Origin of the sequence: Kribbella sp. NPDC058245 (assembly GCF_042882005.1) — a bacterium.
GTDB lineage: Bacteria > Actinomycetota > Actinomycetes > Propionibacteriales > Kribbellaceae > Kribbella.
Map to the genome: position 1 here is coordinate 72,339 of NZ_JBHVWY010000015.1, position 112,027 is coordinate 184,365.

The 112,027-nt window shown below is 67.6% G+C and carries 108 protein-coding genes; 52 read left to right on the forward strand and 56 right to left on the reverse strand.

Going from position 1 to position 112,027, the window contains the following annotated elements:
• Positions 1-313: 313 nt before the first annotated feature.
• Genes ACFVWG_RS30610 through ACFVWG_RS30620 form a run of 3 tightly spaced genes read right to left on the reverse strand, consistent with a single transcriptional unit; the run spans position 314 to position 2,774 of the window.
• Positions 314-799, reverse strand: a complete 486-nt coding sequence (locus ACFVWG_RS30610) for a methylated-DNA--[protein]-cysteine S-methyltransferase (RefSeq protein ID WP_391546910.1) — start codon at positions 797-799, stop codon at positions 314-316.
• On the reverse strand, positions 796-1,323 hold the full coding sequence (locus ACFVWG_RS30615) for a GNAT family N-acetyltransferase (protein WP_391546911.1): 528 nt from the start codon (positions 1,321-1,323) through the stop codon (positions 796-798). Before ACFVWG_RS30615 ends, ACFVWG_RS30610 begins: the two co-directional genes overlap by 4 nt.
• An 8-nt stretch (positions 1,324-1,331) precedes the next feature.
• Positions 1,332-2,774 (reverse strand): AlkA N-terminal domain-containing protein, encoded by a 1,443-nt coding sequence (locus ACFVWG_RS30620; protein ID WP_391546912.1) that lies wholly within the window; start codon positions 2,772-2,774, stop codon positions 1,332-1,334.
• 176 nt (positions 2,775-2,950) lie between these two features.
• On the opposite strand from ACFVWG_RS30620, the gene ACFVWG_RS30625 reads away from it, so the two are divergent.
• From ACFVWG_RS30625 to ACFVWG_RS30640, 4 genes are all read left to right on the forward strand, one after another.
• A complete protein-coding gene (locus tag ACFVWG_RS30625) occupies positions 2,951-3,682 on the forward strand; it encodes an SDR family oxidoreductase (protein WP_391546913.1) in 732 nt (243 codons plus the stop codon).
• 138 nt (positions 3,683-3,820) lie between these two features.
• Positions 3,821-4,609 carry an LLM class flavin-dependent oxidoreductase gene (locus tag ACFVWG_RS30630; protein WP_391546914.1) on the forward strand — a complete coding sequence of 263 codons (789 nt, stop codon included), beginning with the start codon at positions 3,821-3,823 and terminating at the stop codon, positions 4,607-4,609.
• 67 nt (positions 4,610-4,676) lie between these two features.
• Positions 4,677-5,678 carry a LacI family DNA-binding transcriptional regulator gene (locus ACFVWG_RS30635; RefSeq protein ID WP_391546915.1) on the forward strand — a complete coding sequence of 334 codons (1,002 nt, stop codon included), beginning with the start codon at positions 4,677-4,679 and terminating at the stop codon, positions 5,676-5,678.
• Between the two features lie 37 nt (positions 5,679-5,715).
• Entirely contained in the window at positions 5,716-8,259 is a 2,544-nt protein-coding gene (locus tag ACFVWG_RS30640; RefSeq protein WP_391546916.1) for a glycogen debranching protein, read from the forward strand.
• A 361-nt stretch (positions 8,260-8,620) separates the two neighbouring features.
• On the opposite strand, the gene ACFVWG_RS30645 is transcribed toward ACFVWG_RS30640, so the two are convergent.
• From ACFVWG_RS30645 to ACFVWG_RS30655, 3 genes are read right to left on the reverse strand one after another with little or no spacing between them, the layout of a single operon-like run.
• Positions 8,621-9,379: a hypothetical protein gene (locus tag ACFVWG_RS30645; RefSeq protein WP_391546917.1), complete on the reverse strand. Its 759-nt coding sequence runs from the start codon at positions 9,377-9,379 to the stop codon at positions 8,621-8,623.
• Positions 9,376-10,290 (reverse strand): ATP-binding cassette domain-containing protein, encoded by a 915-nt coding sequence (locus ACFVWG_RS30650; RefSeq protein WP_391546918.1) that lies wholly within the window; start codon positions 10,288-10,290, stop codon positions 9,376-9,378. The genes ACFVWG_RS30645 and ACFVWG_RS30650 overlap by 4 nt, the downstream gene beginning before the upstream one ends.
• Positions 10,290-10,649 carry a GntR family transcriptional regulator gene (locus ACFVWG_RS30655; protein ID WP_391546919.1) on the reverse strand — a complete coding sequence of 120 codons (360 nt, stop codon included), beginning with the start codon at positions 10,647-10,649 and terminating at the stop codon, positions 10,290-10,292. Before ACFVWG_RS30655 ends, ACFVWG_RS30650 begins: the two co-directional genes overlap by 1 nt.
• Positions 10,650-10,822: 173 nt before the next feature.
• Here ACFVWG_RS30655 and ACFVWG_RS30660 point away from each other — a divergent pair, with 173 nt between their 5' ends.
• Entirely contained in the window at positions 10,823-10,996 is a 174-nt protein-coding gene (locus ACFVWG_RS30660; protein ID WP_391546920.1) for a hypothetical protein, read from the forward strand.
• On the opposite strand, the gene ACFVWG_RS30665 is transcribed toward ACFVWG_RS30660, so the two are convergent.
• The 7 genes from ACFVWG_RS30665 to ACFVWG_RS30695 all read right to left on the reverse strand — a co-directional run bounded on the left by ACFVWG_RS30665 (position 10,993) and on the right by ACFVWG_RS30695 (position 17,047).
• Entirely contained in the window at positions 10,993-11,658 is a 666-nt protein-coding gene (locus ACFVWG_RS30665; RefSeq protein ID WP_391546921.1) for a GPP34 family phosphoprotein, read from the reverse strand. The genes ACFVWG_RS30660 and ACFVWG_RS30665 overlap by 4 nt on opposite strands.
• Complete coding sequence (locus ACFVWG_RS30670) at positions 11,651-11,866, reverse strand: hypothetical protein (protein WP_391546922.1); 216 nt, start codon at positions 11,864-11,866, stop codon at positions 11,651-11,653. Before ACFVWG_RS30670 ends, ACFVWG_RS30665 begins: the two co-directional genes overlap by 8 nt.
• A gap of 9 nt (positions 11,867-11,875) precedes the next feature.
• Positions 11,876-12,787: an SPFH domain-containing protein gene (locus ACFVWG_RS30675; protein WP_391546923.1), complete on the reverse strand. Its 912-nt coding sequence runs from the start codon at positions 12,785-12,787 to the stop codon at positions 11,876-11,878.
• Between the two features lie 626 nt (positions 12,788-13,413).
• Positions 13,414-14,103 (reverse strand): aminotransferase class IV, encoded by a 690-nt coding sequence (locus tag ACFVWG_RS30680; RefSeq protein WP_391546924.1) that lies wholly within the window; start codon positions 14,101-14,103, stop codon positions 13,414-13,416.
• A gap of 10 nt (positions 14,104-14,113) precedes the next feature.
• Entirely contained in the window at positions 14,114-15,451 is a 1,338-nt protein-coding gene (gene pabB / locus ACFVWG_RS30685) for an aminodeoxychorismate synthase component I (RefSeq protein ID WP_391546925.1), read from the reverse strand.
• Positions 15,452-15,493: 42 nt separating this feature from the next.
• Entirely contained in the window at positions 15,494-16,270 is a 777-nt protein-coding gene (locus ACFVWG_RS30690) for a methyltransferase domain-containing protein (protein ID WP_391546926.1), read from the reverse strand.
• Positions 16,271-16,342: 72 nt separating this feature from the next.
• A complete protein-coding gene (locus ACFVWG_RS30695) occupies positions 16,343-17,047 on the reverse strand; it encodes a metal-dependent transcriptional regulator (protein WP_391546927.1) in 705 nt (234 codons plus the stop codon).
• Between the two features lie 273 nt (positions 17,048-17,320).
• On the opposite strand from ACFVWG_RS30695, the gene ACFVWG_RS30700 reads away from it, so the two are divergent.
• Genes ACFVWG_RS30700 through ACFVWG_RS30715 form a run of 4 tightly spaced genes read left to right on the forward strand, consistent with a single transcriptional unit; the run spans position 17,321 to position 20,986 of the window.
• On the forward strand, positions 17,321-18,622 hold the full coding sequence (locus ACFVWG_RS30700) for a cryptochrome/photolyase family protein (protein WP_391546928.1): 1,302 nt from the start codon (positions 17,321-17,323) through the stop codon (positions 18,620-18,622).
• Positions 18,623-18,678: 56 nt separating this feature from the next.
• Entirely contained in the window at positions 18,679-19,071 is a 393-nt protein-coding gene (locus tag ACFVWG_RS30705) for a GntR family transcriptional regulator (RefSeq protein ID WP_391546929.1), read from the forward strand.
• On the forward strand, positions 19,068-19,946 hold the full coding sequence (locus ACFVWG_RS30710) for an ABC transporter ATP-binding protein (protein WP_391546930.1): 879 nt from the start codon (positions 19,068-19,070) through the stop codon (positions 19,944-19,946). The genes ACFVWG_RS30705 and ACFVWG_RS30710 overlap by 4 nt, the downstream gene beginning before the upstream one ends.
• Positions 19,943-20,986 (forward strand): ABC transporter permease subunit, encoded by a 1,044-nt coding sequence (locus ACFVWG_RS30715; RefSeq protein ID WP_391546931.1) that lies wholly within the window; start codon positions 19,943-19,945, stop codon positions 20,984-20,986. The genes ACFVWG_RS30710 and ACFVWG_RS30715 overlap by 4 nt, the downstream gene beginning before the upstream one ends.
• Here ACFVWG_RS30715 and ACFVWG_RS30720 read toward each other — a convergent pair.
• The 6 genes from ACFVWG_RS30720 to ACFVWG_RS30745 all read right to left on the reverse strand — a co-directional run bounded on the left by ACFVWG_RS30720 (position 20,952) and on the right by ACFVWG_RS30745 (position 26,974).
• Positions 20,952-22,211, reverse strand: a complete 1,260-nt coding sequence (locus tag ACFVWG_RS30720; RefSeq protein ID WP_391546932.1) for an APC family permease — start codon at positions 22,209-22,211, stop codon at positions 20,952-20,954. The two genes, ACFVWG_RS30715 and ACFVWG_RS30720, sit on opposite strands and share 35 nt — an antisense overlap.
• Positions 22,212-22,346: 135 nt before the next feature.
• Positions 22,347-23,180, reverse strand: a complete 834-nt coding sequence (locus tag ACFVWG_RS30725; RefSeq protein ID WP_391546933.1) for a ketose-bisphosphate aldolase — start codon at positions 23,178-23,180, stop codon at positions 22,347-22,349.
• 9 nt (positions 23,181-23,189) lie between these two features.
• Positions 23,190-24,095 carry a 1-phosphofructokinase family hexose kinase gene (locus ACFVWG_RS30730; RefSeq protein ID WP_391546934.1) on the reverse strand — a complete coding sequence of 302 codons (906 nt, stop codon included), beginning with the start codon at positions 24,093-24,095 and terminating at the stop codon, positions 23,190-23,192.
• A 29-nt stretch (positions 24,096-24,124) separates the two neighbouring features.
• Positions 24,125-25,255 (reverse strand): N-acetylglucosamine-6-phosphate deacetylase, encoded by a 1,131-nt coding sequence (gene nagA, locus ACFVWG_RS30735; protein ID WP_391546935.1) that lies wholly within the window; start codon positions 25,253-25,255, stop codon positions 24,125-24,127.
• Positions 25,256-26,206, reverse strand: a complete 951-nt coding sequence (locus ACFVWG_RS30740; protein WP_391546936.1) for an ROK family protein — start codon at positions 26,204-26,206, stop codon at positions 25,256-25,258.
• Positions 26,207-26,347: 141 nt separating this feature from the next.
• Positions 26,348-26,974, reverse strand: a complete 627-nt coding sequence (locus ACFVWG_RS30745) for a TetR family transcriptional regulator (RefSeq protein WP_391546937.1) — start codon at positions 26,972-26,974, stop codon at positions 26,348-26,350.
• 696 nt (positions 26,975-27,670) lie between these two features.
• On the opposite strand from ACFVWG_RS30745, the gene ACFVWG_RS30750 reads away from it, so the two are divergent.
• Positions 27,671-28,378, forward strand: coding sequence for a PaaI family thioesterase (locus ACFVWG_RS30750; protein WP_391546938.1), 708 nt, complete (start codon positions 27,671-27,673; stop codon positions 28,376-28,378).
• Positions 28,379-28,390: 12 nt separating this feature from the next.
• On the opposite strand, the gene ACFVWG_RS30755 is transcribed toward ACFVWG_RS30750, so the two are convergent.
• From ACFVWG_RS30755 to ACFVWG_RS30770, 4 genes are all read right to left on the reverse strand, one after another.
• Positions 28,391-29,005 carry a CGNR zinc finger domain-containing protein gene (locus ACFVWG_RS30755; protein WP_391546939.1) on the reverse strand — a complete coding sequence of 205 codons (615 nt, stop codon included), beginning with the start codon at positions 29,003-29,005 and terminating at the stop codon, positions 28,391-28,393.
• A gap of 4 nt (positions 29,006-29,009) precedes the next feature.
• Positions 29,010-29,969 carry an SPFH domain-containing protein gene (locus ACFVWG_RS30760; protein WP_391546940.1) on the reverse strand — a complete coding sequence of 320 codons (960 nt, stop codon included), beginning with the start codon at positions 29,967-29,969 and terminating at the stop codon, positions 29,010-29,012.
• A complete protein-coding gene (locus tag ACFVWG_RS30765; RefSeq protein ID WP_391546941.1) occupies positions 29,969-30,262 on the reverse strand; it encodes a hypothetical protein in 294 nt (97 codons plus the stop codon). Before ACFVWG_RS30765 ends, ACFVWG_RS30760 begins: the two co-directional genes overlap by 1 nt.
• 277 nt (positions 30,263-30,539) lie before the next feature.
• The gene (locus ACFVWG_RS30770) at positions 30,540-31,244 is read right to left on the reverse strand and encodes a TetR/AcrR family transcriptional regulator (RefSeq protein ID WP_391546942.1); all 705 of its coding nucleotides are present in this window, start codon (positions 31,242-31,244) and stop codon (positions 30,540-30,542) included.
• Between the two features lie 103 nt (positions 31,245-31,347).
• Between ACFVWG_RS30770 and ACFVWG_RS30775 the strand changes: the two genes are divergently transcribed.
• Positions 31,348-33,537: an MMPL family transporter gene (locus ACFVWG_RS30775; RefSeq protein ID WP_391546943.1), complete on the forward strand. Its 2,190-nt coding sequence runs from the start codon at positions 31,348-31,350 to the stop codon at positions 33,535-33,537.
• On the opposite strand, the gene pdxH is transcribed toward ACFVWG_RS30775, so the two are convergent.
• Together pdxH and ACFVWG_RS30785 are read right to left on the reverse strand one after the other, a co-directional pair.
• On the reverse strand, positions 33,486-34,127 hold the full coding sequence (gene pdxH / locus ACFVWG_RS30780) for a pyridoxamine 5'-phosphate oxidase (RefSeq protein WP_391546944.1): 642 nt from the start codon (positions 34,125-34,127) through the stop codon (positions 33,486-33,488). The two genes, ACFVWG_RS30775 and pdxH, sit on opposite strands and share 52 nt — an antisense overlap.
• Positions 34,128-34,616: 489 nt before the next feature.
• Positions 34,617-36,161 (reverse strand): hypothetical protein, encoded by a 1,545-nt coding sequence (locus tag ACFVWG_RS30785; RefSeq protein ID WP_391546945.1) that lies wholly within the window; start codon positions 36,159-36,161, stop codon positions 34,617-34,619.
• An 87-nt stretch (positions 36,162-36,248) separates the two neighbouring features.
• Here ACFVWG_RS30785 and ACFVWG_RS30790 point away from each other — a divergent pair, with 87 nt between their 5' ends.
• Positions 36,249-37,361 carry a citrate synthase 2 gene (locus ACFVWG_RS30790; RefSeq protein ID WP_391546946.1) on the forward strand — a complete coding sequence of 371 codons (1,113 nt, stop codon included), beginning with the start codon at positions 36,249-36,251 and terminating at the stop codon, positions 37,359-37,361.
• A gap of 8 nt (positions 37,362-37,369) precedes the next feature.
• On the opposite strand, the gene ACFVWG_RS30795 is transcribed toward ACFVWG_RS30790, so the two are convergent.
• On the reverse strand, positions 37,370-38,146 hold the full coding sequence (locus tag ACFVWG_RS30795; RefSeq protein ID WP_391546947.1) for a helix-turn-helix domain-containing protein: 777 nt from the start codon (positions 38,144-38,146) through the stop codon (positions 37,370-37,372).
• A gap of 45 nt (positions 38,147-38,191) precedes the next feature.
• Between ACFVWG_RS30795 and ACFVWG_RS30800 the strand changes: the two genes are divergently transcribed.
• The 3 genes from ACFVWG_RS30800 (at position 38,192) to ACFVWG_RS30810 (ending at position 42,744) form a co-directional block, all read left to right on the forward strand.
• Positions 38,192-39,028, forward strand: a complete 837-nt coding sequence (locus tag ACFVWG_RS30800; RefSeq protein WP_391546948.1) for a phytanoyl-CoA dioxygenase family protein — start codon at positions 38,192-38,194, stop codon at positions 39,026-39,028.
• A gap of 91 nt (positions 39,029-39,119) precedes the next feature.
• Positions 39,120-40,247 (forward strand): phosphoserine transaminase, encoded by a 1,128-nt coding sequence (serC, locus tag ACFVWG_RS30805; RefSeq protein ID WP_391547069.1) that lies wholly within the window; start codon positions 39,120-39,122, stop codon positions 40,245-40,247.
• Between the two features lie 115 nt (positions 40,248-40,362).
• A complete protein-coding gene (locus ACFVWG_RS30810; RefSeq protein WP_391546949.1) occupies positions 40,363-42,744 on the forward strand; it encodes an excinuclease ABC subunit UvrA in 2,382 nt (793 codons plus the stop codon).
• Positions 42,745-42,806: 62 nt separating this feature from the next.
• Here ACFVWG_RS30810 and ACFVWG_RS30815 read toward each other — a convergent pair whose 3' ends face one another.
• The 4 genes from ACFVWG_RS30815 to ACFVWG_RS30830 all read right to left on the reverse strand — a co-directional run bounded on the left by ACFVWG_RS30815 (position 42,807) and on the right by ACFVWG_RS30830 (position 47,060).
• A complete protein-coding gene (locus ACFVWG_RS30815; protein WP_391546950.1) occupies positions 42,807-43,847 on the reverse strand; it encodes a dihydrofolate reductase family protein in 1,041 nt (346 codons plus the stop codon).
• A 412-nt stretch (positions 43,848-44,259) separates the two neighbouring features.
• Positions 44,260-45,348: a hypothetical protein gene (locus tag ACFVWG_RS30820; protein WP_391546951.1), complete on the reverse strand. Its 1,089-nt coding sequence runs from the start codon at positions 45,346-45,348 to the stop codon at positions 44,260-44,262.
• Entirely contained in the window at positions 45,345-46,622 is a 1,278-nt protein-coding gene (locus tag ACFVWG_RS30825; RefSeq protein ID WP_391546952.1) for a class I SAM-dependent methyltransferase, read from the reverse strand. The genes ACFVWG_RS30820 and ACFVWG_RS30825 overlap by 4 nt, the downstream gene beginning before the upstream one ends.
• Positions 46,623-46,694: 72 nt before the next feature.
• Complete coding sequence (locus ACFVWG_RS30830; protein WP_391546953.1) at positions 46,695-47,060, reverse strand: hypothetical protein; 366 nt, start codon at positions 47,058-47,060, stop codon at positions 46,695-46,697.
• Positions 47,061-47,268: 208 nt separating this feature from the next.
• Here ACFVWG_RS30830 and ACFVWG_RS30835 point away from each other — a divergent pair, with 208 nt between their 5' ends.
• Both ACFVWG_RS30835 and ACFVWG_RS30840 read left to right on the forward strand, forming a co-directional pair.
• Positions 47,269-47,859: a helix-turn-helix domain-containing protein gene (locus ACFVWG_RS30835; RefSeq protein ID WP_391546954.1), complete on the forward strand. Its 591-nt coding sequence runs from the start codon at positions 47,269-47,271 to the stop codon at positions 47,857-47,859.
• Positions 47,856-49,151 carry an MFS transporter gene (locus ACFVWG_RS30840; RefSeq protein WP_391546955.1) on the forward strand — a complete coding sequence of 432 codons (1,296 nt, stop codon included), beginning with the start codon at positions 47,856-47,858 and terminating at the stop codon, positions 49,149-49,151. The genes ACFVWG_RS30835 and ACFVWG_RS30840 overlap by 4 nt, the downstream gene beginning before the upstream one ends.
• Here the strand turns inward: ACFVWG_RS30840 and ACFVWG_RS30845 are convergent.
• Both ACFVWG_RS30845 and ACFVWG_RS30850 read right to left on the reverse strand, forming a co-directional pair.
• The gene (locus ACFVWG_RS30845) at positions 49,081-50,208 is read right to left on the reverse strand and encodes a hypothetical protein (protein WP_391546956.1); all 1,128 of its coding nucleotides are present in this window, start codon (positions 50,206-50,208) and stop codon (positions 49,081-49,083) included. The genes ACFVWG_RS30840 and ACFVWG_RS30845 overlap by 71 nt on opposite strands.
• 134 nt (positions 50,209-50,342) lie before the next feature.
• Complete coding sequence (locus ACFVWG_RS30850; protein WP_391546957.1) at positions 50,343-51,683, reverse strand: FAD-binding oxidoreductase; 1,341 nt, start codon at positions 51,681-51,683, stop codon at positions 50,343-50,345.
• Between the two features lie 222 nt (positions 51,684-51,905).
• On the opposite strand from ACFVWG_RS30850, the gene ACFVWG_RS30855 reads away from it, so the two are divergent.
• Genes ACFVWG_RS30855 through ACFVWG_RS30865 form a run of 3 tightly spaced genes read left to right on the forward strand, consistent with a single transcriptional unit; the run spans position 51,906 to position 55,236 of the window.
• Positions 51,906-53,021, forward strand: a complete 1,116-nt coding sequence (locus ACFVWG_RS30855) for a LuxR C-terminal-related transcriptional regulator (protein ID WP_391546958.1) — start codon at positions 51,906-51,908, stop codon at positions 53,019-53,021.
• The gene (locus ACFVWG_RS30860) at positions 53,018-54,127 is read left to right on the forward strand and encodes a LuxR C-terminal-related transcriptional regulator (RefSeq protein WP_391546959.1); all 1,110 of its coding nucleotides are present in this window, start codon (positions 53,018-53,020) and stop codon (positions 54,125-54,127) included. The genes ACFVWG_RS30855 and ACFVWG_RS30860 overlap by 4 nt, the downstream gene beginning before the upstream one ends.
• The gene (locus ACFVWG_RS30865) at positions 54,124-55,236 is read left to right on the forward strand and encodes a helix-turn-helix transcriptional regulator (protein WP_391546960.1); all 1,113 of its coding nucleotides are present in this window, start codon (positions 54,124-54,126) and stop codon (positions 55,234-55,236) included. The genes ACFVWG_RS30860 and ACFVWG_RS30865 overlap by 4 nt, the downstream gene beginning before the upstream one ends.
• A gap of 6 nt (positions 55,237-55,242) precedes the next feature.
• Here the strand turns inward: ACFVWG_RS30865 and ACFVWG_RS30870 are convergent, their stop codons facing one another.
• On the reverse strand, positions 55,243-56,904 hold the full coding sequence (locus ACFVWG_RS30870; protein WP_391546961.1) for an acyltransferase: 1,662 nt from the start codon (positions 56,902-56,904) through the stop codon (positions 55,243-55,245).
• An 83-nt stretch (positions 56,905-56,987) separates the two neighbouring features.
• On the opposite strand from ACFVWG_RS30870, the gene ACFVWG_RS30875 reads away from it, so the two are divergent.
• The 5 genes from ACFVWG_RS30875 (at position 56,988) to ACFVWG_RS30895 (ending at position 61,808) form a co-directional block, all read left to right on the forward strand.
• Positions 56,988-58,061, forward strand: a complete 1,074-nt coding sequence (locus ACFVWG_RS30875; RefSeq protein WP_391546962.1) for a LacI family DNA-binding transcriptional regulator — start codon at positions 56,988-56,990, stop codon at positions 58,059-58,061.
• Positions 58,062-58,214: 153 nt separating this feature from the next.
• Positions 58,215-59,528: an ABC transporter substrate-binding protein gene (locus ACFVWG_RS30880; RefSeq protein WP_391546963.1), complete on the forward strand. Its 1,314-nt coding sequence runs from the start codon at positions 58,215-58,217 to the stop codon at positions 59,526-59,528.
• A complete protein-coding gene (locus ACFVWG_RS30885; RefSeq protein ID WP_391546964.1) occupies positions 59,528-60,502 on the forward strand; it encodes a carbohydrate ABC transporter permease in 975 nt (324 codons plus the stop codon). Before ACFVWG_RS30880 ends, ACFVWG_RS30885 begins: the two co-directional genes overlap by 1 nt.
• A complete protein-coding gene (locus ACFVWG_RS30890) occupies positions 60,495-61,334 on the forward strand; it encodes a carbohydrate ABC transporter permease (protein WP_391546965.1) in 840 nt (279 codons plus the stop codon). Before ACFVWG_RS30885 ends, ACFVWG_RS30890 begins: the two co-directional genes overlap by 8 nt.
• Before the next feature lie 24 nt (positions 61,335-61,358).
• A complete protein-coding gene (locus ACFVWG_RS30895) occupies positions 61,359-61,808 on the forward strand; it encodes a MaoC family dehydratase (protein ID WP_391546966.1) in 450 nt (149 codons plus the stop codon).
• Here the strand turns inward: ACFVWG_RS30895 and ACFVWG_RS30900 are convergent, their stop codons facing one another.
• The 5 genes from ACFVWG_RS30900 to thpR are packed head-to-tail and all read right to left on the reverse strand — an operon-like array spanning position 61,809 to position 66,490.
• Positions 61,809-62,645: a hypothetical protein gene (locus ACFVWG_RS30900; protein WP_391546967.1), complete on the reverse strand. Its 837-nt coding sequence runs from the start codon at positions 62,643-62,645 to the stop codon at positions 61,809-61,811.
• Positions 62,646-62,671: 26 nt separating this feature from the next.
• Positions 62,672-63,931, reverse strand: a complete 1,260-nt coding sequence (efeB, locus tag ACFVWG_RS30905; RefSeq protein WP_391546968.1) for an iron uptake transporter deferrochelatase/peroxidase subunit — start codon at positions 63,929-63,931, stop codon at positions 62,672-62,674.
• Entirely contained in the window at positions 63,928-65,067 is a 1,140-nt protein-coding gene (gene efeO / locus ACFVWG_RS30910; protein WP_391546969.1) for an iron uptake system protein EfeO, read from the reverse strand. The genes efeB and efeO overlap by 4 nt, the downstream gene beginning before the upstream one ends.
• Positions 65,045-65,890, reverse strand: coding sequence for an iron uptake transporter permease EfeU (gene efeU, locus ACFVWG_RS30915; protein ID WP_391546970.1), 846 nt, complete (start codon positions 65,888-65,890; stop codon positions 65,045-65,047). The genes efeO and efeU overlap by 23 nt, the downstream gene beginning before the upstream one ends.
• Positions 65,891-65,935: 45 nt before the next feature.
• Positions 65,936-66,490, reverse strand: a complete 555-nt coding sequence (thpR, locus tag ACFVWG_RS30920) for an RNA 2',3'-cyclic phosphodiesterase (RefSeq protein WP_391546971.1) — start codon at positions 66,488-66,490, stop codon at positions 65,936-65,938.
• Positions 66,491-66,740: 250 nt separating this feature from the next.
• Here thpR and ACFVWG_RS30925 point away from each other — a divergent pair, with 250 nt between their 5' ends.
• Positions 66,741-68,183, forward strand: coding sequence for an LLM class flavin-dependent oxidoreductase (locus ACFVWG_RS30925; protein ID WP_391546972.1), 1,443 nt, complete (start codon positions 66,741-66,743; stop codon positions 68,181-68,183).
• Between the two features lie 841 nt (positions 68,184-69,024).
• On the opposite strand, the gene ACFVWG_RS30930 is transcribed toward ACFVWG_RS30925, so the two are convergent.
• A complete protein-coding gene (locus ACFVWG_RS30930) occupies positions 69,025-70,422 on the reverse strand; it encodes a mycothione reductase (protein ID WP_391546973.1) in 1,398 nt (465 codons plus the stop codon).
• Between the two features lie 45 nt (positions 70,423-70,467).
• Between ACFVWG_RS30930 and ACFVWG_RS30935 the strand changes: the two genes are divergently transcribed.
• Entirely contained in the window at positions 70,468-71,208 is a 741-nt protein-coding gene (locus ACFVWG_RS30935; protein WP_391546974.1) for a DUF4429 domain-containing protein, read from the forward strand.
• A 2-nt stretch (positions 71,209-71,210) separates the two neighbouring features.
• Positions 71,211-71,852, forward strand: coding sequence for a DUF4429 domain-containing protein (locus ACFVWG_RS30940; protein WP_391546975.1), 642 nt, complete (start codon positions 71,211-71,213; stop codon positions 71,850-71,852).
• On the opposite strand, the gene ACFVWG_RS30945 is transcribed toward ACFVWG_RS30940, so the two are convergent.
• Positions 71,849-73,168 carry an MFS transporter gene (locus ACFVWG_RS30945; protein ID WP_391546976.1) on the reverse strand — a complete coding sequence of 440 codons (1,320 nt, stop codon included), beginning with the start codon at positions 73,166-73,168 and terminating at the stop codon, positions 71,849-71,851. The genes ACFVWG_RS30940 and ACFVWG_RS30945 overlap by 4 nt on opposite strands.
• A complete protein-coding gene (locus tag ACFVWG_RS30950; protein WP_132405525.1) occupies positions 73,165-73,614 on the reverse strand; it encodes a MarR family winged helix-turn-helix transcriptional regulator in 450 nt (149 codons plus the stop codon). The genes ACFVWG_RS30945 and ACFVWG_RS30950 overlap by 4 nt, the downstream gene beginning before the upstream one ends.
• An 82-nt stretch (positions 73,615-73,696) precedes the next feature.
• On the opposite strand from ACFVWG_RS30950, the gene ACFVWG_RS30955 reads away from it, so the two are divergent.
• Entirely contained in the window at positions 73,697-74,779 is a 1,083-nt protein-coding gene (locus tag ACFVWG_RS30955; protein WP_391546977.1) for a hypothetical protein, read from the forward strand.
• Here ACFVWG_RS30955 and ACFVWG_RS30960 read toward each other — a convergent pair.
• On the reverse strand, positions 74,765-75,151 hold the full coding sequence (locus tag ACFVWG_RS30960; protein WP_391546978.1) for a Dabb family protein: 387 nt from the start codon (positions 75,149-75,151) through the stop codon (positions 74,765-74,767). The two genes, ACFVWG_RS30955 and ACFVWG_RS30960, sit on opposite strands and share 15 nt — an antisense overlap.
• Positions 75,152-75,226: 75 nt before the next feature.
• Here ACFVWG_RS30960 and ACFVWG_RS30965 point away from each other — a divergent pair, with 75 nt between their 5' ends.
• Positions 75,227-75,853 carry a TetR/AcrR family transcriptional regulator gene (locus tag ACFVWG_RS30965; protein ID WP_391546979.1) on the forward strand — a complete coding sequence of 209 codons (627 nt, stop codon included), beginning with the start codon at positions 75,227-75,229 and terminating at the stop codon, positions 75,851-75,853.
• A 6-nt stretch (positions 75,854-75,859) separates the two neighbouring features.
• Here ACFVWG_RS30965 and ACFVWG_RS30970 read toward each other — a convergent pair whose 3' ends face one another.
• Positions 75,860-77,335: an NCS2 family permease gene (locus ACFVWG_RS30970; protein ID WP_391546980.1), complete on the reverse strand. Its 1,476-nt coding sequence runs from the start codon at positions 77,333-77,335 to the stop codon at positions 75,860-75,862.
• 80 nt (positions 77,336-77,415) lie between these two features.
• Here ACFVWG_RS30970 and ACFVWG_RS30975 point away from each other — a divergent pair, with 80 nt between their 5' ends.
• Complete coding sequence (locus ACFVWG_RS30975) at positions 77,416-77,721, forward strand: DUF2530 domain-containing protein (RefSeq protein WP_391546981.1); 306 nt, start codon at positions 77,416-77,418, stop codon at positions 77,719-77,721.
• Between the two features lie 38 nt (positions 77,722-77,759).
• On the opposite strand, the gene ACFVWG_RS30980 is transcribed toward ACFVWG_RS30975, so the two are convergent.
• Positions 77,760-78,644, reverse strand: a complete 885-nt coding sequence (locus tag ACFVWG_RS30980; RefSeq protein ID WP_391546982.1) for a DUF3027 domain-containing protein — start codon at positions 78,642-78,644, stop codon at positions 77,760-77,762.
• Positions 78,645-78,710: 66 nt separating this feature from the next.
• On the opposite strand from ACFVWG_RS30980, the gene ACFVWG_RS30985 reads away from it, so the two are divergent.
• A complete protein-coding gene (locus ACFVWG_RS30985; RefSeq protein WP_391546983.1) occupies positions 78,711-80,567 on the forward strand; it encodes an MFS transporter in 1,857 nt (618 codons plus the stop codon).
• Between the two features lie 165 nt (positions 80,568-80,732).
• Here the strand turns inward: ACFVWG_RS30985 and ACFVWG_RS30990 are convergent, their stop codons facing one another.
• On the reverse strand, positions 80,733-82,283 hold the full coding sequence (locus ACFVWG_RS30990) for an MFS transporter (RefSeq protein ID WP_391546984.1): 1,551 nt from the start codon (positions 82,281-82,283) through the stop codon (positions 80,733-80,735).
• 106 nt (positions 82,284-82,389) lie between these two features.
• Between ACFVWG_RS30990 and ACFVWG_RS30995 the strand changes: the two genes are divergently transcribed.
• A complete protein-coding gene (locus ACFVWG_RS30995; protein ID WP_391546985.1) occupies positions 82,390-83,103 on the forward strand; it encodes a TetR/AcrR family transcriptional regulator in 714 nt (237 codons plus the stop codon).
• On the opposite strand, the gene ACFVWG_RS31000 is transcribed toward ACFVWG_RS30995, so the two are convergent.
• Together ACFVWG_RS31000 and larE are read right to left on the reverse strand one after the other, a co-directional pair.
• A complete protein-coding gene (locus tag ACFVWG_RS31000) occupies positions 83,100-83,483 on the reverse strand; it encodes a cold-shock protein (RefSeq protein ID WP_363688354.1) in 384 nt (127 codons plus the stop codon). The genes ACFVWG_RS30995 and ACFVWG_RS31000 overlap by 4 nt on opposite strands.
• A gap of 100 nt (positions 83,484-83,583) precedes the next feature.
• Positions 83,584-85,053 carry an ATP-dependent sacrificial sulfur transferase LarE gene (larE, locus tag ACFVWG_RS31005; protein WP_391546986.1) on the reverse strand — a complete coding sequence of 490 codons (1,470 nt, stop codon included), beginning with the start codon at positions 85,051-85,053 and terminating at the stop codon, positions 83,584-83,586.
• 108 nt (positions 85,054-85,161) lie between these two features.
• Here larE and ACFVWG_RS31010 point away from each other — a divergent pair, with 108 nt between their 5' ends.
• From ACFVWG_RS31010 to ACFVWG_RS31020, 3 genes are read left to right on the forward strand one after another with little or no spacing between them, the layout of a single operon-like run.
• Positions 85,162-86,091: a TauD/TfdA dioxygenase family protein gene (locus tag ACFVWG_RS31010; RefSeq protein WP_391546987.1), complete on the forward strand. Its 930-nt coding sequence runs from the start codon at positions 85,162-85,164 to the stop codon at positions 86,089-86,091.
• Between the two features lie 55 nt (positions 86,092-86,146).
• Entirely contained in the window at positions 86,147-86,734 is a 588-nt protein-coding gene (locus ACFVWG_RS31015) for a TetR/AcrR family transcriptional regulator (protein ID WP_391546988.1), read from the forward strand.
• A complete protein-coding gene (locus ACFVWG_RS31020) occupies positions 86,734-87,684 on the forward strand; it encodes a R2-like ligand-binding oxidase (protein ID WP_391546989.1) in 951 nt (316 codons plus the stop codon). The genes ACFVWG_RS31015 and ACFVWG_RS31020 overlap by 1 nt, the downstream gene beginning before the upstream one ends.
• Here ACFVWG_RS31020 and ACFVWG_RS31025 read toward each other — a convergent pair.
• Positions 87,658-88,092 (reverse strand): winged helix-turn-helix transcriptional regulator, encoded by a 435-nt coding sequence (locus tag ACFVWG_RS31025; protein WP_391546990.1) that lies wholly within the window; start codon positions 88,090-88,092, stop codon positions 87,658-87,660. The genes ACFVWG_RS31020 and ACFVWG_RS31025 overlap by 27 nt on opposite strands.
• 50 nt (positions 88,093-88,142) lie before the next feature.
• Between ACFVWG_RS31025 and ACFVWG_RS31030 the strand changes: the two genes are divergently transcribed.
• Positions 88,143-89,345: an MFS transporter gene (locus ACFVWG_RS31030; RefSeq protein ID WP_391546991.1), complete on the forward strand. Its 1,203-nt coding sequence runs from the start codon at positions 88,143-88,145 to the stop codon at positions 89,343-89,345.
• Here ACFVWG_RS31030 and ACFVWG_RS31035 read toward each other — a convergent pair.
• Entirely contained in the window at positions 89,281-90,903 is a 1,623-nt protein-coding gene (locus ACFVWG_RS31035) for an AMP-binding protein (RefSeq protein WP_391546992.1), read from the reverse strand. The genes ACFVWG_RS31030 and ACFVWG_RS31035 overlap by 65 nt on opposite strands.
• A 153-nt stretch (positions 90,904-91,056) precedes the next feature.
• On the opposite strand from ACFVWG_RS31035, the gene ACFVWG_RS31040 reads away from it, so the two are divergent.
• From ACFVWG_RS31040 to ACFVWG_RS31050, 3 genes are read left to right on the forward strand one after another with little or no spacing between them, the layout of a single operon-like run.
• Positions 91,057-92,517, forward strand: a complete 1,461-nt coding sequence (locus ACFVWG_RS31040; RefSeq protein ID WP_391546993.1) for a restriction endonuclease — start codon at positions 91,057-91,059, stop codon at positions 92,515-92,517.
• Positions 92,518-92,576: 59 nt separating this feature from the next.
• On the forward strand, positions 92,577-93,206 hold the full coding sequence (locus tag ACFVWG_RS31045; protein WP_391546994.1) for a nucleotidyltransferase domain-containing protein: 630 nt from the start codon (positions 92,577-92,579) through the stop codon (positions 93,204-93,206).
• Entirely contained in the window at positions 93,206-93,583 is a 378-nt protein-coding gene (locus ACFVWG_RS31050; RefSeq protein WP_391546995.1) for a HEPN domain-containing protein, read from the forward strand. Before ACFVWG_RS31045 ends, ACFVWG_RS31050 begins: the two co-directional genes overlap by 1 nt.
• Here ACFVWG_RS31050 and ACFVWG_RS31055 read toward each other — a convergent pair.
• Positions 93,580-94,509 (reverse strand): DUF6454 family protein, encoded by a 930-nt coding sequence (locus tag ACFVWG_RS31055; RefSeq protein ID WP_391546996.1) that lies wholly within the window; start codon positions 94,507-94,509, stop codon positions 93,580-93,582. The genes ACFVWG_RS31050 and ACFVWG_RS31055 overlap by 4 nt on opposite strands.
• Positions 94,510-94,562: 53 nt before the next feature.
• Between ACFVWG_RS31055 and ACFVWG_RS31060 the strand changes: the two genes are divergently transcribed.
• The 4 genes from ACFVWG_RS31060 to ACFVWG_RS31075 all read left to right on the forward strand — a co-directional run bounded on the left by ACFVWG_RS31060 (position 94,563) and on the right by ACFVWG_RS31075 (position 98,162).
• Positions 94,563-95,183, forward strand: a complete 621-nt coding sequence (locus ACFVWG_RS31060) for an SIMPL domain-containing protein (RefSeq protein ID WP_391546997.1) — start codon at positions 94,563-94,565, stop codon at positions 95,181-95,183.
• A 123-nt stretch (positions 95,184-95,306) separates the two neighbouring features.
• Entirely contained in the window at positions 95,307-96,074 is a 768-nt protein-coding gene (locus ACFVWG_RS31065; protein WP_391546998.1) for a hypothetical protein, read from the forward strand.
• A 62-nt stretch (positions 96,075-96,136) separates the two neighbouring features.
• Complete coding sequence (locus tag ACFVWG_RS31070) at positions 96,137-97,372, forward strand: Nramp family divalent metal transporter (protein WP_391546999.1); 1,236 nt, start codon at positions 96,137-96,139, stop codon at positions 97,370-97,372.
• 1 nt (position 97,373) lies between these two features.
• Positions 97,374-98,162 carry a metallophosphoesterase gene (locus tag ACFVWG_RS31075; protein WP_391547000.1) on the forward strand — a complete coding sequence of 263 codons (789 nt, stop codon included), beginning with the start codon at positions 97,374-97,376 and terminating at the stop codon, positions 98,160-98,162.
• 21 nt (positions 98,163-98,183) lie between these two features.
• Here the strand turns inward: ACFVWG_RS31075 and ACFVWG_RS31080 are convergent, their stop codons facing one another.
• Complete coding sequence (locus tag ACFVWG_RS31080; RefSeq protein WP_391547001.1) at positions 98,184-98,366, reverse strand: 4-oxalocrotonate tautomerase family protein; 183 nt, start codon at positions 98,364-98,366, stop codon at positions 98,184-98,186.
• 87 nt (positions 98,367-98,453) lie between these two features.
• A complete protein-coding gene (locus tag ACFVWG_RS31085) occupies positions 98,454-99,326 on the reverse strand; it encodes a LysR family transcriptional regulator (RefSeq protein ID WP_391547002.1) in 873 nt (290 codons plus the stop codon).
• A 58-nt stretch (positions 99,327-99,384) separates the two neighbouring features.
• On the opposite strand from ACFVWG_RS31085, the gene ACFVWG_RS31090 reads away from it, so the two are divergent.
• Positions 99,385-99,762: a DUF427 domain-containing protein gene (locus ACFVWG_RS31090; RefSeq protein ID WP_391547003.1), complete on the forward strand. Its 378-nt coding sequence runs from the start codon at positions 99,385-99,387 to the stop codon at positions 99,760-99,762.
• On the opposite strand, the gene ACFVWG_RS31095 is transcribed toward ACFVWG_RS31090, so the two are convergent.
• On the reverse strand, positions 99,749-100,039 hold the full coding sequence (locus tag ACFVWG_RS31095; protein WP_391547004.1) for an alpha/beta fold hydrolase: 291 nt from the start codon (positions 100,037-100,039) through the stop codon (positions 99,749-99,751). The two genes, ACFVWG_RS31090 and ACFVWG_RS31095, sit on opposite strands and share 14 nt — an antisense overlap.
• A gap of 123 nt (positions 100,040-100,162) precedes the next feature.
• On the opposite strand from ACFVWG_RS31095, the gene ACFVWG_RS31100 reads away from it, so the two are divergent.
• The 3 genes from ACFVWG_RS31100 to ACFVWG_RS31110 are packed head-to-tail and all read left to right on the forward strand — an operon-like array spanning position 100,163 to position 104,983.
• Positions 100,163-100,939 (forward strand): GNAT family N-acetyltransferase, encoded by a 777-nt coding sequence (locus ACFVWG_RS31100; protein WP_391547005.1) that lies wholly within the window; start codon positions 100,163-100,165, stop codon positions 100,937-100,939.
• Positions 100,940-100,983: 44 nt separating this feature from the next.
• Positions 100,984-103,272, forward strand: a complete 2,289-nt coding sequence (locus ACFVWG_RS31105; RefSeq protein ID WP_391547006.1) for a helicase-associated domain-containing protein — start codon at positions 100,984-100,986, stop codon at positions 103,270-103,272.
• Between the two features lie 58 nt (positions 103,273-103,330).
• Positions 103,331-104,983 carry a DNA repair helicase XPB gene (locus tag ACFVWG_RS31110; protein WP_391547007.1) on the forward strand — a complete coding sequence of 551 codons (1,653 nt, stop codon included), beginning with the start codon at positions 103,331-103,333 and terminating at the stop codon, positions 104,981-104,983.
• Here the strand turns inward: ACFVWG_RS31110 and ACFVWG_RS31115 are convergent.
• Genes ACFVWG_RS31115 through ACFVWG_RS31125 form a run of 3 tightly spaced genes read right to left on the reverse strand, consistent with a single transcriptional unit; the run spans position 104,980 to position 107,691 of the window.
• Positions 104,980-105,687 carry a FadR/GntR family transcriptional regulator gene (locus ACFVWG_RS31115; RefSeq protein ID WP_391547008.1) on the reverse strand — a complete coding sequence of 236 codons (708 nt, stop codon included), beginning with the start codon at positions 105,685-105,687 and terminating at the stop codon, positions 104,980-104,982. The two genes, ACFVWG_RS31110 and ACFVWG_RS31115, sit on opposite strands and share 4 nt — an antisense overlap.
• A gap of 27 nt (positions 105,688-105,714) precedes the next feature.
• On the reverse strand, positions 105,715-106,623 hold the full coding sequence (locus tag ACFVWG_RS31120; protein ID WP_391547009.1) for a dihydrodipicolinate synthase family protein: 909 nt from the start codon (positions 106,621-106,623) through the stop codon (positions 105,715-105,717).
• A 33-nt stretch (positions 106,624-106,656) separates the two neighbouring features.
• A complete protein-coding gene (locus ACFVWG_RS31125) occupies positions 106,657-107,691 on the reverse strand; it encodes an exo-alpha-sialidase (protein ID WP_391547010.1) in 1,035 nt (344 codons plus the stop codon).
• Positions 107,692-107,739: 48 nt separating this feature from the next.
• On the opposite strand from ACFVWG_RS31125, the gene ACFVWG_RS31130 reads away from it, so the two are divergent.
• From ACFVWG_RS31130 to ACFVWG_RS31145, 4 genes are all read left to right on the forward strand, one after another.
• A complete protein-coding gene (locus ACFVWG_RS31130) occupies positions 107,740-109,338 on the forward strand; it encodes an ABC transporter substrate-binding protein (RefSeq protein WP_391547011.1) in 1,599 nt (532 codons plus the stop codon).
• On the forward strand, positions 109,335-110,243 hold the full coding sequence (locus ACFVWG_RS31135; RefSeq protein WP_391547012.1) for an ABC transporter permease: 909 nt from the start codon (positions 109,335-109,337) through the stop codon (positions 110,241-110,243). The genes ACFVWG_RS31130 and ACFVWG_RS31135 overlap by 4 nt, the downstream gene beginning before the upstream one ends.
• A 5-nt stretch (positions 110,244-110,248) precedes the next feature.
• A complete protein-coding gene (locus ACFVWG_RS31140) occupies positions 110,249-111,127 on the forward strand; it encodes a carbohydrate ABC transporter permease (RefSeq protein ID WP_391547070.1) in 879 nt (292 codons plus the stop codon).
• Between the two features lie 177 nt (positions 111,128-111,304).
• Positions 111,305-112,018, forward strand: coding sequence for a phosphatase PAP2 family protein (locus ACFVWG_RS31145; protein WP_391547013.1), 714 nt, complete (start codon positions 111,305-111,307; stop codon positions 112,016-112,018).
• The last annotated feature ends 9 nt before the right edge of the window (positions 112,019-112,027 follow it).

Below are 112,027 nucleotides of genomic sequence, written 5' to 3' on the forward strand. Positions count from 1 at the left end.
CAACCGAGGTTAAGTCGCTTGCGTCCGAAAACACGCCGACGGTGCACTGCGGTCCTTCGGACGTTACGCGGGAAGCGGAGCTAACGTCCGAAAACGCGGAGACGGGCCCTCCGCCCCTTCGGACGCAACCGAGGTTAAATCGCTGACGTCCGAAAACACGCCGACCACGCCCTCCACCTCTTCGGACGCAACCGAGGTTAAGTCGCTTGCGTCCGAAAACACGCCGACGGTGCACTGCGGTCCTTCGGACGTTACGCGGGAAGCGGAGCTAACGTCCGAAAACCCGGAGACAGGCCCTCCGGTCTTTCGGACGTTAGAAGAGGGCGTCGCCGCGTTCGTGGTCCAGGAGGGCTTGTTTGCGATGGAGGCCGCCGCCGTAGCCGGTGAGGTTGCCGGTGGAGCCGACGACGCGGTGGCAGGGGACGATGATGCTGACCGGGTTCTTCCCGTTCGCCAGGCCGACGGCGCGGGAGGCACCCGGGACCAGGCCGAGTTCGCGGGCGATTTCGCCGTACGTCGTGATCTCGCCGTACGGGATAGCTTTGAGTGCTGTCCAAACGCGTTGCTGGAAAGGGGTTCCGGCCAGATGCAGCGGTACGTCGAAGGTGGTGCGTCCGTGCGCGAAGTACTCGGTCAGCTGCTCGGCGACCGCCGGCAGAACCGCATCGTCACGATCGCCGAAGGTCTCGATCGGGGGTTGATGGCGGTGCTGTTCCATGTAGAGACCGGCCAACTCACCCGCCTCGGTTGAGACCAGGGTGAGTGGCCCGACCGGACTGTCCATCATGGCGTAGGTCATCGGCTGATCCGGTAGAGGACGTGCGGCCGCAGCGGGTGACCGTCGGGCAGACGCGGGTGGTAGAAGTCGGCGGAGTGGATCATCCCGATGCGCTGCATGACGCGCTGGGACGGGACATTGGTCGCAGCAGTGAACGAGATGATCTCGCTCAGGCCGGCCGGGCCGAAGCCGATGTCGAGCACGGCACTGGCCGCCTCTGTCGCGTAGCCGTTGCCCCAGGCACCTTTTGCCAGGCGCCAGCCGATCTCGACGCCGGGCAGGAAGTCCGCCTCGAAGGTCGGTACCGCCAGGCCGGTGAAGCCGATGAACTGACCCGTCTCCCGGACCTCCATCGCCCACAGTCCCCACCCGCGGTCGGCGATCAGCGCGGTCTCGCGGTCGATCAGCGCGTCGCTCTCTTCGCGGGGCCGGACGCTCGGGAAGTACCTCATCACCTCCGGGTCTGCGTTCAGCGCGGCGAACGGCTCCCGGTCGGAGTCGCGCCACTGCCGCAGCAGCAGCCGGTCGGTGGTCAGGTCGGACATGCTCACTCCTATTCCTGCGGAAGCTTGTTGATGGCGTGGTCACCGGTCGCCCACAGATACTGGACGGCGTACGCACGCCAGGGCCGCCACGCGCGTGCATGCTCCGTCAGCGGTTTAGGGGCCTCAGGCAACCCCAGGTCGCGAGCGGCGTACCGGATGCCGAGGTCGCTGGCCACGAACGCATCCGGATCACCCAACGCCCGCATCGCGATCGACTCAACTGTCCACGGACCAATGCCTGGCAACGCGGCAAGCTGTTCACGCGCGCGATCCCAGTCGGCGCCGGCGCCGAGGTCGATCCCGCCCGCGGCGAGCGTCTCGATCAGCGTCGTGAGCGTCGTACGGCGGGACTTCGGAAAGGCCAGTGTCTCCGGATCCAGCCCCGCCAACGCCTGCATGGTCGGAAATAGATGCGTCAGCCCACCAGCCGGATCCTCGATCGGCTCACCATGCTGGAGAACCAGCCGGTGCGCATGCGTCCGAGCAGCCGCCGTCGACACCTGCTGTCCAAGCACCGCCCGTACGGCGAACTCCTCGCCGTCCACCGTATGAGGAACCCGGCGACCCGGCGCCTTCGCAACCAACGGAGCGAGCACGGGATCAGTGCTGAGCAACTCGTCGACCGCCTCCGGATCGGCGTCCAGATCGAGCATCCGGCGGCACCGGCTGATCGCGATCGCGAGATCCCGCTGGTCGGTCAGCGCCAATTGGCAAGCGATGTGATCCGGCATCGGCTTGAGCGCGACCACCCCATGACCGTGCGGCAGCCGCAGCGTGCGGCGGTAGTAGCCGTCGCGCCACTCCTCGACGCCCGGTACGCCGGTCGCGATCAGATGACCGAAGAGGTTGTCGGGGTTCAGGGGCGCGCGGAATGGCAGTCTGAGCGAGATCGTGCCGGGCGCGACAGCCGCCGTACCGCGTCTTCCTCGGAGCTCCGTTGGAGACAGCGCGAAGACCTCTTGCACGGTCTCGTTGAAGGTCCGCACGCTGGAGAACCCGGCAGCGAAAGCGACATCAGCCATCTGCAGGTCACTGGTCTCGATCAGCAACCGCGCGGTCTGAGCGCGCTGCGCCCGCGCGAGCGCGAGCGGTCCAGCCCCCAACTCAGCCAGCAACTGTCGCTGCACCTGCCGCACGCTGTAACCGAGTTGCGTCGCCAACCCCGGTACGCCGTCGCGGTCGACGACCCCATCGGCGATCAGCCGCATCGCCCGGGCGACGAGGTCGGCCCGGTCGTTCCACTCCGGCGACCCTGGACTCGCATCCGGCCGGCACCGCTTGCACGCGCGGAACCCAGCCTGCTGCGCGGCCGCGGCGCTCGGATAGAACTCCATGTTCTTGACCTTCGGCGGCACCACCGGACAACTCGGCCGGCAGTAGATCCGCGTCGTCAGCACCGCAGTGAAGAACCACCCGTCGAACCGTGCGTCCTTCGACTGCACCGCCCGCACACACCGCTCCCTGCATTCATACACAAGCACCAGCATCCCCGCTGCCACCGACAGTCTCTAGCGGTTTTACGACATCGAGGTGTAGCGAACAATGTCTGATAGCGAAAATGCGACGTCGGTTCCTGGCGTCGCATTCCCGCCGGAACGCAGGCAGCCGATCGCCTGAAGTAGAACCCATGAACGCATTGCTGAACAAGAACGCTCTCGTCACCGGCGGCAGCCGCGGGATCGGCGCGGCGACCGTGATCGCCCTCGCCGAGGCCGGCGCCGATGTCGCCTTCACCTACAACAGTTCCCCGGACGCGGCGACCGCCGTACTGAAGGAGGTCGAGCGCCTCGGCCGCCGCGGCTTCGCCATCAAGGCCGAGGCAGCCGCCGTCGCGAACGCCGTACGGGAGGCGCATGGATCTCTGGGCGGACTGGACATCCTCGTCAACAACGCAGGGGTCGGCGCGATCGGCCCGATCGGCGGTTTCACGCTCGCTGATGTCGACCGGGCGCTCGCCGTCAACGTGCGCGCCGTGTACGCCGCCAGCCAGGCGGCAGCACCTCTGTTGACCGACGGCGGCCGGCTGATCCACATCGGCAGCTGCGCGGCCGCTCGGGTAACCGGGCCCGGCATGACGCTGTACGCGATGACCAAAGCCGCTCTCGTCGGCCTCAGCAAGGGTCTGGCGCGCGAGTTGGGCGAGCGGCACATCACCTCGAACGTCGTCCAGCCCGGCCCGATCGATACCGACATGAACCCCGCCGACGGCCCGTACGCCGACCCGCAGATCGAGCACCTGGCGCTCGACCGCTTCGGCACCCCTGCCGAGGTAGCGGCCGCCATCACCTACCTGGCCGGCCCGCACGCCGCCTACATCACCGGCACTGAACTAACCATCGACGGCGGTCACGCCGCCTAAAGCGGACGCCAGCCACCCACTAACCGTTCGGCGAGGTCGATTCCAGAGGACGGCTGAGCGTGGCCGCGCCTTGGCGCCGGAGGTTAGTGGGTGCTGGCGGTCGGCCCACTGTCGGTAGGGCCCGCTAGCGTCGGGTCCATGCGCTACTCGGTGACGGTGGGAGCGGTCGGGGCTGGGCGGGATCCGCGGGGGTTGGCGGAGTTGGCTCGGGTGGCGGAGGACTCCGGGTGGGACGGGATGTTTCTCGAGGACTATCTCGTCTATCAGGGGGATGCTTCGGAGCCGACGTGGGATCCGTGGGTTTGTCTGGCGGCGATGGCGGTGGCTACGTCGCGGATCAGGATCGGTACGACGGTGACGCCGCTCCCCCGGCGTAGTCCGTGGACAGTGGCGGCCGAGGCGGTGGCGCTGGATCACCTGTCGGGTGGCCGGTTCGTGCTGGGGGTGGGGATTGGTGATCCTGGGGATCCGTTCATGCCGCGGCAGCCGCCGCGGGTGCTGGCGGAGATGCTGGATGAGGGGCTCGAGGTGATCGACCGGCTGTGGTCGGGGGCGCCGGTGACGTTCACGGGGAAGCACTACCAGGTGGATGGCGCGCAACTGACGGCTCGACCCGTACAGGAGCCGCGGATTCCGGTGTGGGTGGGCGGGAATCTGCTGGTGCCGGCAGTCCGGCGACGCATTGTGCGTTGGGACGGGACTTGTGCGTACAAAGGAAGCACAGACGCACCGCAGCAGCTGACGCCGGACGACGTACGGCGCTTGCTGGCGGAGCGCGGTGAGGTCGACGGGTTCGACGTGAAGGTGAGTGGCGGGGACCCGGCAGCGTTCGCGGACGCGGGGGCGACCTGGTGGGGCCGGTGGATTCCACCGTTGCCGGTCGCGGAGACGGTGGCGATCGTGCGCGGCGGGCCACCGAGACGTTGACACCTGGGTGCGGTCAGAGGCAGACTGCTGGGGATTTTAACGTTCAAAACGCCCGCGGGAGGTTGCTGTGGCCACGCTAAAGCAGGTCGCCGCGCACGCGGAGGTCTCGGTCCAGACGGTGTCGAACGCGTTGAACGCACCACATCGGCTGCGGCCGGACACACTCGCGCGGGTCAATCGGTCGATCGAGCTGCTCAACTACCGGCCTAATCGTAACGCCCGCAGCCTGCGAACGAGCGCGGTCGAGCTGATCGGGTACTGCGTTCCGAGCTGGCCGAGCCGGACGCATCTCGTGATGGACCAGTTCCTGCACGCCTTGTGCGCGGCCGCGGAGAGCACCGGTCGGCACATCCTGCTCTTCACCGCACCACCCGGTGTCGACGGCATGCCGACGTACGACGATCTGCACGCGCGGCGGCTCGTGGACGGGTTCGTGCTGTCGCAGACCGAGACGCGGGACCCGCGGCACGGGTGGTTGAAGGACAAGAAGATCCCGTTCGTCTCGTTCGGCCGGGTGTGGAAGGAGACCACGCAGCCGGGGCCGTGGGTCGATGTCGACGGTGCGGCCGGTTCGGGGCTGGCGGTTCGGCATCTGCACGAGACCGGGCGGCGCCGGATCGCGTTCATCGGCTGGCCGAAGACCTCCGGTCTCGCCGAGGATCGCCTCGACGGCTGGCGAACCGCCTGCACAGCCTTGGGACTGCCGACGACCGGGCTGGCCGTGCACTGCACCGAAGACACCCTCGACGAGGGCGCCCGCGCCGCGGCCGAGCTGCTGGACGGCCCCGAGCCGCCGGACGGAATCGTTGCCCTGAGCGACATTCTCGCCCTCGGCGTCCTCCGCGAACTGACCCGCCGCGGCCTCACTCCGGGAGTCGACCTCGGCGTCACCGGCTTCGACGACTCCCCCTTGGCCGACGTCGTCTCCCCCGGCCTGACCAGCCTGCGCCAGCCGATGGACGACATCGCCGCCGAGCTGATCACCATCCTCACCGACCCACCCGCAGGCCCCACCGAACGCCTGCTGCTCCCCGAACTAGTGGTCAGAGGCAGCACAGCCCCTGGCTGATCCGGTGCCCGATGCGCCGGAGAAGGAGGAACCCGCCATGACTCCCCGACTACCTGGCCTGACGATGCTTGCGGTCACCGCTCTGCTGGCAGGCGCAGCAACAGCCACTGCAGGCAAACCACCCCCACAACCAACTCCCCACGAACTGTCCGAAAGCTCGCGTCTTCCCGATCGGCGTTCGCTGGTCGTCGGCGATCGGGCTTATGCGATGGGCGACGAGTCCGGGCTCTACCCGGCAACCGGCTGGCACATTCGCGGCGAGATGGGCGGGTTCTGGACGCAACCCATCAAGCTGCTGGACGGTTTGTGGTTCGGGCTCGACGGCAAGTGGCTGGGGACGGACACCGCCGCGGCCAAGTACACGAGCGGCCACGGATACAGCCGGATCGATTACAACGGTGCGGTGCAGGTACGCCGTACCGACTTCGTGCCGGATGGTTTACGCGCAACGCTCGTCGGCCTGACGCTCACCTCGGCCACGGCGAAGACGGTCAGCCTCGACGTGGACGCGCACTCGGAGTTGATGTCGTCGTACCCGTGGGGCTGGACGACGCCCAGCGCGGCCGACGCCAATCTGCCGGACACCGGTGCCTACAGCAACGGTTCGCTCCAGTTCCGCGACCGGGACTACGCGGCGTACGTCGGATCGTCCCTGCGTCCGACGAACCACACGCTCGGCCCGAACCAGCGCGGCCCGCAAGACCCCGCTGTCATCTGCCCAGCCGACGGTACGACGCCCGCGCGGTGCGACGACTCGTTGGTGGGCAAGGGAACCGGTGGCCGGCTCACGTACGACGTCGCCCTGAAACCGGGTCGTGAGCAGACCATCTGGTTCGCGGTCGCCGGGTCCGATGCTGGGCCTTCCGCGGCGCAGCGCGAGTATCAGCGTGCACTCAGCAACCCCGGGAAGTTGCTGCAGGCAAAGGCCGCAGCGCGACAGCAGATCGATCAGATGTCCGCAGTGGACCTGCCTGGTGACCGGCTGCTGCAGCAGAGCGTCGAGTGGAGCAAGCAGAACCTGGCCGACTCCGTGCAGGAGGCGCGCAACCTGCAGGTCCGCGACGTCAACGAAGGCAAGGACTACCCGGCCCCGGTCGGTACCGTCGACACCGCGCGCTGGTTCGGCGCCGGCTTCCCGGACTACCCGTGGCTCTTCGCGACCGACGGCGAGTACACGTCGTACGCCGCTGTCGCGGCCGGCCAGTTCGACACAGTCAAGGCACATCTCAAGGCACTGCGGGACATCAGCGATCTGCTCAACGCGCGCAGCGGGAAGGTCGCGCACGAGATCGTCCCGACCGGCGACGTGTACTTCGGCTCCAACCAGAGCGCGGGCAATACCGACGAGACGGTGAAGTTCCCGAGTATCGTCGCGCTGCTCTGGCGATGGACTGGCGACGACCGGTTCCGCGACGACTTCTACGATTTCAGCGTTCGCAACCTGCAGTACGTCTATCGCGAACTCGACAAGGACAAGGACGGTTGGCCCGAAGGTCTCGCGAACGTCGAACGCTCCGGCATGGGCGCGGAGAAACTCGACAGCACGGTCTACCTCGCGCGCGGACTGCGCGATCTCGCCGACCTGGCCGCTTCCCGCCACGACAGCAAGGTCGAGCAGTGGGCGACTGCTCGCGCGAAGGACGTCGAGGCGCGATTCGAGGCTCAGTGGTGGGTCCCGCAGGCTCTCGGGTACGCCGATTCGATCGACGACCCCGCGAATCCGGCCAACGACAACACCCCGATCTTCCAACGGCACTGGACAGGCGTCACGCCGATGGAGGCCGAGCTGGTCCGTCCCGGCCAGCCGACGTCGCCGCTCGCATCTGCGGAGAATGCCGCCACGGCGCTCACCCAACGCGAGAGGCCTTGCTACACAGGCGAATTCGGCCTGTACCACACCGGCACCGGACCGACCTCGGACCCGGCGGGCAATCCGGGCGCGTCGTGCGACCCGGTCGTCTCGCAGGTGAAAAGCGAGCGCAGCATCTTCTCGCTCAACACCTCCATCATGGCGGTTGCTGAAGGCAACTACGGACGGCTCGGCGCGAACCAGCAGCAGGTCTACACGACCGGCAACGCGCGGATCCAGCTCGACCCGAAGGTCTGGGAGACTCCGGGCGCGATGCCGGAGATCGCGCCGTCACCGGACTCCGCGGCGAACATCGGCCGACCGTTCTACGACCGGTCGATGACGCTGCAGGCGTGGGGAACGTACGGCATCCTCTGGCCGGTGATCCACCAGCAGCTCGGCGTCGACCCGGATCTCGGTCACGGCCGGGTTTCCGTCGTACCGCAGATCCCGGCCGGTCAGCCGAAGGTGGCCGGGAGCAACATCCGGCTCGGCCGTGGGTCGATCGATGTCTCAGCAAGCCTTACAGGTAAGGAGTTGCGGACCGATCTGTCCGTTCACAACGTCAAGGCGACCTTCACGGTCGGCGCGGTGATCCCGGTCGGCGCGAAGCTCAACCATGTAACGCTCAACGGCCGCGCCACGCCGTACCAGGTGGTCCGGACCGCGCGCGGGACCGAGGTGCACGTGACAGCTCGCGATTCCGCAATACTGCGGATCGTGCTCGGCTGACATATCGAGACGGAGGGGTCTCACTGACAAAGTGGGGCCCCTCCGAGTATGAGTCGGAGGGGCCCAACAAGCTGAAGGAAGGTGACGTCTCCAGCCTCCCGAGCCAGATCCGTGGGACCGGCAGACCCCGTCACCGGTCTACCTCGGTGGGGATCCCCACCGCTTGGGTCCTCGGTTTCCGTTCGACCCGCCGCTCCTCGAGAGAACAGCGTGTCGACATTTCTACCGCCGCCGATGGCGGTCGCACAACCCTTTCCAGACAACAGTTCTCGTGATCTGGCGACTCTCTGCGTGTCGTCCACAGTGAGCACGCAACCATCCACAGAACGCAGCTGAGTTATACACATGCCCTGTGCATAACTCAGCCCTTGGCGGGCTTGAGGGCCATCGGTTGCAGAACGCGATAACCGACGTACAGACCGAGTGCGGTGACCAGAGCGACCACCGGTACGGCGATGGCGAGTGACGGGCGGTGATAGCCGAGCTCGGACAACGGGTTACCGAGCCACTGCGAGACCAGCAGGAACTCGGTCGCCGCGGCCGGGACCAGCGACACCGGGGCCAGCGCCAGCCCGCGCCAGAAACCGAACCGGTAGAAGGTGACCCCGAGCAACCAGCCTGTTGCCTCGTGCGAGACGACGAGCAGCCCGAACTCGGCGAGGATCAGCCAGACCTGCGACGTACTGGAGAACAGGTGCAGGTTCTCCATCGTCTGCGCCCAGCCTTGCGAGTCGTAGACCACTCGCTCGATCTGGTAGCCGACCACCCAGATCACCGCGGTCATCAGCGCGGCCGCGGTCAAGAAGATGCTCGAGGCAACCGAGAACATCCGCCGGGTGACCCCTTGGGCGACCATCGCGTTCACGTACGTCGGAACCACGCTGATGCCGACCGCCAGTGAGAAGTATTTCGGCGACTGGGTGCCGTAGTCCCAGATGCTGTGGCCGGTGCCGTCAGTGATGAACTGGACGATCAGTCCGCCGGCCATGAAGACGATCAGCATCACCGCCCAGTAGACGAGCAGCATCGGCCGCGATCCGACAGTCATGGCGGTCAGCACCATGCGGAGGCGCCGGCCGTCGGTAACGCCGCGCGGCAGGGTTGCAGTCGCTGTGCTCACGAGCGGGTTCCCTTCGATGCCGGGGCAGTGAGATGGACGAAGAGGTCCTGGAGACCGACCGGCCCGACCTCGAGACCGGCTGAGGCTGCTTGCGCGAGCAGCGCAGGGTCGAGGTCGCCGAGAACCGTTGTGGACTTAGTCCCGCCGAGCTTCTCCTCGGCCAGCACCGTGAGCCCGATGGTGAACTCGTCGACCGTCCTGGCTGGGCCTACGACCGCCGCACCGCGACCGCGCAACGCATCCACCGGCGATTGGGTGACGAGCCGGCCGTTGTCGAGGATGACGACATCCTCCAGCAGCGTGCTCACCTCGTTGACCAGGTGCGTGGACATCACGATCGTCCGCGGCACCTCGACGTAATCGGCGAGCAGGGCGTCGTAGAACGCCGTACGGGATGGGACGTCCATGCCGAGGTAGGTCTCGTCGAAGATCGTCAGTGGAGCCCGGCTGGCCAGGCCGAGCACGGCGGCCAGCGCGGACTTCTTCCCGCGGGACAGCTTCTGCATCCGCTGGTTCGTCGGTACCTCGAAGCGGTCGAGGAGCTCACCGGCCAGGTCGGCGCTCCAGTACGGGCGCAGACTCTCGGCCAGCGCGAGCGCATGCCGGACCTGGAGGCTGCCGGCCAGGTCACCGGATTCACGGATCAGGCAGATCCGGCTGGTGACGACCGCGTTCTCGTACGGAGCGAGCGGCGTACCGATTCCGGCGCCTTCCATCAGGACCTGTCCGTCATCGGGTTGCCGGAAGCCGGCCAAGACGGCGGCGAGTGTGCTCTTGCCGGAACCGTTGCGGCCGAGCAGTCCGTGGATCTTCCCGGGCGCCAGGCGTAAATCCAGGCGATCGAGGGCCGGGGTACCGGCGAAGTGGACCGACAGATTCTCGGTGCGTACCGAGAGGGCGGTGGCTGCCATCACGAGCCTCCGAACGTACGGATGTAGTGGATAACGTCCCGCAGCGGGACACCGAGCGCCTTGGCCTCGCGGATCACCGGCTCCACCACGTCGCTGAAGAACACTTCCTTGCGGTCGGAGCGCAGCAACTCGCGCGCGTTCGGGCTGACGAACATCCCGATCCCGCGCTTCTTGTAGAGCACGCCCTCGTCGACGAGCTGCGCGAACCCCTTGGCAGCGGTCGCCGGGTTGATCCGGTAGAACGCGGCGTACTGGTTCGTGGACATCACCTGCTCGTCCTCGGCGAGGGCGCCGCTGACGATGTCGTTCTTGATCTGCTCCGCGATCTGCAGGTAGATCGGGCTGCGTTCGTCGAACATCACGGCCTCACCTCCCCCGGTTCTTAGACTCTTAGACTCTTAGACTCTTAGGTTCTTAGGTTCATTACTTAACCAACGAACCATAGCACCACAGCCACGGTCGGCGCTCAGGTCAATTGCGATTGCGGTACGACGACCGCGCGGCGGCCCGCGCGGCCACTAGCGTCACTCCCATGAACGCTCACGAGAACGATCTGCAAGCAGCCAAGCTCTTCGCGGAGCAGGCGGCGACCACAGCGGCCAAGCTGAAGGCCGGAACCTACGACGCGGTCGCCGCCCTGGCGCTCACCTCGATCGCGCACAGCCTCAGCGTGCTGGCCACCCGCTCAGCCACCCCGCAGGACTAGCCTGCGCTGCTGGACTGGAACGACTTCTTCAGGGCCGGGACCACCGGGCCGACGCGAACCGTCAACTGGGCAAGGCGATCCTTGTGCCGCGTGCGCAGCTCCTTGGGGATCACGATGCGCAGATCAGCGGTCGACGCCAGTACGGCGAGAGCCGCGTCCCGGAGGTCGATCCGGGTGACGAGGCGCGACGGCCGCAGTACGTCGGTAGTCCGTTGCAGCAACTGACGTCGTACCAGCGGCTGGCGGATCGTGATGCGGTCGGCCGGGATCAGACCGAGGATCCGATGTGGTTCGACCCGGATCAGCTGAGTCCGGGCGAGGTCGTCGCGCACGTCACGCACGATCGCGCGTTGCCGGCGGTCGATCCAGGTCCGCCATTTGCGCGATCCCGTCGTACCGATCTCGGTGAGGATGCCGGCCAGGATCTCGTCGTTGGGCGGTTTTGCTTTGGTCACCTGGGCCCGACCGTTGTCATCGGCAAGGTTTCCGCGGAGCTGCAGGTCGATCAGCGCGGCGGCTCGCAAGGTCTTGCCCAGCTTCGAGCGACCGGTCAGCCGACCCTTCGCGGGATCGTAAGCCAGTAAGAAGATTCGCGCGGCCAGGGCCTCCGGCGCCGCGGCCGGTCCGACCCGCGCGGGCCGCTTCGGTAACGCCCTACTCATCATCACTGTCGCCCTCCTTGGCCGGTCGGCCGGGCCGCCGGAGCTTGCCGACACCGGACGGGAGCCGGCCGGCCTCGGCCAGCGCCCGCCGGAGCAGAAACTCGATCTGAGCGTTGGTACTGCGCAGGTCGTCGGCCGCCCAGCGGGCGAGCGCGTCGTGCACTGCGGGATCCAGCCGGAGCAGGATCTTCTTACGTTCGGCAGCCATGTCGGCCGCTCACTGGTAGAGCGAACCGGTGTTGACCACAGGCTGCGCATCGCGGTCCCCACACAGCACCACGAGCAGGTTGCTGACCATGGTCGCCTTGCGCTCCTCGTCGAGCTCGACCACGTTGTGCTCGGACAGCCGATCCAGCGCCAGCTCGACCATGCCGACCGCACCCTCCACGATCCGCTGCCGGGCCGCGACGATCGCACCGGCCTGCTGACGACGCAGCATCGCCTGGGCGATCTCCGGCGCATAGGCCAGGTGCGTGATCCGTGACTCGATGACATGCACGCCGGCCGCCTGGACCCGCGCACCGATCTCGGTCGACAGAGTCTCGGTGATCTCGTCAGTGCTGTCCCGCAACGACAGTCCACCGTCATCGGTGTGCACGTCGTACGGATAACTGTTGGCGATGTGCCGGACCGCAGTCTCGGTCTGGATCGCCACGAACTCCACGAAGTCATCCACCTCGAACATCGCCTGCGCAGTGTCCTGCACCTGCCAGACCACGACGGCCGCGATCTCGATCGGGTTGCCGTCGGCATCGTTGACCTTGGCAACGGCCGTCTCATGGTTCCGGATCCGGGTGGAGACCTCGCGCCGAGTGGCGATCGGGTTCACCCACCGCAGCCCGTCGGTGCGGAGCGTCCCGGCGTACCGGCCAAGGATCTGCAGCACCCGCGCCCGCCCCGGCTGCACCGGCGTCAACCCGGCGGCGAGGATCGCCCCCACCACGAACGCAGCCGCCCCGAGCACGACGATCGCAGTAGTCCCACTCCCCAGCCCCACCGAGAACAGAATCAGTCCACCAACCACCAGCACGAACGAGGCACCCGCCATCGGCCACCCGTTCACCTCAGCCGCAACCCGCTCACTCACCTTCGGCTTCGGCATCTCCACAACACCCTCGACCTCAACCATCACCCGCTCCTCTCGTCTATCTCAAAGGTAGCAAAGTGATATCACATTTACAACCGGCCCACCCCGACCTTGAGCACGGCCCAACCACCTGCCCGTCCCAAAAGTGGTCGACCGGTGCCCAAAGTGCGCCGCCCCTCCAACCTTGAGCACCGCTCAACCACATCCGCAGGCGACACGTTGACGGGTGCTCAAGGTGCGCCGGTACGACGTTGTGCACCGCTCAACCACCTACCCCGCCCCGAACGTGGTTGGCGGGTGCTCAAAGTCGGCGGCTCACCGCTAGCGTCCGAATGATCGGAGGGCGTAGTCGGCGTGTTTTCGGACGTTAGCGGCGCTGGGCGCGGTCGGGATCGCTTTGCGGATGATTGCTGCCGCTATGTGCATCAGGACTCCGCCAATCCTCAGCCGCAGCACCGCGGCCGCGCAGTACTGCGGGTCGAGCCCGCAACGTCCGAAGGACCGCACGCCATGTCTCCGGGGCTTCGGACGTTGGGCGCGCGGCCGTGTGGCGGTACCGACCCGAGAACCCATTTGGTGGGCCCGCCCATGGGGTTGTGGGTGGGCTAGTCGCATGCGGTGGGTAGACCCACAGGCGGATGGGTCAGCCCATCAAATGGGATCAGGGGTCAGAGGCGTCGGGTTAGGGCGGTTAGGTGGGACTGCCAGTCGTCGGCTGGGGTGTTGGGGAGGGGGTCTATTGGGGAGTCGTTCCAGGCGTGGATGGGGCGGATGCCGTGGAGGGCGTTCAGGAGCCAGGTTTCTGTCGACTCGAGGTCGGCGGGGGTGCGTGCGTGTTCGGCGACCGGTACGCCTTGGGTGGTGGCGATTTGGCGGAGGAGGGCGGCCGTGACCGAAGGGAGGAGGGGGCGGTCGCTGGGTGGGAAGCAGAGGGTTTCGCCTTCCCACCAGGCGATCGCGGAGTATGCCGCTTCAAGGACGGTGCCGTCGGCATCCAGCAGCACGATCTCGTCGGCACGATGCGGGGCGGCCTCTTTGAGTTTGCCGAGGAGTTCGAGGTCGGGGCCCTTGGTGCGGGGGGCGGTTCGGGGGTCTGGGCCTTCGTGGACGGCGACGCGGACTCGGCCGCCGGTGGTGGGGGCGGGGCGGCGCTGGACGGCGAGTTCACCGTCGTCGTGGAGTTCGAAGCGGGGGAACCAGCGGCCGAAGCCGGGCAGGCGTCGTACCTGCTGTTCCCAGAAGGGCGCCGCGTCGACGCCGGCCGCCGCGCACGAGCCGACGAACCGCGCGCGGTGCAGGTCGATCCCCCGCACTGCACCGTCGGTCACCAGGAACGAATCCGCCACCTGCAATCCCATACCCACCCCTTTAGTTCGCCCCGACCGTGGCCGTTGCCTTGAGCACCATTTCGTCGTACTCCGCGACCGGGTCGGAGTCGAGCACGATCGCTCCCCCGGCTCCGATCACCGTCCCGTCCGGTGTCAGTACTGCCGTCCGGATCACCACGCTGAGGTCCGCACGACCGTCGACCGTGAGGTAGCCGAGGGCTCCTGAGTAGACACCGCGGGCGCTCGGCTCGAGTTCGTCGAGCAGCTCCATCGTGCGGATCTTCGGCGCCCCGGTCATCGACCCGGGCGGGAAACAAGCCCGTACGGCGTCAACCGCACTCACGTCGGACCGAAGTTTGCCGCGGACCGTGGTGACCAACTGGTGCACGGTGCGGTAGCTCTCGACTTGCATCAACTGCGGTACCTGCACGGATCCGGGCTGACTGACCCGGCCGAGGTCGTTGCGGATCAGGTCGACGATCATCAGGTTCTCGGCGCGGGTCTTCTCGTCCTCGGCCAAGGACTTCGCCGCCACCTGGTCCTGGAACGGGTCCAGGTCGCGCGGAGCCGTCCCCTTGATCGGGCGGCACTCGGCCCAGCCGTCCGCGTCGACGGTCAGGAAGCGCTCCGGAGACGAGCTGGCGACGGCCAGTTCGCCGTACCGGAGGAAGGCGGCGTACGGCGCTGGGTTGGTGGCGCGTTGCCAGCAGAAGAAGGCGAACGGATCGGGTACGGCGGGGAGCCGGACGCGGTTGGTGAGGCAGACCTCGTACGTCTCGCCGGCCTCGAGTGCGGTCATGCAGCGGGCGATCGCGGCCAGGTACGCCGGTCGGTCGAGCTCAAGGTGGGCTTCGAGATCCAGGTCGGCGAGCGCAGGGCGAGTCACCCCGGACATCGACCAGTCAGCGGCTGCGCGCTCGGCGCGATCCAGCCAGTCCTCTGCCGAAGCCGGGCCGATGGCAACCAACAAGGTGAGATCGCGGTCGTGGTCGATCACGATGAAGCGGTCGGCCCAGATCCACAACGCATCCGGAGTCGTCGCTCGGCGGTTCGCCGTACCGCCCGTGAGGGCTTTGAGTTCGTAGCCGAAGTAGCCGACGTACCCGCCGTTGAAGTAGCCGTCGAGGACCTGCGGCGGTTCACCGGTACGAGCGGCGAGAAGCGCCTGCAGTTCGGCGAACACATCGCCGTCGGCTGCGTCGCGGACCAGGACGTCGGAGCCCGTTCCGAGGACTGAGATCCGGCGTACGGCGCGATCGGTCAGACTGCCGTCGAGCCAGAACGCGACCGGCTCACCAGCCAGCAGCTCGCGGTAGACCGTCTCACCGTCGAGCGCCCGGTCCACGGTCCGCACGGACCAGCTCAGCGCAGCACCCACAGGCACACGCTACTTCCCCGCGGTGCCTGATTCATCAGGCGGTCAACCGGTGAGAGCGACCTTCCCTCGCATCGCCGTGATCCGACGGATCGGGATCGCGACCTCGAGCCCGTCCTTCGACTCGGCCCGGTCCGCGAGCCACTCGCTGGCGGTGTCGCGGCGGGCGTCCGGCGTACCGGGCAGGTAGAGCGCGTTCACCAGCCGGCGGGCGTCGTCGGCGCTGCGGATCGTGTACACGTATCGCTCGCGCTGACTCTCCATCACGTCGAACCCGGCATGCCGCAGCTTGTCCTTCAGCTCGGTGATCTCCCCACCGGCCGGGAACTGCGGCGTCGACCGCAGCCGCGTGGTCAGCCCGCTCAGCGTCCGGATGTCGCCGCGTCGGAGCGGGCGCACGGCCGGGACGATCGCGGCCAGCACGCCGCCGCGGCGCAGTACCCGCGCAGCCTCAGCCAGTACGTCGGGGAGCGGCTGCAGCACCATCAGGCCCATCGAACACGTGACGACGTCGAAGACCTCGTTCGCGAACGGCAGATGCAGAGCGTCGGCCTGGACCTTCGGACCGGGTGCGCCGGCGAGCTGCGCGGCGTTGTTGTCGACGCCGACCACCCACCGCCCGTACAACTCACGAGCGACCGGGCCATTGCCACAGGCCAGATCGAGGATGCGCCGGGACTCACCGGAGACGGCACGGACCAGCCATCGGTACGGCGTATGGTCGCCGGCGGTGGCGCGGGACAACAGGGCTTCGGTGCTGCCCGGGGCCGCGGTGTGGAACTCCCGCAGGTACTCCGGCCAGTCGATGACGTTTTCGGACATTTCAGCGAGACGGTACCCGCTGAGCACTCGTCGTACCGCATCGAGTGCTCAGCGTTAACGTTCCTTTGACGCTCAGACCACGCTGACGAAGATGTGACCGGCGGTCTCGTCGCTGATCACGCCGCCGGCTTCCCGGCTGCCGACCAGGACGCCCTCGGCGTCCAGCGCGGAGTCGACCTCGCGGCCCGGCAGCGCGCCCGCCTTGCGGAGCACCGCCATCGCGCTGTCATCGGTCTGCACCGGCTCGGCGATCCGCCGGACCAGCACGCGGACCGATTGACCGGTCGCCTGGTCGAGCACCTTGTCCAGCGGCTCGACGCCGATCCGGAAGTCCTCGATCCCACTGGCCTGACCGTCGGTGAGCAACTCCTCCAGGCCGGGAATCGGGTTCCCGTACGGCGACTCGGTCGGGTTGTCGAGGATCTTCAGCAGCCGCAGCTCGACCGCGTCACTCATCACGTGCTCCCACCGACAAGCCTCGGCGTGCACGTCCTCCCACTCGAGCCCGATCACATCGACCAGCAGCCGCTCGGCCAAGCGGTGCTTCCGCATCACCCGGACAGCCTGCTTGCGGCCGACCTCGGTGAGCTCGAGGTGCCGGTCACCCTCCACCGTCACAAGCCCGTCGCGCTCCATCCGCGCCACCGTCTGACTGACCGTCGGCCCGGATTGGTGCAACCGTTCGGCGATCCGCGCGCGCAGCGGCAGGATGCCCTCTTCTTCCAGCTCGTAGACGGTCCGCAGGTACATCTCCGTGGTATCGATCAGCTCGCTCACGACAACCATTCTCGCCTATGGAGGCAACCCTTACCCAATTCCGACGCGAGCACCGGTAGCACGCTGCCGCCAGATCGTGTAAAGGACCCCTCACTCCTGGCACGCGCTCTCCCCGGTGAACGCCCACCGGCGTACCTGTGCCACTGACCAATCCCGCTTGGTGGGGCTCGCTCAGGCGTGGCGATCGCCCACGAACAGGGTTGATCAGTGCTGGCGGTCCGCTGCGGCAACGAGCCGGTTTGCTTTCGGGCGGGCAGGCAACAGGATGAAGCGATGAACACAGCAGTGATGTGGTTCCGGCGGGACCTGCGACTGAGTGACAATCCGGCGCTCCTGGACGCGGTGAGCGCCGGCGACGGGAAGGTGCTCGGCGTTTTCGTCGTGGATCCCCTGCTGTGGAAGCGATCCGGCGACCCCCGCCGCGAACACCTCGCCACCTCACTGCGCGCCCTCTCGAAGAGCATGGGTGGTCGCCTCGTGATCCGCTCCGGCGATCCGGCGACCGTGATCCCCAAGCTCGCCGACGACATCGGTGCCACCAGCGTCCACATCAGCGCGGACTACGCGCCGTACGGGCAGACTCGCGACAGCGAAGTTGAAGCATCATTGAAGTGCCCGCTGATCAAGACCGGTTCGCCGTATGCGATCGCTCCGGGCCGGATCTTCACTCAGCAGGATCGGCCGTACCAGGTGTTCACTCCCTACTTCCGCGCCTGGCTCGAGCACGGCTGGCGGCAGCCCGTCGATGCCCCGAGCAACGTCCAATGGATCAAGGCCGACAGCGAAGACCTGCCCCATGGCACGATCGAAGGCGCAGGTGAGGACGCGGCGCGCGAGCACTGGCTGACCTACCTCGACGATGTCGCCGAGTACGACGACGTCCGCGACCGGCCCGATCTCGACAGCACGTCGCGAATGTCGATCCCGTTGAAATACGGCGAGATCCACCCGCGAACCATGCTCGCCGACCTCGCCCGCAAGCGCAGCCAAGGCGCGGACTCCTACCGGCGTGAACTCGCGTGGCGTGAGTTCTGCGCCGATCTCCTCGCGCGCCATCCGCAGGCTGCATGGAAGCCGCTCAGACCAGAGTTCGACAAGATGCAGTACGACGAACCTGGCGACCAACTGACCGCTTGGCAGCAAGGCCTTACCGGCTACCCGATCGTCGACGCCGGCATGCGGCAACTCGCGGCCGAGGGGTTCATGCACAACCGCGTCCGGATGGTCGTCGCGTCGTTCCTGGTGAAGGACCTTCATGTGCACTGGAAGTACGGCGCGCGCTGGTTCATGCAGTCCCTGTACGACGGTGACCTCGCCTCGAACTCACTCAACTGGCAATGGGTGGCCGGCTGCGGGGCGGACGCGTCGCCGTACTTCCGGATCTTCAACCCGACCACCCAAGGCCTGAAGTTCGACCCGAAGGGCGAGTACGTGCGCCGGTGGATTCCCGAACTCCGCCACCTCGACGGCAAGAGGGCGCACGAAGGGAGCGCCGACGGCTATCCCGAGCCGATCGTCGATCACGCCGAGGCCCGCCGCGAGGCGCTCAGAAGGTACGACGCGATCAAGGCTTGACGCTCTCCAGCTCCACACCCCTATAGTAATAGGTAACTAGATGAATGGGGTTGGAGATGATCGAGTTCCACCTGGACGGCCGGTCGGGGGTGTCGCCGTACCAGCAGATCGTGCAGCAGGTGCGGAATGCGCTCCGGCTCGGCCTCCTGCGGGAGGGCGACCAGTTGCCGACCGTGAAGGATGTGGTCGCCGCGCTGGCGATCAACCCGAACACGGTGCTCAAGGCGTACCGCGAACTGGAGCATGAGGGCTTGGTGCAGGCCCGGCCCGGTCGCGGGACGTTCGTGACCAAGACGCTCACCGACAACACGCTCGCCGCCCACGGACCGCTCCGTATGGACCTGCAGCGCTGGCTCACCAAGGCACGCAAGGCAGGTCTGGACGAGGAGAGCATCGAGGCGTTGTTCCTCACCACCTTTCGGACCGCCGCTCACGAGGACATCGCGTGACCGCGGCGCTGAAGGCTCACGGGTTGGGCAAGAAGTACGGCCGCCGGTGGGCACTGACTGACTGTGAACTCGAGGTCCCGTCCGGACATGTCGTCGGACTGGTCGGGCCGAACGGCGCGGGCAAGAGCACGTTCCTCAACCTGTCGGTGGGAATGCTCACGCCGACGACCGGATCGGTCGAGGTTCTCGGCGCACCGGCGGGCACGCAGCAGGCGAAGGTGGGGTATGTCGCTCAGGACACCCCGACCTACAGCCGGCTCAGCGTCGCCGACCACCTCAAGCTCGGCGCCCGCCTCAACTCCAGTTGGGACGAAAGCCTTGCCCAGCAACGGATCCAGCGGCTCAGGCTGGATCCGAAGCAGCGGGCCGGCAAGTTGTCCGGCGGGCAGCGCGCCCAGCTGGCGCTCACGCTCGGGCTGGCCAAGCGACCCGACCTGCTCATCCTCGACGAACCGGTCGCCGCACTCGATCCGCTGGCCCGCAGGGAGTTCCTGCAGGACCTGATGGAGGCCGTGGCCGAGCAGGAGCTCAGTGTCGTGCTCTCCTCGCACCTCGTCTCGGACGTGGAGCGGTCCTGCGACTACCTGGTCGTGCTGGTCGATTCACGCGTCCAGGTCAGCGGCGAGATCGACAGCCTGCTGGCGACTCACCACCGGCTCACCGGACCCCGCCGTACGGCGAAGGAGCTCCCCAGCGATCAGTACGTCGTGACCGAGAGCCACACCGACCGCCAGTCGACGTTCCTGGTCCGCACCGATCGGCCGATCCTCGACCCGGCATGGTTGGTCACCCAACTGACGCTCGAGGATCTGGTCCTGGCCTACATGGGTCGCGAACTGCAGCCCGACCGTCCTGTTCTGGAGGTGCAGCGATGATCTGGCTGACCTGGCGGCAGTTCCGCATCCAGTTCCTGGTGATCGCCGCAGTGGTTCTCGCAGCCGCGATCGCGCTGGCCGCGACCGGTCCGGGCCTGCTCGACGACTACCACCAACTGGCCGGCGACTTCATCAAGAACCTCGGCTACGAACGGTTCAATCCGCTGCTGTACAACGCCGGCCTGGTGCTCCTGTACGCCGCACCTCCCGTGATCGGCGCCTTCTGGGGCGCACCGCTGATCGCGCGGGAGCTGGAGGCCGGCACTCACCGGCTTGTCTGGGGGCAGAGCATCTCGCGGACTCGCTGGCTCGCGACCAAGCTCGCGGTCACTGGGCTGAGCGCGGTCGCCATCACCGGGCTGCTCAGCCTCGCGGTGACCTGGTGGGCGGACCCGATCGACGATGCGCTCAACGCCGGTCAGGGGTCGAACACCTTCCTGCCGAGGATGTTCCCGGTGACGTTCTCCGCCCGCGGGCTGGTCCCCATCGGGTACGCCGCGTTCGCGTTCGCGTTCGGTGTCGCCGCCGGACTGGTCATCCGCCGTACCCTCGTCGCCCTGGCGGTCACGCTCGCCGTGGTGATCCTGGTGCAGATCGTCACGCCGTCGCTGATCCGGCAGCACCTGATCACGCCGACCGAGCTGAACGTCGTCGCGACCCAGGAGAACGTCCGCGGGTTCATGCTGACCGACGTCCAGGGCGGCGATCCGAGAGTCAAGGCGCTGGAGGTCACCAGCGCATCGATCGGCGCCTGGAAGATGCATGACCAGACCGTCGACAAGTCCGGCGCCGCGATCAGCGTCCTGCCGGAGTGGGCCATCAAGTGCGGCCCGGAGGTCCCCCGCGGTGCAGCAAACACCCCCGCCGAACAACAGGCCTGCTACCAGCGCCTGGCCGACGAGGGCTACCACCAGAACATCAAGTACCTCGCCGCCGACAAGTTCTGGCCTCTGCAGTGGCGTGAGTTCGGACTGTTCCTGCTGTTGGCGTTCGGCCTTGTCGGCTTCAGCTTCTGGCGGATCCGGAAGGACCTCTCCTAACGAGTCGCCGTACCAGCATCGCCGCGCCCAGGGAGCCGGCAGCCACCACCGCCGACACCCAGGGCAACGTGACAGCGAGGACGACACAACCCAACAGGCCGACCACGTTGAGGGCCCGGGGCCAGCGACGCTGGTCGGCCGGTTGGGTGAACGCCGAGATGTTGGCGATCGCGTAGTACAGCAGAACACCGAACGACGAGAAGCCGATCGCACCGCGGAGATCGGTGGTGAGAACCAGGATGCCAACCACCGCGGCGAGCACGACCTCGGCGCGATGCGGCACCTGGTACCGCGGATGCACCGCAGCCAGCCACCCTGGAAGATCGTGGTTGCGCGCCATCGCCAACGACGTCCGCCCGATTCCTGCGATCAGCGCCAGGAGCGCACCAAGGCTGGCGAGCACCGCACCGGCACGGACGACAGGCACCGCCCAGGCCGATCCGGCCGCATCGACCGCTGCGGCCAAGGGCGCCGTACTGCTGGCTGGATCGATGACACGCAGCAGAGTGAGACCGACGAGCAGGTAGACGACGACGGCGATCGCCAGCGCGATGAGGATCGCGCGCGGGATCGTGCGCGCGGGATCGCGAACCTCCTCCCCCATGGTCGCGATCCGTGCGTATCCGGCGAAGGCGAAGAACAAGAGTCCGGCCGCCTGCAGCACGCCGTGTACCGAGGCGTCAGCAAGGACCGGTACGGCGCGGGCCGAGCCGTTGGTGCCGAGCAGAACCACAACGAGCGCCAGCACGGCCAACGTGCAGGTGACGAGAATCTTGGTCAGCTTGGCGGTCCTGGTCACGCCGCGGTAATTCACCGCCGCGAGACCGGCGACGGCGAGCAACGCGATCAGCCGTCGGGCCCACCCGCCCGCCGGAATCGCATAGGTGGCGAACGTCAACGCCATCGCCGCACACGACGCCGTCTTGCCGATGACGAAACACCATCCGGCGGCGAACCCCCACCACTCCCCCAGGCGTTCCCTGCCGTAGACATAGGTCCCGCCCGCGACCGGATAGACCGCCGCGAGCTGCGCCGACGACGCGGCATTGCAGTAGGCGACGACCGCGGCGATCGCCAGCCCGATCAGCAGGCCGGACCCAGCCGCCTCCGCGGCCGGCTGCCACACCGCGAACACCCCGGCACCAACCATCGAGCCGACCCCGATCGCGACGGCGTCGCTCAGCCCAAGCCGGCGCGCGAGCCCGGGTTGGGGCACGTCAGTCATCTGCCGTCGTCGATCCTCTGCTGGCCTCGGCGGACCTCCACCACTGATCAACCTCCCGATCCAGTGCGTGCGCAGCCTCTGCTGAGCGTGAACCGCATCGATCGAGCAACGTTAGTGAGTGGGGGCGGTCCGTCACTAGGCCTTCAGGAGGACGAGGAGGCGGGCGACCTCGGTGGCGACTGCGTCTCGGGCGGGGCCTAGGTACTTGCGGGTGTCGACCAGGGACGGGTTGTCGGCGAGGGTTTGCCGGACCGAGGCCGTGAAGACGTTGTTGAGGTGGGTCGCGATGTTGACCTTGGTCATGCCCGCTTCAACCGCGCGGGTCAGGTCAGGGTCAGCGACACCGGACGAACCGTGCAGAACCAGCGGTACGGCGACTGCCGCGTGCAACTCGGCGATCAGGGCGAAGTCGAGCGAGGCGGTCCGCTCGGTCATCGCGTGGGACGAGCCGACGGCGACGGCGAGGGCGTCGACGCCGGTGGCCTCGGCGAATGCGACCGCCTCGTCGGGGCGGGTCCGGGCGCCGGGGGCGTGGACACCGTCCTTGCCACCGACCTCACCGATCTCGGCCTCGACGAAGACGCCGTGGTCGTGGCAGAACTTGGTGACCTCGGTGGTCGAGGCGACGTTCTCGGCGTACTCGAGTTTCGAGGCGTCGTACATCACCGACGTGAAGCCCAGCTGGACCGCCTCGGTGACGAGGTCGCGGTCCATCGCGTGGTCGAGGTGAACGACCACCGGGACGGTCGCGGCGGCCGCTGCGGCCAACGTGGCAACGCCGATCGGCTTGAGCGCGCCGTGGTACTTCACCGCGTTCTCGCTGATCTGCAGGACGACCGGCGTACCGGCTTGTTCCGCCCCGGCGATCAGCGCGGTGGCGTGCTCGAGCTGGATGACGTTGAACGCACCAACCCCACGACCGGCCTTGGCGGCGGCCAGCACAACCTCAGCTCCGGAAACCAACGGCATGAAGTTCTCCTATTCAACAGAAACTAGAGGTTGCCAGCGGCGGTAAGCGTCGAGATCGATGTCTCCGGCAACGGGTGTGAGCACCGCTGCGGCCGACGCCGCGACAGCAGACTTCAGTACGACGGACCAGTCGGGCTCAGATGAGTCCGCGATGGCGGCGGCGACAACCGCCGTACAGGCATCTCCGGCGCCAGTCGGGTTGCCGCTGACGCGTTCGACCGGCGATGCGCGCCACACGCCCTTGTTGCTAGCAGCAACCATCCCGCGCGCGCCGTCGGTGATGACCGCGGCTTTCGCGCCCAGGGCAACCAACTGGCGCGCACCGTCCTCAACCGTGCCGTCACCAACGGCTTCACGCAGTTCGGCCGCATTCGAGCGAACAACCGCGCCGGCCTTCGCTGCGGCGAGCAACGCTTCACCTCCGGCGTCAATGACAGTCAGTACGTCGTGATGCCGCGCCCGGACTGCGATTTCGGCGTACGCATCGGCCGGGAGTCCGGGCGGGATGCTGCCTGAACAGGCCAGCACACCAAGGCGTCCCCATGGCATCCGCTCGCCGAACGCCCGCCATTCATCGGCGGAGATCGACGGGCCCACCTCGTTGAAGATCGTCGCGTCGCCGTCGACACCGTTGACGATGGCAACGGTTCGCCGGGTCTCCCCCGCGATCGGCGTCAGCAGGGCAGTCAGGCCGGCATCGACCAGTTCGGCAGCAACCGCTTCACCAGTGACACCACCGACGAAGCCCAGCACGAGCACCTGATTTCCAAGCGCCGCCGCGACCCGCGCGACGTTCACACCCTTGCCGCCAGCACGCTCTCGAATCGCCGCGACCCGATGGCTGCCGCCGACAACCAACTCATCGACGTTGTACGTAACGTCCAGCGCCAGATTGAGCGTGACAGTGCCAACCATATTCGAGCCCCGCCCCACCGCCCCGATCGCTAATCCAGCCATGCGCCGGCCCGCATCACCTTCTGGACGGTGTATTCGTCATCCAGCAAAAGCAGGTCAGCCCGGCGCCCGGTCTCGATCGCACCGACGTCGTACCAGCCGAAGGCCTGGGCAGGGGTGGTCGAGGCCATCCGGGCCGCGTCGACCAACGACGTACCGGCCTTGACGGCGTTGCGGAAGGCAACGTCCATCGTGAGCGTGCTGCCGGCGATCGAGTGCGGGGGCTTGGCAAGTGTCGCGAGACCGTCCTTGACGTCGACCTCGAGGTTGCCGATCTTGTAGCTGCCGTTGCCCATCCCGGTCGCCTCCATCGCGTCGGTGATGAGTGCGATCCGGTGTACGCCGGCCGCGGCCAGCGCGACCCGGACAACCTGCGGATCCAGGTGCATGCCGTCGTTGATCACCTCGAGCAGCAGCCGCTCGTCGTTGATCGCGGCACCCACCGGACCAGGGTCGCGGTGATGGAACGGCCGCATCCCGTTGAACAGGTGCGTCGCGACCGTGGCGCCCGCGTCGGCACCGGCGATCATCTGCTCGTACGTCGCGTCCGTGTGCCCGAGCGCGGCCACGGCACCCGCGTCGACAACCTGGCGAATCGCGTCCAGACCGTGTTCCAGCTCCGGTGCGATCGTCACCATCCGTACGACGTCGCTGAGCACCTTGGCCACATCATCCGCGACCGGGTCCCGCAGCAGGGTCGGGTCGTGCGCACCGCAGCGCGCCGCGGACAGGAACGGCCCTTCGAGGTGCACACCGGCGATGACGCCGTCGGTGACCAGGTCAGCCAGGCAGGCGGTCTGCGAAGCCAGCAGGTCGAGCGGCCCGGTCACCAGGCTGGCCATGGTGGTCGTCGTACCGTGCTTGGCGTGGAAGGCCGCGACCTTGCGCGCCTCCTCGGGATCGGTCGTCGAGTACGACGATCCGCCGCCGCCGTGGGTGTGGATGTCGACGAACCCCGGGACCACCGTCACGTCGCCGAGATCCTCGGGGCGCTTGCCGTCGGCCGGCATCCCCTCGGACCGGCGGCCGTACGCCAGGATGTCGGAGTCGACGACCTGGATCCAGGCGCTCTCCAGCACATCGTCCGGCGTGACAAGGCGTCCCACCTTGTAGGTCGTCATCTACGACTGCTCCCCACTCTCGTCAGCTTTGACCCGGTCCCAGGCATACAGCGCGGCGCCGAGGCAGCCGGCTTCCTCCCCCAGCACGGCGGCCACGATCTCCGGCTCGCGCTGGAACGTCAGGCGTGCGTGCACCCCGTCGCGCAGCGGCTGCAGCAGCGTCTCGCCGGCGCCGACCAGCCCGCCGCCGATCGCGATCCGGGTGGGTGCGACCAGGGTGGTGTAGAGGACGAGCGCGTCGACCAGCACGGTCAGTGCGTCGTGCCAGACCGTCGCGGCGATCTCGTCACCGGCGGCGAGCAGCTCCAGCACCTCACGGGACCCGTCCACGACCCGGCCGGCACGAGCGGCGTACCGGCGGGCCAGCGCGGCGGCCGAGGCGACCGTCTCGAGACAGCCCCACTGGCCGCAGGCGCAGAGCTCAGCCGCGTCGCCGTGGATGAAGCGGGTGTGGCCGAGCTCACCGGCGTACCCGTCGCCGCTGACCAGCCGGCCGTCGATCACCATCGCGGCGGCGATCCCGGTCCCGAGCGGCAGGAAGAGCGAGTTGGTGGTCCCGGCCAGCGCGCCCTGGCGGAGCTCGGCGTACCCACCCGCGCGGACGTCGTGCGCGAGCACGACCGGTACGTCGTCGCCGACAGCGGCGATCAGCTCCGCGCGGACCGGCATCCCGGCCCAGGCGAGGTTCTCGGCCACGACCGTGCCGGTGACGGCGTCGATGATGCCGGGCACCACCACACCGATCGCACGCACGCGGTGACCGTCGGCAGTGGCCTTCTGTCCAAGCTCTACGACGGTCTCCAGCAGTGCGTCGAGCACAGCGCGACCCCCGGCGGTCCGGGGAGTCGGCCTGGTCTCCCGGTGCAGCACGGCACCGTCGGCGGCGACCAGGCCGCACTTCATCCGGGTTCCACCGAGATCGACGGCAACCACGACTTCACTGGGGTCCACGGAGCGCCATTATGCAGCGTTACCCGGTAGTCCGAACATCCATGAACATTCTCCGGACAAACATCACTCCCCGTGGCCACCAGATTTCACAACGTCCGAAGACTCGCCGACCACGTACTGCGACTCTTCGGACGCTACGAGTTAGGCGCGCAGGCCGCGGTCGAACGCGGCGACCAGGAACGCGATGAGGTTCTCCGCGAGCTTCCCTGGGTCCTCCAGTTCGGCTCCACCAGGCGCTGGTGTGAGGGCTTGCGACTGATGCAGGGCCAGTAGGCCGAGCATGTTCACGTATCCGAACGCGACCGCTTCCGGCGCAGAGTGCGGCAACGCCACCCGCAGCGCCGCGAGGTACCGCGCCTCGATCGGATCCGACTCGGCGACGTACAGCTCGCGGATGCGGTGACTGGGATCGAACGCGATCCGTCCGATGAACCGCGCCACCACCGCTCCCCGCTCACCACGGCGCAGAACCAGGTCCAGACCGGGCTCGACGAACGCCCGGATCAGCTGCTCGGCCGACGGTGTTCCAGCGGCCTCCAACTGGTCCAGCCGGCGCCGGCGCTCGGTGTTGACCGGCGCCATCGCCCGCGCCACCGCGGCGCGCAGCAATGCTTCCTTCGAACCGAAGTGATAGTTGACCGCCGCGATGTTCGCCGCGGCCGCGACCGTGATCGCGCGCAGCGAGGTTCCTTCGTATCCCCCTTCGCCGAACCGCTGCTCGGCGACGTTGAGCAATCGTTCCCTGGTCGATTCGACCGGTGTCTCCACAGAGTTCTCCTTCCCCCCGACTACCGCTCGCGCAGGCACCCCACCTGCTCACGGGCCGTAGCCTGCAGTCAGCATAGTTCAAACGGTCGTTTGAATCAGAGGCCTCAGCTCATCATTTTCCGAGAAATGCTCAGATTTCCCTGAAATCCGTTTCCTTCCCACGGTTCCGATGCCTCACACCTGCTTCCCCGCACGGACTACGGAGTCTCGAGAACCCGCTTCAAATACCTGTTGGACCCAACTCGTTCCCCTCACCTTGAGCACCGCCCAGCCACCAGAACGCGCGAAATGTGGTCGACGGGTGCACAAAGTGAGGTAGCGACCACACCTTGTGCACGGCTCAACCACCCCCGCGCCCCCGAACGTGGTTGACGGGTGCACAAAGTGAGGTGGCGAGCGCACCTTGTGCACGGCTCAGTCACCCCCGCGCGCCGAACGTGGATGCTGGGTGCACAAAGTCGGAACGGCGCACTTTGAGCACGGTTCGGTCACCAGAGCGCGCCGACAGCGGTCGAGGGGTGCTCAAAGTGAGGTGGCGAGCGCACCTTGTGCACGGCTCAACCACCTGCACGCGCCGAACGTGGTTGGTGGGTGCACAAGGTGGGAGCGACGGACCTTGAGCACGGTTCGGTCACCAGAGTGCGCGGAATGTGGTTGAGGGGTGCTCAAAGTGGGGTGGGGTTAGGGTCGGTGGCCATGACTTCGGTACGGATTGGGCGACGGTTTCAGGGGCCGGCTAGGTCGGGGAACGGCGGGTACGTCGCGGGATTGGTCGGTACGGCGTTGGCCGCGGAACTGGGGGACGGGGTGGTACCGCAGGTGACGTTGCGGGTGCCACCGCCGATGGAGGTCGACCTCGAGCTCGTGGCGACCACCGAAGGAGGTCAACTGCTGGACGGCACGATTCCGATCGCCACTGCGGTTCCGGTCGAGACCGAGTTCCTGGTCGACGCGACGGTCGAGCCGGTGGCGGCTGACGACGCGCGGGCGGCCGAGGCGTCGTACAAGGGACTGAGCGGGCATCCGTTCCCGAGCTGCTTCGTGTGCGGGCCGGAGAACGCCGAGGGACTGCAGCTGAAGCCGGGTCCGATCGGCGACGGCCGGGTGGCGTGCACATGGGTGCCGGGCGCCGGTCTGACGGACGCGGTCTTCCTGTGGGCGGCACTGGACTGCCCGGGTGGTTGGGCGATCGATCTGGAGGGGCGGCCGTCAGTGCTGGGGCAGCTCACCGCATGCGTGGATGCGCAGCCTCAGGTGGGCGAGGAGTGCGTGGTGGTCGGGCGGGTGCTGGGCGAGGAGGGACGGAAGACGTTCACCGCGAGCACTCTCTACGACTCTGACGGACGGGTACTGGCGCGCGCCCGGCATACCTGGGTCATGGTCGACCCGGCTGCCTTTAACTAACCGACGCAGCAACTAGCGAGTGCGCGCCGCGTGGGCACGGACCTTGGCGCGATTCCCGCAGGTGGCCATTGAGCACCAGCGGCGGCGGCCTCGGGCGTCGAGGAAGAGCCAGCCGCAGCCGGGGCACGTGCGGACGTGAGCCCGCTCGGGACCAGTGAGCAGCTCAGCGGCGAGCAGGGCCAGCTGGTCGAGCGGCCGGGCCAGGTCTTCCGGCAGCTCCCAGGTCGCGCCCTCATCCTCAGCGCGGACGAACTGACGTCGCCCGGACGCCCGCTCGATCACCCGGGCGACCGCCTCGAACGGTCCGTCGGTCTCATCCGGTCGGCTGGTGAGTACGTCGTACAGGTCGATCCGGAAGTCGAGTGTCGCGGTCAGCCGGCGGGCCGCCTCAGTTGGGCGACCGCCGGCCTGTTCGATCAGGCGGAAGACCGCCGCCGGCGACAGCAGGCCGACGGCGGAGTTCCAGATCAGGAAGGCCTCGTACGACGTCAGCCACTCGGTCCGGGCCGGGCCACGGGTGGTCCAATCCGACCGGGTGTTGACGAAGTCGAGAACCGGGTGCGCGCCGACCGGCTTGGGCAGCACAACGCCCTGCACCAGCTCAAGATGCGACGGCAGCGCACTCATGGGATCAGTTGCCGGCCGGAGCCTGCGGAAGGGTCGCCGCACCGGGCGGGATGGCGACGTTGGTGCCCTGCGGGATGACCATGAACTGGATCTTGCCCGATTCGATCGCGGTCTTCAGCAAGTAGCCCTGAGCACCGAGCATCTGGACCTGCTTCTTCACCGACTCCAGCTCGACGCCGACGCGCTGGTTGGTCTGCTCCTGAGTGGCCTTGGCCAGCTCGGCGCGCTGCTTGGCCTCGAGGCCGTCGATGATGCCCTTGTCCAGCGGGGTCGGCTTCTGCACCGTGAACGACAGCTCGCCACAGTTGTTGGTGCCGTTGTAGGCCGGGCCGCAGAAGTAGTCGCCACCGACCGCGGCCGGCAGCAGCCGGGTGAACTCCTTGGACGCGGCGGTCTGGAACTCGGCCTTCTTCGCCTCGTTGTTGTACAGCTCGGCCCAGTTGTAGTTGGTCGCGACCGCGGACAGCGCCCGGTCGATCTGCGGCCGGAAGTACGACTGGAGCATGTCGTTCCAGCCGCGCTCGGTGTAGGCGTCGGTCTTCAGGCCGATCCGCTCATGGAAGGACGCGATCACGTTCTTGTCGCGGTTCAGCGTGAAGTACACCTGGACCCGGACACCGAGCCGGACGTTGTCCTTGCTGACCACCGTGACCTCGTCGGCGCTGTCGGTGTCCGCGCCGGCGCCGCCGATGATGTACGAGCGCTGGTCGATCGGGTAGTCGTAGACCGTGTCCCCGGGGCCGATCAGCTTGTTGGTCGAGCCGGGCGGGATGATCGACTTGAACTTCTTGTCCTCGATCACGCCGCCGCCGTAGTGCAGGCCGATCCGGTTCGCGTCGGTGCTCGCGAAGTTGAAGATGTTGAACAGCACGATCAGCAGCAGTACGACGACGATGCCGCCGCCGATCACCTTCGCCTTCACACTGCCACCGGACTTGATCGCGGTGGTCCCCAGCTTTGCCATCAGTTGTCGAGCTCCTTGCGTTCCACCAGTCGCCGGATGTCGGCGAGGGTCAGGTCGGCGGTGACCGCGACATCGCGCGGTACCGACGGATGCGAGCTGAGCGTACGCAAACCCTGCTCGGCAGCCGCGACCGCCCGTTCGAGCGACCTGACCTCGTGCAGCAACGCCCGATGTTCGGCGTTCACCTCAGCCAGGGCCTGCTCTGCCTGGGCAGCCCGGCGGTACGACGCCCAGGCGAACCAGCCGGTTCCGACCAGCAACACGATGACGGGCAGACCGAGTCTGAAGACCATGTCCGGGATTCTCGTTCATCTCTGCGCGAAAAGCAGTTGAACCGCCTCGGCGGGCGACGTAGATTTTCGGTACACGCGAAGGGAGGTGGTCCTAAGAATGAATTCTTACCGGACTCGTGAGGTGGCGGCGGGCTGACCGCCAACCACTAGCTTTTGGGCAAGTGGTCGGCCAATCCAACGCCGCCACCGGACCCGTGGGCAGCCAGGTAGTCCGCCTGGCCCTGGACTGTTGCCATCCGGCATCAGCCTGGAAGCGCCCACGGGTTTCTTTATGCCGTCATGCGGGCGCAGGGCAGTCGAGCCCCATCGCCAGACCGATCTCGTAGAGCTGGGCCTCGAAGTAGGCGCCGGCCTCGGGCAGTACCCAGTGCAGCTGGCCGAAGACCTCCATGCAGATCAGGCCGTAGAGCCGCGTCCAGTAGGTCAGCCCCAGGTAGATCGCACCCGGCGGCATGCCGTGGAAGTGTTCCGACTCGGCCGTGAGCTGCTCGATCAGCTTGCTGCCGAGCACCTCGTCCGGTGGGTACGGGAACGGCTCCTCGTGCCAGATCGCCGCGACCAGCTCCTTGAAGAGCCCGCCGAACCGCATCGCGGCCTGGTGTCCAGGGGTGGCGTTGTGATCATCGGAGTCCGGGTCAGGCACCGTCGTACCGAAGAGCAGGCCGAACTCGGCCGGATGCGCCAGCGCCCAGTCCCGCAGCCCGTTGGCCAGCAGATAGAGCTGCGCGCCGAGATCGCCCTCGCCTTCACAGCCGAGCTCCATCAGCGCGGTCGTGAGTTCGTCGTACAGATCGGTGACCAGCGCGCTGAGCAGGGCCTCGTGGCTCGGGAAGTAGCGGTAGAGCGCGGGCGCGGTCAGGTTCACCTCGCGGGCGACGGCGCGCAGGCCGATCGCCGCGACGCCACCGCTGACGAGCAGGCGGCGCGCGGCCGCCTTGATCTCGGCCAGCGTCGCGGCTCGCTGCTCGTCACGCCGGTTCATCACCACACTCCTTGACACGCTCGAGTCTTGAGTGAACACTGTTAACAGTTAACGCTGTTCACTCAATCTTTCCGCCTGACTTTACGCCCTTCGGGAGTGCTTCGTGTTCGAGACGCTCGGCCACTTCAGCTATCGGCGGCGCCGCCTGGTGCTTGCCCTGACCGCCATCTTCGTCGCCCTCGGGGTGGCCTGGGGTACCGGCGTCTTCGGCTCGCTGTCCAACGGCGGTTTCGACGCGCCGGACACCGAGGCCGCGCACGCCGTCGCGACCATCGAGCAGAACGTCGGCCGTACCGGGACCGACGTGATCGTGCTCTACCGCAGCGCCGATCAGACGGTCGCCGATCCGGGCTTCCGCTCGGCCGTCGAGCAGGATCTGGCGTCGCTCCCGTCGAGCGACGTACTCCAGGCGACGACGTACTGGGGTAGCAAGTCGCCGATATTCGTGTCGAAGGACCAGCACAGCACGTACGCCGTACTGACGCTGGCCGGCGCTACTCCGGAGGAACGCCTGGACACGTTCAAGCGGATCGCCGATCAAGTGCGGAATGGACCGGCCGGGCTGGACACCAAGGTGGGTGGCGAGGTCGCGGTCTTCGACGAGGTGAACACGCAGACCGAGCACGACATCGTGCGGGCCGAGACGATCTCGACGCCGATCGTGCTGGTGCTGCTCGTACTGGTCTTCGGTGGTCTGGTCGCGGCGGCGCTGCCGTTGTTCGTTGGTGCGCTGGCGATTCTCGGCGCCTTCGTGTTGCTGCGCGGGCTGTCTGCGGTGACCGATGTGTCGATCTTCTCGATCAACATCGTGACGATGATCGGGCTCGGGTTGGCGATCGACTACGCGTTGTTCATCGTGACGCGGTTCCGCGAGGAGCTTGCCAAGGGCAATGATGTTGAGAGGGCATTGACTGCGACGATGGCGACGGCCGGGCGGACGGTGGCGTTCTCCGGAGTGACGGTGGGGGTCGCGATCAGCAGCTTGGCGTTGTTCCCGGTGATGTTCCTGCGTTCGATGGCGTACGGCGGGGTCGCGGCGGTCGTGGTCGCGATGGTGGCTGCGCTGACTGCGTTGCCCGCGTTGCTGGCGGTGCTGGGGCATCGGGTGAACAACCTGCAGGTGCCGTTCCTGCGGCGTCGGTCCACCGCGGCGGATCACCATGGCGCGTGGTACCGGTTGGCGCACAGCGTGATGCGGCGGCCGGTGCGTTATGTGCTGGTACTCGTGCCGCTGCTGCTTGTGCTCGGAATCCCTTTCCTGCAAGCGCAATTGGGTGGGGTCGACCATCGGGCACTCCCAGCTGGTGCGACCTCGCGAACTGTGACCGAGACCCTGCAGCGCGACTTTGCCGGAGCTGGTGGGTCGGAGGTGTTCGTGGCGGTCCGGTTTGCTGCCGCGTCCGCCGATCCGGCTCTGGCGTTGCAGCCCTATGTTGCGCGGCTGAAGCAGATCGCTGATGTCGATGATGTTCGGATCGGCGGGTTCAAGAACGGTGTGGCCGAGGTCGTTGTCCACACGCACTTCACGGGCCAGGAGTTGCCGGCGCGGGATGTCGTTCATGCGGTCCGGGCTGTTGTTCCACCGACTGGGATGACGACGCAGGTTGGTGGTGAGACGGCCGGAGTGGTCGACCTACTCCACGTGCTGGCGGAGCGAGCGCCGTACATGGCCGGCTTTATCGTCCTGGTGACGTTCCTGCTGCTGTTCCTTGCCTTTGGCTCCTTTGTGCTGCCGCTGAAGGCGTTGGTGATGAACGTGCTGTCGCTGTCGGCGGCGTTCGGGGCGATGGTGTGGATCTTCCAGGACGGGCATCTGTCCGGGTTCCTCGACTTCACGCCGGCCGGGTTCCTGGATGCGACCAACCCGGTGCTGTTGTTCGCGGTGCTGTTCGGGTTGTCGATGGACTACGAGGTTTTCCTGCTCAGCCGGATCCGCGAGGAGTACGACCGGACCGGCGACAACACGCAGGCGGTCGCGCTCGGGCTGCAGCGTACGGGCGGGATCATCACCAGCGCGGCGTTGCTGCTGATCATCGTGGTCGCGGCGTTCTCGACCTCGGGGATCGTGTTCGTGAAGATGATCGGGGTCGGGCTGGTGATCGCGATCGCGCTCGACGCGACGATCGTGCGGGCGCTGCTGGTACCGGCGACGATGCGGCTGCTCGGCCGGGCGAACTGGTGGGCTCCGGCGCCGCTGGTCCGGTGGTGGGACAAGTACGGGATCCGCGAGACGCCCTCGAATCAGGGTTGGAGCCGGACGAGCTCCCACGACCCCGAGCTGGTACGGCGGTAGGCCAGGCGGTCGTGGAGACGGCCGACCCGTCCCTGCCAGAACTCGAACACCTGCGGCTCGATCCGGTAGCCACCCCAGAAGTACGGCGTCGCGATCTCGGTCCCCTCGGGCCACTGCCGCTCATATGACGCGTACTGCAGATCCAGCTCGTCACGTGAGTCGACGGGCTGGCTCTGCTGTGACGCCCAAGCACCCAGCTGGGACTCACGCGGGCGAGCGGCGAAGTACGCGTCCACCTCGTCGCTGGGCAGCTTGCTGACCGTGCCCTCGACCCGCACCTGCCGCTGCATCGCATGCCACGGGAAGACAAGAGCGCACTGCGGATTCGCCGCGAGGTCGTCGGCCTTGCGGGACTGCTGGTTCGTGTAGAAGACGAAGCCGCGCTCGTCCAGGCCCTTCAGCAGCACCGTGCGCGCCGACGGGCGACCGTCGGCGTCGGCAGTCGCCAGCACCATCGCGTTTGGCTCGGTGATTCCAGCCTCGGTCGCCTGCGCCAACCAAGTGCCGAACTGCTTGACCGGGTCTGCATCGAGCTGGTCCTCGAGCAACTCACCAAGCCCATACGTCTGCCGCATCCCACTGAGATCCACGCCCCCGAGGTTACTGCGCCCAGAGGACACCTCCTCCGGTGCAGCATGACCCTGGTCCCGGCCGGAGGTGATGAGCCTGCCTTCGGCGACGTGGCTAGCAGGCGCATTCGTGAAGCTGGGGGATGGAGGCGCGTGCAGCCGGAAAACCCTCGGGCCGAGGAATGGAGGCGCGTGCAGCCGGAAAACCCTCGGGCCGAGGAATGGAGGCGCGTGCAGCCTGACACCCCTCGGGCCGAGGAATGGAGGCGGGGGCTCCCCTCGGGCCGAGGGGTGGAGGCGGGGGGCTCCCCTCCCCCCGACCACTTGAACGGATAACCCCTCAAGTTGCCCCTTCTCCCCTGAACTTTCGAGGGGAGAAGGGACACATTCAGGGGCTATCCCCTCAGATGGTCAGTGCCGGGGAGCGGGCGGACCTCCGCCACTCATCAACCTTGCGGGCGGGATCGTGTCCACGCTCAGCGGGGGTTGGAATCGGTCGTCTGGAAGGGGTTAGTCAGTGGGGGCGGTCCGCTTTGCGGCGGCGTGGCGGCGGGCGAGGGCTTGGGTTAGGCGGTTGCGGTGGGGGCGCGGGGTGGGCTGCGGGCGGTTGGCGGGGCGGGGTGGGGGTGCCAGGGGGCGGATCAGCTCGGGGAGGTGGCTGTTGACCTCGGTGAGGTGGAGGTCGAAGGTTGCACGCCAGAGTGCCTGGCGCAGGGTTGCTTCGGCGGCGGAGGAGCTTGCACCGGCGACGGAGGCGGCCCAGAGGGTGCTGAGGGCGCGCTCGTCGAAGCCTTCGACCGCCAGGAGCAGCGACTCGATGCGGTCGCGGTCGGGTGCGTCGGCTACGCGACGGGGCCGGGGCAGGCGCTTGAGTGGCTGGGTGTGTTGTTCAGCTGGTACGGCGTTCGCGAAGGCAGCGCGGACGTATTGAGGCAGCAACTGCAGCGATACGGCACCCGCCATCGAGCCGCGGCGGACGCGCTCCACCAGATAGAAGTAGTCGAGCATCTTGGCGTCCTCGATCCCCCCGCGGACCGCGTCCCGAAGTACTTGCTCGATCTGGATGGCGACGGCGGCGCGCGCCGCTTCGGACGGACCGGTCGCCGGGACCAGTGCAGTCTCCAGGTGCCGGCCGAAGACCTCCAGTTTCGCGTGCAGGGGCAGGGCTTCGGCGGTCAGCAGGTCGGCCGGGTAGTAGGTGCCGTAGGCAACGGTGACCTCGCGGCCCTCGGTGGGGACCGGTGCGTACAGATCGTGGGTCAGACCTTCCGAGTGCCGATGCCAGGCCAGCGCGTGGTCGATCAGGTCCGGTAGCGGCGCTGTGGACGGCTCCGGAGCCGTAGGCCCGGCCGCCAGGCGGCGTACTGAGTCAGTGAGGTCTGGCAGAGGCTCGTCGAGGGTGTCGGTGAGCCAGAGGGTGCTGGGCTCGATGCGCGTAGTGGTCTGGCGGCGGAGCTTGCCGTCGGCCACGATGTGGGTCGCTCCGGGAACGGCCAGCACCCCTTCGTACGGCGTACTGTCGCCCATGAACCAGCCGCATGCCGCAGCGAACGCCCAGCCCCGCGGTGAGGCTGCGGCCGGGACACCGGCGAAGAGGAGAGCGGCGACTGGGCGGTTGCTCCACACCCAGCCGTCCGGCAGGCGCACCTGGAACAGCCGACCCAGACCGGCAGAGTCGGTGAACAACTCCAAGCGGTCGTCGTCCAACAGCGCCATGGTGAACGGCGGGGCCAGTTCAAGAAAGGCCTCCGGTGTACGACGTACTGCCTCCGCCAGCGGACCAGGGGCGTCGGCCGGAGTGATGTCGCCGACCACACGTTCGTAGCCGACCGGTGTGTGCAGGCTGGCGACCCGGACACTGCCCGTCTGCTGCCAGGCCGGCCACAGCGAGTCAGCACTCCCCCACAGGTGCAGGCCGTGGGTGCTGCCGTCGTGACCCCCGAGCTTGGGGATGCCTGCGTAATAGGCCTCGACCCGGGCCGCACCCTCGGCCGCGCGGACCGCGGAGTCGGGCCGGTGAAAGGCGTAGGCGACCAGTGTTTCCACGTTCTCCACGATGCGATCCCGGCCACGAAAGTTGTCCGCACGGGTCGTCGGAGAACTATGCTGCCTGGGCGCCGCCGACCAGGACGAGGGAGTGGTATGTCAGATCCGAAGACCGAGGTACAGCACGGGCTGGAAGGCGTGATCGCGTTCGACACGCAGATCGCCGAGCCGGACAAGGAGGGGTCGGCGCTGCGCTATCGCGGCGTGGACATCGAGGACCTGGTCGGCCGGGTGCCGTTCGAGAACGTCTGGGGCCTGCTGGTCGACGGAGCGTTCACCCCGGGCCTGCCGCCGGCGGAACCGTTCCCGCTGCCCGTGCACACCGGTGACGTGCGGGTCGACGTCCAGTCGGCGCTGGCCATGCTCGCCCCGGCCTGGGGACTGCGCCCGCTGTACGACATCGACGACGTACAGGCTCGTGAGGACCTGTCCCGCGCCGCGGTGATGGCACTGTCCTACGTGGCGCAGGCCGCGCGGGGCACCGGGCAGCCGATGGTGCCGCAGCGTGAGGTGGACAAGGCTCAGACCATCACCGAGCGGTTCATGATCCGCTGGCGTGGTGAGCCCGACCCCAAGCATGTGAAGGCGGTCGACGCCTACTGGACGTCCGCGGCCGAGCACGGCATGAACGCCTCCACGTTCACCGCGCGGGTGATCGCTTCTACCGGCGCCGACGTCGCGGCTGCCTTGTCCGGTGCTGTGGGTGCGATGTCCGGCCCACTCCATGGTGGTGCACCGGCCCGGGTACTGACGATGATCGAGGGGGTCGAGCGGTCTGGTGACGCGCGGTCCTACGTGAAGGGTCTGCTGGACGCCGGCGAGCGGCTGATGGGCTTCGGTCACCGCGTGTACCGGGCAGAGGACCCGCGGGCGCGCGTGCTGCGTCGTACGGCGCGTGAGCTGGACGCACCACGGTACGAGGTGGCCGAGGCGCTGGAGCAGGCCGCACTGGCCGAGCTGCGCGAGCGGCGTCCGGACCGGGTACTGGAGACCAACGTCGAGTTCTGGGCAGCCATCGTGCTGGACTTCGCCGAGGTACCGCCGCCCATGTTCACGTCGATGTTCACCTGTGCACGCACCGCCGGCTGGAGCGCCCACGTGCTGGAGCAGAAGCGCACCGGACGGCTGATCCGTCCGTCGGCGATCTACTCCGGCCCGGGCACGCGCCCGGCCGACTCCATCGAGGGCTGGGACCCCAACTGGGCCTAGCGCTGGGCCTAGCGCTCTTGGCTGGGGTTGCGGCCGGTGCGTTGCTTGTACTGGCGGCTGAAGTAGGGGACGTCGGTGTAGCCGAGAGCGGTGGCGGTCTGAGTGACCGTCATACCGCTCTCGGTCAGGAGCTGGTGGGCGCGGTCGATGCGGGCCTGGATCAGGTACTGCGCCGGTGACATCCCGAACTGTTTGACGAACCGCCTGCTGAACTGTGCCCGGGACAGTGCAGCCTTCTCGGCCATCTCGGCCACGCTCCAGTCCCGGCCAGGGTCCTGACGGAGCTGCCTCGCCACCTCGTCGATCACTGTGTCGGTCGCTGCCCGGGTGGGATGCTGCACGGCGTCCCAGATCAGTCCGATCAGTTGCTCGAGACATAGCTCGGCTTGCCTGCGCCCCAGTGCGTCACCACGCCGGTACGACGAATCGCTCGTCCGCGCGAGCGCGTTGAGCAGCTCACGATCCATGACGTCGCCCCAGCGCGGTTGCGGGACTACGCCGTACCGGCTGGTCTCGAAGTGCATGCCGAACACGAGGAGCCGGCGGCGTGGGTCGTGGGTCGCTCGTGGCGCATCACCTGGCTGGAAGACCGCGCACACCCCGGGGCTGAGGTCCTGCTGGTTGCCATCCAGTTCCAGCCGGCCACGGCCGTCCAGCACGCACCAGAGCAGGTGATCCGAGAGCTCGGGCGACACCCAGGACCAGTTCGGCTCGCAGCGCCAGAAGGTCGGCGGCGACAGCCGGGTCAGCGGTAGTGGGTGCAACAAAAGTCCAACTCCTCGCATGGATCTTCCGTGGCTCACCTCCATTCTGGACTGAACAATTGAGTCATGGTGAGTGATTCGTGCAAGCAGGAGTTCGAGCGGGACGGCTACACGCTGGTGCGCGGGCTGTTCGGGGCCGATGAGGCGGAGCGGCTGCGCGAGCACTACATGGTGCTGCGGCACCGCGGCTCGTACGAGGGTGACGACGCCGGCGTGCAGACCGGCAGCCGTGATCCGCTCCGGCGGTACCCGCGGATGGGTCAAATGCACCGGTGGGACGACGCGTCCCTGCAGTGGCTGACCGACCCGCGCATCGACCAGGTGATGACCGGGCTGCTGGACAGGTCGCCGTACGCGGTGCAGACGATGATCTACTTCAAGCCACCGGGTTCGCGGGGGCAGGCGCTGCACCAGGACAACTTCTATCTGAAGGCCGAGCCGGGGACCTGTGTGGCGGCCTGGATGGCGCTGGACCGGGTCAACCAGGAGAACGGCTGTCTGCAGGTCGTACCGGGCAGCCACCGCTGGCCGATCCTGTGCACGGAGAAGGCGGACACCAAGGTGAGCTTCACCGACGTGACGGTGCCACTGCCGACGCCGGATGCCGCCGTACCGGTCGTGATGGAGCCGGGCGACGTGCTGTTCTTCCATGGCGCGCTGGTGCATGGCAGTGCACCGAATGTGACCACTGACCGCTTCCGGCGGGCGCTGATCGGCCACTACATCCAGGGCGAGGCTGAGAAGGTCGCCTCCTACTACCACCCGGCGCTGCGGATGGACGGGACTCCGCTGACGCTGGAGGTGGCCGAGGGCGGCGGTGCGTGCGGTGAGTGGGAAGACGGCCCGGACGGTCCGGTCGCCGTACTGACTGGAACTCAGATGATCAACCGCAAGCACGAGTGAGACCCGGGGTGGACCCGATCTGGCGATGTGGGAAGATGTGGGTGCTGACAGCGTCGTCGGCCTAGGTACTGCCAGACGACGAAGGGAACCGCTGGTGACCAGCGACATCGTTCTTCCTGCTGAGCTCAAGCCCGCCGACGGCCGCTTCGGCGCCGGACCGTCCAAGGTCCGCCCGGAGGCTGTCGCCGCTCTCGCGACCGAGGGCGCCAAGCTGCTCGGTACCTCGCACCGCCAGGCCCCGGTGAAGAACCTGGTGGCCCGCGTGCAGCAGGGTGTGTCGGACCTGTTCCAGCTGCCGGACGGGTACCAGGTGGTGCTCGGCAACGGCGGCTCGACCGCGTTCTGGGACATCGCGACCTTCGCGCTGATCCGGGAGAAGAGCCAGCACCTGAGCTTCGGTGAGTTCTCCTCGAAGTTCGCCAAGGCCGCGCAGCTCGCCCCGCACCTGGGCGACCCGACCGTCGTCAAGGCCGACCCGGGCAGCCGTCCGGTCGCGGTGGCCGAGGCCGGCGTCGACCTGTACGCCTGGCCGCACAACGAGACCTCCACCGGCGTGATGGCCCCGATCAAGCGGGTCGCGGGAGCCGACGACGGCGCACTGGTCGCGATCGACGCCACCTCGGGCGCCGGCGGCCTGCCGGTCGACATCGCCGAGACCGACGCCTACTACTTCGCTCCGCAGAAGTGCTTCGCCTCGGACGGCGGCCTGTGGATCGCGATCCTGTCCCCCGCCGCGCTCGCCCGGGTCGAGGAGATCACCGCCGCCGGCCGCTGGATCCCGGCGTTCCTGGACCTGGCCACCGCGATCGACAACTCCAGCAAGAACCAGACCTACAACACGCCGTCGCTGGCCACCCTGTTCCTGATGGCCGAGCAGACCGACTGGATCAACGGCCAGGGCGGCCTGGAGTGGAGCGTCGCCCGCACCACCGACTCCAGCAACCGGCTCTACACCTGGGCCGAGAAGTCGGACTACGCGACGCCGTACGTCACCGACGCGGACGCCCGCTCGCTGGTGATCGGCACCATCGACCTCGACGACTCCATCGACGCCGCCGCGGTCGCCAAGACCCTGCGCGCCAACGGCATCGTCGACACCGAGCCCTACCGCAAGCTCGGCCGCAACCAGCTCCGCGTCGCGATGTTCCCGGCGGTCGACCCGGACGACGTCGAGAAGCTCACCCAGTCGATCGACTACATCGTCGACAAACTGCGCTGATCGTTGCTTTCGACAACCGCCGGCAGTTTTTGTCGGCGGTTGTCCTTAGCATGGCGGTATGCACTGGGGTGATGAAGTCGCCGTTCGGGGGGCCAGGGTTCACAACCTGAAGAACGTGTCCGTCGACATACCGCTGCGGCAGCTGGTCGGGTTGACGGGGGTCTCCGGTTCGGGCAAATCGTCGCTCGCGCTGGGCGTCCTGTACGCCGAGGGCTCCCGCCGGTACCTGGAGGCCTTGTCGACGTACACGCGTCGTCGCCTGTCGCAGGCCGCTCGCGCGGACGTCGATGCCGTGGATGGGGTGCCGGCGGCGATCGCTCTGCACCAACGGCCCGCGGTGCCGGGAGTGCGCAGTACTTTCGGTACGGCGACTGAGCTGCTGAACTCACTGCGGTTGATGTACTCGCGGTTGGGGTCCCATCTGTGTCCGCAGGGGCACCGCGTCGCGGCGACGATCGAGATCGCGTCCACGGGACAGCTGACGTGTCCGGTCGACGGCCAGCGGTTCGCCGTACAGGGGGCTGAGGATCTTGCCTTCAACGGCGACGGGGCTTGTGAGACGTGCGGCGGGACGGGTGAGAGCCGGCAGATCGATCAGCGCACGCTGGTGCCGGATGAGTCACTGACGATCGCTGATGGTGCGGTGGCAGCGTGGGGTTCGTTCGGCGCGGGGCTGTTGCCGCAGGTGGTTGCGCAGTTGGGGGTGCGGACCGACGTACCGTTCCGGGAGCTGACGGCCGCCGAGCGGGAGACGATCTTTCACGGCGACGAAACGAAGCGCACGGTGATCGTCACGAGCAAGAAGGGCAATGCCTTCGAGCTCAACGCGACGTACCGGAACGCCAATCGGGTGGTTCAGGACGCGCTCGACAACGCGCAGAGCGAGAAGACGGTCGCGCGGCTCGACCGGTTCGTGCGGGTGGCATCGTGCCCGACGTGCGGTGGTTCGCGGCTGAGTGCTCGGGCCCGGTCGGTGTTGCTGAACGACGTAGCGCTGGATGTTCTGTCGTCGTGGAGTCTCTCGCGTACGACGTCTTTCGTGCGCTCGCTGGACGCTCCAGCTGACCTTGCGTCGATGGCGCGGCAGATCGCGGCGGCGTTCCTTCCGACGGCTGAGCATTTACTGGGGCTTGGGCTCGGGTATCTGTCGCTCGACCGCGCGTCGCGCACTTTGTCGACTGGTGAGCTGCAGCGGGTGCAGCTCGCGCGGACTCTGCGGAGCAGCGCGACAGGTCTGTTGTACGTGCTGGACGAACCATCTGTGGGGCTGCATCCGAGCAACATCGACGCGCTGATTGACGTCGTACGGCGATTGGTCGCGACCGGGAACTCCGTGGTGCTCGTGGATCACGACGTGCGGGTACTGCGGCATGCGGACTGGCTGGTGGAGATCGGTCCGGGCGCGGGTTCGCACGGTGGTGAGGTTGTTGCCGCAGGCACCGTTTCTGCGCTGGAGGCTGCTGGTGCGTCGCTGATCGGGGGCTTCCTGAGTGGGGCTGAGCCGGTGGTGGTTCGGCCCCGAGTGCCTGCTGCGGAGACGTTTGCGCATGGGCGGATTCGGCTCGAGACTTCGCCGTACTTCACGCTGCATGAGTTGGTGGCCGAGTTTCCGCTGCGTCGGCTGACGGCGGTGACGGGTGTATCCGGCTCCGGCAAGACCACGCTGGTCCTCGACAGCCTCGCTCCTGCCTTGCTCGGCTCGGAACCCGCGCACGTACGGCGGTTGGACGCCGGAGGCATGGAACGTACGGTCGTGGTCGACGCGGCACCGATCGGGCGGAACGTGCGCTCGACAGTGGCGACGTACAGCGGAATCCTTGACGACCTGAGGCGCGCCTACGCGGCAGCATCACCCGATCTCACGGCGGCGGACTTCTCCTACAACACCGGCAGTCTGCGCTGCCCGCAATGCGAGGGGACTGGGCAGATCTCGCTCGACGTCCAGTTCCTGCCTGACGTCGACATCCCCTGTCCGCTGTGCGGCGGAACTCGCTACAGCCCTGCTGCCGATGCGGTGGTGATCGACGGTCTCACCCTCCCCCAGGCTCTCGCGCTCACCATCGTCGAGGCCCGCGCCGTCTTCCCACGCCTCCGCAAACTCCAGGCCCGGCTGCGCACCCTCGACGAGATCGGCCTCGGCTACCTCATCCTCGGCGAAGCCACCCCGGCCCTGTCCGGCGGCGAGGCCCAACGCCTCAAGCTCGTCGCCGACCTCGAAAAACCCCAGTCCAACACCCTCTTCATCTTCGACGAACCCAGCGTCGGCCTCCACCCAGCTGACATCCTTGTCCTGCTTGGCGTTCTGGACCGCCTCATCGACTTCGGCGCCACCGTCATCGTCATCGAACATGACCTGGACCTGATCGCCAACGCCGACCACGTCATCGACCTGGGCCCCGGAGCCGGCACCGCCGGCGGCCGCATAGTCGCCGCCACCACCCCCACCAACCTGCCGACGCACCCCGACAGCCTCACCGGCCGCTACCTGACGCCCTAACTCCCCCTCCCGAGCACTAACGTCCGAAGACACGCGGGCCGTGGTCGGCGAGTCATCGGACGTTAGCGATCAGCCACGGCGTAGTGCAGCCGAACGGAACCGTTCGTATCGGTGTTCACCGAGAGCAGTTGCAAGCTGGTCGCGGCCTCGCCCTCCGCAAGCGGCGGACCGTCCATCACTGACGGCGTCCCGAGGCCGCCGATCAGAGCCGGTGCCAGCGTCAGGTAGAGCTCGTCGATCAGCCCGGCCCGCAGTAGCGCACCATTGAGCCCACCACCCGCGGTCGACAAGACGCACCGAATGCCGAGCGCACTAGCCATCGCAGCGATCGCCTGCGGCAGGTCGACCCGGGCCTCGCCCACGACGAGATAGCAGATGTGTTCGCGGCGGAGATAGGCGAGATACGCAGCAGGAGTGGACCGCGCCACCAGAACCAGAGCCGCCCAGTTCTCGTTGTCCTCGGTCCACCGCACTCGTCCGCGGCTGTCGACAACCGTGAACCACATCAGCGGCGGCGACGGAAGTTCGGTGATATCCGTTGGCAGGAAGTGCTCGTAGAGTTCGGCGGTATCCCCGTCGTACGCAGGCAGTTCTTCTGGAACGTCGGACTCGGCAACCAGGCTGCCGCTGCCCTCCAGGATCGCGTTGCACCCGTACTGCTGCCTGACGACATCAAGGATGTCGACCGCCACCGGGTCGGCCGCTCGGGGCGTCATGGCCGCCCACAGCTCCGAACTCGGCTTGCGCATCAAAAGTGAGTCCCTGGTCAGCGCCACCTTCCCATCAACACTGGCCCCCACACTCACCACCACGCGCGGTCGCTCAACCATCACAACCCCCTCCGGTCCCGGACGTCGAGCCCCCACCTCTACCAGCGCCCACCGACACTCCGCCGCCGCCGCCAGAGGACCTCGGACCCACCGTGCGCACCCCAGCGGCACCGCGCCGATCGACCATTCGCCGACCCGGAACCCGGCGTACCTCGGTCTGGTGGTGATCAGGAGGGCGTCCGAGAGCAGGCAGCCCCAATCCCCCTTCGCCACCGGCTCCCGAGTACGCGCATTTGAACGGATATCCGTTCGAATGGGCCCTTCTCTGCTCATATTTCAAGGGGAGAAGGGGCAAACTCAGGGGAGATCCGTTCAAATTTCCCTGTGCGGTGAGCGGGTGATTCGTTGAGGTCGCCCTCGATGGTGGAGGCACGGCGGGCCTCGGTGGGGCGGCCAGCTCGAGACCTCAACTCAGTACCTGTCATTCGTCGGCCGCCGCGGCGAGCAAGCACCCAGGTACGCCGTTGGCCGAGCCACCAACCGTGGGCTTGAACAAGAAACGGTGGGCTTGAACACGGCATAGCTTGTTCAAACCCACCGCAAGGGGTACACCCCCGACGGTGGAGACGGGGCGAGCACCTGCGGCCGGTGCACGAGCCCAGCCCACCCCACTCATCACAGTTCGACGCGGCGACTGCGGTGGGCCGGAGGCGCCAAGAGGGGCGCCGCGGGGTGGGGGTTCGGGTTAGGCGCTGTGGCGGCGGCGGGTGGGGGTGGCGGATTGGCCGGTGAGGCGGGCGTTTTCGGCCATGCGGTCCAGGCGTTCGCGGCGGCCTGGGGGGAAGGTGAGGACGGTGATGACGAGGGCGAAGAGGGCGGCGCCGATGATGATCCAGCGGAGGTTGTGGTTCTTGTCGGCGGCGCCGGCGCCGGCTCCGGCGTCGGCGTTGGTGGAGCCCTTGGGGGGTGCTGAGGAGGCGGGGGGTGAGGCCGCGGCCTTCTTGGCGGGGACCTGGACCTGGTAGACGGCGGCGCTGGAGTTGCCGCCACCGACCAGGACGGCGTTGTCGGCGGAGGCTTCGGCGACGGATTCGCCGTCGGCGGCGGGGACCGAGCTGCGGGCTACGAGGGTGGGGGTGTCGCCCCAGGCGACGGTGGCGACGTCGGTGGAGGTGCGGAGGACCGCGCGCTGGCCGTCGGGGAGGAAGGTTCCGTCGGTGAAGGTGCCGGCGGGGGCGGCGGCGAGTTTGGTGAGCTTGTTGGTGCCTTCACGCGACGGGGTGGCCGGGGTGGCGTAGATCGCTGCACCCTTGGCGGCCTTGGTGACGATGAAGAGCTGGTCGGTCTCGGGCTGGACCAGCAGGGTCTCGGCGTCGTGCGCACCGTCGGGGTACGTGAAGTCGTACCGGTGGTAGCGGACGTTCTCGGCGTCCTCGAGGCTGCCCGGTTCGGGGATCGTGTAGATCTCGATCATGTCCCGCGACTTGGCGTTGTCGCCGATGTCGGCGATGTAGATCGTGCCCTCGCGATCGACCGCGACCGCCTCGACGTCGCGGACGTCGGCCTTGAACCGCAGGGTGACCTTGATGTCGCCGTCGGTGTCGACGCCGAAGACCCGAGCGGTCTCACCGGTGTCGCTCACCGTCCAGTAGAGGTCTTCGTACTTCTGGCTCTTCGCGAGCCCGGACGAACCCTTCAGCCGGCTGTCGCTCATCGTGAAGAGCTTCTTCGGCGCGGCCGGCGTCGGGTCCGCGGCGACGGCGGGCAGCGCGGCGGTGGCCAGCGTGAAGCAGGTCGCGGCGGCCAGGGCGAGCGCCGTACGGAGGAGCTTCACGCACCCACCTCCGACGCCGGCCCAGGGACGGCAGGTGGCGGCAGGAGCAGCTCGGCCAGCCGCGGCGTGACCTGCCACTCGGCGATCAGCGACGCGTAGTCGGACTCGAGGTCGGGGGTGACGGCGGCGTTCGTCCGGGCGGCTCGGAGCAGCAGATTGCGGGGCGTGTGCTGGCTGTCCACGAACTGCACTACCTCCACTCGGTACCCCACCTGTCGAAGGACCGCCGCCCGCAGCGAATCTGTCAGGACGTCGGCGAACCGCTCACGAACGATGCCATACCTCGTCATCAGAGAATAAGGTGCCGGTGGTGTGACGCTCTTGAGCTGCTTTTGGATGTCGTGATGACAACACGGAGCTGCGAGCACCAGCGGAGCCTCCCACTGGACCGCCCGCGCGAGCGCGTCGTCAGTGGCGGTGTCGCACGCGTGCAGCGCCAGTACGACGTCCGGCCGGATGTCGAGCTCCGCCGCCTGAATGGTGGCATCCACGAACCGCAGGTGGTCCTGCCAGCCCAGCGCCGTCACCACCCGGGTGTTCCGCTTCCGCGCCGACGGGTTGTGGTCGACTCCGGTCGTCCGGACGTCGTGCCCGGCCGCGGTCAGGAGGTGATGGGCCGCCAGGGTGAGGTAGGCGTTGCCGCAGCCGAGGTCGACCACCTGGAGTGGCCGGCCGGTCGCGATCCGGCCGGCCGAGATCGCCTCTTCGAGGGCCGGCGCGAGCAGCTTGCAGAACTCTTCGATCTGCTTGTACTTCGCCTGCCGGGACGGCTTCACCCGCCCCTGGTGGTCGCTGATCCCGAGCTCGATCAGGAACGGCGCCGCCGGGTCGAGCACCCGCTGCTTCACCCGGTCGTGGCCGGTCGTCTGCTCCCGGCTCTCCGCCTGCCGATGCAGCAGCTCCTTGCCCTTCTTGGTGTAGCGCAGCCGCAGCGTCTCGGTCGTCGTCTCGACATGCCACGTGCCGTAGGGCAGGGCGAGCAGCTTGTCGACCGCCTCCAGCACCTCCGGTCCGACGAAGTTCCGGGTGTGCGCCTGGCGCTCGTCGAACTCGGTCAGCTGGAGGTGACGCTGCCCCTTGAGGTCGACGTAGCGCAGCTCCAGCCGCTGGTACGGCGGTTGGTCCAGCCCACGGCGCCGACCGGACGCGACCGCTCGCACCAGGCCGGTCCGGTCCAGGACGGCAGCGCGGATCGCCTCCCACGCACCCATCTCGCCGACCGCATCCACGGTCGACGCATCGGGGTGTCCGGCCGAATCCACCTCTGCCTGCATCGCGCCATTGTGTCCGACGCCTCCGGCTGATCACAAAAGGGTCTCGTCGGCAGCGGGTGACGACCGCTCCGCTCACAGCAGCTTCTGGTCTTCCAGGAGCAGTCCGAGACCCCGCAGCCGGGTCGCGATCCCGCCCTCCTGCCGGCCCAGAGCGTCGATCAGCTCACTCTTGCCGGCACCCCCGCGGAACATCTCGGTCAGCAACTGCTCGTCCTCGGCGGTCCACGGCCGGAACGCGTTCGGATGGTTGCGTCGGGCCGCCTTGATCTTGTGGGTCATCGAGCGGTTGTTCAGCAACTCCAGGGATCGGATCCGCGACTGGCGGTGCCGGCCGACCTCCTCGCCGTCCCGCCAGAACACGACGGCTCCGTCGTCGAAGGTCATCAGGTCGGCCGGGACGTCGCAGTAGTCGGCGTCCTCGAGCATCACTCGCAGCATGGTGGTCTCTCCGTGTCGTGGGCGGCGGTCTGCCGCCGTCGGCTTTGTCACCAGAGAAGATGCAGCGATTCCGCCCCCGCCCGGCCACCCAATCCGAACCTGTGGACAACCTCGCAGGACGCCATCAGGTCTGCAGCTGCCGGACCATTCGCAGAATCTGTTTGCAAAAACTCTTTGCAAACTGGCTTTGCAGTCCTAGGCTCGTCCTATGAGCGACAACGAGAGCAACACCCCCGACGACCAGGTCGTGCGGCTGGACCGGAGCCTGGTGCGGGCGCTCGCGCACCCGATGCGGAGCCGGGCGCTCGGCCTGCTGCGCGTCTACGGACCGCAGACGGCCACCACGCTGGCCAATCGCCTCGGGGTGAACACGGGCGCCACCAGCTACCACCTTCGCCAGCTGGCCGAGGCGGGTCTGGTGCTTGAGGACGACAGCCGGGGCAATGCCCGGGACCGCTGGTGGAAGGCCGCACACCAGTCGACGTCGGTCGACGTACCGAAACTGCTGGACGAGGAGCCCGAGCTGACCATGGGCTTCCTGCACGGTGTCGGCCAGGCCTACGCGGAGAACATGTTCGCGTTCATCGACTCCCTGCAGACGATGCCGCCGGAGTGGAAGGAAGCCAGCCTGCTGTCCGACTACACGTGCCATCTGCGCGCCGACCAGCTCGAGACCCTGAAGGGCGAACTGCTCGCAGTGCTGCGCAAGTACAGCGTCACCGACCTCACCGCGCCCCTCGCGGACGGCGAGGAGCAGGTCACCGTCCAGATCCAGGCCTACCCGCGGGAGACGCGATGAGTACCACGACGAGTACGCCGTACCGGGCGCCTCTGGTCGCCTATCTGATCGCCAACGTGGTGTCGATCTGCGGGACCCGCGTGAGTGCGATCGCGATCCCCTGGTTCGTGCTGATCAGCACCGGCTCGCCGGTCAAGACCGGTGTGGTCGCGCTGGCCGAGACGGCCCCGCTGGTGATCTCCAAGGTCGTCGGGGGTCCGTGGATCGACCGGCTCGGCGCTCGCCAGGTCAGCATCGTGGCTGATGTAGCGAGCACCGGCGTGGTCGCGCTGATCCCGCTGCTGCACACCCTGCACCTGTTGTCGTTCCCAGTCCTGCTAGCTCTGGTCGCGGTCGCCGGAGCTCTGCGCGGCCCCGGAGATTCCGCGAAGGGGACCATGCTCCCGGAAATCGCCAACGCGGCGAAGGTGCCGATGGAGCGAGTCACTGGCCTGTCCAGTACGACGGAACGCCTCGCCACCTTCATCGCCGTCGCGGTCGCGGGTGGTCTGATCACGCTGGTCGGTGAGGTCAACGCACTCTGGGTCGATGCCGCGTCGTTCGGTGTCTGCGCAGCACTCATCTACCGGTGGCTCCCCCGCCGGCGGCTCCAGGCGGAGAAGGCGAGGACGGACGAGCCGAGCTACGGCCAACGCCTGCTGGACGGCTGGCGGTTCCTGCGCGGCGACAGGCTGATGATGCCGCTGGTGCTGATGAGCGGCGTGACCAATCTGCTGGACGCTGCCGTTGGGGCGGTCTTCCTGCCGGTCTGGATCAAGAACCATGGTCTCGGCCCTGGACACACCAGTCTGGTGCTCACCGCGTTCGGTGTGACCGCCACTGTGTGCGCCTTGCTCGCGTCGGCGATCGGCCACCGGCTGCCGCGAAAGGCCGTCTTCATCTGGGCGTTCCTGATCTGCGGCGCACCGCGCTTCATCGTGATGGCACTCGACGGGCCGCTGTGGACCCTGGTGGCCATCTACGCCGTCTGCGGTATCGGGGCCGGCTTCATCAACCCGGTCCTCAGCGCACTGTTCATCGAGCGGATCCCGCCGCACCTGTTCGGCCGCGTCAACTCGCTCTCCTCGGCAGTCTCCTGGGCCGGAGTGCCGCTCGGCGGCCTGTTCGCCGGGGCAGCGATCGCTGTGATCGGTATGGCGCCCGCACTGCTGCTGGCCGGTGCGCTTTTCTTCACGGCGACCATGTCGCCGGTGCTGTTCGGCCGGAACGAGAGGTGGCGGATTACGCCGGATCTGCCGGGTCCTCAGGAAACCGCGGTGCCGCAGGATCGGGTGGCAGTCCCAGCGGCGTAGTCGCGGCCGGTACGGCGCCGTCCCGCCTCTGCGAAGCCAGCTCCTCCTCACGCTGCATGCGGTCGCGCTCGGCACGCAGGAGCCCCAGCATCACCAGGTCCAGCAACATCCCACCCGCCGCCGCGAACTGTGTCAGGGCGAACTGGAAGACCTGAGTCATCAGCAGCGACACGAGCACCGCCAGCTCGAACAGCCGGACCGCCCGCGCCCGGTTGCCCTTGCGCAACTGACGACCGCCCCGCACCGTGAACGTTGCCGACAGCAAGCTGCCGGCGGTCACCCCGAGCACGGAGAGCTGACCGAGTCCGCGACCGGCCACGATGGCGATCGTGATCGCACCGATCGCCTGGATAGCCAGTACGACGACGGCAACCGTGGCAGCCTTCGGATGAGTCGCCAGCCGCTCGAAGCCGCGCTGCAATGCCCGCCAACCCGCATCGACTGGTGCCGCCAACTCGACCTCGTCAGCAGGGCAGGCGGCGAGCAAGGCCTCAGTCTCCCGGCGGCCCTGTACGTCGGACGCGACTTCGTGGAGCAGCTCCGAGGCCTGCGCCCGCCGCTGCCGTGACAGCCCACCCGCGACTCCCTCGACCGCGTGGTCGATGACGTTGGCCAGCTCCTCGCGCGGGTCGATCGGCCGCCGCGTGGAGAGGAAGCGACTCCCCAGCACGATCAGCACGAAGGCGACGTACACGATGGCCGCGGTCGGCTTGTAGAAGTAGTTGTTGTCCGACGTGACGAACTTCCCGACCTCGTCGATGAACAGCCCGAACCCGACGCCGCCGACCAGCGCAGCGGCCGGCCGGACGACCGGACCGACGTACCCGAGCAAGAGGGAGATGGCGATCAGCATCAGCACGCCACCGGGCAGCACATGCGCGATGTGCAGCCCCTTGCCGCCGATCTGCGGGTAGCCGCTCAGGCTGAGGAACAGCCGCGTGATCAGCACCGTCGCCACGCCGGAGACCACGAAGGTGGTCAGATGCTCACCCGACCGGACATTGCGGACCAGGCCCGCCCGCATCAGGTACGACGACCGCGTGGTGGTGGGAGTCATGCGCCAGAAGGTTAGTTCACTTCACGAGGGCTGCGACGATCACCATGGCGACGAGTGCCACCAGAACGAGGGTTACCACCATGCGGCGTGTGCGGGGGTCCACCGGCCCAGGCTAATGGACCCTCACTCGGCACCTAGCAGGGCAGGGGGTAGTTGCTGATCAGAGTGCCCACCGGATCGACCCTCTGCTTGATCTCCCGCAGCCGCGCCAGGTCCGGCTCGGTGAAGCAGTCCTGCAGCGATCCCTTCGTGGACAGACCGGACGGCGGCAGGTCACCCGCCTGCCACGGAGACACTGCTTCCTTCAGCGCACCCAGCGCCTGCTCGGCTGAGCCCACCAGCTCCGGCACGGGCAGGATCGAGGCCGCCAGCAGCATGTACTGCGCCGCTGGGTCGGCCGATGCGATGCCGGGGTGAATCACGTCGTCGCTCGCCCGCAGATGCCGTAGCTGCACCTGGAAGATGAGCGACGGCTGACCGGCGTACTCGATCAGGGTGTCGATCAGCTCCGGTGTGACCTCGTCGAACGTGCTGGTCATCAGCGCGATCGCGGCCGGAGCGATCGGCTCCTGCGTGATCCCGATGACCCCGCTGGCCTGCCGAGGGCCGATCGTGTCGACCAGCACCGTCCCGGCAGCCCGGATCGGTTCCAACGCCGTAGCAACTGCCCCCGGGTCGTACGGCGCTGCTCCGTCGATCATGCAGAACGACTTGCCCCGGACTGCTTCCGGCAGATGCATCGCCGGCGGGTAATGAGTCAGGTAAGCCCACAGCGTCACGTGCTCCGGCGCCTCCAGGGTGGCCTTCCCGTACGCCGCCAGTACGGCGGGCGCCTGGTCGATCGGGAACATCAACCGCCCACCCACGATCTCGGGTGCCGGATGCAGCTCCACCTCGACCGACGTGACCACGGCGAAGTTCCCACCCCCACCGCGCAGTGCCCACATCAGGTCCGGGTCCGTGGAGTCGTCGATCCATCGGCGGGCCCCAGCCCCGTCGACGATCTCGGCAGCCCGCAGACTGCCCGCTCCGGACCCGTACGGCCGGGCGAACCAGGACAACCCGCCGCCGGTGCAGTACCCGACGACGGAGACGTCCCCGCTCGACCCCGGCAGACCGGTCAGCCCCGTCCCGTCCAGAGCGGTCTGCAGCGTCCCCCACCGGACTCCGGCCCCCACCCGGGCGATGCGGGCATGCGAATCCACCCACACGTCGTCGAGCGCGTTGGTGCGGACGACGATCGTGTTGTCGAGCGCACGGGTTGCGCCGTGTCCCCCTGCCTGCGCAGCGACCTTCAGGCCGTGCGCCGCGGCGAATGCCACAGTGTGCTCGACATCACCCGGTCCGGCCGCCTCCACGACGGCCAGCGGCTGCTGGTCGACGGTCAGGTTCCAGGCCGGTCGCACCGTCCCCCAGTCCGGGTCGGCCGGTGTCACCAGCCGCCCGGTCAGTACCTCTCGGAGTTCCTCGATCATGGGTAAAACCCTCGGGCATCCGCTCCTCAGGCGGTATCCCAGCTTTCTGGGTTGTTCACAGCGTTCGGTACGCACCGGCGGTCACAGCGGCCGGGCAGGTCGGAGTCCTCATGACTCCACAGTGGCCCGATCGGGCAGACTCCGGTATCCCAGAAGCCTGGGATGTTTCGGTCCCAGATTTCTGGGATGCCAAGTTGGGCCTCCGGGAGTCACACTCAACCTATGCAGACCTACCACGCGGAGTCCGCGCGCGCGGGCATCGAGGCCGCCGCACAGGCCGGTCTGCCCTGGCGGGAGTTCGCCCTGGCCGCCGTCGAGCTGCTGGAGCGCGCCATCCCGTACGACGCGTTGTGCGTCGGCATCGCCGATCCGACCACCGGAATGATGACCGGGTCAGCAGGTCTGGCCCGGCAGCCCGCCGCCCAGACCGAGTTCCTCGCACTGGAGTACGGCGTACCGGACTTCAACCGGTTCGCCGACCTGGCCAAGCAGCCGGTGGCAGTGGGGATCCTGGACGATGCGACTGGTGGCGATCCCGGTCGCAGTCCTCGGCAGCACGGCTGGCTGGCTGGACAGGGCTTGCGGCACGAACTGCGTGGAGTGGTCCGCAGTTCGGGGCGGATGTGGGGCGGGTATGCGCTGTATCGCAGCAACGGCCGTAGTGGCTTCTCACCGGCTGAGGCCGCGTTCATGCATCGAGTGGAGAGCACACTCGGTCTAGGTCTGCGCCGCGGACTGATCGCGGCCAGTATCGAGCGGAACCGCCGACAACGCGACGGCGCGGGCGCGGCCGTGCTGGTCTTCGACCGAGACAGCCAGGTGCTGTCGGCGACACCTGCTGCCGAACAGCGGGTCCTCGAGCTCGGCGGTGAGCTGTGGTCGCAGCTACCGCTGGTGGTGACCGGCCTGGTGCTGGCGGCGCGCGCCACGGTGACGGGATCCGGCAGCTTCGTCCCGGAGGCCAAGGTCCGCAGCCGAACCGGCGAATGGCTGTCACTGCACGCGGGGCCGGTGCGAAACCGCGACGGGTTCACCGGAGAGATTGCCGTCAGCATCGAGCCGGCCGGCGCGGCCGGTGTGATCCCACTGGTCGTCGCTGCCTACGGGCTGACCGACCGCGAGCGGGACGTCGTACAGCAGGTGCTGGCCGGCGCCAGTACGCGTGAGATCGCGACTGGGCTGCATCTGTCGCCGTACACGGTGCAGGACCATCTGAAGGCGGTCTTCGAGAAGGTCGGTGTCTCCAGCCGCCGGGAGCTTGCCTCCCGCATCTTCTTCACGCAGTACGCCGGCCGACTCGACCACGAGCTCGATGCGAACGGATGGTTCGAGGAATGAAGGCTTACCACGCGGAGTCGGCCAGGGCAGGGTTGCAGGCGGCAGCTGGGGCGGGGCTGACGTGGCAGGACTTCTGCGAGGTTGCTGCCGACCTTCTTGGCACGGCGATTTCCCACGACGGGATCGGGATCGGCCCTGCCGATCCGGCGTCCAGCCTGTTGTCGGGGGCGCCTGTCGGTGCGATGCCGTCGGCGGATGGTCACGACCTCGCGTTCCTCCAGCACGAGTACGGCGCCGACGACGTCAACCGGTTCTCGGACCTGGCGCAGCGTGCGGTCGGCGTGAGCATCCTGGCCGAGGCGACCGGAGGCCAGCCGGAGCTCAGTGCGCGGCACCGGACGATGCGGTCGGAGTGCGGGATGGAACACGAGATCCGTGGCACGCTGCGGTCCGCGGACGGGATGTGGGGCTACTACACGATCTACCGGAACGTGGGCCGCACCGGCTTCTCGCCGGGCGAGGCTGCGTTCCTGCACCGGCTCGAGCCGATCCTGACGACCGGACTGCGACGTGGTCTGATCGCGACCAACGTCAAGCGCCAGGAGGGTGCACCCGGTACGGCGGTGCTGATCGTGAACGCCGCCGATCAGGTCATCTCGGCCACCGAGGCCGCCGAAGAACGGATCACCGATCTGGGCGGTGAGCTGTGGGCGAAGCTCCCGCTGCCGGTCGCAGTGGTGGTGTCCGCGGCGCGCGGGATTCCCGGGCGGCCACCGCAGCTGCCGCGGATGCGGTCCCGCACCCTGTCCGGCCAGTGGATCAGTGTGCACGCCGCACCGGTCCGTGGTCCGGGCGGAGCCACCTCCGACATCGCCGTCACCATCGAGGCCGCCGGTCCCGCGGCGATCATCCCGCTGATCGTGGCGGCGTACGGACTGACCGAACGGGAGCGGGCTGTGGTCCAGCAGGTGCTCAGCGGCGCCAGTACGACGGAAATCGCGCGGAAGCTGTACGTGTCGTCGTACACGGTGCAGGACCACCTCAAAGCCGTCTTCAGCAAGGTTGGTGTCTCCAGCCGGCGTGAGCTGCAGTCCCGGATCTTCTTCGACCACTACCTCGGCCGCGCCGACAACGAACTCGACGCCAACAGCTGGCTCGCCGGATGAAGACCTACCACGCCGATTCGGCCAGCGCCGGGTTGCAGGCGGCTGCCGCGGCGGGGCTGAACTGGGCGGACTTCTGTCTGGCGGCGGCCGAGGTGCTGGCGCTGGCGATCCCGCATGACGGCATCTGCCTGGGTACGGCGGATCCGACGACCAGTCTGCTGTCGGGGCGGGTGAAGGTAGGGCTGAGCGACACCGACGGGGCGGGCGAGATCAAGTTCGTCATGCACGAGTACAGCGCCGACGACATCAACCGGTTCTCCGACCTGGCCCGACGCGACGTCGGGGTCAGCATCCTGGCGGAGGCGACCGGGGGGCGGCCGGAGCTCAGCGAGCGGCACCGGTTCATGGTGAGCGAGGCCGACCTGCAGCACGAGATGCGCGGCACACTGCGGTCCGATGCCAAGATGTGGGGCTTCTACTCGATCTACCGATACTCGGGCCGGAGTGGCTTCTCACCTGCCGAGGCCGAGTTCATGCACCGCCTCGAACCGATCATGACGAGTGGCATCCGGCGCGGGCTGATCAGTGGGGACGTGAACCGGCAGCAGTTCGAGCAGGGTGCGGCAGTGGTGATCGTGGACGCGGCCGACCAGGTCATCTGGGCGACCGCTGCCGCCGAGGAGCGGATTGTCGACCTCGGCGGGGAACTGTGGTCACGGCTGCCGATGCCGGTCGCGATCGTGGTCTCCGCTGTCCGCGGTGTGCCCGGGCAGGCGCCGCACGTGCCACACATGCGGCTCCGCACGCGCTCCGGCCAGTGGGTGTCTGTGCATGCCGCCCGGGTCCGCGGTCCGGAGGGTGTCACCTCCGACATCGCCGTCACCATCGAGGCCGCTGGCGTTGCGGCGATCATCCCGCTGATCGTGGCGGCGTACGGACTGACCGAGCGGGAGCGGACCGTCGTACAGCAGGTGCTGAGTGGGGCGAGCACGAACGAGATCTCGCAGCGGCTCCACCTGTCGCCGTACACGGTGCAGGACCACCTCAAGGCAGTGTTCGACAAAACAGGTGTCTCCAGCCGGCGTGAGCTGCAGTCCCGCATCTTCTTCGACCATTACGCGGGCCGGATGCAGGGCGAACTCGACGCCAACTCCTGGTTCGCCGAGTGACGTGCCTTACTGCCACGGGGTGGTTCGGGGAGGAATGAGGGGTTCGGGGCGGTGGACGCCGCGGGGGCGATAGCCGAGGGCGTCGGCGTGGCCTAGGTAGTCGGCGAGGAGCCAGACGACGGAGAGCCACATCTCGGTGCCTTGCAGGCCTGGGATCGCGCGGTCGTCGGTGCCGTTCGGGGCGAAGGCGAAACCCTCGTTGTCGACCCAGCGGTCGAGGATGCGCGTCAGTTGCTGCTCGGCCCACTGGCGCGCGTCCTGTTCGCCGTACGACGTTTGTTTGCGGGCGAGCCAGAGTGGGTGGATCACGTCGAGGACGTTGCAGGCGTTGTCGTTGTCGCCGGTGAACATGCGACGGTCGTTGCTGTGCGCAAGGAGTGTCTTGACTGCTTGCTCGGGATACGGGAGCGGGAGGCCGAACTGGGCGTAGGTGCCGCGGGTGAGGCGGTAGAAACCGTTCACCACTTGGAGCCAGCCATCGTCGGGATGCGGGCTCCCCCACATGCCGCTCGCCGGATCAGCGTTGATGGTGAGCCAGCCGATGAGCTGACTGAGATTGTCATCGCCCTTGTGGCCATGGTGATTGCGAGCGATGGCGGTGCCGAGGGCATCGATCGCAGCACCGGACGACCAGGCGTTTCTTGCCCAGGGCAAATTGTCCAGCTCGATGGTGGTGAAGGTGGTGTCGATGGGATGCTCGAAGGAGCTGCCAAGGACCTGGAGGGCGTAGCCGACACAGAGCACGTGGTACGGCGCTTCGCCTTGCAGGACTGAGAGTTTGGCGTCTGACGGAGTGGACAGGCCGGCGTCGGAGAGGTCTCCTGGTGCGACCAGTCCGGTGGTCGGGTCTTGGCGTGCGCGGAGGCGGCGGACTAGATCATCACGCGAGTGGCCGGCCGGAGTACGGCGTACTAGGAGGTCGGCAATCTCGATGGCGTCGCACCAGGGGCGGACGGCCGGCGCGTCATCGAGGCCGGGGCGGTCGACGAACCGCTCGCCGTCCCAGGATCGAGCCAGTACGGCGTCCACCTGGTCGCGGGCGCGCGCCGCGAACGCGGTGAGCCGAGCAGGGAGGCCCGCCACCGTCCTACCCGATCCCACACTGCCCGATCCCACCCTGGAGCGGAGGACTCGGGCGGGGTTGCCGGCGGCGATCGAGTTTTCCGGGACGTCCTTCGTCACGATGGCGCCGGCGCCGATGATGGTGTGGGGGCCGATGGTGACGCCGTCCAGGATGGTGACGCCGGAGCCGATCCAGACATCGTCGGCGATGGTGATGCCGAGGCTGGTGTGGGGCTGGCGGAAGATCGGTTCGCCGGGGGCGGTGCCGTGGTTGAAGGCCAGGATCGAGGTGTGGGCGCCGATGCGGACGCCGTCGCCGATCGTGACCTTGCCGCGGACGGTGGTGAAGGGGTTCATGGTGGTGTCGGCGCCCAACGAGATGTGACCGGTGACGTAGGCGTGGGCGGCGATATAGGAACGGTCGCCGAGAGCGAGTTCGTCACAGTAGACGGCGGCCGACTCGGCGACGTACACGTCGGTGCCCAGTGTCACTTCGCCAGTCAGCCCGGCCTGGCGTGAGGTCTGGCGGGATCGCTCGGCGGGCGAGGCGGTTCGGGCGTACTCCCAGGGCAGGAAATCCAGTCGCAACGGTTCGGTCGACGTCATGGGATAACGCTATCCAACACTCAGGAATACCGCTTGGCCGAAACCGGCGCTGCTACTCTCCCGACCATGCGGAGTGGGAATGCATGACGACCGGATCCTTGACTGACGGCGACGCCGACGGTCCGGCCGATGCTGCGCGGCGTGGGCACCGAGTCACGATCAGCGACCTCGCGCGCCAACTGCAGATCTCCAAAGCCTCGGTCTCCTACGCACTGAACGGCCGCGCCGGAGTCAGCGAGGAGACCCGGCAGCGGGTGCTCGACCTGGCCGAGGAGCTCGGCTTCCACCCGAACTCGGCCGCCGTCGCGCTGTCGGCCAGCCGGACTCGCACGATCGGCATCGTGATCGCCCGCGATCCCACGCTGATCTCGACCGAGGCGTTCTACATGCGCACTCTGGTCGGCATCGAGCAGTACCTGAACGAGGTCGACTCGTCGCTCCTGCTGCGCCTCACCGGCGAGAACGGCGAAGACCTCGACGTACTGCGGCGCTGGTCGCGGCAGGGCCGGGTCGACGGGTTCGTGCTGTTCGACGAGCACGAGAACGACCCGCGGATCCCGTTGCTGCGGGAGCTCGGCGTGCCGTGCGTCGTGGTCAGTTCGAACGCCCCGGACGACGGCGTCGGCCGCCTGATCAGCCGGCCGGAGGAGACCGTGACGCTCCTGCTCGACCACCTCGCCGAGCTCGGGCACCGCGACATCGCCCACGTCAGCGGCCCGTTCCACTTCATTCACGAACAGCTCCGCGTCCAGCTCCTGCGCCGGTACGCCGAACGCCGGGGTATCGCGGTTCGTCACGTCGAAGGCAATTACCGCTACGAGGACGGCGCCGAGCACACCCGGCGACTGCTCACCGGGCCGGACCGCCCGACCGCCGTCGTACTGGGCAACGACCTGATGGCGGTGGCCGCTCTCCGCGTGACGGCGGAGCTCGGCATCGACGTACCGGGTGAGGTTTCGATCCTCGCGTGGGACGACTCGCCGCTGTGCGAACTGGCCGGCCCCGGCATCACCGCCGTCGACCAGCAGACGATGGAGCGCGGCCGCGCGGCCGCCGACCTGCTGCTCCGCCTGGCGGCTGGTCAGCAGCAACTCCACCTCGAGGCGCCTCCCGGCCTGCTCCGGGTGCGTACTTCGTCGGGCCCCGCGCCCATCTGACTACTCTGGGCAAGTGCACCCTTGCCGTCAGTGGCGATCACGTCACGAGGCAGTAACGAAGATCACCCAACTGAACCGGTTAGGGTTCCGGAACTTAACCGGTTAGGCCACTATGGGCCCACATCATCACCGCACGAGGACGAGGAGTCCGACGTGAGACTGCGTTCGCTTGTAGCCGCGGTAGCGGCGACCGCTCTGGGAGTCAGCCTGGCCGCCTGTGGAGGCGGCGATTCCGGCTCCGACGGAGGTTCGGGTGGAGACCAGACGCTGACCTACTGGGCCAGCAACCAGGGCACCAGCCTGGACAACGACAAGCAGGTTCTGACCCCGGTCCTGGAGCAGTTCACCAAGGACACCGGGATCAAGGTCAACCTCGAGGTGATCGGCTGGAACGACCTGCAGACGCGGATCCAAACCGCGATCACCTCCGGCCAGGCGCCGGACGTCGTCAACATCGGCAACACCTGGGCGGCCTCGTTGCAGGCGACCAAGGCGTTCCTGCCGTTCGACAACGACGCGATGACCGCGATCGGGGGCAAGGACAAGTTCGTGCCGACGGCTCTGGCGACCGGCGGCAAGGCAGGCGAGGACGTCACCTCGGTCCCGCTCTACGGTCTGGCCTACGGCCTGTACTACAACAAGGCGATGTTCGCGGCCGCGAAGGTGCAACCGCCGAAGACGTGGGAAGAGATGGTCGCTGCTGCGCAGAAGCTGACCAACCCTGCGAAGAACCAGTGGGGCATGGCGTTGGCAGCCGGCAGCTACACCGAGAACGTGCACTTCGCGTTCATCAACGCTGCGCAGAACAAGGCCGACTGGTTCGACGCCGACGGCAAGCCGACCTTCACCGGTGACGGCAACGTCCAGGGCGTGCTGCGGTACCTCGACCTGATGCAGAAGGACAAGGTCGCGAACCCGTCCAACGCCCAGTACGACAACGGCACCAAGTCGGTGAACGACTTCGCGAACAAGAAGGTCGCGATGGTCATCAACCAGAACAACGCCGACTCCTCGATCGTTGCCAACGGCATGAAGGCCGACGAGTACGGCGTCGTACCGTTCCCCGCGCCCGCCGGGGGCGAGCAGGTGGCCAGCCACGTGGCCGGGATCAACCTGTCGGTGTTCAAGAACACCAAGCACAAGGACGCGGCGCTGAAGTTCGTCATGTACATGACGGACGCGCAGACCCAGACCACATTGGGTAAGCCGTTCTCCTCGCTGCCGGTACTCAAGGACGCCAAGCCGGTGTTCACCACCGACGCGACCGAGGCCGCGACGTTCCAGGACATCTACAACACCAAGTCCAAGCCGCTGCCGCTGGTACCGGCCGAGGACCAGTTCGAGAGCACGGTCGGGAAGGCGATGAACAGCCTGTTCGCCAAGATCGCCACCGGCGGGACGGTCAGCGCCGACGAGGTGAAGGCCGCGCTCCAGACCGCCGAGGACCAAGTGGCCGCAGGCAACTGATGTCGGTCGCCACCCACGAAGCGAAGCCGGCGGCGGTGACGCCGCCGGCTCGCAAGTCCGCGCCCGAACACCGTCCCGGCCTGAAGCGCTGGCTGCCCTACGCGCTGGTGGCGCCGGCGGTCGTGATGGAGCTCATCATCCACATCCTGCCGATGGTGGTCGGGATCTGGATGAGTTTCGTCAAGCTGACCAAGTTCTTCATCGCGAACTGGTCGGCCGCTCCGAGCGCCGGGCTGAACAACTACAAGGTCGCGCTCGACTTCGACAACGCGGTCGGTGAAGGCCTGCTGAAGTCGTTCGGCGTCACGCTCGTCTTCTCGCTCGTCACGCTCGGGCTGTCCTGGGTGCTCGGGATGGCGGCCGCGGTCGCGCTGCAGCCGACGTTCCGCGGCCGGGCGCTGATCCGCACGCTGTTCCTGGTCCCCTACGCGCTTCCGGCGTACGCCGGGATCCTCACCTGGAACTTCATGCTCCAGCGCGACACCGGCGCCGTGAACCACGTGCTGACGCAGTTGCACCTGACCGACGGCAAGCCGTTCTGGCTGATCGGCGGCAACGCCCTGATCTCACTGATCACGGTCGCCACCTGGAAGCTGTGGACGTTCGCCTTCCTGACCTTGATGGCCGGGCTGCAGAGCATTCCGCGCGATCAGTACGAAGCGGCCGCGGTGGACGGTGCGGGCAACATCAGGCAGTGGCGCAACATCACGCTGCCCGCGTTGCGCCCGGTCAACCTGGTGCTGGTACTCGTGCTGTTCCTGTGGACGTTCAGCGACTTCAACACGCCGTACGTGCTGTTCGGTACGGCGCAGCCGCCGGCCGGTGACCTGATCACCTTCCACATCTACAACGCGTCGTTCCTGACCTGGAACTTCGGCTCCGGTGCCGCGATGTCCGTGCTGCTGCTGATCTTCCTGATGATTGTCACCGGCATCTATCTCCTCGTCACGGGAAGGAAGAGCCGCCGTGCTTGAGACCAAAGGCTTCAAGGCGTACCGGGCCGTCGTACTGGTGGTGCTCGGCCTGTTCGTGACGGTCCCGCTCTACGTGATGGTCACGTCGTCGCTGAAACCGCTGAAGGACGTCCAGGGTGCCTTCACCTGGTGGCCGTCGAACCTCACCATCGCGCCGTTCATCGACATGTGGAAAACGGTGCCGCTGGCAAGGTACTTCGTGAACTCGACGATCGTCTCGGTGGTCGCGACGGCGCTCTCGGTGGCGCTCGCGATCCTGGCGGCGTTCGCGGTGTCGCGGTTCAAGTTCCGCGGGCGGACGGTCTTCACCACCACGGTGCTGTCGACGCAGATGTTCCCCGGCGTGCTGTTCCTGCTGCCGTTGTTCCTGATCTTCGTGAACATCAACAACCAGTTCGGGCTGCAGCTGGTCGGGACGCGGCTCGGTCTGATCATCACCTACCTGACCTTCAGCCTGCCGTTCTCGATCTGGATGCTGGCCGGGTACTTCGACAGCATTCCGCGCGAGCTCGACGAGGCGGCGCTCGTGGACGGCTGCGGCCCGATGGGTGCGCTGTGGCGGGTCGTCCTGCCGGCGGCGCGGCCGGGCGTGATCGCGGTCGCGATCTACTCGTTCATGACCGCGTGGGGTGAGGTTCTCTTCGCCTCGGTGATGACGACGGAAGCGAACCGAACGCTGTCGGTCGGTCTTCGTCAGTACTCGACCCAGACCAACATCTACTGGAACCAGATCATGGCGGCCGCTCTCGTCGTGAGCATCCCGGTCGTGATCGGCTTTTTGCTTGCCCAGCGCCACTTTGTCGCCGGTGTGACAGCGGGCGCGGTTAAATAGCTGTTTGATCAGTATCTTGGAGACATGTACTTCGAGGACTACGTGGTGGGGACCCGGACCGAGCACCCGGGCCGGGTCGTGGTCGGCCAGGGGGAAATCGTCGAGTTCGCTCGGCGATTCGACCCCCAGTTCTTCCACGTGGACCCGGCCGCGGCCTCGGAGGGCCCGTACCACGGCCTGATCGCCAGCGGCTGGCACACGGCCGGGCTGATGATGCGCCTGTACGCCGACCAATACCTGTCCAAGGTGGCGAGCCTCGGCGGCCCCGGTGTCGACGAACTGCGCTGGCATCTGCCGGTCCGCCCCGGAGACATCCTGCGCCTCACCACCGAGATCCTCGAGGCCAACCGCTCCCGCTCCAAGCCGGACCGCGGCCTGGTCCGGACCCGCACCGAGCTCTACAACCAGGACAACACCCTGGTCTTCTCCTGCATCATCCTGAACCTGATCGGCGCCCGCGCCCCGGTCAGCTGATCACCGCGTCCGGGCGCCCTCGATGCTGGCGTCGCTGGACCAGGAACTGAAGATCCCCTTCTTGCCCGTGACGCTGATCCTCGTCGGCCGCTGGCAGATCACGTCGAAGCCGGAGATCGTGCTTCTGCTCGGGTTGCAGGTTGCGAGATTTCCCTGGAACCATTGCGCCGCCTGCGCCCGCAGGCTCGCATCGGGGAACACGACCGCCAGTACCGTTGGCAGCTCACTGTGCATCATGGCGAGTGTCCGGGGGCTCCCCTGCGGGTGGTCACCGGGTCCATTGCTGAACATCAGCAGGCCAACTGTCCCGACCAGCTCGTCGTCGCCCACCGACGGCCGGAACGAGATGACGCGATAACCGTGGTCCTTGAGGCACTCGATCGCGCCGCTCTTGTCCGGCTTGCAGGCATACCCCTTGGCCTTGACCGCCGTCTGCGCGGCAGTCATCGTCACGCCGGGGAAGCACTTGTAGCAGTCCCGCTTCACCGCGCTGGGCGTGGTGGAGGGATCGCTCGACGGCTGGCTGGCCGCCGGCGCACTTCCGCCGGCGGTGTCGTCGTCCCCCAGGATCAGCGCGACGATGCCGACCACGGCAAGCAGTCCCAGCACGACCGCACCGACCACGCCAGCGACGATCAGCCCGGTCCGGTTTTTCCGGGGCGGCGGTGGTGGCGGATAGCCGCCGTACTGCTGCGGATTCTGCTGCCCGTACGGCGGCTGCCCCGGCCCGTACTGCGGTTGACCGTACGGCGGTTGGCCCTGCGGCTGGCCGCCGTACGGCTGCTGCGGTTGTCCGTACGGGGGCTGCTGGCCGTACGGGGGCTGCTGATTACTCACAACCGACAATGTAATGAGTCGGCGGCTCAGGCGAAGAGCTTCTCGCCCCAGTACGACCCAGGTGTGACACCACCGGGACATGCGAAGATGCCCGAGCCCACGTGGTGGATGTACTCGTTCATGGTGTCCGAGCGCGCGAGTTGCTTCTGGATCGGGATGAACTGCTTGCGCGGATCGCGTTGGTAGGCAAGGAAGAACAGGCCGGCGTCCAACCGCCCCAGCCCGTCCGAGCCGTCGACGAAGTTGTACCCACGCCGCAGCAGCTCAGCACCGTTGTTGAACTGCGGGTGCGCGAGCCGCACATGCGAGTCCACCGGTACCTTCGGCTCACCGTCGGAACCCTTGGCGTTGAAGTCGATCGCGTCGAACTCCTCGGCCTTGCCCAGCGGCGCGCCAGTGCCCTTACCCCGGCCGATGATCGTCTCCTGCTCACCGAGCGACGTACGGTCCCAGATCTCGATGTTCATCCGGATCCGCCGCGACACCAGGTAGGAGCCGCCGTTCATCCAGTCGGCGCCGTCGCCGGGCTGGACCCAGACGTGCTGCTCGAGCTTGGCCGGGTCCTCGGACTTCAGGTTGTTCGTGCCGTCCTTGAACCCGAACAGGTTCCGCGGGGTCGTCTGCGCGCGCGACGTCGACGACGTCCGGCCGAAGCCGAGCTGGGAGTAGCGGATGGCGACCCGGCCGAACCCGATCCGGGCCAGGTTGCGGATCGCGTGCACCGCCACCTGCGGGTCGTCCGAGCAAGCCTGTACGGCGATGTCGCCGCCCGACCGATTGGGGTCGAGGTCGTCACCGATGAAGTGCGGCAGGTCGACCAACGCAGCTGGGCGCTTGTCAGCAAGGCCGAACCGCTTGTCGAACAGCGACGCCCCGAACCCGATCGTCAACGTCAACCGGGCCGGCGGCAGACCGACCGCCTCGCCAGTGTCCTCAGGCGGAGCCTCACCCGGTCCGTTCACTGCGCCGTACTGGCCGATGTCGCGACCGGCTGTCAGCAGCGCAGCCGCGGCCGTCCACTCCTTCAGCAACGCGATCACGTCCTCGCGCTTGGTCGTGGTCACATCGAACGCAGCGAAGTGCAACCGGTCCTGTACGGCGGTTGTGATGCCCGCCTGATGCGGTCCGTAGAACTGGACCGGCCCGTTCGTATCGGCCGCCTGCGACTCCGCACCGGACAGCACCGAATGAGCGGCGTACCCGGCGACTCCGGTCGCGACGGCGGCTCCCGCCGCGCCGAACAGGCCGCGGCGGGAGATGCCCTTACGCTGCGTGACTTCGGTCATTTCTTCGCAATCACTCCGGCGACCTTGGAGACCGGCTCGGCGAGGCCGTCGACGACCCGGCCGAGCTCCTTCTTCTCCGCCTCGGTCACGTTGTAGGACTTGAAACCGTCGCCCTCGCGGTACTTGTCGACCGCCGCGAAGACGGCCTTGAAGTTGGTGTCCAGCGCGGTGACAAGCGCCGCATCCCTTGCCTGCAAGGCCGGGCGGAGCGCCTGGATCGCGGCCTGCGAACCCTCGACGTTGGCCTGGAAGTCCCACAGGTCGGTGTGCGAGTAGCGGTCCTCCTCACCGGTGATCTTGCCGGTGGCAACTTCGTCGAGCAGCTCCTTGGCGCCGTTCGCGAGCTGCAGCGGGTTCAGCTTGACGGTTTTCGCCTTGGAAACAACGGTCTTCACGTCGACGAGCAGCTGGTCGGCGTACTTCGCCATCCCGGCTGTGGTGTTCTTCTCCCACAGCGCCTGCTCGATCCGGTGGTACCCGGTCCACTCGGTACCCGGCTCGACATCGTTGACCCGGGCATCGATCTTCGGGTCCAGGTCGCCGAACGACTCCGCGACCGGCTCGATCCGCTCCCAGTAAGTACGGGAGATCGGGAACAGCTCCTTGGCCTTGGCCACATCGCCGGCCTTGACCGCGGTCACGAACTCGGTGGTCTTCTGCTCGAGGGCAACGGCCTGCGAGTTCACGTAGCGCTGGTAGCTCTCGGTGGCCTGCTTGAGCAGGGTGTCCTCGTCGACCTGCGCGGGCGCGCCGCCGGCCACGGTCAGGTCGCCACGGATACCGTCTCCGACCATGCCCGGCTTGCAGACCGCCTGGTACTTGCCGGTCGGGAGCTCGACGATCAGGTCGCGCTTCAGGCCCGGGCCGATGTTCTCGACCTCACCCATTACGCGGTCACCATCGGCGTACACGTAGAACTCGGTGACCTTGCTGCCCCCGTTGGAGACCGAGAACGTGCTCGGCCCGGACTTCACGTCCCGGCGGCTCAGGTCACATCCGGAGTCGGTCGCCTTGACGGTGACCGGGCCGGTGCCGTCGTCGGACGCGACCGGGGCATCCTTGGCGCAAGCGGACAGAGCGGCGAGCCCCAGTACTACGCCGGCGGCAGCGACCCTACGAGTCTTGGACGGGAACATGCTTCTCCTGAACAGGTGATGGCGTGGAAACCGGACGGAAGTAGAGCACCAGCACGGGCGCCAGGTAGAGCAGCCAGGCGATCGACTCCAGGACGCTCGGGGCCGGGTTGAAGTTGAAGATGCCCTTGAGGAGTACGCCGTACCAGCTGTCCGGCGGGATGACGTGCGAGATGTCGAACGCCAGGTGGTGCAGGCCTGGCAGGAGGTTCGCCTCCTGCAGATCGTGGAAGCCGTAGGCGAAGATCCCGGCCGCGACCAGGACCAGGACCGCGCCGGTCCACTTGAAGAAGACCGCCAGGTTGATCTTCACCGCTCCGCGGTAGATCAGCACGCCCAGCACGACGGCCGTCGCCAGCCCGAGCAGCACGCCGACGAACGGTACGGCGGTGGTCGCGGTGGCGGCCGACGCGTACACGATGAAGGCGGTCTCGATGCTCTCGCGGAAGACCGCGAGGAAGGCCAGGATGACGACCGCCCGGGAACCGATCGCGAGCGCGGTGTCCATCCGCTCGCGAAGCTCCCGGGCGATACTGCGCGACGCCTTGCGCATCCAGAAGATCATCCAGGTGACGAAGCCGACCGCGAGGATCGACATCACCCCGCCGACGGTCTCCTGGGTGGTGAAGGACCTCGCGGTCAGCGCGGTCACGAACTGCAGCAACCCCCACGCGGCGGCTGCCACGGCCAGGGCCGCGCCGACTCCGATCCAGACCAGTTTCAGCCGGTCGCGATGTCCTGACTTGACCAGGAAGGTGGCGAGGATGCTGACGACCAGCGACGCCTCGAGGCCCTCACGCAGGCCGATCAGATAATTCGCGAGCATGGCAGAATTCTTTCCCTACGTTAGGGGTGGCTAACCTTCCTGAGGTTAACCTAAGAACTCCCATTCGCCCACTGTGGCGTACGACGCAGAACCGGTCCCCAGGTGGGACTCGATCAGCTGCAGACTCCCCGCCGTCCACTCGGGGCCACTGTAGGTATCGAACACCCGCACCCAGCGTGTGACGTCGATCGGCCGGCGCAGCCGCGCGAGTGTGAGGTGCGGCACGAACTTCCGCCCGTCGACCTCGATCCCGGCCTTGTTCGCCGCTGCCCGCGTCGTCTTCGCCAACTGCTTCAGCGAGTCGGTCTCGTCCTGGACGCCGGTATACAAAACCCGGGCCTCCGGTACGCCGGGAAACGCGCCGGCTCCTCTGAGGCGCAACGGAGACGGCGTCTGCCGCTTGGCGACCGCCTCCAGCCGCTCACTCAACTCATCGCTCTTCCAGTCCGGCACCTCGCCCAGGAACGCCAGGGTGATGTGCCAGTGTTCGCCCGCGGACCATCGGATGTCGTCATCCGGATGTTCCCGCCGCGGTGCGACGAACTCGTTCAGATCCTCCACAACTTCGATGGGTGGCACGACGGCCACGAACAATCGCATCCGCCCAGCTTAAAGCGCCACTCGGCTGCCTGTGGCGCACGCATCCTCCCCAAACCGGTTCGGGGAGGATGCGGGTCGGCGTCCAGCCGGTGTGGGGAGGATATTGGACCGATCCGGGGGGTGAATCCTCCCCAGATCTCGTTCCGGGACGGCAAACTCGGCGAGCGGGGCAGGCGGTGTCCGGGCTTCACGAGGAATGAGTTGTCGGAAGGTGGAGACGCTGCCTGGCGGTCGGTGGTTGCATGAGGCCATGACATCGGACGTACGCCGGCTGCCGTCGCCGTGTGTAGTGATCCTGGTCGGCCCGGGTGCGGCGGGGAAGTCGACGTGGGCGGCCGAGCGGTTCGCGCCGGACCTCGTGGTGTCGAGTGATCGGCTGCGGGCGCTGGTGGGAGCCGGGGAGGACGATCTGGCCGCGAGTGCGGATGCGTTCGCGCTGCTGGAGACGGTGGTCGAGCAGCGGATCGGGCGGCGGTTGACGACGGTGATCGACACACTCGGCCTCGATCGCGCGCGGCGGTCGAGGTGGCTGCAACTGGCCCGCGAGGCTGGAATGCCTTGTGTGGCAGTGGGTTTCGATACGCCGGCGGCCGAGTGTCGTCGTCGGAACCGGCTGCGGCCCAAGCGGATTCCGGCCGACGTGCTGACCGGGCAGCTTCGCGCTTGGGGTACGGCTCGTGGCGAGTTACCCGAGGAGGGGTACGACGACATCCTGCAGCCGACCGCGGTGCGCGTCGTACCGGAGGCTTTTGTCGATGCCTCGCTGGCGGTGGACCGGCAGGCTGCGGCGCCCGTTGGCTTGCGGTTCGGTTTGCAGTTGAGCAGTTACCCGGGTGGGCGGGCCGGGTTGGGTGCGTGGGTTCGCGAGGTGGCTGGGCGGGCGGAAGCTGTTGGGTTCGACGCGATCTACGTGATGGATCATTTCCGGCAGATACCTCAGGTTGGGCGTGCATGGGACGACTTCCTGGAGAGCTGGACGACCCTCGGCTACCTGGCCGCCTGTACGACGCGGGTGCGGCTCGGGACGTTGGTCTCCGGGATCACGTATCGGAACGTGGCTCACCTGGGGAAGATCGCCGCAACTCTCGACGTACTGAGTGGTGGACGTGCCGTGTGCGGTGTCGGGCTGGCGTGGTTCGAGGCCGAGCACAAGGCTTACGGATGGCCGTTTCCGTCGGTTGGTGATCGGTATGCGTTGCTGGAAGATGCGCTGCAGTTGTTGCCGGTGTTGTGGGGACCAGGCAACAAACCGTTCCACGGCCGGGTGCTCGACGTACCGGACACGACTTGCTATCCACGGCCGCTGCAGTCGCCATTGCCTTTGCTGGTTGGCGGGAGCGGCCGGAGAACGTTGCGGTTGGCATCTAAGTACGCGGACGCGGTGAATGTGTTCGGTGATATCGCGGTCGTTCGCGAGCGAGCGGCGTACCTGCGCTCACTGACGGATCGGCCGGTGGAGATCACTCACCTGTCGACCACGCTGATCGGCGACGACGCCGCAGTGGAGCGACTCCGCCCACGTAACCAGAACCCTGCCAAGTACGCAGCGGCCGTCAACGCCGGCGCCGTCGACGACCAGATCGGCCGCTTCCGCGAACTCGCCGAAGCTGGCGTGTCCGAGGTGATGATCAGCCTCCCCGACCTCGACGCCCTGGACGACGTCGGCAGGGTGATCTCCGCCTTCCGCGTCTAGCGGTACGTCGCGGATCCGCTCCGATGCGCCCCGGGGCAATTTGAACGGAGATCCCCTCAACTTGCCCCTTCTCCCCTCGAAAATTGAGGGGAGAACCAGCAACCTCGACGGAGATCCCCTCAATGTGCCCCTTCTGCTCCTCTCAAATTTGGCTCTTGTGAGGTAGGTGTGGATGGGTTCGCGCGTTGTCGGACCGCGGGTTGCCGTCCGATCGCAGGGTCTTGGGCGATGTGGTCGGCGAGTGGGGGGAGTATGTCGCCGACTGCACGGACTGTGCTGCTGGACATCGATTTCCGGCGGCAATCTCCTTCCACTCGACGTCGGACCGCTGGTTCCGTACGGCGACTGAACCCACCCTGCTCGCCCGGGGCGGAGGGATGCGGCGGGAAGGGCGTGGGGTTGCCGGGGGCGGACCGCCAGCACCGTCTAACTCTGCGCGGCTCGGACAGTTCACGCTCAGCATCACCTGCACGAGTCGCCGCACGAGAGGTTAGACGGTGGCACAGGTCCGGCACCCGAGCACCGGATACAACCCGGGGGCGCGCACCCCCCGCGGGGACCTTGAACAAGCTATGAGCCCCCATTTCCTGTCCATACCCCCAACAACTGCACGCAGGTCACCTACTGCCAACGCTGGAACAACGCCCAGCCAGCCCACCCGCACACTGGTCAACTGGCCCACCACACGAGGAAGAGACCGGTACGCCGCACCACCCACGAATGGGTCAGAAGAGCCCAAAAATTCAGGGGAGAAGGGGCAACCTCGACGGAGATCCCCTCACATTGCGCCGGCAGCGCGCGGCAGAGAAACGGAGTGACCCGGCGGCGGGGCGGATGGTGCCTAGCGTTTGAGGGGGAGGTTGAGGAGGGCGTTCTCGATGAGTTCGGGCATCGCAGGGTGGATCCAGTATTGGCCGCGGGCCATCTCGTAGGCGCCGAGGCCGAAGCTCATCGCCTGGATGAGGGGCTGGATGACGGTCGGGGCCTGGGGGCCCATGATGTGGGCGCCGATCAGTTGGCCGGTCGTCGGGTCCGCAAGGAGTTTGGCGAAGCCGGTGGTGTCTTCCATGGCCCAGCCGTAGGCGATGTCGGCGTACTTCTGGCGACTGACGACGTACTCGATCCCCTGCGCGACGGCTTCGGCCTCGGTGAGGCCGACCGAGGCGATCTGCGGGGAGCTGAAGACGGCGTGCGGGACGAAGCGGTGGTCGGACTTGATGCGGTTGTCCGGCTCGAGCAGGTTGTGTTTGACGACGCGGGCTTCGTGGTTGGCGACGTGCTTGAGCTGGTGCGGGGAGGTCAGGTCGCCGAGGGCGTAGATGCCGTCGACGGTGGTCTGCTGGTACTCGTCGACGACCACGCGACCGTCGCGGTCGACCTCGACGCCGGTGGCCTCGGGGTTCAGCAGGTCGGCGTTCGGGGTCCGGCCGACGGCGACCAGGAGTTCGTCGACGATGAGTTCTTCCTTGCCGTCGGGGCAGAGCATCCAGAGCTGGATCGAGCCGTCCGGAAGCCGGTTCGCGCGGATGGTCTCGTGTTGCAGGAGTACGTCGTACTTGCCGCGCGCGATCTCGGTGAAGTGCTCGGCGATCTCGGCGTCCTCACCGCGGAGCAGGACCTTGGAGCGGGCGATCAGCGTGACCTCGACACCGAACGACGAGAAGACGTGCGCGAACTCGGCCGCGACGAAGCCGCTGCCGAGGATGGCCATCCGGCGGGGCAGTTCGTCGAGACGCATGATCGTGTCGGACGTGTGGTAGCCGGTCTCCTCGAGGCCCACGATCGGTGGGACGACCGGGCGGCTGCCGGAGGCGAGCACGAAGCGGTCGGCGGTGACGACGCTGGTGGTGCCCTCGTTACCTTCGACGGTCAGCTCCTTGACGCCGGTGAAGCGCCCGGTGCCGTCGTACACGGTGACGTTGGCGTTCTCCGGGTTGTGATGCCGGTACTCCGAACCGGCCGCGGCGATCGGGTCGATCCGGCCGAAGATGCGGTCCCGGACGTCCGGCCAGCGGACGCCGGTCAGTTCCTCGTCGATGCCGTACCGGGCGCTGCCGGCCGGGGTCGCGGCCACGTCCGCGGTGTGGACGAACATCTTGGTCGGGATGCAGCCCTTGTTCAGGCAGGTGCCGCCGAAGACGCCGCGCTCGACGATCGCCACCTTCCAGTCCGCGAACCGGTGGTTCACGATCGAGTTGCCGGAGCCGGTGCCGATGACGACGAGATCGTAATGAGTCACACCCCATTATGTGTCTGACCCTCAAAAGCGACAGGATGGTGGCTTGTGGAGGGGTTGAGCGGCGACGAACTGCGCGGGCGGAACGCGACCATGGTCTGGGACGGGCTGGGCACGATCCAGCTCCGGTACGAGGGCTCGTGGATCAGGCAGAAGAGCACGCTGACGTATCTGATCCTGAAGAAGCTCGGGCAGCGGACCGTCCCGGTCGAGGCCCTCACCGGGGTCGATCTGGTGCTGCCCGGTGGCACCGAGGATCCGACGATCCGGCTGCTGCTCCGAGACCGCGCCGACCCGCTGCTGACCGTCGCCGGTGGCCAGCTCGACGAGCTGCTCGACCCGTACCGGCTCGACTTCGACAACAAGCAGTGGCTGCTCGCCGACTACTACGCACAAGAGATCCGTACGTCGATCGCCCTGCACCAACTGCCTCCCGGACCGGCCGAGCGCTGGCTGATCGAGCCACCGCCCGCACCGGCCAAGATCAAGTTCCAGGGCGTCAAGGCTGAGCTCGACGGCACCGACCTCGTCCTCGACTACGGCTTCGCCGCCACCCAAGCGAAGAAGTCGTACGGCGATCCGTGGCGGTTGCCGCTCGCGGAGCTGCGGAACGTCGAGTGGGCACCTCAGTCGCTGCGCCACGCCGGATACCTGCGGCTGACCACCACGCGGACGCCCGCGGAGCGACCGAAGCCTGCCGACGACCCGGAGACGCTGCTGACCTCAGCGGTCGACGAGAGCGACGTGCTGTTCTTCGGCGCCAAACTGCTATCCCTGATCAACTGGTGAGTATGCGACTGCAGACCAACCACGGCGTGCTCGAGTGGGACGGCACCGGCACGATCAGGGTCCGGTACGACGGCCCGCTGGGCGAACGGGTGATCCCGGTCGAGGCGTTGAGCGGCGTACGGGTGTCGACCGACCTGCGGCTTGACCTGCGCGAGCATGCGGATCCGCTGCTGAGCGTCAGCGGCGGATCGTATGCGTCGATCTACCATTTCGACGTCGCGGATCTGGCTGCTGCCGAGCAGCTCGCATCCGAGATCCGGATCGCCCGCGCGCGCCGCGCCATACCGGAGACGGCCGCGTCGACTTGGCTGGTCGCGCCACCGCTGGCGGCTGATGCGATGGAGGGGAAGGACGCCACTGTCGCGGTTGCGAACGGGCTGCTGATGTTCGCGTACCCGCGGTCGGCGTCCCGGCGGAAGAAGTCGGACGGCAATCCGCGGTCGGTGTCGCTGATGGACATCGTCGACGTCGAATGGCGGCCGCGCGCAGGCCGGCACGCTGGTTTTGTCCGGGTCAGTACGGCGCGGATGCCGCTCGACCGGCCGCGGCCGAAACACGACCCGTCAGCGGTGCGGACCGCGGTCGAGGGTGAGACCGACGCGCTGTTCTTCGCCGCGCGCCTTCTGACCCGCATCCAGCCCTAGGCGACGCGCGGGCCGGACTCTTCTTTCACCGGTACGTCGACCACGGCCTTGTCGGCCAGAAGCTCCGTCTGCGGGAGGATCTCGAGGCGCGGGCGGGGCAGCAGCCGGGGACGGATCGAGAGGCCGCGGCGGTGCGAGAAGTACAGCACCGAGCCGATCGCCCCGAGGACGGTCAGGCCGCCACCGACGATCAGCGAGTAGCGAGCGCCGAGCTCCTGCCCGACGAAACCGATCAGCGGCGAACCGATCGTCGTACCGCCCATCAGGACCGTCATGTAGAGCGCCATCACCCGGCCGCGCATGGTCGGCTCGATGCTGAGCTGCATGGTCGCGTTCGCCGTGGTCAGCATGGTCAGCGAGGCGAGGCCGACCAGCGGCAGCACCAGCGCGAAGGTCAGGTACGTCGGCATGATCGCGCTGACGACCTCGAGCACACCGAACGCGATCGCCGCACCGATCACCATCCGGGCGCGGATCCGCACCCGGCGGGCGGCCAGCAGCGCGCCGGCCAGGGAGCCGATCGCGAGGATCGAGCCGAGGATGCCGTACTCCCCCGCGCCCTTGTGGAAGGCTTCGGTCGCCATCAGGGCCGACGTGAGCTGGAAGTTCAGCCCGAACATGCCGGCGAAGGCGACGGTCACCAGGACCATCATCAGATCCGGCCGGCGCCACAGGTAGCGCATACCGTCGCGGATCATCCCCTTGTCGCGCGCCGCGACCTTGGGGGTGTGCAGCTCGGACCCGCGCATCAGGCGCAGGGACAGGATCACCGCGGCGTAGCTCAGGCCGTTGACGATGATGACCGGGCCGGTGCCGATCCAGTGGATCAGCAGGCCGGCCAGACCGGGGCCGATCAGGCGGGCTGCGTTGAAGGAGGCCGAGTTCAGCCCGACCGCGTTGGACAGGTCGTCACGGCCTACCATCTCGACCACGAACGACTGGCGGGCCGGGGCGTCGAACGCCGTACCGATCCCGAAGAGGAAGGCGATCACGAAGACGTGCCACGGCTGGACCAGGCCGGTGACGGTCAGGATGCCGAGGGTGAGCGCAGCGATCGCCATCCAGACCTGGGTGATCTGGAGCAGCGAGCGCTTCGGGAAGCGGTCGGCGACCAGACCGGCGTACGGGCCGATCAGGAGAGCGGGGGCGAACTGCAGGCCGGTGACGATACCGAGCGCCGTACCGGAGTGGGTGAGCTCCAGGACCAGCCAGTCCTGGGCGACCCGCTGCATCCAGGTGCCGACGTTCGAGACGATCGCACCGGTGGCGTACAGCCGGAAGTTCCGGACTCGGAAAGCGTGGAAGGTGGGGCTCACTTGGCCGCCAGCCGTTCGAGAACAGGTGCTGCCTTACGCAGGATGTCGCGCTCCTCAGGGGTCAGTTGCTTGAGCTTCGCGTGCAGCCACTCGTCGCGGCGCTTGCGGTTGGCAAGGATCAGCTCGTCGGCCTTGCCGGTCAGCTCGACGGTCACCTGCCGCTTGTCGGTCGGGTGCGGGCGGCGGACCACCAGGCCCGCCTCCTCCATGTTCGAGACGATCCGCGTCATCGACGGCGGCTTGACCTGCTCGTGCGCGGCCAGCTCGCCGATCGTCATCAGCTCGTGCTTGCTCAGCGCACCGAGCACGCCGAGCTGGTTCGCGGTCAGGTCGTGACCGGGCTCCCGCTGCCGCCGGATCTGTCGCGACAGGCGCAACGTCGACGACCGCAGGGCACTCACGAGCCCCACGTCACTCTTCACCTGCTGCGCTACGACTTCCGGCATACCTTTACCTTAACTCATTACCTTTGCTAACGATAACGGCGTTTCACCTGGCGGTATTCCCGAGGCGCTAGAGTGCGGTCGCATGGGTACTCCTCGGGAGCTGGTCCGGTACGAGCAGCGGTTCCGGCGGGCCGGGCTGCCGCTGTTCATCGAGGACTTCTCGCCGACGCACGACATCTTCAACCGGGCCGCGCCACTGCTGACGCTGGTGTTCCTGGTCGAGATGCTCGGCGCCACCTCGCTGAAGTGGCACTGGTGGCAGAACGTCCTGGGCGCAGCCGCCGGCCTGATCATCCTGGTCGGCGCGTTCGGGCTGCTGAACCTCTACCGCCGACGGCCGTTCTGGTCGCTGCCGACCCGCTTCGGGCTGCCCGAGCTGGCCGTCTTCGTGCTGCTGCCGGCGCTGCTGCCGCTGGTCCCCGAGAAGCAGTGGCACCAGTTCCTCGGCATTGCCATCGGCAACTTGTTGCTCGTCGGCGCCGTGTACGTCGTCGTCGGCTACGGCCTGATCGCAACGCTCTACTGGAGCGTACGGCGGATCGTCGGCGAACTGGGGAATTCGCTGGCCAGCCTGGTCCGGGCACTGCCGTTGCTGCTGGTGTTCTCGCTGGTGCTGTTCATCAACACCGAGATGTGGCAGGTGTTCGCCGGGATGCCGGTGGTGTTCATCGTGCTGTCGGTGCTCGCGTTCACGTTGCTCAGCACGCTGTTCCTGATGGTGCGGTTGCCGAAGGAGCTGGACGCGATCGAGGACGACGTGAAGTCGGATCCGCCGCTACGACGAGTGCAGCGGCTGAACCTGAGCGTCAACCTGGTCATCCGGCAGTGGGTGCAGGCCCTGGTCGTGAGCACCGGCGTCGGACTGTTCTTCATTGCCTTCGGCATGCTCTCGATCAGCGCCGACATCTACTCGAAGTGGGGCATCGAGCCCGGCTCGTGGTCAGTGAGCCCCGGCCTGCTCGGTCACAAACTCCTGCTGACCGCGAGCCTGGTGAAGGTTGCGATCGGCATCGCCAACTTCACCGGGCTCTACTACTCGATCGCGCTGCTCACTGACTCGTCGTACCGGGAAGAGTTTCTGGACAACGTCAGCACCGAGCTGCGAGATCTCTTCACAGCTCGGGCCTCCTATCTGGCGCTCCGCGATCGGCTATTCACCGAATAGCTCGGCGACACGCCTCGACCACTCCGGATACCGCTCCTGCTTCGCCGCGACCTCGGCGTACATGGCCTGACTGATCGCCGGGTCGTCATCGCTGAACCGGACCGCACGCATCGTCTCGATCTTGTCCAGGATCAGCTCGTCGCCGGCCAGGTGCACGGGATCCCAGGTGTAGCGCCGGAACGCCTCGAGGTCCGGGATCGCGGACAGATAGGCGTGCGTGAATCCCTCGGCCGGATCCCCCAGGTCCGCGCCGACGACGCCGAACGCGGACGACTCCAGCGACGCGGTACGACGCATCGCCGCGAGCACCTCGGCCTGCTCCTCGTCCGACACACCCTCCTTGAACCGGAAGCGCAGCACATTGACGAACATCTAGCTTCTCCTCGCATCGATTGCACTGGTCAGTGCAATTTAACGTACCGAGCAGTTCATCGCTAGGCTGATCGGGTGACGGCGACCAGGGGACGGATCGACAAGCGGCAGGCGATCCTCGAGGCGGCCTTCACCGTGTTCGCACAGGAGGGGTACCGGCCGGCGAGCGTGGACGCCGTCGCCACGGCGGCGGGGGTCGCCAAGCACACGATCTACAACCACTTCGGCGACAAGGAGAGCCTGTTCCGCGCGACGATCGCCGCGCTCGCCGAAGACGCGTTCGCGCGGAATCTCGCCGCAGTGGATCTGCTGCGGCTGCCGGCCGGCCCGGACGATCTCGCCGATGTCCTGGGCAAGGTCGGGCTGCGGCTGGCCGAGTGCTACTGCGACGAGCGGTCGCGCGCCTGCCGACGGCTGCTGCAGGCCGAGGTTCAGAACCTTCCGGACCTGCAGGACATCGTCCGCGAGCGCGCGGCCGACAAGGTGAACGAGGCGCTGGCCGACAGGTTCGCCCGGCTCGCGCTCGCCGGGCATCTGCGGCTGACCGACCCCGCGGTCGCGGCTGAGCAGTTCGGCGCGCTGTTGACCGCCCCGCTGGAGACGCGGTCGCGACTCGGGAGCCGCGAGGTGCCTGCGGCGGAATTGGCCGAGGTCACGCAGAACGCCGTACAGACGTTTCTGCGTGCCTTCGGCAACAACTGATCGGAGCTACTTGGTGAGCCAGTCGGTGAGCGGGCCGATCGCGAAGTAGATCACGAACAGGGCGCTCACGACCCACATCAGTGGGTGTACCTGGCGGGCCTTGCCGCGGACCGTCTTGAGGATCGCGAACGAGACGAAGCCGGCGCCGATACCGGCCGAGATCGAGTATGTGAACGGCATCAGGATGATGGTCAGGAACGCCGGGAACGCGACCTCGATGTCGTCGAAGTCGATGCCCTTCACCTGGGTCATCATCAGGAACCCGACCAGGATCAGGGCCGGAGTCGCCGCCTCGTACGGGACCAGGGTGACCAGCGGCGCGACCACCATCGAGATCAGGAAGCAGATCCCGGTCACCACGCTGGCCAGGCCGGTCCGGGCGCCTTCACCGACGCCGGACGCGGATTCGATGTACGACGTGTTGCTCGAGACCGAGGCGGCACCACCGGCGGCCGCGGCGACGCTGTCGACGATCAGGATGCGCTGCGCGTTCGGCGGGTTGCCGTCCTTGTCGAGCAGGCCGGCCTCGGCGCCGATCGCGGTCATCGTGCCCATGGTGTCGAAGAAGTCGGCCAGCATCAGCGTGAAGATCAGCAGCAGGGCCGAGATGACGCCGACCGCCTTGAACGAGCCGAACAGGTTGAACTCGCCGACCAGGTCGAAGTTCGGTGTGGTGAAGAGCTGATCGGGGAACTTCGGGACGTTCAGGCCCCAGCCGCCGGGATTGTCCGCCGTCCGGCCGCCGACCTTCGCGATCGCCTCGACCACGATCGCCAGGATCGTCGCGGCGATGATGCCGATCAGGATCGCGCCCTTCACCTTGCGCGCGTACAGCGTGATGATCAGGATCAGGCCGACCACGAAGACCACGACCGGCCAGCCGCGAAGGTTGCCGCCGACACCTAGTTCGACGGGAGGCGCGCCGGGGGCGTCGGTACGCCGTACAAAGCCTGCGTCGACGACGCCGATGAAGGCGATGAACAGGCCGATGCCGACACTGATCGCGACCTTCAGCTGCACCGGCACCGCCTCGAAGACGGCCTTCCGGAAGCCAGTCAGCACCAGGACCAGGATGATCAGGCCCTCCAGCACCACCAGGCCCATCGCGTCGGCCCACGTCATCTTGCTCGCCACACTGAACGCGATGAACGCGTTCAGGCCGAGCCCGGTCGCCAGGGCCAGTGGGAAGTTCGCCACCAGGCCCATCAGGATCGTCACGACCCCCGCCACCAGCGCGGTCGTGACCGCCACCTTCGCGATCGCGGCACCCGAGTCCAGCCCACCACCGATGAGCTGACCGCTGCCGTCCTTGGCCGAGCCGATGATGAGAGGGTTCAGGACCACGATGTAGGCCATCGTGAAGAACGTGACGAGCCCGCCGCGAACCTCGCGGCCGAGCGTGGACCCCCGTTGGGTGATCTTGAAGAACGAGTCGAAGGGATTCGATCCGGAGCGGGCCGTTGCGGCCTGGGACGAGCTCATGACGGCATGGTGCCAGGTTCAACCACTCCGGTGCGAGCACTAACGGCAACCTCTTCGGGAGGTACGACTATGGTGGTCCCGTGACGGAGGAGCAGCCCGCGCCCAAGAAGCGCACCGACCCCACCAGCCAGCTGGCCCGCGGTGAGCTGGTCCACGCCGAGGTGAAACCCCTCGATCTGTCCGGCATCCCCACCGTCATCGTCGGCATCGTCCTGTGGGCGGTGGCCTTCGTGGTCCTGCTCTTCTTCCGCTCCACGCTCGAGCGCGACGGCCTCGAATGGTGGATCTGGGCCGCCGCCGCCGGCTTCGGCCTCGGCTGGATCGGTCTCTGGTACTGCACCCGCCGCTGGAACAAGATCAAAGCCGGCGAACCCGTCCGCGACTGACCTCGGTCGGCGGGCCCGGGGTACGGCGTACCCGAGGGTCAGGCTTCGGGGGTCTCGGTGACCTCGTCGTCGGAGGTGGGCTCGGCGGCGGCTTCGACCTCGGTGTGGACGGCGTCGGCTTCGGTGGCCTCGTCGTCGGTGGCCAGCTCCATGGAGTCGTAGCCGGTGGTGTCGAAGGCGTGGTCGGCGATGGGGGGCTCGGCGAGGTCGATGACCGCGTCGGAGTGGGCGCCGCAGCCGTAGTCGAACGCGACGACGCGGCCTTCACCGGGAGCCATCTCGTTGGCGCAGACGCCGAAGGAGCGGCCGAGGCTGTCGCCGAGGCGGATCCAGTAGCCGCAGCCGTTGCACTTGTAGGGGACGGCCTGGGCGATCGGGGAGGCCGGGCCGAAGTCGCCGGCGGCCCAGCGCTCGGCGGCGTCGTCGCGACCGAAGACCGACAGGACGCGCTCCCGGCCGAGGCCGAGCTCCTCGACGACCTCGAGGACGTCCTCGGGGGCACCGGTCTCGGTGAAGCCGGGCTCCAGGCGCGGGTCGTCGGCCGGAGTCGGGAACAGGTCGCCGGGGCGCAGGTCACCGGGCTGGACGCGCTCGGACCACGGCACCCACACCGGCGCGACGATCGCCTCGTCGCCGGGGAGCATGACGACCTCGTTGACGGTGACCGTCTTCGCGCGGGAGGCGCGGGTCAGCGTGACCGCCCAGCGCCAGCCCCGGTAGCCCGGGTGCGCGGAGGCGAAATAGTGCGTGACGAGGCGCTCACCCTCGACCAGGTGACCGAGGTACTCGCCGATCTGCGCGGCGCCGGCCTCGTCGATCGCAGCCTCACGGGCAGGGTCAACCGCCGCGACACAGACCGCGTCGGCCTTGGCGCGCACAGGTTCCGGAGTTCTGAGGGCAGTCACGGTCGCCCATTCTCGCATGCCCGGAGCGCTCTCACGAACGCGCCGTGACTGCAGTCTGTCCCCCACAGGAGGCAGGATGGAGGTATGCAGACGCCAGACTCCGCCGACCCCCGGCCGACACCCTCCGGCACACCGCCGCCCGGTGCCGCCCGAGACGGCCGTTCGGCGCCTCCCGGCAGCGGAAACCCACGCAGTACGACGGGCGCATCCGGCGCCAAGAAGTCGGCCGGTGAGCGGGTCGGCGCGGCACGGGAGCGACTCGGTACGGCGGGGCGCAAGTTCGGCCGGGCCTCGAAGGTCGGGGCGACCGGAGTCGCGGCAGCCTCCAAGAAGACGGCGAATGTCGGCGGCACGTTCGGCCGCTGGACCGGCCGACGCATCAGCGGCCTGACCGGCGCACAGGGCGCCCGCGAGTCGGGCCTGCAGCGACTGATCGAGTTGGGCGCAGTGAACGCAGCCGGTGACACAGCGTTCGCGGTATCGCTCGCCGGGACCGTGTTCTTCACCGTGCCGAGCGACCAGGCGCGGGACCGGGTCGCTTTGTTCCTACTACTGACGATGGCGCCGTTCGCATTGATGGCTCCGCTGATCGGGCCGATCCTGGACCGCTTCCGGCACGGCCGGCGGTGGGCGATCGGTGCGACGCTCGGCGCCCGCGGGTTCCTGGTGTGGGGTCTGGCCGGGTCGATCACCGACAGCAGTTCGGTCTGGCTTTACCCAGCCGCGCTCGGCTGTCTGGTCGCGTCCAAGGCCTACGGCGTCACCCGGGCATCCGCCGTACCGAGGCTCCTGCCTAAAGAGATCACCCTCGTCACCGCCAACTCACGGATCTCGTTGGCCGGTGTCGCCGGTGCGACGATCGGCGCCGGGATCGCGGGTGCGTTCGCGGCGATCGGTCCGCAGTGGTCGTTGCGTTGGGCCGCACTCGTGTACCTGGTCGGCCTGATCCTGGCGATCCGGCTGCCGGCCGCGGTCGACTCACCGGCCGGCGAAGAAGTCACCGGTACGGCGGGTCGCGAGATGCGGCGCAAGGCGATCACCGAAGCGGTCGCTCGTGGGATCCGGTGCAACCTGGGACTGCGGTTCGTCTCCGGATTCCTGACCATGTACTTGGCCTTCCTGCTCCGCGACCAGCCGCTCGCCGGGATCAACGGGACGGTCGCGGCGGGTGCGGTGGTCGCCGCGGCCGGTATCGGCAACAGCCTCGGCACCCTGGCCGGATCGTTGCTCAAGGCCCGTAAACCCGAGGCCGTCGTACTGGTCGTGCTGCTCGCGGACGCGGCGATCGCCGTACTGGTGGCGGTCTTCTACGGGTTCCCGTTGCTGATCGCGCTCGGCCTGATCGCGGGTTCGTGCAGTTCGCTCGGCAAGCTGTCGCTCGACGCGATGATCCAGCGCGACGTCCCGGAGTCTGTCCGTACGTCGGTCTTCGCGCGCTCGGAGACCGTCCTGCAACTCTCGTGGGTGATCGGCGGCGGCTGCGGCATCGTGCTGCCGCTCATCCCCCGCCTCGGCTTCGGCTTCCTGGCCGCGGTCCTGCTGGTCGCCGTCTTCCTCGTCCTGCGGATGAAACCGTCCGGTGTCCCCGGCGTCGGCGGCCGCAAACCAGGCGGCCCGCGCCCCGGCGGCCCGCGCCCCCGCGGCCCGCAACCCAAGAAGCCGGCACCTGCCTCGGACAAGCCTTCCGGTACGACGCGGACGATCCTCACCACGAGCATCGCCGAGCAACGCGCCCACCGCACCGACCACCCCGACGAACCGCTCAACGAGCCGACGATCGAAGTACCGGCGAGTGGCAAGCCGCCGGTCGGCCAGTGGTGGAGCGGTCAGCCCGACGGCGACGCCGACGACACTCTCGAGGACCAGGCCCCCTGGTCCCAGGAACCGACGGTCGAGAACCACCGTCGGCCGCACGATCCCCCACGCCGCCCACCCCGCTGACCGCCGTACAGGCGACCCCGCCCCAACATCCTGTCTCCGGCCACCAGTTGCGGCCTGGGCCCCGCAGTCAGGGGTGGAGACGACCAACGGGGGCCTGAGACCTGTGGTGCGAGGTCTCCGGCCCCCAGTTCCTGTCTCGAGCCACCACTGGTGGCGCGAGACAGGTTAGTGGTCGGCGACGGCTAGCTCAGGGGTTGCGGCGTCGGCGTCGGCAGAGGCGGGAGCGGGAGCGGGTGTGGCGGTACGGCGGAGAGTGAGGGTGGTGACGACTGCGGTTGCCAGCAGGAGGACGGCGCCTACTACCGAGATGGTGTTGAGGGAGTGGGTGAAGGCTTGCCGGGCCGCCCCCAACAGCGCCTCGGCTGCGGCGGTCGGGAGGTGTGAGGCTGCGGCCGCGGCTGCGGGGAGGCCTTCACGGAGAGGGGCGATGGCGTTGGTGGGCAGGTCAGCCCGGTAGGCCGCCGTACCGATGGAGCCGAGGACTGCGATGCCAAGCGCGCCGCCGAACTCGCTGCAGGTCTCCATCACAGCAGACGCCGAACCGGCGCGCTCCGGGGACACTGAGCCGACGATGGCCTCGGTGACCAGCGACATCACCATCACCAGGCCGGCCGCGAGCAGACCGGCGCCGATCAGGATCACTGCGAGCGAGGACTCCACTCGGACCTGAGTCAGTACGACGAAGCCGCCGGCCCCCAGCACGAAGGCACCACCGGTTACGTATGCACGGTCGATCCGCTTGGCCAACGCGGTAGCGAGCGGAGCCGCACCACCGACGACCACTGACGGGGCGAGCGACCACAGCGCTGCACGCAGAGGCGACAAACCCTGCACCAGCTGCAGGTACTGGGTCATGAAGACCGCGTTGCCGACCAGCGCCAGCGTGCCGATCGTGTTCGCCGCCAGCGACCCACTGAAGGCCCGGTTGCGGAACATCGCCAGCTCGATCATCGGGTACGCCGCGGTCCGCTGCCGCTGCACGAACAGCACCCCGAACACCAGCCCGGCCACGATCGCCACCACCGGCAGCGAAGCGAACCCGTGCGCGGCCAACTCCTTGATCCCCCAGATGATCGGCAGTACGGCGGCCAACGACAGCACCGAGCCGAGAAGGTCGAACCGTCCACCGGTCGGCGCCTTGAACTCCGGCAGCAGCACCGGCGCGAGGACCAGCAGCAGAAGCATCGCGGGGGTGTTCGCGAGGAAGACCGAACCCCACCAGAAGTGCTCCAGCAGGAACCCGCCGAAGACCGGCCCGAGTGAGATCCCGCCCATCATCACCGCGCTCCAGAAGGCGATCGCCTTCTGCCGCTGACCGGCGTCGTGGAACATGTTGCGGATCAGCGCCAGCGTCGACGGCATCAAGGTCGCGCCGCCGATCCCCAGCACCGCCCGGGCCGCGATCAGCTGCTCCGGGTTCTGCGCGTACGCCGCCGCGACCGAGGCGAGCCCGAACGCGACCGCACCGAAGATCAGCAGCCGGCGCCGCCCGATCCGGTCGCCGAGCGACCCCATCGTGATCAGCAGCCCGGCCAGCACAAACCCGTAGATGTCGAAGATCCACAGCTGCTCGGTCGCGGTCACCCCGAGGTCCCCCGAGATGTACGGAACCGCGAAGTACAGGACCGAGACGTCCATCGAGACCAGCAACAGCGGCAGCGCGAGCACGCCGAGCGCGATCCATTCCTTCCGCCCCGCCCGTTCCGTCGTACTCATAACCCCTCCAGAAGATCTGTATATGACGCACACTGTGTGCGTCATACGCAGACCATAGCGAGATCTGTCTATGATGTAAACAGTCGGATCGAGAGAGGGTGCACAGATGGAGCTACCGCGGGTGCTGGAGCAGCTCTGGGGCGTCGAGGGACCGGCGCGGCCGGGGCCGAAGCCGACGTTCCAGCTGAGCGACATCGGCGCGGCCGCGGTCGAGCTGGCCGACGCCGGCGGACTGGCGGCGGTCTCGATGAGCAAGGTCGCGTCCGCGCTCGGCTTCACGACGATGTCGCTCTACCGGTACGTCGACTCCAAGGACGACCTCTACACGGTCATGCTCGAGCACGCCTTCGGCGAGGCGCCGGTCCTGTACGGCGACGACTGGCGCAGCCGGATGATCACCTGGGCCGAGGCGTTCCGCGACGGGCTGCGCGCGCATCCGTGGATCCTGCAGGTGCCGATCGCCGAGCCGCCGCTGTCACCCAACCAGCTGGGCTGGCTGGAGTCGGCGCTCCAGGCGTTCCACGACACACCCCTGACCGCCGACGAGCGGTTGTCGGCGATGCTCCTGGTCAACATCTACGTCCGCGGCGCACTCCAGCTCAGCGTGCATCAAATGACGCAGTCCCCCGAACAGTCGGCCGAGGCCGGCCGCTTGTTCAGCGAGCGGTTGCGCTACCTCGCGACCGAGGACCGCTTCCCCGCGATCGCCGCGGGCATGCAGCAGCCCCGCGACCTCGGCGTCGACTACGACGCCGACGGTTTCGCCGACGGCCTGGAGACCATCCTCGACGGCATCCAGGCCCGGATCACCAACCGCTAGACGTCCAGCTTGTCGGCAACGCCGCGCAGTACGGTCGCAACCTGGCGGGACGCCTTGCCATCGGGCTGGCGGCCGCGGCGGTAGCTCTCGCCGAGGTTGTCGAGGAGCTTGATCAGGTCCTCGATGACGAGCTGCATCTCCTCCGGCTTCGGCCGCATCGCCTTCGCCACCGACGGCGGCGGGTCGATCAGCCGGACCTGCAGCGCCTGCTCACCCTTGCGGCCCTCGACGACACCGAACTCGACCTTCTGGCCAGGCTTGAGGTTGGTCACTCCGGCCGGCAGGGCCTCGGCGCGCACGTACACGTCGCCGCCCTCCTCCTTGCTGAGGAAGCCGAACCCCTTCTCGGAGTCGTACCACTTGACCTTGCCTACAGGCACGGGAACCTCTTCAGTGTCATTCGTCGGAAAACCGGATCGGCCGGGCGGCCCGATCGGCTACCCAGAGTACGTGAACCAGGCGCTCAGCGCCCGCGGAAAATTACCGGTACTTGTCGGGGTCCTTGAGCCGCTCGTTCATCGACCCGGACCGGAATCCGCGCGCGTCCACCCGGGCCGCCGTGAACCCCTCGGCGATGACCGCGTCGACCAGGTCCTGGTGGTCGACGCGAGCGATCAGATCGTGGTCGATCTCGATACTCGCCGCCTCCCCCAGGTCGCGGACGCGCACGTTCTGCACCCCGTACGACGACAGTCGCGACCGCACTGCCTCCTCAGCCCGGTCAACCCGGGCCAGCAGGTTCGGCGTGATCCGGATCCCGTACGCGATCCGGCTGGACAGGCAGGCCGCGGCCGGCTTGTCCGACGTCGCCAGCCCCCAACTCCGCGAGGCCTCCCGGATCTGCGCCTTGGTCAGCCGCGCATCCTTCAGCGGGGTGATCGCGCCGCGCTCATGCGCCGCCCGGATCCCCGGCCGGAAGCCGGCGATCGCGTCGTCCGCATTCGTCCCGGTCGCGATCGCAGTGATCCCGAACTCGTCGGCGATCGGCTGCAGCGTCTCGACCAACTCGGCCTTGCAGAAGTAGCAGCGGTCCCCCGCGTTGGCCTGGTAGCCCTCGCGGTCCATCTCGTGCGTGTGCGGCGTGACATGCCGGACGCCGAGTCCGTCGGCGAACCGCGCGGCCGGCTCCAGCTCCGCATCCGGGAGGCTCGGCGAGATCGCCGTCGCGGCGACCACGTTGGCCGGGCCGATCGCCCGGGCCGCGGCCGCCAGCAGGAACGCCGAGTCGGCACCACCGCTGAACGCGACGACGAGCTTGTCGTAGCTCGACAACCGCTTCATCAGCGCTTCCAGCCGCTGCTCGAGCACATACGCATCGAGCCAGGCCGGGAACTCGGTCAAATCATTCAGTACGACGTCCGCGCCGTACGCGCGAAGTTCGTCGGCCGTGAACGGCCCGGTCGCGACCGACACCGCGACCGCACCGGCCGCATGTGCGCCGTCGATATCGGCCGTGTGGTCACCGACGTAGATGCCCGCGTGATGCTCACGGAGCGCCGTTCCCTTCTCGGCTCCGTGCAGGTCGCCGACCGGCTCGTCGACGTCCAGCCCGAGGTGCTCGAGGTGCAGCCGCACGGAGGGCGTGTGCTTGGCCGACACGACCATCGTCCGCCCCCGCAGGGCCCGGATGGCGGCCAGCGACTCGGTCACGCCCGGCAGCGGCAGGCTCCCGGTGATCGCGTGATCGGGGTAGTGCTCGCGATACCGCGTGACCATCGCGTCGATCTGCTCCGGGGGGAACCAGTTCGACATCTCCCAGGTCAGGGGCGGTCCGAGCCGGCTCACCACCAGCTCGGAGTCGATGTGGACGCCGGTCTCCGCGGCGAGCAGGTCCCAGACCAGCTGGATCCCCGGCCGCGAGTCGATCAGCGTCATGTCCAGGTCGAACCCGACCACGAGCTCCGGGACGTCGAAGGTCGCAGGAGCGGGCTGGATCTCGGCGGTTGACACGACACCAACCCTACGTCCTGCCTCCGACAGTCCGGTCTCGCATCCCGAAACGGCCGTTAAGTGCAGTAAATCAGTTGGATTATGGGAGTTAACCCCCTGGAGGAAACCATGACCGCTCAGCTCGAAGCTCCCACCGTCACCGTCACCAAGGTCGGCGGCGCGATCGGCGCCGTCGTCGGCAACGTCCAACTCGGCGGACATCTGGCCGCAGAGACCATCGCCGCGATCCGGCAGGCCCTGCTGGACCACAAGGTGATCTTCTTCCGTGAGCAGGACGAACTGGACGACGCCGGCCAGCTCGCCTTCGCACGCCTGCTCGGTACGCCGACGCTCGCGCACCCGACCTCGAAGAGCCTCGACGGCGCGGCGAACGTGCTGCCCATCGACTCCGACTACGGCAAAGCGAACAGTTGGCACACCGATGTCACGTTCGTCGACCGGATCCCCGCGATCAGCCTGCTGCGCGCGGTGACACTACCGCCGTACGGCGGCGCGACCACGTGGGCCAACACAGTGGCGGCGTACGCGAAACTCCCCGCTGCGCTGCAGGCGCTGGTCGACCGGCTGTGGGCGGTGCACAGCAACGTGTACGACTATGCCGGCGCGGCGGACGAGGTCCGCATCGGCGGCGTGGACGTGAAGGTCGAGACGCATCGCAAGCAGTTCGCCTCACAGCTGTTCGAGACCGAGCACCCGGTCGTGCGCGTCCACCCGGAGACCGGCGAGCGTTCGCTCGTGCTCGGGCATTTCGTCCGGCGGTTCGTCGGCTTCACCTCGGCCGAGACGACCGCACTCTTCCAGCTGCTGCAGAACCGGATCACGAACCTGGACAACACGGTCCGCTGGCAGTGGCAGCCGGGTGACCTGGCGATCTGGGACAACCGCGCGACCCAGCACTACGGAGTCGCCGACTACGACGACCAGCCGCGCCGACTGCACCGCATCACCCTGGCCGGCGACGTACCGGTCAGCATCGACGGCGTCCGCAGCACGCCGCGGACAGGCGATGCGACACACTTCTCTTCCCTTGACAACTGAGCAGCCTTTGTTCGATCTCTTGACACTCTCGATGTTTTTGTAAACCATCGAGGGCATGGACTCGTTCGCGGACCGCACCAAACGACGGCTGCACGACGAGCTGCTCGATGCTGCGTACGACGCGATCGTCGCCGGCGGGTACGACGGACTCCGGATGGCCGAGGTGGCTCGGCGTACCGGAGTCTCCCGGCAGACCGTCTACAACGAGTTCAGCGACAAGTGGGGACTGCTGCAGGCAGTCACCAACCGTGAGACGGAACGGTTCCTGCTGGACGTGAACGCGGCACTCGCCGAGCAGCCCACCCCGATCGGCGGTTTGCAGGCCGCGGTCGCCCGGGCGCTCACACTGGCCGGGGAGAACCCGCTGGTGAAGGCGATGCTGGGACAGCCGGGGTCGGACCAGGCCAGCCAGCTGCTGACCACACGGGGGCAGCAACTGCTGGAGGTGAGTCACCAGGCGCTGGATGCCCACGTCCGTGAGCACTGGCCCGAGGTGCCACCAGAGGACGCGACCAGCTGCGTCGACATCGCCTTACGCGTTGTCCTCAGCCACATCGTCACGCCAGGTCCCCCACCCGACAGTGTGGCTGCGCAGCTGGCTCGCGTCCTCAGTCCTTTCCTGGCGCAGTCAAGGAGGCAGTGATGACCAATCCGTTGCACCGACAGGGTTTCAGCTCGTTGAAGTCTGGTGGCTTCAACTGGGACGCACTGCCGCTACGACTGTTCGACAAGGGCAACCGCAAGTTCTGGAACCCCCGCGACATCGACTTCAGCCAGGACGCCAAGGACTGGCAGGGCATGAGCGAGAACGACAAGGACAACGCGCTCATGCTCTGCTCACAGTTCATCGCCGGCGAGGAGGCCGTGACCGAGGACCTGCAGCCGTTCCTGCAAGCCATGGCTGCAGAGGGCCGCTTCGGTGACGAGATGTACCTGACCCAGTTCTGTTTCGAGGAGGCCAAGCACACTGCGGTCTTCCGGCTCTGGCTGGACGCAGTAGGTGTCACAGAAGACCTGCACCGGTACGTCGAGACCAATCCGGGCTACCGGGCGATCTTCTACGAGGCCCTGCCCGTGGCACTCAAGTCACTGGCCGACGACCCGTCACCGGCCAACCAGGTGCGCGCCTCTGTCACCTACAACCATGTGGTCGAGGGAACGCTCGCACTGACCGGTTACCACGCATGGAACCTGCTCTGTACGTCGCGCGGCATTCTGCCCGGCATGCAGGAGCTCATCCGCCGGATCGGTGACGACGAGCGCCGCCACATGGCATGGGGCACTTTTACTTGCCGCAGGCACGTAGCTGGCGACGCGTCGAACTGGAAGGTCGTCACCGACACCATGGAGGAGCTGCTGCCGCATGCACTCGTCCAGATCCAGTGGGCGCTCGACAACTCACCCGAGCTCCCGCCGGAGATCAACCCGACCGCACTGATGACGTACGCCGGCGACCGGGCCACTCGTCGTCTCGGCGCCATTGAGTCCGCAGTCGGCGCGGACGTAGCCGGCATCGACCTCGACTACTCCCCCGAGAAGCTCGAAGACGTGTTCGGCGACGAGGACTCAGCCGCGCTCGCTGCCGTCCGTTAGCTTTCGCACCTCGGTGTCGGCGGCTGTCACCCGGCGGCCGTCGGCGGCGTGGATCTCGATCGCCTTGAGCGGCTTGTGGTGACGGCTGTCGAGGAGCTCGGAGTGCGGTTCGCCGGATTCGAAAGCGTAGGACTCACCCCATTGCCGCAGTGCGACGATCACCGGGAACAGCGCCTCACCCTTCTCCGTCAGCGCATAGTCACTGTCCAGAATCCCTTGCTCCACAAGGCCTTTCAGCCGGGCACTGAGAATGTTCTTCGCGATCCCCAGGCTGCGCTGGAACTCACCGAACCGGCGACTGCCGTCGAACGCGTCCCGCACGATCAGCAGCGACCACCAGTCGCCGACCGCGTCCACCGAGCGCGCGACCGGGCAGTCCTCGCCGTCGAACCGCGTCCGCTTGACCATCTCCACCTCCTTGGTTGCAAGATGCTACCACCTAGCTCTACGGTAGCAACATGCAACCGTCACGACCTGCTCCGCGCCGGGCCGGCGCCCGCCACCGGCTGTTCCTCGCCGTCGCGGCCGGGATCTCGGTCGCCACGATCTACTTCGCGCAACCGCTCCTCGTCACCATGGGCGTCGACCTCGGTCTCGCGCCGGCCACGGTCGGGTTGTTCGTCACCGTGACCCAGGCCGGCTACGCGCTCGGCCTGTTCTTCCTTGTCCCGTTGGGTGATCGGCTCGACCGCCGCCGGCTCATCCGTTGGCAGTTGGTGCTCCTCGCCGCCGCCCTCTTGCTGGTCGGCGTCGCCCGCAACGCCGCCATGCTGCTGATCGGCCTGGCCGCCGTCGGCACGCTCGCCGTGGTCACCCAGTCCCTGGTCGCCTTCGGTGCTTCCCTCAGCGCCCCCGCCGAGCGCGGCCGCACCGTCGGCACGATCACCACCGGCGTTGTCCTCGGTATCCTCCTCGCGCGCACGGCGTCCGGCGTACTGACTGATCTCGCCGGCTGGCGCACTGTCTACCTCGTCGCCTGCGGATTGTCGCTACTGATCGCCACGACCCTCTTCCGCTCGCCGCCCCAACCGAAGACCAACCTCGGGTACGGCGCTCTGCTCCGCTCGATGATCGATCTATGGCGTACTGAATCGTTGTTCCGTAACAGCGCTACGCGAGCCTTCTTCAGCTTCGCGTCGTTCAGCACACTGTGGAGTTCCATGGCCCTCCCGTTGACCGCGGAAGGCCTGTCCCACACGGAGATCGGCGCCTTCGGCCTGATCGGCGCGGCCGGCGCGCTCGCCGCCGGCCCGGCCGGACGACTCGCCGACCGCGGCCACGGACAGCTGGTGACACTGACCGCTTCGATGCTGTTGGCAACGAGTTGGCTCGTCATCGCGTGGACGCCCAGATCCCTGGTGGCGCTGGCGATCGGCGCCGTCGTACTGGACCTCGCCGTCCAGGCGATCCACGTCACCAACCAGAGCCGGATCTACCCGCTCCGCCCGGACGCGGGCAGCCGCCTGATCGGCGGCTACATGGTCTTCTACTCCCTCGGCAGCGGCCTCGGCGCAATCGCGTCGACCTGGCTCTACGCCCGCGCCGGCTGGACCGGCGTCTGCATCCTCGGCGTCGCCTTCGCGGTCGGCGCAGTCGTCACGACAGTCCGAGCAGGCCGACCGACTTCTCGCGCATCTCGACCTTGCGGATCTTCCCGGTGACGGTCATCGGGAAGTCGTCGACAAGCAGCACGTACTTGGGGATCTTGAAGCGGGCCAGCTTGCCGCTGGCGAACTCGCGGACCGCATCGGCGTCGAGCGGTTCGGCGCCGTCCTTGAGCTTGATCCAGGCGCAGAGCTCCTCGCCGTACTTCTCGTCCGGTACGCCGATCACCTGGACGTCGGCGATCGAGGGATGCGTGTAGAGGAACTCCTCAACCTCACGCGGGTACACGTTCTCGCCGCCGCGGATGACGAGGTCCTTGATCCGGCCGACGATGTTGACGTAGCCGTCCTCGCGCATCGTTGCCAGGTCACCCGTGTGCATCCAGCGGGCCTGGTCGATCGCTTCGGCCGTCTTCGCCGGCTCGTCCCAGTAGCCGAGCATGACGGAGTACCCGCGGGTGCACAGCTCGCCGGGCTCACCGCGCTCGACCACCAGACCAGTGGCCGGGTCCACAAGCTTCACCTCGACATGTGGCATCACGCGACCGACAGTCGACGTACGGCGGTCCAGGTCGTCGTCACGCCGCGTCTGCGTGGACACGGGCGACGTTTCGGTCATGCCGTAGCAGATGGCGACCTCAGCCATGTGCATGTCGGCAACGCACCGCTTCATCACCTCAACTGGGCATGGCGATCCGGCCATCACCCCAGTGCGCAGCGTGGACAGGTCGTAGTCCTCGAAGTTCGGCAGCCCCAGTTCGGCGATGAACATCGTCGGTACGCCGTACAGACCGGTGCAGCGCTCGTCTTGAACCGCCTGGAGAGTGGCGGCCGGGTCGAACGCCGGTCCGGGGATCACCATGCACGCACCGTGCGTCGTACAGCCGAGGTTGGCCATCACCATGCCGAAGCAGTGGTAGAAGGGCACGGGGATGCACAGCCGGTCCTCTGCGGTGAAGGCAATCGTCTCGGTGACGAAGAAGCCGTTGTTGAGGATGTTGTGGTGGCTGAGCGTTGCACCCTTCGGAAAGCCTGTGGTGCCGCTCGTGTACTGGATGTTGATCGGGTCGTCGAAGGACAGCTCTTCGGTGCGCTGCTGCAGCTCTTCGTCGGTCACCCGGTCGGCTGCGTCGCGCAGGCTGTCCCAGTCACCTGTGCCGATGTAGACGGTCTCCTCGAGCGCTGCGCAGTTCGGGCGCACCTCGTCGACCATGGCTCGATAGTTGCTGGTCTTGAACTCGGTGGCGGAGATCAGCAGCCGCACACCGGACTGGTTGAGCGCATAGGCCAGTTCGTGGGTCCGGTACGCCGGATTGATGTTCACCAGGATCGCACCCATCGTGGCGGTCGCGTACTGCGTGATGGTCCACTCGGCGCAGTTCGGAGCCCAGATGCCGACCCGGTCGCCCTTCGCGATCCCCCGTGCCAGCAGGCCTTTCGCCACTCGGTCCACCTCGGCGCCCAGCTCGGCGTACGTCCAGCGTCGGCCGGTCTGGACCTCCACGAGCGCCTCGCGGTCGCCGTACCGGGCAACCGTCCGTCTGAGGTTGGCGCCGATCGTCTCGCCCAGCAACGGCACGTCGGAGATCCCGGAGGCATACGAAGGCAGGCTCATGCCTGTCATCGTGACCCGGGTCAGATGCCTGTGCAACCGCACGTGCGGCAGGAAACAGGGGGTGGACGGCAAGCAATGTCCTTGCCAACTCTCCGTCACAACGGTCGCGCTGTGTCATTGGACCGTTACAGTGGACGGGAGAGGTGTGAGGCGATGGGCCGATCCGCCGAAGGTCACCGCAGCGACCGTCCGCCCGGACGTACCGCCGAGGCGGCACAACGTACCGCTGCGGTAACCGACCATGTCCGGGACCTGGGCAACATCCTGGCCGATGCACTCGCGATCGATGTGCACGGCACCGACCTGCAGACCCTGAAACGGGCGCCCCGCCGGGCGCCACCCGCCGTACCGGCAGCCGACCTGACAGCGCGTCCCGGACCGGTCTGGGACGCGTTCCTGCCCCAGTCGCCGGGACGGTTCCGCTGGTGGGGAGCCGAACGCCGCTACGCGCGCCGGCTGGCCGCAGCCGAGGACAGGTTCGCGGAAGCGATCGAGCGGCACCGGGCCGCCGAGGAGAACCGCCGCGACCGCGTAGCTCGCGCTGTGCGTGAGCAGGTCGAGCTGCAGCGCCGGCTGGACGAGGCGACCGCGGAGCAGCACGCCCGGGTCGACGCATACCAGCGTGCAGTGGAGAACCATGACCGCGCTGCGGTCACGCGGTACTTCACCAAGGCGCTGGAGCGAGTGACCGAACCAGCTGAGTTTCCCCGTCGTCGCCGGGTCGGCTACGTACCCGAATCCACGTTGCTGGCCATCGAATGGGACCTGCCGGACATGAGCGTCGTACCGGCTGAGGCGTCGTACCGGTATGACCGCGTGGCCGACGCAGTGGTTGCAGAGCCACGGCCGGAGAAGGAGGTGCGGCTGTTGTACCAGCAACTCGTTGCCCAGCTCGCACTGCGCGCACTGCACCTCGTCTTCGGCAGCGACCGGTACGGCGTGGTCGACACCGTCGTGTTCAACGGCATGGTCGAGTCGGTGGACCTACCGACCGGCCAGACCGTGCGACCGTGCCTGATCACCTTGCGGGCAACGCGTGAGCAGTTCCGGGCGCTAGTGCTCGACCAGCTCGACCCGGTCGCCTGTGTGCGTCACTACTTCGCCGCTGAGGTCTCCCGGCATCCAGAGGAGTTGCAGCCGGTCGAGCCGGTCCTGGACTTCGACCTGGCCGATCCGCGCACGGTTGAGCCGATCGACGTCCTGAGTGAGATCGACAGCCGGCCCAACTTGCTGGATCTGAGCCCGGAGTCCTTCGAGCACCTGGTCCAGAATCTCTTGACCCGCATGGGTCTTGAGACCCGTCTCTTCCGGCTGGGCACAGATGGTGGCATCGACTGCGTCGCTTACGACCCGCGCCCGATCACTGGCGGCAAGTTCGTCGTCCAGGCCAAGCTCTGGACCCGCACGGTCCCGCCGTCCGCCGTCCGCGACCTCTTCGGCACCGTGCTCGACGCGGGTGCCACCAAAGGCATTCTCATCACCACCAGCGGCTTCGGACCGACCAGCTACCAGTTCGCCACCGGCAAACCGCTCCAGCTCATCGACGGCACCGCACTGCTCTCCCTGTGCCACCTGCACAACATCCCAGCCCGCATCATCCCCAGGGCCAGCTGATCGATGCCCTCAAAAGTGGGCATATGCCTGTTATAGTGGGCAATTGGAGGTGGTGACGGATGCGATTCTCCGATCCGGTATCGACCGTGATTCCCGGGTTGCACGGCCGAGTGCTCGGCGTGCTGGCGCGGACCGATCGCGCACTCACCGGGAGAGCCGTGGCCGGTCTGCTCCACACACCCGGCAGCGCCAGCGGCGTACAGAAGGTCCTCGACGATCTCGTCAAGAGTGGCGTCGTCACCGCCGAGCCAGCCGGCCGTGCGCGGCTGTACACACTGAATCGCGAGCATGTCGCCTACTCGGCGATCGATCAGCTGGCGCGCCTCCGCGAGATCCTGCTCGACCGCATTCGGGCCGAGGTGAAGACGTGGCAACTGCCGGCCCAAGCGGTGTGGCTCTTCGGCTCGAGCGCGCGGTCGGACGGAGGCGTCGACAGCGATCTCGACCTACTGATCGTCCGGCCTGACCACGTCAACGATTCGGATCCCCGCTGGCTCGAGCAGCTCGACACCCTGGCGGCCCATGCAAGCACGTGGGCCGGCAACTCCTGCGAAGTCGTCGAGTACAGCGCCCACGAGATCCGCGACCTCGTCGAGCGCGGCGAGCGCCTGGCGACCGAGCTCCGCCGCGACGCCATCCCCATCACCGGAACCACCCCCCACCGAACTCTCACCCGAAAGGCCGGTTAGTGGCAGCTCTCGACGAAGCCCGGGCCCATCTGGCGAAGGCCCGCGAGTTCCTCGAAGCGGCCGAACTGACCCACGACCTCGCCCTGTACAACGCCGCAGCCTCGAACGCCGTGACCTCCGGCATAAACTCCAAGGACGCGATCTGCCTCGCCCTGACCGGCAGGACGCGCAAGGCCGACAATCACGCCGAGGCCATTGCCGAGTTGAAAAACGCGGGGCCTGCCGGGCGAGACGCCAGTACGACGTTCTCACGGCTGCTGAAGCTGAAGTCCAAGTCGCAGTACCAGGCAGCATCGGTCTCCGCATCGGACGCCACCAAGAGCATCGATTGGGCTGCGCGACTGCTGGAGACCGCGCAGCCCGTAGTACCGAGCTAGCGCAGGGTGGATTCGTAGATCTGGATCTCGGTGCCGGTGGAGTCTTCGCCGTCATCCGGGGCAGTGAACAGGCGGAGCTTGTCCTGCGTGGTTTCCAGCGCCACCGGGTTGCGGGTGGCGTTGTGGCCGGTCGGCGAGAAGTAGGGGAACGGGATCTCGTGCAGGATCCGGTTGGTACGCAAGTCGAGGAGGGCTAGGCCACCGAGGTCGTAGGTGCTCTTCGGGCCGGGCAGCGTCGTGACACCACCACAGAGCTGCTTGCCACGGGCGGCGTAGTCGCAGTCCTGGTAGTCGAGCAGGTGGCTCTCGTTGGCGACACGTTCGAGGCGGTGGCCGGTGGGAGTCCAGCTGTAGAGAGTGCGGGAGCCCCAGCTGACTCCATGGACCTGGCCAGTGGTGCGGTCGCGGACTACGCCGCCGACGTGGTCGTTGGCGCGGAAGCGCTCGGTGACGCGGTAGGTCTTCGGGTCGACGGTGTAGACGATCGCCCGCGAGTTGGGCCGGTACTCCGCGACCGGGACCCACACATCGCGCCCGTCGAAGTCGATGCCGCCCGGGTGGTACGCCGTACCTTCGCCGAGGCGGATGTCCTTCTTCAGGTTGCCCTGCCGGTCCAGCACGAACAGGTGACCGATCCCCTGACCCGGTGTGCGGTCGTAGCCGTCCACCGGCTGTGGGTACTTCACCGGGGCTTCCAGCACCTCGACACTCGACAGAAAGATCAGATCGCCGACCAAAGCGAAACCCTGCGGGTGATACGTCGGGAAGCGCAGTGGAATGCGCGCCACCTGGGTCCACGCCGTACTGCGGTCGGTCGCAGTGAACGCGCGGGCGACATCAGAGTCCCGCCCGGTGGCCTGGGCAGTGGTGAGACCAGTGAGCAGCACACCGGCGAGAGCGGCGGCAATGACGATTCGGCTACGCATGCGCCTAGCTGAACAGACTCCGGTGGCTAGGAGGAGGTGTCAGACTAACTGGCATGGAAACTGGGGTAACGGTTGTCGGATCAGGTCAGGTCAGTACGGCGCCCGACGTACTGCGGGTGTCCTTGAGCGTCGAGCACGTCGCGGCGGATGTGGCAGCCGCGGTCGCGCAGGTGGCCGAGCGCACGGACGCAGTAGTTGCTGCGCTGCGCGAACAGGGCGTTGAGGCGTCCGACATCGGTACGACGACGGTGAACGTCTACCAGGAGTACCGCGAGCCGGGAACCGCTGCGGCGTACCGGGGCTCGCACCAGCTCAGCGTGACCACCCGGGACCTCACTGGCTTCGGCACGCTGCTCAACGCGGCAGTGGGTGCGGCCGGGAACAACCTGAATCTGCAGTCGCTGCAGTTCGACGTACAGGACAAGTCCGCGCTGCTGACCCAGGCTCGGGAGCTCGCGTTCCGCCAGGCGCAGGAGAAGGGCACAGAGCTCGCCGCGCTGGCCGGCTACTCGCTCGGCTCGGTCACAGCGATCAGTGAGACCGACAACCACGCCCCCATCCGCGGGGAGGCGCTGAGCATGTCGGCCAAGGCCTTCGACGCCGCCTCCCTCAACATCACCCCCGGCGACCACTCCGTCCAGGTTTCCCTCGAAGTGCACTTCTCCTGGGCCTGAGACGCAGGCTTCATTCCGGTCCAGTCACGTTCGGCACAAGGTCCGGCTGCGGGCGCGCTGCCGCTGCTAGCCTCCTCGAAATGCCGGGTCTCGGCACTCTGTCCCATGCCCGGGGAGGGCACCGTGTCACTGCAACGACCCATCACTGCTGCGGTTCTGGCCGTCGGCCTCGGCCTGAGCCTCGTCGGCTGCCAGGGCGACGACAAGCCGGCTGCCGGCGCCTCGAACCCGACCACCAGCGCACCGACGACCGCCACGTCCACTCCGACGCCCACAGCCAGTGCGCCGACCACTCCGGCCGCACCGGCTCCGGCACCCCGGACGAAGGCGTCGCTGACCAAGGCGCTGCTGGCGCTGGAAGACCTGCCCAGTGGGTTCGCCATCGACCCGGAGTCCGCCGGTGACGACGCCGGCACCAAGCTGACCTCGTCCGATGCGAAGTGCAAGCCGCTCGTCAAGCTGTTCAACGACGACGTGCCGCCCGGGTCGAAGGTCTCCGTGAGCCGCGAGTTCTCCGGTGGCCAGGAGGGGCCCTTCGTGGGTGAACAGCTCGACGCACTGCCGTCCGCGGCCGCGACCAAGGCCTACCTCGCGAGCGTGAAATCGGCCGTCTCGAGCTGCAAGAAGGCCAAGCTGACCATCTCCGGCGCCGGTACGTCGCCGGTGACGGTCGCCGAGGTCTCGGCGCCGAAGGCCGGTACCGGGCCGACCGCGGTCCGGATCACGGCGGCCGGCGGGCCGCTGCAGGGCCTCGAGATCCACTTCGTCTTCACCGCCTTCGACGACGTACTGCTGTCGATGAACTTCGACTCCGGCGACATCGAGGACCCGACGCTGGACGCCGCCGACAAGGTGCACCAGGTCCTCGGTACGTCGACCCAGGGCACCTGAGAGGCGCGTCTCAAACCTGGAACCGGGGTTGCGCTGTTGACTCCGTCGGAGAGACTTCTCTCATGTATGCACCGGCGCCACTGAGGCGGCAGTTGAACCGGTCCGGGCTTTTGCTGCTCGGACCGGCGTTCGTCGCGGCGGTCGCGTATGTCGATCCGGGGAACTTCGCGACCAACATCGCGGCCGGTGCGACCTACGGCTATTTGCTGTGCTGGGTGGTCGTCGGAGCGAACCTGATGGCCGTTCTGGTGCAGTATCTGGCGGCAAAGGCGAGTATCGCGACCGGGCTGACGCTGCCGCAGTTGTGCCGCGAGCACTTCAAGCGGTCCACGTCGACCGGGCTGTGGGCGCAGGCCGAGCTGGTAGCGGTCGCGACCGACCTGGCAGAGGTGGTCGGCGGTGCGATCGCACTGAACCTGCTCTTCGGCATTCCGTTGCTGCTGGGCGGTGTGATCACCGGTGTGGTCTCGTTCGGGTTGCTGATCTACCAGTCCAAGCGCGGGCAGCGGCCGTTCGAGGCCGCGATCATCGGGCTGCTGGCCGTCGTTCTGGTCGGTTTCGTGGTCTCCACGATCAAGTCCGAGCCGTCAGCGGCCGGTGTGCTCGGCGGCATGGTCCCGCGGCTGGACGGCACGCAGTCGCTGGTGCTGGCGGCCGGCATGCTCGGCGCCACCGTCATGCCGCATGCGATCTGGCTGCACGGCGCCCTGGTCACGGACCGGCACTGGAAGTCGATTCGCTCTACTGCGGGCAAGCAGCGGGTGCTGCGCGCCACCCGCACCGACGTGGCCATCGCTATGGCGCTGGCCGGCGCAGTCAACCTGGCCATGGTCGTCCTGGCCGCCGCTGCCCTCAACGGGTCCGGTGCCGACTCCCTGGACGCTGCTCACGTGGCAATCGGTGACCGGCTCGGCCACTTCTCCGCACTGCTGTTCGCCCTGGCCCTGCTGGCTAGCGGCTTCGCCTCCTCGTCGGTCGGCACCTACGCCGGCTCGGTCATCCTGGACGGCTTCTGGAAGCGCAAGGTCTCGCTGTCGCTGCGCCGCCTCATCACGCTCATCCCGGCTCTGGCCATCCTGGCCATCGGCATCGACCCCAGCCGGGCGCTGGTGGTGTCACAGGTCGTGCTGAGCTTCGGCATCCCGTGCGCCCTCTGGCCACTGGTCCGGTTGACCGCTTCCCGGCGCGTCATGGGCAGCCTTGTCAACCGCAAAGCGACTACTCTCGCGGCATGCCTGGTAGCCACCGCCGTGACCGCGCTGAACGTCGTACTGATTGTGCTGACCGTTCGGGGCTGACATGACGCGCGTCTTCGCCGTCAGCGACATCCACGGGCACCCGGACAAGCTGCAGGCGTCGTTGCTGGCGGCGGGCCTGACCGATGCTGAGGGCAACTGGTCCGGTACGGACGCCCGGCTCTGGGTGCTCGGTGACTTCTTCGACCGCGGCCCGGACGGGATCGGCGCGCTGCGCTTCGTGCGCGGTCTGGTCGAGCAGGCGCCGGCCGGCGCGGTCAACGTGCTGCTCGGCAACCACGAGATCCTCGCGCTGGGGATGCGCAAGTTCGGTGACACCTTCGTCCCGCACGACGGCATCACCAGCCGCAGCTTCGAGCGCTCCTGGGCCCTGAACGGCGGCCAGGACCGTGACCAGGAGCTGCTCACCGACGACGACGCCGCCTGGCTGCTCGAGCAGCCCCTGCTCGGCCTGGACGCCGACCACCTGCTGATGCACTCCGACACCGCGGAGTACGTCGAGTGGGGCGACACCCTCGACCAGATCAACACCCGGGCCCGCACCGACCTGCACACCGACGACATCGTGGTCTGGTGGGAGATCTGGCGCCGGATGACGTCGCGCTACGCGTTCCGCGGCGTGAGCGGTCCGGAGGTGGCCCGCATCATGCTCCAGGCCCTCGGCGGCCGCCGGATCGTCCACGGGCACAGCATCGTGGCCGACATGCTGCACATCTCCCCCGAGTTCCTCACCGGCCCCCACCTGTACGCCGACGGCCTGGTGCTCGGTATCGACGGCGGAGCCTTCGACGGCGGCCCCTGCCTGGTCGTGGAGCTCGAGCAGACCGCCTGACCGAGCACCACGACCGGCTGGTCAGCCGTCGGCGCGGAGCTTGCCCGCTACGGACCAGCTCTCCGGCGCGGTCTCCTGAATCCACACCTGCACGCTGTCGGCCGGGACACCGAGGGTGTCGACGAAGGCGTTGGTGATGTCCTGGACCAGTGCACGCTTCAGCTCGGTGCTGCGCGGCCCCTGGAGGACGGTGACGATCGGCATCGGATCTTCCTTTCCTGGTTCTGTTCGGTGTCTCCATTCCAGCCGTGGCCGGCGCTGGGAACGAGACACAGATCCGATGCGCAGCGATCACTCGAACTGATCGGACGCTGCCCGGCACGCTGCCAGCAGCATCGCGAGGCGACCACCGATCCGGGCGCCGGCCGGAACGGCCAGGCTGGTCGTCAGCGCGAGCCGTGGCTCCGGATGCCGGTAGACGACGCGTCCTTCGCGCAGCAGGTGCGCATGCGACTCATAGATCACCGTCCAGCCTGGAGCACCGGCCCCGATCGCCGCGTGGGTGTCCTGCAGGCTGCTCGACGTGGGACCGAGCAGTGGCTCGAAACCCTCCGCAGAACAGGCCGACAGCACCAGATCCACCAGCGGTGGATTGTTGCGGCGGGCGGTGATTCGCAGCGGCAGTCCCTTCAGGTCCCGCAACGCGACCTGTCCGGCCGGAGCGATCGTCGCAGGCATCGCCACGAGCAGCGCGTCCTCCCACACCGGAATCAGCTCCAGGCCGGCCACCTCGTCGACTCCCCGGACGAACGCGGCGTCCAGTTGGCCGCTCCGAACCCGGTCCAGCCGGGCACGCGTCGACGTACTGATCAGCTCGGTCGGTACGCCGTCCTCGCCGAGTCTGGCGACTACCGTCTCCAGGCGCTCGCCCAGACCGGTACTGGTACCGAGCCGGAGCGCGCCGGCCGGCTCACCGACCGCAGCGGCCCGGGCGTCGTCGACGGCGACCAGTACGGACCGGGCTGCGGGCAGGAAGCGCTGACCGGCCTCGGTGAGCCGGATGGCCCGAGCTGACCGGTCGACCAGCAGCACACCGAGCTCCCGCTCCAGGCGGGCGATCTGCTGGCTGAGTCCGGGCTGGCCGATCCCGAGGTGCTCCGCGGCCCGGCCGAAGTGCAGTGTCTCTGCCAGAGCCACGAAGTACTCGAGCTGCCGCAATTCCATCTCCCCAGCATCGCCGATTGCGGGAATGCCGGTGCGGGGCGGTCGGTTGTCACAGGTCATGGCTGAGAAGACGCGCAAGATCCCAGGTCCGGACCACCCGATCACCATCGCGAAGAACCCGGACCGAGTGGTGGTGAAGCTCGGCGACCAGGTGCTGGCGGACAGCCGGGAAGCGCTGTCGCTGCAGGAGTCGACATACCCGGCGGCGCAGTACCTTCCCCGCGACGACGTCGACTTCAGCCTGCTGGAGCGCACCGAGCACACGACGTACTGCCCCTACAAGGGCGACGCGTCGTACTACAGCATCCTGCCCGCGGGCGAGGACGGCGTGAACGCGGTGTGGACCTACGAGCAGCCGTACGACGCGGTCGCCGACATCCGTGAGTACGTGGCGTTCTACCCGAACAAGGTCTCCATCGAGATCATCGTCGACTGACGTCCTGCCCGCGCAGGAACGTCCGCAGCACGGGTGCGAGGAACTCCGGCGGTACGACGTGGTTCTGGTCGGCGAGTTCGATCAGCGCGGCCGCCCGGAGCTCCTTGACGACCCGGTAGCCGGCGTCGACCATGAACGGCGGTGAGGCGGTGCCGGCCAGCACCAGCGTCGGCTGGTTCCGATCGCAGAGTGCGCCGGGCACGAGGACGATCGGTCGTCCGCTGCCCATCCGCTCGTAGGCAATCGTCGTACCGTCGGCAGACGTCACATGCTCCATCGAAGTCCTCCCGGAAAGTGATCTCACACTCCTACGTCGGAGCTGTCCGGCAGAACTCGACATGTTTCACCGGAGGACGAAATCCGTAGCGCTGACCTCGGTCTGGTGATTCACTGCGTGGCCATGATCACCAGAGTCGACGAGTACCTGCACTCGGTCCCGCTGTCCAACGCCGAGACCGAAGAGATCGGTCCGTTCACGTTGTTCCGCAGTACGACGGTCTGGCCGTACTACGCGCGTCCCCGGCCCGGTGTGACGGTGGAGTCGGCCGACATCGAGGCAGTGCGGGCACGGTGCGCGGAGCTGGAGCTGCCGCTGAGTTTCGAGTGGGTTGTCGAGGCCTGCCCGTCGCTGGGACCGGCAGCGACCAAGGCGGGCCTGACGGTGATCGAGCATCCACTGCTGGTGATGGAGAAGTCGGACTTCAAGCCTGCGACGGCAGACGCCCGGGTCGAGATCCTGCCCGTGGAGCCCGCGGTCATCCGGGAGGGACGAGGCTTGCAGAACGTGGCCTTCAGCGACGGCGGGACTGCAGTCGGCAGTGGCGGCCCGGCCGAACGGGACGCCGCAGCCGCCGAGCTGACGGACGAGTTCATCGAGGGCCTTTCCGATCGGCTGCGCCGCGGGGTGACAGTGTCGGCCGGAGCGTTCACCGACGAGGGAATGGTCGCCAGCGGCCAGCACCAACCGGTCGGGACGGCCTCGGAGATCGTCGGCGTCGCCACGCTGCCCTCGATGCGCCGCCGCGGGCTGGCGGCCGCAGTGACCTCAGCACTCGTCGAGCACGCCTTCGACAACGGCGTGGAGCTGATGCTGCTCTCAGCTGAGAGTGACGCAGTCGCGGCCGTCTACGAGCGCGTCGGCTTCCGCCGGATCGGCTTCGCGGGGGCAGCCGAGTAGCCAGCGGTTAGTGATCGGGTCGGATGCGCCGTACCGTTGGAGGGATGACCACGTCCGAGCGGTACCGCCCACGCACCCTCGCAGAGGCGCTGCGCACCTGGGACGACCCTGCCCTCGGGACGCTGCTCCGGCACCGGCCTGACCTGGCCATGCCGATCCCGGCCGACACCAGTCAGCTCGCTGCCCGGGCCACCACGAACGCTTCGGCGGCCCGGGCGATCAACCGGCTCGACGAGTTCGGTGTAGACCTGCTGGAGTCGCTGTCGGCGCTGCCGGAGCCGGTGACCCTGGCCGACCTGGCAGCAGGGGTCGGCCAGCCGGTGGAGATCGTCCAGCCCCGAGTGGCCGAGCTGCTGGACCTGGCTCTGGTCTGGGGCACCGAGGACGACCTGCGGCTGATCCGCTCGGTCCACGAGCTGCTCGGTCCGACACCGGCCGGGCTGGGTCCGATCACCACCCGGCACTTCGGCGATCTGGACAAGCTGATCGAGGACGCCGGTCCGGAAGCGCGTGAGGTGCTCGACAAGCTCACCTGGGGTCCTCCGACCGGCACGGTCGAGAAGGCCGAGCGTCCGGTGACCATCGCGTCCGCACGGACGCCGGTCGAGCGGTTGCTCGCGCGCGGCCTCGTCGTACCGCGTGATCCGAACACCGTCGTGCTGCCGCGGCAGATCGGCCTGCATCTGCGGGGCGGGCGGGTGCTCGCGTCGACGCGACCCACACCGCCGCCGCTGGACGGCAAGACAGTCATGGCGTCGATCGTCGACCGGGCCGCGGCCGGAGCCGCGCTGGACCTGGTGCGCCAGGTCGACCGAGCGCTGGAGCAGCTGGGCATCGAGCCGCCGCCCGTACTGCGAACCGGCGGGATCGGGGTCCGTGAGCTGCGCAGTCTGGCTGGGAAGGTCGGTGCGGAAGAGTCCACGACCGCAGCGGTGCTTGAGATCGCGTACGCCGCCGGACTGGTCGCGGCCGTCGAGGTTGGGACCAATGAGCTCTGGCTGCCGACGAACGCGTACGACGACTGGCTCGAACTGGATCTGGCGCATCGCTGGGCCCACCTCGTCACGGCCTGGTTCGGCGGACTACGAGCGATCGGACTGATCGGTCGTCGCGACTCCGGCGGTGCCACGGCTGCAGCGCGCGAGCGCCTCATCAACGCGCTCGCACCGGACTTGGAGCGCCTGCTGGCGCCGGAGGTTCGGGTACTGACGCTGAACGCCCTAGGCGAGACAGCCACCGGGATTGCACCCGCTACGCATTCGGTGGTCACCTGGGTGGCCTGGCACCGACCGCGGCGCGGCGGGCAGTTCCGCGACGAGCTGGTCGAGTGGGCGCTCACCGAAGCCGCACTGCTCGGTCTGACCGGTCTTGGCGCGTTGGCGACCCATGGCCGGCCGCTCCTGAAGCAGGAACCGACGGTCGATGACCTGGCCGAAGCCATCAGCCCGCTGGTACCGGAGCCGGTGTCTGAGATCCTCCTGCAGGCCGACCTGACCGCGGTCGCTCCTGGCCCGCTGGTGCGATCCGTGCAGGACGACCTGTCCGCTATGGCGGATGTCGAGTCGCAAGGCGGCGCTGCGGTCTACCGCTTCAGTGAAGGCTCAGTACGGCGTGCCTTCGACCTCGGCCGGACCGCGGACCAACTGCACAAGTGGCTGGCCGAACACTCGCGGACGCCGATCCCGCAGCCGCTGTCGTACCTGATCGACGACGTGGCCAGGCGACACGGCGTACTGCGGCTGGGGACAGCGTCTACGTACCTGCGGTGTGACGACGAGGACGTGCTCACCCACCTGGTGAACTCGAACCTGCCGGGTGTTCGGTTCCGCCGATTGGCGCCGACGGTGGTCGTCTCACCGTCGCCGCCGGACATGGTGCTGAGCCGGTTGCGTGACGCCGGGCTGGCTCCGCTGGCCGAGACGTTCGACGGCGTGGTGCACGTGAGCACGGCTGCGGCTCGACGGGGTGAGCCGCCGCGCCGCCGTAGCAGCCGGGACTTCGCTGACAGCACGATCGACCTCACTCCCGACCAGGTGAAGGCTGTGATCGAGAAGGTTCGGTCCGGTGACCGTCTGGCCGCGGACCGGCCGACGGACGACGGTGCCGGCGAACCTTCGGCACCTGCGGAGACGATCGCGGTCCTCACCAACGCCGCCGAGGCTCACACCCGCACCTGGATCTCCTATGTGGATCACAACGGCACCGCCTCCGAGCGGATCGTCGAACCCACGCGGGTCGCCGACGGCTGGCTCACGGCCTACGACCCCAGCACGAACCAGCCTCACACCTACGCCCTGCACCGCATCTCCACCGCCCGGGTCGTCGAAGGCTGACTCCTGGTTTGGCGGGTAGGGGCACAATGGAGGGTCGGGCGACGAATGGGAGTTACGGGTGACGGACGGGCCGTTGATCGTGCAGTCGGACAAGACTCTGCTGTTGGAGACTGCGCATCCGGAGTCTGGTGAGTGCCGCAAGGCCATTGCGCCGTTCTCCGAGCTGGAGCGGGCTCCTGAGCATGTACACACCTACCGGCTGACTCCTCTCGGCCTGTGGAACGCACGGGCTGCCGGGCACGACGCGGAGCAGGTCATCGACGTGCTGTTGCGCTACAGCCGCTATCCGGTACCGCACTCGCTCCTCGTGGACATTGCGGAGACGCTGGATCGCTACGGGCGACTGCGGTTGGAGAAGCACCCGCAGCACGGACTGGTGCTGGTGACGACCGACCGTCCGGTGCTGGAGGAGGTCCTGCGCTCGGCGAAGGTGAAGCCGATGCTCGGGGCGCGGATCGACGACGACACCGTGCTGGTGCACCCGTCAGAGCGCGGTCACCTCAAGCAGACACTGCTGAAGCTCGGCTGGCCGGCTGAGGACCTCGCCGGGTACGTCGATGGCGAGGCGCACCAGATCGAGCTGGTGAAGGACGGGTGGGAGCTGCGCCCGTACCAGGAGCAGGCGGTCGAGTCGTTCTGGCACGGTGGCTCGGGCGTCGTCGTACTGCCTTGTGGCGCTGGTAAAACGATCGTCGGCGCCGCTGCGATGGCGCAGGCCTCAGCGACCACGCTGATCCTCGTCACCAACACGGTGTCCGCCCGGCAGTGGAAGGACGAGCTGCTCAAGCGCACCAGCCTCACCGAGGACGAGATCGGCGAGTACTCCGGTGCCCGCAAGGAGATCCGGCCGGTGACGATCGCGACGTACCAGGTGATGACCACGCGCCGGAAGGGTGTCTACACGCACCTGGAGCTGTTCGACGCGCGTGACTGGGGCCTCATCGTGTACGACGAGGTGCACCTGCTGCCCGCACCGATCTTCCGGATGACCGCTGACCTGCAGACCCGCAGGCGCATCGGTCTGACCGCCACTCTGGTCCGTGAGGACGGCCGTGAGGGTGACGTGTTCTCCCTGATCGGCCCGAAGCGGTACGACGCGCCCTGGAAGGACATCGAGGCGCAGGGCTGGATCGCTCCGGCGGACTGCATCGAGGTGCGCGTCGACCTGGAGCAGACCGAGCGCTTCGTCTATGCGACCGCCGAGCCCGAGGACCGCTACCGCTTGGCCGCGTCCACACCGGCCAAGTCCCGCCTGGTCCGCCGTATCGCCGACCACCACGCAGATGAGCCACTGCTGGTCATCGGCCAGTACATCGACCAGCTGGACGAGCTGGGCGAACGCCTCGAGTGTCCGGTGATCAAGGGCGAGACCACCGTCAAGGAGCGCCAGCGTCTGTTCCAGGCGTTCCGCACCGGTGAGATCACCCGCCTGGTCGTCTCCAAGGTCGCCAACTTCTCCATCGACCTCCCGGAGGCCTCCGTGGCCATCCAGGTCTCCGGCACCTTCGGCTCCCGTCAGGAAGAGGCTCAGCGCCTCGGCCGCGTACTGCGGCCCAAGGGCGATGGCCGCACCGCCCGCTTCTACTCGATCGTCGCCCGCGACACCATCGACGCCGAGTTCGCCGCCCACCGCCAGCGCTTCCTCGCCGAGCAGGGATACGCCTACACGATCATCGACGCCGAGAACCTCTTCGCGGAGGGAACGGCTTAAGCCAACCGCGTGTGGATCCCGTTGAAGTGGGACTTCATCGAGCGCGCAAACGCGTCGGGGTCTCCGGACTGCAGTTTGTTCAGGAGGTCCCGATGCCAGGCCGCAGCGTCAGCTGGGGTGTAGCGGGCGCCGGGGAGGCGCGCGTCGACGTCCGCGAAGGTGCGCCAGAAGACTGAGAGCAGGTCGATCACCAGGGCGTTGCCCAGGGGCTCGTAGAGGGCCTGGTGGAACGCCCAGTCCTCGTCGGGGAAGTAGCTGCCTGCGGCGGCCTTGGACTCCATCCGCCGGACGAGCTCCTCGAGTCCTTCGGCGCCGTGGGTGCTGAAGTGGGCGACGACGTCCTCGGCGAGACCGACCTCGAGGGCCTGACGGACCTCCAGGACGTTCTGTACGTCGCGGAGGTCTCCGGCCATCGACTGGGACATCCGGAACGCCAGACCGTCCTCCAGGGACTGCAGCGACACCTCACCGACGTACGTGCCGTAGCCATGGCGGATCTCGATGATGCCGACCGCCTGCAGCGCCTTCATCGCCTCCCGCAGCGGATGCCGGCCGACGCCCAGCTGCGCCATCAGGTCCTGCTCGTTCGGCAGCGGGTCGCCGGCCTTCAGCCCGCGCTCGAGGATGTAGGACTTCATCTGGTCGCGAATGAAGGTCTGATTCCCCGCCGCACCACGTGCCCGGCCGAGCCCACCCGTTGTCACTGCCGGTCCTCCTCCTGTAAAGACTCGTCAGTGTAATCCGGCCTGCTCCAGCAGCGGCCGGATTGCCGCGATCTCCGCCTCGTCGAGAGGAATGCCCGGGTACGCCGTGATCGGGCACTCGATCACCCCGAGCAGGTAGAGCGCCGCCTTGAAGGCACCCAGCGCCGCGGAGCTCGCCCCCATCCGCGACCGGTCCGCCACGTCCACGATGTCGAACAGCCGGATCAGCCGCTCCTGCTCGGCCCACGCCTCCGCACTGGACGCAGCGAAGAGCCGCACATAGCCAGCAGGGTCCACGTTCCCAAGCCCCGGTACGACGCCGTCCACGCCGAACGCCAGTGCGGAGTCGACCGCCACCTCTGACCCGGTCATGATCGCGAACTGCTTCAGACCCGCCGCACGCCGTTCCATCACCAGCCGACGCAGGCTCGGCTCCTGCCCACTGGAGTCCTTCACACCAGCGATCACCCCAGCCTGGGCAAGCGAAATGACCAGTGACGTCGGCAGCTTCGTCCCGACCCGCACTGGAATGTCGTAGGCGTACAACGGCGTTCCACCCGCGAGCGCCGCCAGCCGCGTGAAATGACGCTCGATCTCCGCCGGATGCGTTGCCGCGTAGAACGGAGCTGTAGCGACCAGTCCGTCCACACCGGCCTTGAGAGCCGCAGAAACGTGCGCACCGACCCGTGCGGTCGAAGTGTCGATCACTCCGGCCAGCACTGGCACCTGACCGGCCACCTCACCCACGACCGTCTCCAGCACCACCTGCCGCTGTTCGTCGGTCAGAAACGTCCCCTCACCCGAGGTGCCGAGGACGAACAGCCCGTTCACTCCCCCGGCCAGCTGGTACTGGATCAACCGGGCCAGCGATCCGGTGTCCACGTCGTACGACGAAGTGAACGGTGTGACAAGCGGCGGTACGACACCAGACAGCAAGGCGGTCTCCCATTCATCAAAGGGCGATAGTCATCAAAGGGCGAAGGTGGCAAAGCGCAACGCAGCGAACGACGAGGTCTCACCGGCCTCGTAGAAGATCCCCACCGACCCGTCGGCCAGCAGCACCAGATCGGAGTACCCGGCCATCCTGGGATGCACGACCAGCAAGGGCTCCCACGACGCACCGGCATCAGAGCTCACGAAGACGGTCAGTTCCCGGCGGGCCGCCGGGTCGATCGGTGTCGACAGCAACAATCGCCCGTCGGGCAGCGTCAGCACGCTCCCCTGGATCCCCGGTGCCGTGACCTCCGGGATTCCGGCGTACGGCGCGTCGAGCGTCGTACCGCCGTCTGACGACCACGCGTGAACCCGGGCTGGCCCGGTGCCCAGGTGGTTGCGTGCATTGAAGTAAAGCCGGCCATCGGGAAGCTCCGCGACCGCAGTCTCGTTGGCGTTGATCTCCGGCCCGTCATTGCGGTCGACGAACCCCACTGACCACGTGTGGCCGCCGTCATCGCTCACGATGCAGTGGCCGCCGTTCACGCCTGCTGACACCTCAGAGTGGTTCGCAGGCACCACCAAACGCCCACTGTGCAAGGCGATCGCGTGACACGGTCCGGTCGCGTACCAACCCCAATCCGCCGGTTTCACCTGCGCGGTGATCTCCACGGCCGCGCTCCACGTCGTACCGGCATCCGCGGACCGCTGCACGAACACCCGCCGCCCGTCCTCCGGGTCACTCCCCCGGGCCAGCGACGACTCCACCGCCTCAGCGCCGTTCTGGACCGACACCAGTACGACGTCCCCGCTGGCCGGGTCGAAGACCGGTGCCGGGTTCCCACAGGTCTTCCCAGCCACCGCCAGCACGACCTGTAGCGGCAGCCAGGTCAGTCCGCCGTCCAGCGAACGCCGCAGTACCAGCTCGATCTCCCCTGCGTCTCCGGACCCGTGCCGCCGGCCCTCGCAGAACGCCAGCACCAGCCCACCCCGCGCCACGATGGCTGGGATGCGGAACGTGTGATAGCCGCTCCCAGCGGGGTCGAAGACGACATTCACCCTTGAAGACATAGGACGTACTATGTCATCGTGTGGCCTTCCAAGGGAAGGTGAAGCTTGATGTCCATCAGCAGACGCTCGTTCCTCGGCGGTGGACTGGCCGCCGCCGCTGTCGCGGTCACCGGTTGCTCGTCCGGTCCGAAAAACACTGCGGCCGCCAACCGCGCAGTCGCCCTGCCCGCCTTCACCAAGTACGCCGGTGTCACGCCAGACCTCCCCGGCGACAGCGTGGTCCTGGACGCCTTCCTCAAGTACCCCGCGAACCCGATCCGGGCGATCACCGAGGCACCTGGTGACGGCAAGCCCGTCACGTTCCTGACGAACATCCCCGGCGCTATCCCGCCCGCAGCGGACCGGAACCAGTTCTGGCAGGCCCTGAACGACCGGCTCGGTTCCGAGCTCCAGATCAGCATGGCGTCGAACGACGAGTACAAGGACAAGTTCGCCACCCGCATCGCCGGCGGTGACCTACCGGACATCCTCAACATCCCTGTGGACACCGCACAGATCCCTGGCCTGGTGAAGGCCAAGTGCATGGACCTCACCGAGCAGCTGTCCGGTGACGCGATCAAGAAGTACCCGTTCCTGGCGAACATCCCGGCCAACTACTGGAAGGGCTGCGTCTTCAACGGCGCCATCTATGGCGTCCCTGTCCCGCGTGGGATGTCCCGGACGTCGTTGACGCTCTACCGCGAGGACCTGCTGGCCGCGAAGGGCATCAAGGACCCTGCGCCGAAGAACTTCGAGGAGTTCTTCGGACTGGCCAAAGAGCTCACCGCTGCCAAGCAGAACAAGTGGGCCTGGACCCGGGTACCACTGTCCACGATCCGCCAGATGCTCGGCGTACCGAATGTCTGGAAGGAGGCGGGCGGCAAGTTCAGCTCCAGCTACGAACACGAGGCCAATCAGGAGGCGCTCGAGGCGGCGCGCAAGATGGTCGCTGCCGGAGTGATCAACCCCGATGCGTTCAACGACAAGGCCAGTGCGCGCAAGCAGTGGTTCAACGGCGGCACTGCGGCCTTCGACTACGACAGCTTCGTCGCCTGGAACCAGTACTACGCCGACAACACCGCAGGTGACTCGTTCGCGGTCAACATGCTCGACGTCCCCGGCTTCGACGGTGGCGAGGGCAGTCCGTGGATGGGCGGCGCGCTGAACAACGTGACCGCATTCAGCAAGGACAGCAAGCACACTGCCGACACCCTGCTCAAGATCGCCAACTGGATGGCCGCACCGTTCGGCACCGAGGAGTACCTGTTCCGCAAGTACGGCGTCGCTGGCCGCCACTACGCCTTACAGGGCACGGATCCGGTGCCCACCAAGGTAGGCGTCGTCGAGACCGGCATCGGCCTGCAGTACATCAGTGACTCGCCCCTGGCGCTCTACTGGGCCGGAAAGCCCGACGTACCGCGCAAGCAGCACGCAATCCAGCAGAAGATCGCCAAGCGCCTCGTGTACGACGCGTCGTACGGCCTGTACTCCGACACCCAGTCGAAGAAGCAGGCCCAGCTCGCAAAGACCCTGACCGACCTGGAGAGCCAGATCGTCCAAGGCAAGAAGCCTGTCTCGGACTGGACCGCCGGAGTGGCGGACTGGAAGTCAGCAGGGGGCGACAAGATCCGCTCGGAGCTCGAGCAGGCGCTGGCGGAGAGTAAATGAGCCTCTGGCACCGTCTGGGTCGTGACCGAGTCCTGCTGCTGTTCGCGCTGCCCGGCGCCGCACTGATCATCGCATTCCACTACGTGCCACTACTGGGCAACGTGATCGCCTTCAAGGACTACCAGCCGTTCCTGGGGATCGGTGGCAGCGACTGGTCGGGCTGGTCCAACTTCGCGGTGATCTTCAACGGCGATCCGGCGTTTCTGCGCGCTCTGAAGAACACGCTGATCCTGACTGCCCTGCAGTCGGTCTTCGTCTTCCCAGCGCCGATCCTGCTGGCCCTGCTGCTCAACTCGTTGTTCTCCGAGCGGATCAAGCGGATCGCGCAGAGCATCCTCTACCTGCCGCACTTCATGTCCTGGGTGATTGTGGTGGCGCTGTTCCAGCAGATGCTCGGTGGCAGCGGCCTACTGAACAACTACCTGCGCTCACACGACCTGGCCACGCTGAACATCATCGGCAACTCGGAACTATTCCATGTGCTGCTCACGTCGCAGATCATCTGGAAGGACACCGGATGGGCCACCATCCTGTTTCTGGCCGCACTGTCCCAGATCGACTCGCAGTTGTACGAGGCGGCCAGTGTGGACGGCGCAACCCGGATGCAGCAGCTCTGGCACGTCACGCTGCCAGGACTGCGCGGAATCATCATCCTGCTGTTCATCCTGCGCCTTGGCGACTCACTGACCGTCGGCTTCGAGCAGATCATCCTGCAGCAGCAAGCGGTCGGCCGCGACATCAGTGAGGTCCTCGACACCTACGTCTACAACAACGGCGTCCTAGGAGGCGCCTGGGGCGTCGCAGCGGCAGTGGGCCTGGTGAAGGGCCTCGTGGGCGTCGCACTGGTCCTCACGGCAAACAAGGTCGCCCACATCTTCGGTGAGCAAGGGGTGTACAGCAGGTGAGCCGCATGATCGTCCAAGGCGTCCCCGCACCTTCCTGGCCGATGCGGGTCTTCAAAGGCCTTGTCCTGCTGGTGTTCTGCGCAGTGGTGATCGTCCCGTTCATCGGAGTGATCTCCACCAGCGTCGCACCGAACAAACAGATCAACGAGTCCGGCGGACTGGTCCTGTTACCCGACTCGATCGACTTCGCGGCGTACCGGTCGCTGTTCGCCGGTGGCGTGGTGACGCAGGCACTGCTGATCAGTGTGTTCGTCACCGTGGTCGGAACGCTGCTCAGCCTGACTGTGTCGTGTCTGCTGGCCTATGCGCTGTCTCGGCCGGCCTTTGTGGCCGGACGGCCGATCCTGCTGGTGGTGCTGTTCAGCATGCTGTTCTCACCCGGCATCATCCCGACCTACCTGGTGGTGAAGGGCGCTGGTCTGCTGGACAGCGTCTGGGCGCTCATAGTGCCCACCATGGTCAGCGCCTTCAATGTGGTGGTGCTGCGGGCGTTCTTCATGAACCTGCCCGGTGAGCTGATCGAGAGCGCCCGGATAGACGGCGCCGGCGAGCTCAAGACCTTCGGGTACGTCGTCCTGCCGCTGTCGAAGGCGGTGTTGTCGGTGATCGGGCTGTTCTACGCAGTGGCCTACTGGAACGCGTTCTTCTCCGCACTGCTCTACCTGAACGACAGCAAGCTCTGGCCGCTGCAGCTGGTCCTGCGAACGTACGTCATCAACGACACCCAGCTGGGCAGTGCCGAGCTGGGCACCGAGCTACTGCCACCGCAGGCCTCGATCCAGATGGCGATCCTGGTGGTGTCGATCGTCCCGATCCTGATCGTCTATCCGTTCCTGCAGCGGCACTTCGCCAAGGGTGTGCTGACCGGTGCCGTGAAGGGCTGATCTCGGCGGCGTATCGGCCCTGTCACAAAGAGTTCCTCGGGGGTTGCCCAGGGCAACGTCAGGGTTGCGCCTGGGCAAATCCTGAGGGAACAGCTAGTACCGTCGAACGGTATGGGGACGCAAACTGAAGAGCGGGTGGGGACAGCAGGGGAACAGCGTCGGACAACAGTCTGGCGAGTGATTCGGGAGGCGGTGCTGCTGGCGACCCTGTTCGGGGTCTACAGCGCCGGGCGGCAGATCGCCGCCAAACACACCGGGTCCGCGTTCGACCATGCCCACGAGGTGCTGTCGTTGCAGAACTGGCTCCATCTGCCCAACGAGGCGACGATCCAGCACGCAGCGCTCAGCCTGCCCCATCTGGTCCAGTCAGCGAACCTGTACTACGCCTCCGTGCACGCGCCGCTGACCGGCGCCGTACTGCTCTGGCTGAGCATCTGGCGACCGAAGGCGTACGCGAACGTGCGGTGGACCATCGCCGCGCTGACCGGGCTCGCACTGATCGGTCACATCGCGTTCCCACTCGCACCGCCGCGGATGATGCCCGGGTTCGTCGACACCGGTCTGGCGTTCGACCAGTCCGTGTACGGCGCGGACCGGTCCGGCAGCGTGGTGAACCAGTTCGCCGCGATGCCGAGCCTGCACGTCGGGTGGGCGGCCCTGATCGCCCTGTCGATGATCTTGATCACCCGGTCCCGCTGGCGCTGGCTCTGGCTCGCGCACCCGATCATCACGTTCGCAGTGGTGGTGATGACCGCCAACCACTACTGGCTCGACGGAATCGTCGCCCTGGTACTGCTCGCGGCCTGTCTGCCGCTGCTGCTCCGGCGGGGGCTGCACGACGACCTGCCGCGGACGCGTAATTCGGTACCGATCCGGCAGGTGCTCAAGTAACGTAGCCGG

What these genes read in the sequence shown, in the direction of transcription:
- ACFVWG_RS31070 (WP_391546999.1), top strand. Translation starts at nt 96,137, where the DNA reads ATGTATGCACCGGCGCCACTGAGGCGGCAGTTGAACCGGTCCGGGCTT.
- ACFVWG_RS30800 (WP_391546948.1), top strand. Translation starts at nt 38,192, where the DNA reads ATGGTGAGTGATTCGTGCAAGCAGGAGTTCGAGCGGGACGGCTACACG.
- ACFVWG_RS30870 (WP_391546961.1), bottom strand. Translation starts at nt 56,904, where the DNA reads ATGACGTCGACCGAACCGTTGCGACTGGATTTCCTGCCCTGGGAGTAC.
- ACFVWG_RS30850 (WP_391546957.1), bottom strand. Translation starts at nt 51,683, where the DNA reads ATGATCGAGGAACTCCGAGAGGTACTGACCGGGCGGCTGGTGACACCG.
- ACFVWG_RS30925 (WP_391546972.1), top strand. Translation starts at nt 66,741, where the DNA reads ATGACATCGGACGTACGCCGGCTGCCGTCGCCGTGTGTAGTGATCCTG.
- ACFVWG_RS30995 (WP_391546985.1), top strand. Translation starts at nt 82,390, where the DNA reads ATGGAGCTACCGCGGGTGCTGGAGCAGCTCTGGGGCGTCGAGGGACCG.
- ACFVWG_RS30790 (WP_391546946.1), top strand. Translation starts at nt 36,249, where the DNA reads ATGTCAGATCCGAAGACCGAGGTACAGCACGGGCTGGAAGGCGTGATC.
- ACFVWG_RS30830 (WP_391546953.1), bottom strand. Translation starts at nt 47,060, where the DNA reads ATGCTGCGAGTGATGCTCGAGGACGCCGACTACTGCGACGTCCCGGCC.
- ACFVWG_RS30675 (WP_391546923.1), bottom strand. Translation starts at nt 12,787, where the DNA reads ATGGTTGAGGTCGAGGGTGTTGTGGAGATGCCGAAGCCGAAGGTGAGT.
- ACFVWG_RS30680 (WP_391546924.1), bottom strand. Translation starts at nt 14,103, where the DNA reads ATGGGATTGCAGGTGGCGGATTCGTTCCTGGTGACCGACGGTGCAGTG.
- ACFVWG_RS31100 (WP_391547005.1), top strand. Translation starts at nt 100,163, where the DNA reads ATGATCACCAGAGTCGACGAGTACCTGCACTCGGTCCCGCTGTCCAAC.
- ACFVWG_RS31125 (WP_391547010.1), bottom strand. Translation starts at nt 107,691, where the DNA reads ATGTCTTCAAGGGTGAATGTCGTCTTCGACCCCGCTGGGAGCGGCTAT.
- ACFVWG_RS31060 (WP_391546997.1), top strand. Translation starts at nt 94,563, where the DNA reads ATGGAAACTGGGGTAACGGTTGTCGGATCAGGTCAGGTCAGTACGGCG.
- ACFVWG_RS31010 (WP_391546987.1), top strand. Translation starts at nt 85,162, where the DNA reads ATGACCGCTCAGCTCGAAGCTCCCACCGTCACCGTCACCAAGGTCGGC.
- ACFVWG_RS30955 (WP_391546977.1), top strand. Translation starts at nt 73,697, where the DNA reads ATGGGTACTCCTCGGGAGCTGGTCCGGTACGAGCAGCGGTTCCGGCGG.
- efeO (WP_391546969.1), bottom strand. Translation starts at nt 65,067, where the DNA reads ATGTTCCCGTCCAAGACTCGTAGGGTCGCTGCCGCCGGCGTAGTACTG.
- ACFVWG_RS30860 (WP_391546959.1), top strand. Translation starts at nt 53,018, where the DNA reads ATGAAGGCTTACCACGCGGAGTCGGCCAGGGCAGGGTTGCAGGCGGCA.
- ACFVWG_RS30985 (WP_391546983.1), top strand. Translation starts at nt 78,711, where the DNA reads ATGCAGACGCCAGACTCCGCCGACCCCCGGCCGACACCCTCCGGCACA.
- ACFVWG_RS30610 (WP_391546910.1), bottom strand. Translation starts at nt 799, where the DNA reads ATGACCTACGCCATGATGGACAGTCCGGTCGGGCCACTCACCCTGGTC.
- ACFVWG_RS31020 (WP_391546989.1), top strand. Translation starts at nt 86,734, where the DNA reads ATGACCAATCCGTTGCACCGACAGGGTTTCAGCTCGTTGAAGTCTGGT.
- ACFVWG_RS30660 (WP_391546920.1), top strand. Translation starts at nt 10,823, where the DNA reads ATGAACGCTCACGAGAACGATCTGCAAGCAGCCAAGCTCTTCGCGGAG.
- ACFVWG_RS31090 (WP_391547003.1), top strand. Translation starts at nt 99,385, where the DNA reads ATGGCTGAGAAGACGCGCAAGATCCCAGGTCCGGACCACCCGATCACC.
- ACFVWG_RS31105 (WP_391547006.1), top strand. Translation starts at nt 100,984, where the DNA reads ATGACCACGTCCGAGCGGTACCGCCCACGCACCCTCGCAGAGGCGCTG.
- ACFVWG_RS30755 (WP_391546939.1), bottom strand. Translation starts at nt 29,005, where the DNA reads ATGAGTGCGCTGCCGTCGCATCTTGAGCTGGTGCAGGGCGTTGTGCTG.
- ACFVWG_RS31130 (WP_391547011.1), top strand. Translation starts at nt 107,740, where the DNA reads ATGTCCATCAGCAGACGCTCGTTCCTCGGCGGTGGACTGGCCGCCGCC.
- ACFVWG_RS31075 (WP_391547000.1), top strand. Translation starts at nt 97,374, where the DNA reads ATGACGCGCGTCTTCGCCGTCAGCGACATCCACGGGCACCCGGACAAG.
- ACFVWG_RS30815 (WP_391546950.1), bottom strand. Translation starts at nt 43,847, where the DNA reads ATGAGCAGAGAAGGGCCCATTCGAACGGATATCCGTTCAAATGCGCGT.
- ACFVWG_RS31135 (WP_391547012.1), top strand. Translation starts at nt 109,335, where the DNA reads ATGAGCCTCTGGCACCGTCTGGGTCGTGACCGAGTCCTGCTGCTGTTC.
- ACFVWG_RS31030 (WP_391546991.1), top strand. Translation starts at nt 88,143, where the DNA reads ATGCAACCGTCACGACCTGCTCCGCGCCGGGCCGGCGCCCGCCACCGG.
- ACFVWG_RS30725 (WP_391546933.1), bottom strand. Translation starts at nt 23,180, where the DNA reads ATGCCGTTGGTTTCCGGAGCTGAGGTTGTGCTGGCCGCCGCCAAGGCC.
- ACFVWG_RS30840 (WP_391546955.1), top strand. Translation starts at nt 47,856, where the DNA reads ATGAGTACCACGACGAGTACGCCGTACCGGGCGCCTCTGGTCGCCTAT.
- ACFVWG_RS31085 (WP_391547002.1), bottom strand. Translation starts at nt 99,326, where the DNA reads ATGGAATTGCGGCAGCTCGAGTACTTCGTGGCTCTGGCAGAGACACTG.
- ACFVWG_RS30960 (WP_391546978.1), bottom strand. Translation starts at nt 75,151, where the DNA reads ATGTTCGTCAATGTGCTGCGCTTCCGGTTCAAGGAGGGTGTGTCGGAC.
- ACFVWG_RS30650 (WP_391546918.1), bottom strand. Translation starts at nt 10,290, where the DNA reads ATGGCAGCCACCGCCCTCTCGGTACGCACCGAGAATCTGTCGGTCCAC.
- ACFVWG_RS31095 (WP_391547004.1), bottom strand. Translation starts at nt 100,039, where the DNA reads ATGGAGCATGTGACGTCTGCCGACGGTACGACGATTGCCTACGAGCGG.
- ACFVWG_RS30730 (WP_391546934.1), bottom strand. Translation starts at nt 24,095, where the DNA reads ATGGTTGGCACTGTCACGCTCAATCTGGCGCTGGACGTTACGTACAAC.
- ACFVWG_RS30760 (WP_391546940.1), bottom strand. Translation starts at nt 29,969, where the DNA reads ATGGCAAAGCTGGGGACCACCGCGATCAAGTCCGGTGGCAGTGTGAAG.
- ACFVWG_RS31015 (WP_391546988.1), top strand. Translation starts at nt 86,147, where the DNA reads ATGGACTCGTTCGCGGACCGCACCAAACGACGGCTGCACGACGAGCTG.
- ACFVWG_RS31035 (WP_391546992.1), bottom strand. Translation starts at nt 90,903, where the DNA reads ATGAGCCTGCCTTCGTATGCCTCCGGGATCTCCGACGTGCCGTTGCTG.
- ACFVWG_RS30655 (WP_391546919.1), bottom strand. Translation starts at nt 10,649, where the DNA reads ATGTTCGACGAACGCAGCCCGATCTACCTGCAGATCGCGGAGCAGATC.
- ACFVWG_RS31055 (WP_391546996.1), bottom strand. Translation starts at nt 94,509, where the DNA reads ATGCGTAGCCGAATCGTCATTGCCGCCGCTCTCGCCGGTGTGCTGCTC.
- ACFVWG_RS30865 (WP_391546960.1), top strand. Translation starts at nt 54,124, where the DNA reads ATGAAGACCTACCACGCCGATTCGGCCAGCGCCGGGTTGCAGGCGGCT.
- efeU (WP_391546970.1), bottom strand. Translation starts at nt 65,890, where the DNA reads ATGCTCGCGAATTATCTGATCGGCCTGCGTGAGGGCCTCGAGGCGTCG.
- ACFVWG_RS30615 (WP_391546911.1), bottom strand. Translation starts at nt 1,323, where the DNA reads ATGTCCGACCTGACCACCGACCGGCTGCTGCTGCGGCAGTGGCGCGAC.
- ACFVWG_RS30625 (WP_391546913.1), top strand. Translation starts at nt 2,951, where the DNA reads ATGAACGCATTGCTGAACAAGAACGCTCTCGTCACCGGCGGCAGCCGC.
- ACFVWG_RS30855 (WP_391546958.1), top strand. Translation starts at nt 51,906, where the DNA reads ATGCAGACCTACCACGCGGAGTCCGCGCGCGCGGGCATCGAGGCCGCC.
- ACFVWG_RS30705 (WP_391546929.1), top strand. Translation starts at nt 18,679, where the DNA reads ATGATCGAGTTCCACCTGGACGGCCGGTCGGGGGTGTCGCCGTACCAG.
- ACFVWG_RS30750 (WP_391546938.1), top strand. Translation starts at nt 27,671, where the DNA reads ATGACTTCGGTACGGATTGGGCGACGGTTTCAGGGGCCGGCTAGGTCG.
- ACFVWG_RS31140 (WP_391547070.1), top strand. Translation starts at nt 110,249, where the DNA reads ATGATCGTCCAAGGCGTCCCCGCACCTTCCTGGCCGATGCGGGTCTTC.
- thpR (WP_391546971.1), bottom strand. Translation starts at nt 66,490, where the DNA reads ATGCGATTGTTCGTGGCCGTCGTGCCACCCATCGAAGTTGTGGAGGAT.
- ACFVWG_RS30885 (WP_391546964.1), top strand. Translation starts at nt 59,528, where the DNA reads ATGTCGGTCGCCACCCACGAAGCGAAGCCGGCGGCGGTGACGCCGCCG.
- ACFVWG_RS30895 (WP_391546966.1), top strand. Translation starts at nt 61,359, where the DNA reads ATGTACTTCGAGGACTACGTGGTGGGGACCCGGACCGAGCACCCGGGC.
- ACFVWG_RS31080 (WP_391547001.1), bottom strand. Translation starts at nt 98,366, where the DNA reads ATGCCGATCGTCACCGTCCTCCAGGGGCCGCGCAGCACCGAGCTGAAG.
- ACFVWG_RS30670 (WP_391546922.1), bottom strand. Translation starts at nt 11,866, where the DNA reads ATGGCTGCCGAACGTAAGAAGATCCTGCTCCGGCTGGATCCCGCAGTG.
- ACFVWG_RS30825 (WP_391546952.1), bottom strand. Translation starts at nt 46,622, where the DNA reads ATGCAGGCAGAGGTGGATTCGGCCGGACACCCCGATGCGTCGACCGTG.
- nagA (WP_391546935.1), bottom strand. Translation starts at nt 25,255, where the DNA reads ATGACGACCTACAAGGTGGGACGCCTTGTCACGCCGGACGATGTGCTG.
- ACFVWG_RS30700 (WP_391546928.1), top strand. Translation starts at nt 17,321, where the DNA reads ATGAACACAGCAGTGATGTGGTTCCGGCGGGACCTGCGACTGAGTGAC.
- ACFVWG_RS30690 (WP_391546926.1), bottom strand. Translation starts at nt 16,270, where the DNA reads ATGTCCGAAAACGTCATCGACTGGCCGGAGTACCTGCGGGAGTTCCAC.
- ACFVWG_RS30770 (WP_391546942.1), bottom strand. Translation starts at nt 31,244, where the DNA reads ATGAACCGGCGTGACGAGCAGCGAGCCGCGACGCTGGCCGAGATCAAG.
- ACFVWG_RS30835 (WP_391546954.1), top strand. Translation starts at nt 47,269, where the DNA reads ATGAGCGACAACGAGAGCAACACCCCCGACGACCAGGTCGTGCGGCTG.
- efeB (WP_391546968.1), bottom strand. Translation starts at nt 63,931, where the DNA reads ATGACCGAAGTCACGCAGCGTAAGGGCATCTCCCGCCGCGGCCTGTTC.
- ACFVWG_RS30640 (WP_391546916.1), top strand. Translation starts at nt 5,716, where the DNA reads ATGACTCCCCGACTACCTGGCCTGACGATGCTTGCGGTCACCGCTCTG.
- ACFVWG_RS30990 (WP_391546984.1), bottom strand. Translation starts at nt 82,283, where the DNA reads ATGAGTACGACGGAACGGGCGGGGCGGAAGGAATGGATCGCGCTCGGC.
- ACFVWG_RS30940 (WP_391546975.1), top strand. Translation starts at nt 71,211, where the DNA reads ATGCGACTGCAGACCAACCACGGCGTGCTCGAGTGGGACGGCACCGGC.
- ACFVWG_RS30665 (WP_391546921.1), bottom strand. Translation starts at nt 11,658, where the DNA reads ATGAGTAGGGCGTTACCGAAGCGGCCCGCGCGGGTCGGACCGGCCGCG.
- ACFVWG_RS30950 (WP_132405525.1), bottom strand. Translation starts at nt 73,614, where the DNA reads ATGCCGGAAGTCGTAGCGCAGCAGGTGAAGAGTGACGTGGGGCTCGTG.
- ACFVWG_RS30980 (WP_391546982.1), bottom strand. Translation starts at nt 78,644, where the DNA reads ATGCGAGAATGGGCGACCGTGACTGCCCTCAGAACTCCGGAACCTGTG.
- ACFVWG_RS30720 (WP_391546932.1), bottom strand. Translation starts at nt 22,211, where the DNA reads ATGACTGACGTGCCCCAACCCGGGCTCGCGCGCCGGCTTGGGCTGAGC.
- ACFVWG_RS30795 (WP_391546947.1), bottom strand. Translation starts at nt 38,146, where the DNA reads ATGCGAGGAGTTGGACTTTTGTTGCACCCACTACCGCTGACCCGGCTG.
- ACFVWG_RS30970 (WP_391546980.1), bottom strand. Translation starts at nt 77,335, where the DNA reads ATGAGCTCGTCCCAGGCCGCAACGGCCCGCTCCGGATCGAATCCCTTC.
- ACFVWG_RS31040 (WP_391546993.1), top strand. Translation starts at nt 91,057, where the DNA reads ATGGGCCGATCCGCCGAAGGTCACCGCAGCGACCGTCCGCCCGGACGT.
- ACFVWG_RS30845 (WP_391546956.1), bottom strand. Translation starts at nt 50,208, where the DNA reads ATGACTCCCACCACCACGCGGTCGTCGTACCTGATGCGGGCGGGCCTG.
- ACFVWG_RS30765 (WP_391546941.1), bottom strand. Translation starts at nt 30,262, where the DNA reads ATGGTCTTCAGACTCGGTCTGCCCGTCATCGTGTTGCTGGTCGGAACC.
- ACFVWG_RS30630 (WP_391546914.1), top strand. Translation starts at nt 3,821, where the DNA reads ATGCGCTACTCGGTGACGGTGGGAGCGGTCGGGGCTGGGCGGGATCCG.
- ACFVWG_RS31045 (WP_391546994.1), top strand. Translation starts at nt 92,577, where the DNA reads ATGCGATTCTCCGATCCGGTATCGACCGTGATTCCCGGGTTGCACGGC.
- ACFVWG_RS30875 (WP_391546962.1), top strand. Translation starts at nt 56,988, where the DNA reads ATGACGACCGGATCCTTGACTGACGGCGACGCCGACGGTCCGGCCGAT.
- ACFVWG_RS31025 (WP_391546990.1), bottom strand. Translation starts at nt 88,092, where the DNA reads ATGGTCAAGCGGACGCGGTTCGACGGCGAGGACTGCCCGGTCGCGCGC.
- ACFVWG_RS30715 (WP_391546931.1), top strand. Translation starts at nt 19,943, where the DNA reads ATGATCTGGCTGACCTGGCGGCAGTTCCGCATCCAGTTCCTGGTGATC.